This is a genomic window from Brevibacillus sp., from assembly GCF_003521185.1.
Taxonomy (GTDB): domain Bacteria; phylum Bacillota; class Bacilli; order Brevibacillales; family Brevibacillaceae; genus Brevibacillus; species Brevibacillus parabrevis.
Genome location: NZ_DOTK01000042.1, coordinates 1 through 97,097, shown reverse-complemented (window position 1 = coordinate 97,097; position 97,097 = coordinate 1). Strand labels below are relative to the sequence as shown.

Here is a 97,097-nt window from a genome sequence, read left to right as displayed (position 1 = left end):
CGACGACCGTTTCGTCCGCTTTTGCTGGCAAAGGAGATACCGTTTGCGCTTCTTGCGCGATCCAGTCTTTTTCGTAATAGCTCGCCGCCGTCAACTGTGTCCGCACCTGCTTGATCGTGTATCCTTCGATTTCCACAAGCACCTCGCCAGCAGGATTGACGATATCAATGTCAAAGGTCGCCGTCTGGTTGTCTTCCCCTTGCTCCCGCTGGCGCACATAGCTGTAAATGGCGGAAGGGATCGGGGCGTGGACGCGAATCTCCTGATAGTAAAACGGCAAATACAGCTGCTCATCGATGCTGCGAATCGCGATATTTGCCGCGTTGTCCAGCATCGCCGGATGATAGTGGTAGCGAGCGGTTTCTGCGCGATACGGCTCGGCAAGCTGGATGGCAACCAGACATTCTGCACCTGCCAATCGCAATTCCTGCAAGTTGTCCCAGCGAGCGCCTGTCGCGATGTAGGCTCCGCTTGCTTGCAGATCGGCTGCGCGGGCAGCCACCGGGAGCTTCTGCATGAGAGCCGGCAGGTCTACACGTTTTTGCTCTTGCGTCGAGTGGCACAGCTTTCCTTCTGCATGCTTGCGCCACGAGCCGTCCAACTGATCTTTGCTGGCGATGGAAAAATGCTTTTCTTCGCCCGCTTTTTTCACCGCGATGTGCAGTTCGCAGCTCTCCCCGTCCTGAAGCGAAAAAGGTTGCAAAAAGGCGAGGTCCTTGATGACGGCAAGCCCGCCTTGCTGCCTGCCCACTTCCAGCAGCAGCTCGATGTAGGCCGTGCCAGGCAAAACATACTCGCTGCCCACGCGATGCTCGTTCAAAACCCAATCGTCTTTGACCGACAAGCCGACGGTATACGTCACCTCGCCGGAAGCACTTTCCCTTGCAGGCAAGCTCGTGAGCAACGGATGCCGCAGCTCTTGTGGACGTGCGGGCGACTGTTTGTAGGCCGCGAAGTCCTCCTGGTTGAGCCAGCAGCGAACTTTTTGAAAAGGATAGACAGGCAGGCTGATGCGATTGCAAGCGATCCCCGCGTACAGTTGCTCCCAGTCGATTTCGGCGCCTGCGACGTACAGTTCTCCCAAGGACACATAGGCAGGCAGCTCTCTGTTTGGCAAAGCGCTTTTCATGTCTTGCAGTTTTTGCTCAGCCTGCAGCGTCCGTACTTGCTTTTCTTCCTCTGTCACTCTTCGCCAGACGCCAGCCCCAGCCCGCCCCATGGTTGTGTCGGCGCCCGCTTCCCCTTCGTGAACCTGGTAGCGCACGTTTTCTCCCGAGGCAAGACCGTGTTTCTTGAGCTGTTCCAGTTTGTAGAGCAGATCGTCGCAGTCGGTAAAAACGATCGCCAGCCGATGACTGTAGTGACCGCGCCCTGTGCTCGCCGTGTAGCACAAATCGTCCAGATCAACTTGCCGATTGCGGGATACATAAGCGGCATATTCCGCGACAAGTGTCAACAGCACCTGTTCTTCCTTGGCGGACAGCGGAAGCAAATGAAGCGAAGCTGCTTGCTGTCGCTCGGCAAAAGCGGGCGGAGCCTCTTGCAAAACCATATGGCAATTCGTGCCGCTCAACCCGAACGAGCTGATCCCTGCCGTGCGCAGCGCTCCGGCTGTGCTCCATTCGCGCAGCTGGTCGTTCACATAAACTGCGGACGAACTGAAATCAATATTTGGATTCGGCTTTTGAAAATGCAGCGAAGGAAACAGCTTTTTGCTTTTCATGGCGTGGATTACTTTTACCAAGCCAGCAATTCCGGCGGCATGATCGAGATGGCCGATGTTGGTTTTGAGCGAACCGATGGCGCAAAATTGCTTTTTCTTCGTATAGCGCGAAAATGCGCGGGAGATTCCTTCTATTTCAATCGGATCGCCTAGCTTTGTGCCCGTTCCGTGCGCTTCGATATAGCTGATCGTCTCGGGATCGATGCCAGCTATCTCCCATGCCTCGCAAATGACTTCTTCCTGCGCTTTCGAGTTTGGCGCGGTGATGCCGATCGAATTGCCGTCCTGGTTGATCGCGCTGCCTTTAATCACCGCATGGATATGGTCGCGATCCTCCAGCGCCTTTTTCAGCGGCTTCAACAGAACGGCTCCCATGCCCTCGCCTTTTCCGGTGCCATCGGAGCTGGCATCGAACGTTTTCGTTCTTTCGTCTGAGGACTCAATCCCGATTTTGACGTGCTCATGACTTTTCAGCGGGAAAAGGTGCAGCTTGATTCCGCCTGCCAATGCCAGATCGCAAGAACCTTCGATGAGCTGGCGGCAGGCAAAATGAATCGCGACCAAAGTGGAGGAGCAAGCCGTATCGATGGCGACGGCTGGCCCCTTCAAATCGAGCAGGTACGAAATGCGGCTGGCGATAATCGATTGGATGTTGCCGGGGATCGCGATCCCCATCGCTTCCGGTGCCAGCAACTGGATACCTTTTTTGTACACTTCGCCAAAATCCGTGCTGTAGCCAATAAACACCCCTGTCTTGCTGCCTGCCAGCTTCGCGCCCCCATAGCCAGCCTCTTCGATCGCTTCCCAGGCCAATTGCAAAAACAGCCGCTGATTCGGGTCCATCAGACTTGCTTCGCGTGGGGATATTTGGAAAAAGCCCGGATCAAACTGATCGATCTCGGGCAAATATCCAACTCGGTCAAACTGCGCTTTGGCTTGGTCGATGGGAAGCATGGGCAGGAAAAGGGCAGCATTTTCCTGCCTGTTTGCCGGGATATCCTGGATGGAGTCGATGCCCAGGTGCAGAAGCTGCTCCAGCCGGGCATCCGTGTCGGCCTGGCCTAGCCGGGCGGCGATCCCCACAATGGCAATGTCGTTATCCGTCTCCTTTTGCTGATCCTGTCGCAAATAATGAATCAGGTGTGCGGCAATGTTTTTGTCCAATTGCCCGGAGCCGACCTGCTGCAATATATAGGAGTACATCTCTTCTTTTTTTGCCATAAGCGTTACTCTCCTAATTTTTTCAGGATATCTTCTACCGATGCCTCTCCCTCGCTAAAATCGTCCAACAGCTGCAAAATATTGTCGATGTCGCTTGGCTGCCCTGCTTTTTTCACACCCGGTTGTGCTTGAGCTGACGAGCTTCTTTCGATGTGCTGCGCCATGGCACTGATCGTTTTGCATTCGAACAGATCGATCACTTTGATTTTTTGCGGGTATTTCTCTTCGATTCTGGCTTGCATCTGGACGATCAGGTGCGAGTTTCCACCGAGATCGAAAAAGTTTTGCCGAGTCCCGATCTGTTCGAGACGGAGCAGATCGCGCCATAGCTGAAGCAGGAACTTTTCCACATCGCTGCTCGGAGCATGCAGCTCGCCTTGCTCTGTGTCTGGCGCCATCGAGTCAGCAGGAAGAGACATGGCTTGCAGCGTTTTTCGATCCAGTTTTTGGTTGGACGTGACAGGCATCGCTTCCAGACGCACAAATCGGGCTGGAATCATGTAAGCAGGCAGCGCTTTGCGCAACGCATCCTGAAACTCCTGCACGGCAATGTCACGGGTCGACGTATAGTAGCCAATCAATTTGTTCGATTCGCTTTCTTTGACTGCCACGACGCAAACAGCCGTGACACCCGGTACGCTTGCGATCCGCTGCTCGATTTCTCCGGTTTCAATCCGGTATCCTCTGACCTTGACCAGGCCGTCATTGCGGGAAATATATTCAAGCTGTCCATCTGTCCCGTATTTGCCCAAATCTCCGGTATGGTAGACGAGCTGATCGGTAAACGGATGGAAGCGATATACTTGCGCGGTCTTCTCGCTGTCGCGGAAGTACCCGGGAGTGACCCCTGGTCCGCTAATGCAAATCTCGCCGGGCACGCCGGGACCGCACAAGTTTCCGTCCTTGTCCAAAATATAGACCTGGTTTTGTCCGAGCGGTCGGCCAAGCGGAACGACCGATTTGCCTTTCAGCTCCTGGTTTACTTCGCAACACGTAGCCCAGATGGTCGCTTCTGTCGGTCCGTACAGGTTGTACAGTTTCGCGTTTGGGAAATGGCTGCTAATGTCTTTTGCCAATGCCGGGCTCCAGGCTTCGCCGCCAACGAGGACGGTTGCGAACTGGCGCAAGCACGCCAAGAGTTGTTCATCTTGCTGCGACAGGCCGAGAATGAATTGGCTGATTAAAGTCGGCACAGAATGCCATACATCGATCCGCTGCTCCTCCAGATAGGAAAACAGCAAAGCCGGGTCACGCAGCCGCTCAGGCGACAGCACATGCAAGGTGGCTCCGCTTGTCAGGCAGCCAAAAATTTCAAAGACAGAAATGTCAAAGCTGATCGAAGTGACCAGCATCATGTTACGCGCAGGCCCCAGTTGAAATTGCTGCTGACTCCACAAAAGATAATGGATCACATTTTGCTGGGTAACCATGACGCCTTTTGGCGTTCCGGTCGAGCCAGATGTATACATGATGTACATCAATTCAGCTGGCGGCGCTGTCACAGGAGCGGCGGACTGTGCGCGGATATGCTCGCTGCCGTAGTAGCGAATTTGCCCCACCGTTTCTGGCTGGAGAGCATCCTCTGACAAATCCACTACTGTCTCCAGATGCGTCCCTGCGATTGTTTCCAAGTTCGCCATGACGCTTTGTTCCGCCAAAACGGTTTTGATCTCGCTGTGCTGAATCATATAAGCGATGCGCTCATGCGGAAAATCAACATCCAATGGGACATATGGACGTCCAGCCTTGAGAATGCCCAGCAGCGCGACAATCATCTCGATACCGCGCGGCATGTAAACGCCGATTGGCTCCTGTGATTCCTGACCGCTTGTGCTCGTGAGCAAGGCAGCCAATTGGTTGGAGCGCTCATCCAGCTGCTGGTAGGTCAAGCTCCGCCCCTCAAAAACGACTGCTGTCTGCGCAGGATTTTTCTGCGCTTGCGCTGCAAACAGGCGGTGTACTTGTCCGGGAGCATCCAGAGCAACAGGCTGCGGATTTTTTTCGAGCAAGGCTGCCTTGTGTTTGGCATCCAACAGCTCATAGCGGCCGAGCATTGCCGTCGGATTGTCGATCACCTGGTCGATTAAAAACGAAAAATAGTCAACGTATTTGCGGATCGTCTCCTCGGCGAACAGAGTCGTTTTGTACTCCATCCTGACTTCCATTTGCTCCTGCTCCATTTTGCAAATGCAGCTCAGATCGTACAGACTGATCCGGTCGTTGTCTTGCGGGACGTTATCGTACAGCTGAAAAATCGTGGAAAAAACAGGCGTGCGGCTCTGATCTCGCTCCGGGTTCAGCTTTTCTACGAGCGTGTTGAACGGATAGCGGCCGTTGGCATACGCTTTGACGCATTTGTGCTTGATTGTCTCCAAAACCTCGTCAAAGCGGGAAAGTCCGCGAAAATCGACGCGAATGCACACCATGTTCATGAACAGCCCAATGACGTTTTCCCATTCTTGTCGCTCCCTGCCAGACACCGGGAACCCGACGATGATGTCCTCTTCCTGGCTAATTTTGTGCAGGAACAAAAAATAGACGGCGAGAACCGTCATGTAGAGAGTCGTCGAGCGATTTCTCGCAAGCAAACGCAACTGTTCCGTTTTCTCTTTGGAAACCGTGAATTTGATGTAGCTGCCGTCGTAGACGAGAGAGTGCGGCCGTTCAAAATCGGTCGGCAAATTCAGCACTGGCAGCGGTTTCGCCAGCTCGCTCATCCAGTACTGCTCCATGTTCCGGAACTCAGCAGAGGCCAACCACTTTTTCTCCTGCTCGACCCAATCGCCATATTGCAACGATACAGCTGGCAGCTGAACAGGATGGTTCGAGCGAATGCTCTCATACAGTTCCATCAATTCCCGGAAAAACAGCCCAACGCTCCAGCCATCGGAAATAATGTGGTGCATGCTGACGCAAAGACGGTGCTCATCATCAGCCAAACGATGCAGTTCCATCCTGAACAGCGGCTGCTCAAAATCAAACGGAGTCGCATTGTGCTCCTCCAATCGCCGGGCCGACATGGCTGCGCCTGACGATTCCTGCTGATAATCGCTGAACTGAATGACGTTTTGCCACTCCGGCAAAACGAATTGCTTCGGGACGCCATCGACCATTTTGATGACGGTGCGCAGCGAGGCGTGGCGCCGGGTCAGCATGTCCAGGCTTTGTTGCAGCACATCCAGATCAATGTCCAGCTTCAACTGTTTGATGACAGGCAAGTGATAGGCTGTCGTGTGCGGATCGTAGTTTTGCAAAAACCAAATCCGGTATTGCGCCTTGGAAAGATCGTGCCCGGCTTGTTGTTCAGCCGTCGCTTCCTGGCTTGCGGGCGTCTCTTGTGCGGGCAGCAGGTTTTCGTCCAAGTAAGCCGCCAGCTCCGGAATCGTGGGAAATTCAAAAACTTCCGCAATCGTGATCGGCTTGTTCAGGTGCGTGTTCAGCAGATTGGCCATTTGCGTCGCCATAATCGAGTCTCCGCCGACTTCGTAGAAGCTTTTTTGCAGGTCGATCTCTGCCAGCCCAAACGTTTTTGCCCATACTTGCGCTAATTGTTTTTCGGTCTCGGTAAGCTCGTCCTGCTGTTTGCCGACAATCGGCACATCGCTGGAAAAAGCTTCTTCTGGTGCGGTCGTTGCTGCTCGCTCCGCGACTTTTCCGCGCAATTCAGAAGCGAGCTGCAACGGAAAGCGATTGCCCAGCGACGCAGCGATCTGCTCGAAGCGGATATCCGCCACGACTACGCGCGGAACGTCTGGCAGGCTGGCAAATGCCTGGACTGCCTGAGCTGTTTTCAGCGGCTTGAACAAAGCGTTGCCGTTTGTCACGCCGTAGTCCGCCGCCATCCCGGTTTCTGCCCACGCGGTCCAGTTGATCGTCGTGGCGCGAATGCCTTGCTGGCGCAGGCAGGAAGCAAAGCCGTCGAGGTAGCCGTTCGCCGCTGCGTAATCGCTCTGCCCCGGACTGCCCTCCACCGTTGCGATCGAGGAAAACAGCACGAAAAAGTCAGGGCGTTCTTCCAGCAAGCGGTACAGCAAGTAGCTGCCTTCGATCTTCGGCTGGGTCACTTTGGCAAACTCGGCCCATGTTTTCGTAAACAGGAATCCGCTGCCCGCCACGCCTGCCGCGTGAATGACTCCTTTGACCGCTCCGCATGTCTCGCGAAGTTGCTGTAAAGTGTTCGCTACCTGTTGCTCGTCCGTAATATCGCACGGGCAAACCGTGACACTGCTGCCCGACCGCTCGATTGCTTCCACGGCTTCGATGATGCGGCGCGTTTTGCTGTCACCGTCGTCTTGTTTGATTGCCTCCCAGTCTGCACGCGGTGGAAGTCCGCTGCGGCTGAGCAGACCAAGGCGGATTTTTTTGCGGGAAGCGAGATGCTTGGCGATTTCCAGACCGATCCCGCCCGTGCCGCCAGTAATCAGATACAGTCCGTCCTCTTGCAACTCCAACGGCTGGACAGACTCTTCGACCGGACAGCGAGCAAATTCCTCGACATACCGCTGATTGCCGCGATAGGCAACTTGGTACGCAGCGCTTTCGCCATAGATTTCCGCCAAAAGGCTGCCGCACTCCGTCTCGTCGTCGAGGTCAATGCTGCGGCACTTCACATGCGGGTACTCCGCATTCACTACTTTTCCCAGCTGGAACAACGCTGTATGGCACGGCTCCAGCTCTTTTTCGGCACCAGTGACCTCCCAGCCGTTCCGGCCCAGTACGACCAGCTCCAAGTCCTGCTTGTACTTGGCCTGCACCAGCGATTTCACCGTAAAAAACAGGCTTTGGATCGTGCGGGCCTGCGTCGTTTGCAGGCGGGAGAGGCTGGGCGCGTCCTCGTGCTCATCCAGCGCATAAGCGTGGACGATCCGGTTGATGCCCCGCTCCTGCAAGTCCGCAAAAAGCTGCTGGTAATCTGCTTCTGTATCTCCGACCACGTACTTCGTTTCCTGTTCTTTGCGGTAGCCGTCACCGTAAGCGACCTGAATCAGCTCGACGCCGCGCGCTTCCCATTGGTGAATCAGTTCCCGCGTTGTTCCGCTTCCACTTCCACTCTCGCTTCCGCTGTCGCTGTTGCCAAACAACAGCACGCTACCCGCAGCGACCGCTCCTGGCTGTTCCAGCGGAGCTTTCACCCAGCGAATCTGGTAAAACAAATCGCGGGCAGCCATAGCCGCAGAAACGCGTTTCAATGTGTAGTTCTCGACTTCGGCAAACACGTTTCCTTGCTCGTCGATCAGGCTAATGTCGTAGGACACCGTCTCCCGGCTGTCACTGCGTGCTTCTCTTTTCCGCAGGTAGCTGTAAAAGGAGGCAGGCATGTCGTTGTACAGATGGAGCGCTTGGTAATAAAACGGGAAGTAGTACGATTCATGCTCCGCCTCGTTCTGTCTCAACAGATGCCAAAAGCTCAATGCCGTATCGAGCGACGCCGGATGCAGCGAGTACGTGCCCTGTTCCCGCTCATCGGCCAGTCGGATATGCAGCAAGGCAGCGCGGTCGTTTTCATAAAACTGCTCGATGCCTCTCCATCTCGGACCGTATTGAATCAATCCCGAATAGAGCGGCGCAAACTTGCCAGCGTCCTGTTGCTCCATTTCGCGGATGATGGACGCAATCGGCAGCGTCTTGCCTGTGCGCGGCGCAAGCGGATGTACTTCTCCTGTTGCATGGGTGATCCAGCTTGCTTCCGGATCGCTTTCGTCTCGGCTGGCAATCGTAAAGCGGACGTGTCCGCGCTCCGCCTGGACGATCGTATGGACGATTCTCGTTTCATCCGGCGAGCAAGAAAGCATGTGGGACAAAGATACATTTTTGATGACCACGCCTTGTTGCGCGAAAAAGGCTTTGCTGGCTGCCCCGGCCATCTCCAGATAGGCCGCTCCCGGCAAAACCCCGTTGCCGAGGATGCGGTGTTCCTGCAGCATCCACAGCTCGCTCATCGCTGCCTTTGCTGCGTATACGCGCAACCCGGATGTAGACAGGACACACTCTCCCGGCAGTTGCCCTTTTGCTGCCGCGTCTGCCGTTCTCTCATCCGTCGGCGTCGGCCAATGCCTCACTCTGCTGAATGGATAGACAGGCAGCTCCATCGTTTGCACAGCCTGTCCCTCGTACAACTTTGTCCAGTGGATGCGTGCTCCCTGCACATACGATGTCGCCAATTCGCGAAGAGAGTCGACGCTGGCCAGCGAGCCTCCTTGTTCTGCCCAGGCGTAAAGCAGTTGATTGGCCTTTTCATGAAGCGGCCGATTTGCTTTGTCCACTGTATCTGGATGCAGCAGATGGTTTTTCGCTTTCCAGGCGCTGGCGGATTGCCCGTAATACCCAAGCGTCTCAGGCAAATTGTCCAAATCCAGCGGCAAGATCGCCGCGATTTTTTGCAACAGCTCGCTTGTGTTCCGGGCGATAATCGCCAAGCGGTGGGAAAAATGCTCCCTTCCAACCTGCGCCGTATAGACGAGAGCAGAGAAATCCACCTGCTGATTGGCCTGCAAAAAATGGCAGTAGCGTCGCAGCAAGTCCGACAAATTCGCACGGTTTTTGGCCGATAGCGTAAATAGCCGAGGCGTTTCCTGCTCGTTCTTCTCCGTCTGCTGTTGATTCCATTCCTCCAGCAGCACATGGCAGTTCATGCCGCTAAAGCCGAAAGAACTGATGCCAGCCCGGCGCGGCACACCGCCAGTTTCCCAGGCTAGAGGCCGATCAACCAAGTAAAAGGGCGAATCGGAGAAAGGAATATACGGATTTGGCTCCGCAAAATTGATCGTCGGAACGAGTTGTTTATGCTTCAAGGACAACACGACTTTTAACAGCGAAGCCATCCCCGAAGCTCCTACGAGATGACCGATGTTCGATTTGACGGAACCGATCCCGCAAAACTGTTTTTTGCGCGTGTAGGGTTGAAAAGCTTGCTTCATGGCCTTTACTTCGATTGGATCGCCGATGACGGTTCCGGTGCCGTGCGTTTCGATGTAGGAAATCGTTTCCGGGTGAATGCCCGCTTTTGTCCACACGTCCGTCAAGAGCTGCTCCTGGGCTTGCGGATTGGGAGCGGTGATGTAATTGGAAGCTCCGTCGCTGTTTACGCCACTGGCTTTGATCACGGCGTAAATCCGGTCCTTGTCTTGCAAGGCATCTTGCAACGGCTTCAGCAGGATGACCGACAGCCCTTCGCCCCAGGTGGTGCCTTTGGCGTGGCTGTCGAATGGCCTGACGATGCCGTCGCTGTTTTCCACGATTTTAAACGACGAATTAGCCATCGGCACGAGATTCAAGCTGATGCCTCCGGCGATAGCCAATCGGCATTCTCGTTTCCTGAGCGACTCGCAAGCGTGATGCACCGCTACCAACCCGGAGGAGCACGCCGTGTCGATCACCATATTCGGCCCGAAAAGGTTAAAGAAAAAGGCAATCCTGCCCGAGAGGAAGCTGGGCAGATTGCCAGTCATCGCCAATTCGTTCGACGAATCGATAAATTGCTGGTACAGGCCGGAAGAATGGTGATCTCTTCCGATGAAGACGCCCGTATCGGTGCCGTCGATTTTTTCGCCCATGTATCCCGCATCTTCAATCGCTTCTGCCGTGACTTCCAAAAGCAAGCGCTGGTGCGGGTCCATAAACTCGGCTTCCCTGGGCGAGATGCGGAAATATTCGGCGTCGAAGCGGTCTATCTCTTCCAGGTAGCTGCCTTTGGCATAGTGCGGTTCTCCCCAAAGCTTGCGCAGCAAAGGATCGGTATCCATGCGCCGCTTGGGCGGAAAATCGGTGATGCCATTCGTCCCGTTAAGCAGATTCGTCCAATATTGCTCCAGGTTGTCTGCAAAAGGAAGCCGGCAAGAAATGCCGATGATGGCGATATCCGCAACGGCGTCCTTTTCGGGCTTGGGCGAAGCTGCATTGACTTGGTGCAGCAGCTTGCGGGCAAGCTCTTTGTCCAGGCGATTTTCTTTTACACTTTCCAAGATCAGCGCATTGATTTGGTCGATGTTATTCATCTGTTCGATTCCTCCGCTGCGACAAAAGGTCCACCATCTCTTCTACAGATTGCTCCCCGGAAGAAAGGTTGTCCAAAATGGATTGTAGCTGTTGGTCAAACGAATCGAAGGAGTCCTGCTGTTTCGCTTCTTCTTGCCTTTTTGGCTCGCTGCTTTGGCCCTGCCTGATGTAGTCAGCCAGTTCCGCCACAGACGAATACGTAAACAGATCAGGCAAGTCGAGTGCGCCCGGGAACTCGGTTTCCAGCTTTTTCAGCAGTTGGGTCGCGATCAGTGAATCGCCCCCCAGTGCGAGAAAGCTGTCGTAGATGTTGACAGTCGACAAGTGCATCGTTTCCGCCCAGATGCGGGAAATCGTCTGCTCGATGTCGTCATAAGTTTCATCTTTGCGGCCCGTGAGCGTAAAAGCACGCTGCGCGCTGGCAGGAGCAGACGGGGCTTTGGAGCGGCCCTTGCTCGTGTTCTTGTCGATCAGCCCGCTCTCTACTTTCAAAAACAGGTCTTCCCCGCTGGTTTGCAGCCATTCTTGATTGAGAGAGGCAATCACCACTTGCTTGCGATCCATAGCCAGCGCCTGGTCCAAAGCAGCGGTTGCTTCATTCGTTTGCAGCGGTTTGAACAGGGCGTTGCTGGTGGTCACGCCAAAGTCCGCCGCCATCCCGGTTTCTGCCCACGCGGTCCAGTTGATCGTCGTGGCGCGAATGCCTTGCTGGCGCAGGTAGGAAGCAAAGCCGTCGAGGTAGCCGTTCGCCGCTACGTAATCGCTCTGCCCCGGACTGCCCTCTATCGTCGCGGTTGAGGAAAACAGCACGAAAAAGTCGGGGCGTTCTTCCAGCAAGCGGTACAGCAAGTAGCTGCCTTCGATTTTCGGCTGGGTCACCCTCGCAAACTCGGCCCATGTTTTCGTAAACAGGAATCCGCTGCCCGCCACGCCTGCCGCGTGGATGACTCCTTTGACCGCTCCGTATGCCTCGCAAAGCTGCTTCAAAGTGTCTGCTACCTGCTGTTCGTCAGCGATATCGCACGCGCAAACCGTGACGCTGCTGCCCGACCGCTCGATTTCTTCCACGGCTGCAATGATGCGGAGCGTTTTGCTGTCCGCTTCGCTCGACTTCTGTTTGATTGTCTCCCAGTCTGCACGCGGTGGCAGACCGCTGCGGCCGAGCAGACCAAGGCGAATGTTTTTGCGGGAAGCCAAATGCTTGGCGATTTCCAGCCCGATCCCGCCCGTGCCGCCAGTGATCAGATACAGTCCGTCCTCTTGCAGCTCCAACGGCTGCACAGACTCTTCGACCGGGCAGCGAGCAAATTCCTGTACGTACCGCTGATTGCCGCGATAGGCAACTTGATACGTGCCAGTTTTCCCGTACATTTCCGCCAAAAGACTGCCGCAGTCCTTCTCGTCGTCGAGATCCATGCTGCGGCATTTCAGATGGGGATACTCCGCATTGACTACTTTCCCCAACTGGAACAACGCTGTATGGCACGGCTCCAGCTCTGTTTCGGTGCCTGTCACTTCCCAGCCATTCCGGCCCAGTATAACCAATTCTATCTCCTGCCTGTACTTGGCTTGCACGAGCGATTTCACGATAGAAAACAGGCTATGGATTGTGCGAGCTTGCGTCGTTTGCAGGCGGGAGAGGCTGTCCACGCCCTTTTGCTCATCCAGCGCATAAGCGTGGACGATCCGGTTGATGCCCCGCTCCTGCAAGTCGGCAAAAAGCTGCTGGTAATCCGCTTCCGCATCTCCTACCACGTACTTCGTTTCTCGCTCTTTGCGGTAGCCATCCCCGTAAGCGACCTGAATCAGCTCGACGCCGCGCGCTTCCCATTGGCGAATCAGTTCCCGCGTTGTTCCACTTCCACGTCCGCTCCCGCCTTCGCTGTCGCCAAACAACAGCACGCTGCCCGCAGCAACCTCTCCGCGCTGTTCCAGCGGCGCTTTCACCCAGCGAATCTGGTAAAACAAATCGTGCGCCACCATAGCGGCAGAGATGCGTTTCAGTGTGTAGTTCTCGACTTCGGCAAACACGTTTCCTTGCTCGTCGATCAGGCTGATGTCGTAGGACACCGTCTCCCGGCTGTCGCCGCGCGTCTCTCTTTTTTGCAGGTAGCTGTAAAAGGAAGCAGGCATCTGGTTGTAGATGCTCATCCGTTTAAAGGAAAAGGGCAGATAGAGGTCAGACAAAACAAACATGGTCACGGCATTCAGCCCTGTGTCGAGCAAGGCCGGATGAAAGCCGTACAAGGCGAAGTCGTCCGCGTAAGCTTCCGCCAACTGCACGTGGACCAGCACACGCTCTTCGCATTTGCCCAAAGCTCGAATGTTGTTCCAACGCGGCCCGAATCTCGTACGCCCTCGCACCGTGGCAAAATCCGCATCCACCTGCTCCCAGGCGCTGTCCTGCTTGATGCGCTGAATATCCATCCATGCTGGCTCAGCAGTCGCGCCAGGAACGATTTTGCCTTCGACATTCAACTGCCAGTCCTGCCCCGCTCCACCGTCATCCGCTGCCTTGCGATTGACGATCCGCAGTTGCAGCAAGTCTTCCTGACTTTCCATAATCGTATGGACGATCCGTTCTTCCCCCTCAGGGACGACCAACGGACTGATAAAGCGAAAATCCCGCAACTCGAATGAGGCGTCTCCATAATGATTGTCTCCGGCTTTTCTCGCCCATTCGATCAGAGCAGTCGCCGGGACGATCGGAAAGCCCATCATGAGATGCTCCTGCAACATCCACTGCTTCTCCACTCGCAAAGGGATTTCATAGACGCTCTGCCGATACGATTCAAGCACTTTCCGTCCCGGGATGACTTCCTGATGCTGCGGAGTCAGCCCGCCATCCGGTTGCGGCCAGAACGAAGTCTTTTTAAAAGGATAGACAGGCAAGGCCAGACGGCGATGTTCCCCTGTTCCGTAGAAGTGCCGCCAGTCGACTTCGGCTCCCTGAACATACAGCTTGCAAACCTCCGCCATCCCGTGCTCATCATCAGTGGAGGTGCGGGCGAGCTGTTGTTGCGCTTTTTCCAGCAGCAGCTGCAAGGCGGATTCGGTAATCTCTCCGACCGCTTTATCCAGCTTGCTCTCGGGTACGACCTTAAATTCGTTGCAAAAGATTCCGGCATGCTCCTGGCCGGATGGCAGCTGCTCTGTCATCACTTGGTTCAGCTTTTCTTGCAGCTCGGGCAAGCTGCGCACGAGGAGGGCAAGGCGGCACGAATAATGCCCGCGTCCCGTTGTCGCAGTCAAGCAAAGGTCTTCCAAAGACAAACTTTTCTGCTCGCTCAAAAAATGGCGGTAACGCGAGAGCAGTTCGAGCAGCGTCTCTTTGTCCCTGGCCGAAGCCGTGAAAACATGGCAAGGACGAGCGCTGGCTGCGCCCGGTTGTTCTTCTGGCGCTTCCTCCAGTACGAGGTGGCAATTGGTGCCGCTAAAGCCAAACGAACTGACGCCTGCCCGCCGCGGGGTATCGTCCTGATCCCGTGGCCATTCTTCCACCCGGTCCACCATGTAGAGCGGCGAACCCGTAAAGTCGATGAACGGGTTCGGATCGTCAAAATGGAGCGTGCTGACCAGCTTTTTATGCTTGAGCGACAAAATGACCTTGAAGACGGAGGCGGTTCCAGACGCTGCGGCTAAATGGCCGATATTGGACTTGACGGAGCCGATCCCGCAAAACTGTTTTCGCGACGTATATTTTTTAAAGGCATTGCCGAGCGACTGGACTTCAATCGGGTCGCCGAGTACCGTTCCTGTCCCGTGCGCTTCAATAAAACCGATCGTCTCGGGTGGAATTTCGGCGTTCATCCAGGCTCTGGTGAACACCTCTTCCTGGGCGATTGCATTCGGTGCCGTGATCCCGTTCGATTTCCCGTCGTTATTGGCCGCGCTCCCTTTGATGACGGCATGAATGTGATCCCGATCCTGAATCGCTTTATCCAAAGGCTTCAGCAGCAACGCTCCGATCCCTTCGCCCCACAGCGTTCCATCCGCGTGCTTGTCAAAAGGTTTGACCAGATGCAGCTTCGATTCCACCAATCCAAACGCCGGATTTTTCACCGGGAAAAAAATCAGGCACACCCCGCCAGCGATCGCCATGTCGCACTCGTTGTTCCTGATCGCCTGGCAAGCGTTGTGAATCGCGAGCAATCCCGACGAGCAGGCAGAATCCACGACGACGCTAGGTCCTTTCAAGTCGAGAAAATAGGAAACTCTGCTCGCCAAAATGCCCGTATACGAGCCAGTCAATGCCAGCTCGTCTGTTTGATCCAGCAGGTGTGTGTACATGTTCCCGACGGTGTGGTCCCTGCCGATAAAAACGCCCGTTTTGGACGAGACGATCCGGTTTCCGCCATACCCGGCATCCTCCACCGTTTCCATCACAGTGGTCAAAAGCAGGCGCTGCATCGGGTCCATCATGACGGCTTCCTTGTTCGATATTTTGAAATACTCCGCGTCAAAATCATCAATTTGATCCAGGTAGCCGCCTTTTTCATAGGCGACCTCCATAGGAGCTTCCTGTTGCAGCCTGCTCACAAACCCTGCAACGCCTGCCTGTCGGCTCTCCGGAAAATCCGTGATGCAATCGACCTCTGCCAGCAAATTTTTCCAGTATTCATCGAGGTTGCGAGCGCCAGGAAAGCGGCCGGACATCCCGATGATCGCGATGTCCTTATGTTTCTTCGCCCCCGCCTGCTTGATCTCTTTTAAAATGACCTTGGACTTTTCAATGCTTAACTGTTGATCCTTGATCTGCTGATAAATGTACTTTCGCGTTTCTTTCATTCTTCTTCTCCCAGCAATCGATCAATCTCTTCCACATCGAGTTCACCATTGGCCAAGCGCTGCAAGATTTGATCGAGATTTTGGTCTTCCTCCTCCTGACTCACGCTGCCAGAGGAAGACGGTTGCTCTTTTTTCATCCGGGAATGCACATATTCGGCCATCTTGTTAATCGTGGGATACGTAAAAATATCCGAGATGCCCAGTTGGTCCGGAAAATACTTTTCCAGTTCTTGGAGCAAATAAACCGCAAAGATCGAATTGCCGCCAAGAGACGTAAAATTGTCGTCCAGCTGAATCGAATCGGATTCGAGCAGTGTGCTCCATAGCTGGCGGATCAACGCTTTGATTTCTTGCAAGGATGCGTGCTGCGGATCGCCGTGAAACACGCCAGAAGCTGGCTGGACTGGCTGGCTTTCTCCAGGTGCTGCCGCCGCCCCGTCCACATAATCGATCAACAGCCTGTTTCCTGCGTAAAAGAAGTTGCTGCGGAAGTGCTTTCTCGCGACTTCCTTGTTGATTTTGCCGATGACGACCTGTTTTTCGCCAAGGGCAAGCGCAGCATCAAAAGCAGCGACAGCGACCTGTGGCGTCAGCAAGTGAAAGATCAGTTCTTTTTGAAACGTTCCATAATCGTAGGCCATGCCGATCTCAGCCCACGGTGCCCAGTTGAGCGTCATGCCGTTTTGCTGGGCGGGCAGGCTGTAGACGAAGCTGTCCAAAAACGCGTTCGCCGCCACATAATCACCTTGTCCCGGCGTCCCTTCCAATGTGGCGACAGATGAAAAGCAGACGAAAAATTCCAGCGGCTCGGTAATCAGCTGCGCCACATTCAGGCTCCCCGCCGTCTTGGCTTGCAGCACCTCGCGAAAACGTTCCTCTTCCCTGTTGAACAAAAATTGATCCCCGGCGACTCCAGCCGCGTGAATGACGCCATTGATGCTGCCATGTGCTGCCCGCACTTCCTCAAGCGCGCGCGCAAGCTGCTCCTTGCTGGCGACATCTGCCTTGTAGATGGTGTATGTACTGCCTGACGCTGTGATCTGTTGCAGCATCTCGATCCTGCGTATGATCTCTTGCTGCTCGCCTTTTTGCAAAATGTCTGTCCATTCGTCCTCTGCGGGAAAGCCTGACCTGCTGATCAGCACCAGATGAACCGGCTGCTTTTCTGCCAAATGTCTAGCCATGGTCAAGCCCAGGCCGCCTGTTCCGCCAGTAATCACATAGCAACCCGATTCAGTCAAGTTAAGTGTTTGGCCTGTGGGCAGCTGGCGATCAAGTTCCACCATTTTTTGCCCGTATCTTTGTCCGTTCCGGTAGGCTGCGATGTAGCTGTCTGGCTGATGTTCCAGTTCAGCGAGGATGTCCGGGATCGCGGTAGCGGCATCCAGATCGATGCAACGGCAGCGCAGATGCGACCATTCGCTGCTGACCACTTTGCCAAGGTGATACAAAGCGTTGTGCATCGGCTGGAGCTGGACGGCAGGCTCCGTCTGTGTAACCGGAAGCGCCAGTTCGCCTAGCAGGACCAGATCAATCGGCTGTCGCACGTTTTGCGCAACCAAGCTTTTTGCCAGGTGGAACAGACTGAACAAGCCTTCGTCGCTTGCCCTTTCTTCGGCAGCATCAGACAGGGAAAAACCGTGCACGATGCGCTGCACGCCCTTGTTCCCGATGTCCTCCCATAGCGCATCAAAAGCTTGCTGATCGACACTTAGCTCGTATTGATCATGGGCGAGCTTGGCAAACTGCTTGCCTAGCGTGGCGACAATCGCAGGAGTCCCGTTCTTTTTCAGCTCCGCAATCAGTTGCTGCGTGACAGGCTCATGGCCGCCGAAAACAAGCGTAAGCGGCTGCGCCGTGTCCGGCTGTCTGTTTTCTGCCAGCAAAGGCATGGCTTCCCAGACGATTTGATGGAACAGCCCTTTGGGAGAAAAGACGGCGGACGGTGCGGCTTCCATCGGCACCCTTTTTAGCGTGTAGTCGTGAATCTCGGCAAAAACTTCCCCTTTTTCCGTAACGAGCAAGATATCAAAGGAGATCGCTTCCTGCCTGTCTGCCGTCTCTTTGTCTGTCCTTTGCAGCACGCTGTAAAATCGGCCAGGCATAGCTCCGGCAAAAACGATTTTTTTATAGGCAAAAGGCAAAAACAGCCCGTCGCGAATTTGGCTGATCGGAATGTTCACTGCGCAATCCAGCAAAGAAGGATGCAGAACATGCGCGTGCAGTTCAGATGTAAAAGGCGCAGGCAGTTCAAAAAAGGCGACGATTTTGTCCTGCTCCAAATAAATTTCCTTCATGCACTCCCAATGCGGGCCTGTTTGCACAGGGGCATCAGCGTCTGGCTTGTAGCCGCTTACCGATTGCCTGTTTGCTTCACTGAGCAGCTCCGAAAGAGACAGTTGCTTTTGCTTGGGCAGCTCAGGTTGAAGCAGCACTTTTGCGCGGCAGTGAACGATCCAATCGTCCGAATGTCCAGAAGGCGATGTCACCATGACATCAAGCGACGACTTTTGCTTTTGCAAGATTATGTGGACGCTCTTCGGTTCTTGTTCCTTGACCTCAAGCGGCTGCAAAAACATGACGTTTTCCAGCACGAGCGCGGCTTGCTGAGGCATGTTTTTGCGCACAATCTCGCTCATCATTTCCAGATAGGCCGTGCCTGGGAGCACGCAATGCCCCGCGATTTTGTGCTCCGCCAGCACCCAATGCGTCTCGACCGCAAACCTCGTCTCATAAATATCGATGCCGTTGCTGCCAACAAGCCGTTTATCGACGAGCGGGGCGAACTTTTTCTCCAAGTCTTTCGGCTCGATCCAGCAGCGAATGTCCTGAAAAGGGTACGTCGGCAAGCTAATCGCTAAATGGCGTTGATCCGCGTACAGCTCCTTCCAGGCAACTGTCTCGCCAGCCGCATACTGCAACGCCAAACGAATCAGCTCATGCAAGCGTGCGTTATCCTTCCCGCCCTGGCTGGCATGGCTTGCGTCCTTGCGGGGAGTTCCGCTATAAAACACATGCTTCACGGCAAGCTTCTCGACTCCCGCTTTGCGAACAGCCTGGAGCTTTTGCAGCAAATCCGTCCTGTCGTTAAACACGATTGCCAGTCTGTGCGCCAAATGATCGCGTCCGACATTCGCTGTGTAGCACAAGCTCGCCAGATCGAGCTGTCCGCTCTGGTTGACTGCCTGATAGTAGGCGCTGACCAGCTGGTCGAGCACAGCGGGAGTTTTGGCTGACAGCGCAAGCAGGTGCCACTCTCCTTCGCCACGATTTTCGAGCGAAGTCATCTCAGCCTGCTGATATTGCTCCAGGATGAGGTGGCAGTTCGTTCCGCTCAACCCGAAAGAGTTAATGCCGCATCTTTTCGGGTGCTCTGCTTGTTCCCACGGACGGGCTGTGTCGTTCACAAAGACTGGCGCGTCGACAAAATCGATTTCCTTGTTGGGGCTATGAAAATGCAGCGTCGGCGGCATGATTTCGTGCTTCAGCGCGAGAATGCATTTGAGCAGGCCGGATATTCCCGCAGCATGATCCAGATGTCCGATGTTGGTTTTGACCGAGCCGATTGCGCAAAACTGTTTTTTCGTGGTGTATCGGTCAAAAGCTCGCTTGATTCCTTCGATCTCTACCGGATCACCCAGGCGGGTTGCCGTGCCGTGAGCTTCGATCAGCGAGATCGTTTCCGGATGAATGCCTGCATCTTGCCACGCCCGGACGATCAGGTCTTCCTGCGCCCTGGAGTTCGGCGCGGTGATCCCGAGTGATTGCCCGTCCTGATTGATGGCGCTGCCCTTGATCAAGGCGTAAATGTGGTCGCCGTCCCGAATCGCCTTTGCCGCATCTTTCAGCAGGATGATTCCGACGCCTTCGCCCAGACTGGTGCCGTCCGCCTCGCTGTCAAAAGTCCGCGCCCGAAAGGTTGGGGATACGATGCCGATTCCGGTCTGGGTCTTTTCAAACGGTTGAAACTGGATTTTCACCCCTCCGGCAAAAGCCTGCTCGCATTCACCGCGGCGAATCGACTGGCAAGCGAGATGCACGGCAACCAGCGAGGATGAGCAGGCGGTATCGACCAGCATGCTCGGTCCGTGCAAATCGAGCAAATAGGCCAGCCTTGCCGCCATGATCGACTTGATGTTCCCCGTCATCGCCAAGTCCGCCAGCTCAGCGTTTTCCCCGGCGAGAAAATGTTTGTACTCCCCGCCAAAGTCACTGCTGTACCCTAAAAAAACGCCTGTCTGCGTTCCGCGCAACCGCGCTTTTCCGTACCCCGCATCTTCCATCGCAGCCACACAGCTTTGCAAAACAAGCCGCTGATTCGGGTCCATCAGCTTGGCTTCTTTGCGCGAAATAGAAAAGTATTCGCAATCAAACCGATCAACCTGCTCCAAATACCCGCTTTCCGCGTATTCGCTCTGCTCTTTGCGCACCTCTTTCTGCAAAAAAGCAGACAGCAGCTCCTCATAGTCGTGCTTGCGCGACAAAGGAATGCGCCGGATCGAATCTTTGCCGAGCGCGAGATTGCGCCAAAACTCTCCGACATTGTGCGCATCCGCCAGCTTCCCCGCGATTCCGATGATCGCTACGTCTTTCTTCGGAGCCTCTGCCGCCCTCCCCAAGTCCTCCCAGGTACCTGCGCTCTCCTCCTCCAGGTCGATCTGGATATCCTCGAACAGCGGCTTACTTTTCATTGACAGCTTCCTTTTCGGCAAACATGACCGGGGCAAGGTCAGCGAACAGATGTCGTTTCTTCGTCTCGTCAAAAATTTGCGTGAACCGCTCGCGCTGCTCTTCCAGCGACACTTTTTTCGTCACAAACACGGAACGGAGCATCTCGATCGCCTGCTTGATTTCTTCGATCGACTCTTCGCGTCCCTCTTCCTCCAGCTTGTTGCCCAAAGCTTGTATCTTTCTGTACGGCTCAATGACCCCTTTTTGGTACTCCTCTTCATTCCAGTTCTGGTTTCTTGTGCACACGGCGATGGCCAAGGAACGGGAAACGACAGATGGACGCTTTTCCGCTGTCTGCTCGTCAATGACCGCCATGATTTCCTGATAGTTGTCTTCATAAGAATAGGCGCGCACGTGCGAATAGTCGCGTTTGAGCAAGTTGGTCAAAGCAGATTTTGGCCCAAGCTCGATAAAAGTGTTTACGCCTTGGCGCAGCATGTATTCGATCGTTTCTTTCCATCTGACTGCGCTGATCATTTGCACGTTGAGCCGCTCCTGAATTTCTGTCGGCTGGTAGTACGGCTTCGCGTCCACATTGGAGATCACCGGCCATTTGAGCATGGACATTGGTGTCTGCGCGATGGCCCGCTGGAACATTTGATTGCTCAGTTCCAGATACGGGGTGTGGAAAGGCGCCGAGACTTGCAGGGGAATCGTAATCGCGCCGATTTTCGCCAAGTTTTCCATGGCGACCTTCACCAGCGACTTGGCACCGGAAATCACTACCTGGTTGGAGGAATTGTAATTGGCTACGACAATTTTGTCCTCGCCGTTCGATACGCGCTCACATTCCTCTTCGACGAGCAGCGGGTGCAAGCCGTTGATGGCAGCCATGCCGCCAAATCCGTCTGCGGTAGCTTGCTGCATGATTGTCGCCCTCTCCATTACGAGCCGCAGCGCATCCTCATAGCGGAACACTTCGGCGCATGTCAAAGCCGTAAATTCGCCCAGGCTATGTCCAGCCATGAAGGAAGGGAAAAATTTCTTCTCCTTCCAGATCGATTGGAAAATGGCATAGCTGTAGGCAAAAATCGCAGGCTGCGCATGTTCGGTGCGCGTCAGTTGCTCCAGGTTGCCCTCGTTGATGATCGCGAGCAAATCGTAGCCGAGAATCTCGTTGGTGCGCTGAAAAATGTCCCTAACCTCGGGAGAGCTTTCAATAAGAGCTTTTCCCATCATATTGTACTGGCTTCCTTGACCTGGAAATAGCAAGGCGATCTTAATCATAAACTGTATCCTCCCTTTTTTGGTTAGCTTGGGACTGGACGCGCTTTTCGCGGGAGCACGCCCAGTTTATTGAATTGACAAACCAGTCGCCCGGATGCGCGACGACTGGCACTGTTTACGTATGAACGACGCGCGAAACTAGCTGCTTCGCCAAATGGGCAAAGCCCTGCACCAGTTTTTTCAATTCGGCCGCTTTGAACAGCAGGCTGTCGTACTCCAGATGAATCCTGATCCGCTCCTCGCTGTCGACTTCCCAGCCCCAGACGGCATTGAAAGAAGACGATACGGCTTGTGAAACAGCAGGAACCAACGGGTACAGCAAAATCATCGTTTTGTCCTGCTCCCGTCCGATCCGATACGGCGGAACAGATGGGAACGATTGGTGCTGCTCCGCTTGGGCGATCTTTTCCTTGACTGTCATGAACAGCGAGTCAAAGTCAGACATGCCGGAAAAGTCAAGCGTAACCAGCTGGAGCTGCTCGCGTTTGTTCAACAGGTGGATCGAGATGCTCGCTTCGTTCGACACCTGTTTGAGCAAGTAAAACAGCAGCGCAAGCATGACTTCCTCGATGCGCATTTCATGAAGCTGGGCGATTTGGAATAAGCCCTTTGCCGTGGCAGGGGGCAGTTCCAACGCCAAAGGCAAGCTTTCGCCGGAATCGCTTGCCGACAGGAAGTAGTGAGTCGGCAGGGAAACCCCGCGCTTGCCCGCTCCTTGCGAGGCAAAGACCGCCGCTTCGATGGACGCAGCCAGCCGCTCTATGGTCGGATGGGTAAAAATATCCGCTACGTGGATTTGCAGTCCAAATTGTTCTTTGATCTGCTCCTGCATCAGCACCACCGTAAGCGATGTTCCGCCCAGATCGAAGTACGAATCCGCGGCGCTGATTTGCTCCAGATGCAACAGCTTTTTCCAGATGGAAGCCAGCTTTTCTTCCACCTCGGTAGTCGGCTGCCTGAACGGTTTGGAGCTGACCAGCTGTGTTTGCTGCAACGACTTCAGCTTCTTGCGGTCGACTTTTTGGTTATGGTTCAACGGAATTTGCTCGATCACGAAAAATTGCTGCGGGATCATATAAGCGGGCAGCTGCTCCAGCAGGAACCCTTTCAGCTCATCGATCTCGATCGTCGCCTCTGCCGCGAGTACCAGGTAGCTCGTCAAGCCTTTCTCGTCATCTGCAGCGGATTTCCCGGAACGTTCCGCCAGCGACTCCAGCACGACGACATTGTCGCGAATCCCGGGATACGCGGAAATGACCGCCTTGATCTCAGCCAGTTCGATGCGGAAGCCGCGAATTTTTACTTGATCGTCAATCCTGCCCGCGCACTGAATCGTGCCATCCGCCATAAAACGCGCGATGTCGCCTGTCCTGTACATCGTAGGCTGCATCTCGCCGTCGAACGGATTGGCAACAAACCGCTCGGCCGTTAGCGCCGGATTGTTGATATACCCGAATGCCACACCCATGCCGCCGATGTACATTTCTCCGTAGACGCCCACGGGAACGGGCTTTTTGTCCCGGTCCAAAATATAAATTTGCGTATTGGCGATGGGCTTGCCGATTGTCAGTTGCTCTGCATCGGTAATCTCGGCAATCGTGGACCAGATCGTCGTTTCAGTCGGCCCGTACATGTTCCAGAAGGAGCCGACCTTGCCGAGCATTTCTCGCGCCAAGTCTTGCGGCAGGCTTTCTCCACCGCATAGCGCTTTCAGTTGCGGATTGCCTGTCCAGCCGGACATGAGCAACATTTTCCACGTGGCTGGCGTCGCCTGCATCACGGTGATCCCGTGCGTTTCGAGCAAGCGGCTCAACTGCCTGCCATCCGCCATCTCCGTTTTGCTGGCAAGAACGACTGTCGCTCCAGTGATGAGCGGCAAATACAGCTCCAGCCCGAAAATGTCAAAGGAGAAGGTCGTCACGGACAGCAGCTTATCTGCGGCTGTCATGCCCGGTTGGCTCGACATGGACAGCAAAAAGTTGCCCAAAGCGCGATGCGGAACCATGACCCCTTTCGGCTTTCCTGTAGAACCGGATGTAAAGATGATGTAAGCCGTCTGTGACGGTTCGATTGCAGCGGACAGCGGCGAGGAAGACTCTTGCTTAATCTCGCTCCACTCCTGATCCAAAAGCACGAGGCTTTGGCAGCGGAGCTTGCCGTCTGCGAGCAAATCGCTGGTGGAAATCATCACGTTGACACCAGCATCTTCTTGAATCTGCTGCAAGCGCTGCAACGGAATGCTGGCATCGAGCGGAACATAAGCGCCCTCTGCTTTCAGGACAGCCAGCATGGCGATCACCATGTCAAGCGAACGCTCGATGTATATGCCTACGGGCTGTTCCCGCGTCACCCCTCGTTTTTGCAAGTACCGGGCCAGCTTGTTTGCCGCCTGCTCCAACTCCCGGTAGCTCAGGGACGCTGCTCCCAGCGATACGGCTGCTTTGTCCGGATGTTGTTCCACCTGGCGCTCAAACAGGGACAAGACGTTAGCGCCTGGGTCCACCTGCTGCCGCGTTTGGTTAAAGCCGACCAGCACCTGCTGTTGTTCCTGCCCGGACATGATCTCGACTTTTGCCAAGGCAGCTTCCGGCTCGGCTACCGCCTGCTGCATGATCTGCGCGAAGTAGCGCGCCATGCGCTCCATCGTTTCTTTGGCAAACAGCTTCGTGGAGTATTCAATCTCGCACCCGATTTGCGGCCCTTCCTCCCAAGCGGTAAAGCGGATGCTGAACATGGCTGTTTTATGCTTGTAAAACGAAGTAATCTCCTGGACCCCGCCGATTTGGTCGGTCTTGTCGTACACATCGCGGAAACTGAACATCGTTTCAAACAATGGATTTCTGCTCAAATCGCGCTGAATATCCAAATTGTTGATTAACTCTTCGAACGGATAGTCCTGATGGTCGAGCGCAGCAGAAATCGTTTGCTTGACGGTTTGCAGCAACTGGGTGAAGGAGTCGGCAGCATCGACGCTCAGTTTCAAGGCAACCGTATCGACGAAGGCCCCGATGAGATTTTCCAGCTCCGTCTGCTTCCGCCCGGATACGGGGGTTCCGACGATGACCGTCTCTTGCTGGCATATTTTCGACAAGAGGACAGCGTATACAGCCAATAGTCCCATGTTGACTGTAGCCGCTTCCTGTTTCAGCATGCTTTTGAACCGCTCGGTTGTCTCGCGATCAATATGAAAGGAAACGAAATCTCCCTCAAAGCTCTGGACAAGCGGAGGCTTGAAATCGGTCGGCAACTGCAGCTTCGTTTCGTGCTCGCCATTCGCGAATTGCGCCAGCCAGTATTGTTTCTGTTTTTCAAAGGCGGGAGTGCCTCGCATGGCTGCATGCCATTCCGCGTAATCTTTGTACTGCACAGGCAATGCGGGCAATTCCTCGCCCTTGTAAAAGGCCAGAAAATCTTTGATCAGCAGCTGATACGACGTCTCGTCTGATATGAGGTGATGCATGTCAATGAGCAGCAGCTTTTTGCTTGGCTCATAACCAACGCGAATGAGCGGTGCTTTTTCCAGGTCAAACGGCCGGATAAAAGCAGAGATCGCCGCCGCCATTCCTTCTTCCGGCAGCACCAGCTCCTCGATGGCAAATGCAACCGTCTCATGAACAGTCTGCACGACCTCTTGCCCGACAAAGCCAAAGGAGGTGCGGAAAATCTCATGACGCCCGATGAGCTGTTCGAAAATGTGCTGGATTTTGCCCGGCTCGACTTCCCCGTCCAATTGGTACACGCCCGGATTGTTGTAGACCGTTGTCAACGGGTGCATTTTTTGCAGGAAGTACACTCGCTTCTGAACGGACGTCAGCGGATAGTGGTCTTTGCGCGGTGCGACGCGAACCCCTCCCACCTGGCTCGGACTCGTCTGCTGCAAATAGGCAGAAAGTCCGGCGACAGTAGGATGGTGAAGAAAATAAGCCATAGGGATGCGTTCGTTGTACAGCTTCTGGATTTTTCCCACAATCGACAGGGCCATAATCGAGTCTCCGCCCAACTCAAACAAGCTGTCGTCAACACCGATTGGCTGCATGCCAAACTGCGCTTCCCATACCGCTGTAATTTGCTGTTCCCGTTCATCTCGCGGCGCGACATATTCCGTTGTCAAATCGGGCCGCTCGTATTTAACAGCGCTGTCAGGCTGCGGATAATCAAAGGCGATTCCCTCTGACACAAGCGGGAATTGCGTGTCCTGGTACCGGGTAATCAGCTCGTTTAAGTCATAGGCAGAGATGGCAACCTGCGGAAGCGAGATCGCCCCGACCCGGGAAAAGATGTGAACGCCTTCCGCTTCCGTGATCGCATGCGCCAGCTCCTCACCCGTCAACTGCCGATGCTTCTCCTCGATTTCCTTTGCCATTCCCGTCGCTTTCCATCTCTCCCAGTTGATCGACAAAACGGGAAACTGACTATTATTTCCATGGCAATAGTTTGCGAACGAGTCGAGGAACGCGTTTGCAGCGCAATAGCCTGCTTGCCCGATGGAGGGGATGTACGCACTCAAGGAAGAAAACAGGATAAAAAAGTCGAGCGGCCTGTCGCGCACAGCTTCATAAAGCAGCGATGTGCCCTCGACCTTGGCTGCCAGCATCTTTTTGCCGCTTTCTCTGGTGGAGCGCTGGATCATTTCCCCATCGGCGACGCCAGCAGCATGGAGCACTCCATTCAGTTCCCCGCCTAGGCGGTCTGCTTTTTGCAGCAGCTCTTCCACTTGGCGCTTGTCGCTGATGTCCGCATGGATGAGGTGAACGCTCCCGCCTGCCTGCTCGATTGCGCACAGTCGGCGAATCGTCTGCTTGAGCTTGTCGTCTGCGTTGTTGTCTGCAAGCAGCTCCTGCCATTTTTCCTTAGCCGGGAACAACGTCCTGCCCACCAAAATCAGGGTGGCTTGCGCCTTTTGCGCCAAAAAGTCGGCGATGGCCAGCCCAATTCCGCCCAAACCGCCCGTGATCAAATACGTTCCTCCCGGTTTCAGCTCCATGCTGTCACTGGGATCGAAGGAGACGGCCTCGTGCGTCGGCAGCCAAAAATGCTTGTTTTGATAGGCGACGATACCGTTCCAGGTTTGTGACAAAAGCGGGCGGACGAACGAATCGAGCGCCTTGTCCAGAGCGTTCGCTTCCGATGTGAAGTCACTGTCAAACAAATGGCAGCGAATCGTCGGGTATTCCAGCGGGATAACTTTGATCGGCCCTAGCATGATCGACTTTTGCGGGTTCAGCTTGCCAACATCGGCCACCGAGCAGACTCCGTTTGCCAAAACTTTTAGCTCCAGCGAATGTCCGTCAAAATGCTTGCCAAATTCCTTGGCAATCGCGAGCAAGCTGTAGTAGCCGTTGTCCAGCGTCGTCTCCAGGCTCGGCAACGCCCCGGCCTCTTCTAAGCTCCACATGTGGATGACCTCATCCGGTGTGAATGAGCTGTCTTTTAATTGTTGAAACAGCCAGTCGTAATCTTCGTCCTGGCCCGGATTGATCGCAAATTCGTTGCCGCGAATCTGCTGCCGCTGCGCACTTTTGCAAACGACAATACACTGCTCGCTCAACTGCTGTACTTTTTGCGTCAAAAGCTCACTGACTTTCGACTGCTCGGCAAAAATCAGCCGCCGCTTCTGTTTGTACGTACTGTCTTTGGCTGAAAAGACGGGGGTATGCCGCTTCCATGATGGAACGTAGTACCAGTCCTCGATCGGCTTCCTCGCCAACTGCTGCGAACTCGCTGCCTGCGGCTGAAACGAGGCCGCTTCCAGCCAAAACTTTTTGCGCATAAAAGGATAAGTCGGCAACGGAACCCGCGTTCCATCCGGGTTGACTTTGTCCCAGTCCAGGTTCACACCGTACTGCCACAGCTTGCCGAGCCGCTTGTACAGATGAAGCTGCTCCGAGACAGTGCTGTTGGCATACGGGATCAGGTTTAGTATGTTCTGCCCGGAAGAAGATACGGTTCCAGCGTCGAACGTCCGTTTTGCCAGCGCACTCAAATCGTGTCCTGGCCCGATTTCGATAAATACGGCGCGCTGGTTTGCAAACAACTGGAGCGCCTTCGTAAACTGCACGGTGTCTTTTAACTGGCGCAGCCAATAGTCAGGAGCTGCCAAGTCTGCCTGCTCTGCCCATTCTCCTGTCACGCTGGAGAGAAAAGGAATTTGCATATCCTGAAAGGCTACCGGCTGAAAAGCGGCCTGATAATCGTCCAGTATCGATTCGACCCGTGACGTATGAATCACTTTGGGGAATGGCAGCGGCGTGCACATCCGTTTGTCCTGTTTCAGCTTCTCTTCCAGCTCCACAATGAGCGGTGTCGGGCCGCCGACTACGCAGGAAGCTTGATTGTCGATGGCAATTTCCAGCGAGTCAGACAAAAACGGAGTCACTTCCGCCACAGAGAGCGGAATGCTCAGCATTTTGCCATCAGGCAGCCTGCGAAACAGCTCCCCGCGCTTGAGTACGAGCTGCAGTGCCTGTTCGAGCGTGAACAGCCCAGCGATGGTAGCCGCGATATATTCACCCAGACTGTAGCCGATCACGGCATCCGGTTGAACTCCCCACTCCATCACAAGCCGGGCCAGTGCGTACTCGAACACAAACAAAATCACTTGCCCGTGATCGAGGCTGGCGATTGCCTGCTTGGCCTGTTCCTGCTGCTCGTCACGCGGGAACAAAATGGAACGGTAATCGACCGGGGAATATCGTTGAAGCAGAGAGAAACAATGATCGAGACTCTCTCGAAAAATTTGCTCCTGTTCATACAGTTCGCGCCCCATATTGACGTATTGCGAGCCTTGGCCGGAGAACATGAATACGATCTGTCCAGGCTCTCCATCCGCTCGGTAAGCTTGTGCCTGCCGGGAGCCTTTATCCGTCAAGGCGCGGATCAGCTCGGTACGGCTCTTGCAAACGATTTGCTTGCGGTATTCAAATGACTTCCGGCCCTTTTGCAGGGTGTAGGCGACATCTTGCAGCTTGATCTCGGGGTGCTCTTCGAGATGCTTTGCCAGATTGTCTGCCATTTTTTCCAGCGATTCGCTGTTTTGCGCGGACAGCAAAACGAGCTGTGGCTGCTGCTCTGTATCCACCGATTCGCTGACCTCTGGCGCTTCCTCGACGATCAGATGCGCATTTTGCCCCCCGACACCAAACGAGCTGATTCCCGCCCGCAACGGATACGCTCCACGCTGCCATTCGCGCAGTGTGGTGTTGATCGCAAAGCGGCTGTTTTCCATGTCCAAAGCCGGATTGCTCCTGGCAAAATTGATCATCGGCGGGATCTGGCGGTGCTTCAGGGCGAGGACGGTCTTCACGAAACCCGCTACTCCTGACGCTGCATCGAGATGGCCGATGTTGTTTTTGACCGAGCCTAGGACGCACTCGCTTTGCCGCTCGCGAAACACTTGCTTGAGCGCCGTAAACTCGATGGAATCTCCAAGCTGTGTTCCAGTCCCGTGCGTTTCAATGTACGAGATGCTTTCCGCCTCTACATCGGAGAGTTGCAAGGCGCTTTGAATGACCTCTTTTTGCCCCTCGACGCTCGGCGCCATGTATCCCGCTTTGCGGTTGCCGTCGTTGTTGACGGCGCTGCCTTTGATAATCGCCCATATATGGTCTTTGTCCGCCAGCGCATTTTCCAGCGGCTTTAACACGACCACCCCGACGCCGTTCCCGAACAGAATGCCGGATGCCGCTTCGTCAAAAGCGCGAATTTGGCCGTTTTTTGACAGAAAGTGCCCTTCTTCGTACATATATCCGCTCTTGTGCGGAATCAAAATCGAGCAGCCACCTGCAATCGCCATGTCGCATTCGCCGCTGAGCAAGCTGCGGCAAGCGGCGTGAATGGCGGTCAACGAAGTCGAGCATGCGGTGGTGAGCGTCAAGCTCGGCCCTTTTAAATTGAACTTGTAGGAAATGCGCGAGGCGAGGAAGTCTTTGTTGCTCAACTGGATTTCGGAAAAGAGATCCCGGTGCTCCCCTTCATATGAATACACTCTGGCATTCCAGCTGTAATTGCTCGATGCTCCGGCAAAGACACCCACTAATCCGGGATAATGGTCAGGGACGTATCCGGCGTCTTCCATAGCTTCCCAGGCTACCTCGTGAAACAGGCGAACTTGCGGGTCCATGACCAGAGCGTCTTTGGGGCTGTACCCGAAAAAGCGTTCGTCAAAATATTCAAACTGATCGATGATCGCACCAGCCTTGACGTAGTTTTCATGCTCGATCAGCTCTTGTGGTACTCCTTCTGCTCTAAGCTCTTCGTCGCTAAAAAACGTGATCGACTCCAGCCCGTCCTTGAGGTTGTTCCAAAATTGCTGGCGATTGTTCGCTCCCGGAAAGCGGCAGGATAAGCCGATCACGGCGATTTCCAGGCCGTTGAAGTTTCGCGTGTCAGCCATTTCGCACCTCCTTTCCTTTTTGGCGCAGCAGCTTTAATTTATCCATCCCTTTATGGACAATTTCAGAGCGATCGAAGCCATGATCGTTTGCCGCCGTATCGTTGTCTTCCGCTTTCAGGTACCCGGCCAGCTTGCGGATGGTCGGGTATTCGAACCAGGAAGAGATCAGAACAGGCTTCTGAATCGTTTTCTGGAGAATATCGTTGATCCCGACAATATCAAGCGACGTGACGCCTGCATCAAAGAAATTGTCGTCCAGTCCCATGTTCGCATTCCCAATCGCGTCCTGAATCGTCTCCTGCAGCAGTTGCTCCAGGGGAATCTCTTTCTGGCTCTCTTGCTTGCCTGCTTTTATGTAGCGAGGGCGGTTTACCCACTGCTCAAGCCGCGGCTCCAGGTCTGTCGTGGACACGATGACATGCTCTTCCTGGTGCAGAAGGGAAAACAAATGCGCAAACAGCTGTCGGCCTTCTGCGGGCGAAATCAATTGCTCCAGCCGTTCGCTTGTCGCTGTGCGGCTGCCTGGATCGGCAAGCGAAAAGTTCCAGGCGTCCCAACCGACAGACATCCATCGCGTTCGCTGCTGCCCTTGGTTCATCTTTTGCACAAAGCTGTCCATGAATTGGTTAGCCGCTGTATAGGCAACGAGTCCGATTCCGCCGAGTATCGAGGACAGCGAGGAATTGACCAGGCAGTACCCGATCTCTTTTTCCCGGATCAGCTTTTCCAGAACGAGCAGCCCTGTTTGTTTGACCGCAAACTCCGCTTCACACATGTCGCGACGGATATGGGGGATCGCGTGCTGAAAGAAATCGCTCACGACTCTGCCAGCAGAAAAGATGATTCCGTCAATCCGTCCGATCGTCGCCTCTATCTCTTCCAAAAGAGCCTTCATTTGTGCTTCATCGCTTACATCGACCTGATACAGATGAATTTGGGCGCCCCATGCTTGCAACTGCATCAGTTCGCGAATTTTCTGGTGCAGCGGGTCGCTTGGGAGAGTGGTGGATATGTATTCCTCCCACTGCGTTTCCGGCAAAAATGGCGAACGCCCTGTCAAAATGATCGTAGCTGGACCGTGCTGGGCTAACGCCCCCGCTGCAGTCAAGCCAATTCCGCCCAAGCCCCCGAGAATCAGATGCACGCCGCCTGCTTCGGGCTGTGCAGTTGTCGGCGGGTCCAAGCGAAGCGGTTCAAACGTGCGCACCCATTTATGACGATTGCGGATCGCGAGCAAGTTTTCCGGCTCTTGCTTCAGCAACTCCTCCACAAGCAGCGTCATGCCAGGCTGCCCTTGTTTCACGAATTGTTCCGGCTCGATTTCCAGGAAAGCCGAGCGGACATTGCCAAATTCTTGCGTGAGCACCTGAGCCGCCCCGAGCGCCATAGCCTGCTGTGGCAGCAAAGCTTCGTTCCCGGTGATCGATTGAGACGCGGACGCAATCACGAAAAGCTGGATTTGCTGCTGCGGATCGAGCATGCCAAACGATTGGCCCAAGTGCAGCAGACGGTAAAACACAGACGGCTCGGCAGCCGGGGCAGCATCTGCGCACTCGTTTGCAAGGCTCCACAAGTGCACGATTTTCCAGGGCTGGCCCGGTGTAAACACTTCCCGCAACAGCGCGAGATACTGCTCCGTTTCTTCGGGATGAATCTCGTACGCATTCGGGTCCAGCTTGGAAAAGTGCTGCCCTGCCTTTACCGTGCACACGCGTTTTCCTTTTGCTTGCAGCGCTTGCTTGACCGCTTCGCCGATTCCGTCCGTATCGATAAACAGCAGGTAGGTGTCAGACTGCTCGTCGTCTGTACGGGTACGGCCAGATCCGTTGTATTGTTTCCAAACGGGCCGATACAGCCACTTCTCCGGTTCGTTTTTGCGAGAAAGATTAGGCTGTGGCTGAGGGGCGGCGGTACGCGCTTTTTTCTCAAACCAATACTTGTCGCGATCGAACCCGTACGTCGGAAGGGACAGGCGGCTTCTGTTCTCGCCGGAGTACCGTTCCTGCCAATCAATCGCAGCCCCCTGCTGCCAAAGCTCGCCCAAGCTGTTGGCAAAACGCCACTCCGCCGACTCCATCTCTCCATGCGCAGGCAACAGATGGATGGCAGGAAGGCTGCATTCCGCCCAGGATGGCTGCTTCATCCCGATCCCAATGACAAGGTGAACATCGCTCTCCGTGAGCGGAGCCTTTGCTGTCGCTGGCAAAGCGGATGCTTGCGTGGTGTGCAGCCAAAAGTTTGTCTGACCAACCAGCTCGCTCGTGACGGCAGTCCCGCCGGACAAGATAGCGTGATCCGCGCTGCCCGCTGGCATTGCCCGCAACAGCGAAGCCAGTTCTGCTTCGATCCGGCTTTGTTGTTCTTCTGCTGCCCGAAGCCACTTGTGTTTCAGGACGATGATTTTCGCGAGGTCGGACACGGTTGCCAGCTTCGCCTGATAGACAGCCGCAAACAAGCCTGCCCCGTCCGCAATCGCCACCTGCGGCTTGATTCCGAGAGAAACCAAAAAGTCGGCCAAGGCACTTTGGCAAAGAAACTGGCTCAGTTCCCCGTACATCGGGTCAAAAGCGTCGTCATTATGCAACAGGTCGGCACCCGTCAAAAGGCGATCCAGGCTGGGCGCAGCCAACGCAGCTTTGGACAAGTCGTGGACATAACCGTCCAAGATGCGGGAAAAGCACTGTTCAGTCTGGTACAACTCGCGCGCCATCGTGCAAAGCGCTTGGTTTTGCGCTGAAAACCAAAAAGCCGTGCGAAGCTCCTCCTGCCTGCTTTCGCTTGCCGTGCCGATTGCGGCTGCTTCCAGCAAGCGAGCAGCTTCTCCTACGGAAGAGCAAACCACCATTTTCCGATGCGAAAAATGAGCGCGCCCCGTCTGCAACGTATACGACACATCCGCAGGGGAAAGCGCAGGCTGGGCACGGAAAAATTGCGCCATTTTCCGGCACGTATTCGCCAATGCCTTTTCTGTTTTGGCTGAGAACAAAAACAGATGCTGCTGTCTCGCAGAAGCATCGGAAGCATAGACAGGAGCTGCTTCCAGAACGACATGGGCGTTTGTCCCGCCAATGCCAAACGAACTGACGCCTGCCTTCGGCGAATCGCTGACGTCTTTCCACGAACGCGGACGTGTGTTGACGTAAAAGGGACTATGCTCCAATGCCAGCTTCGGGTTCGGCTGCTCGTGGTGAATGCAAGGCGGGATCACTTGATGTTTCAGAGCCAAGGCCGTCTTGATTAGACCGATGATGCCCGCTGCCGTATCCAGGTGGCCGATATTCGGTTTGACAGACCCGATGGCGCAAAATTGGCGCGAGGTCGCCTCGGCCTGGAAAACCTCTTTGAGTGCTTTTATTTCAATCGCGTCGCCCAGCTCGGTTCCGGTTCCGTGTGTTTCGATATAGCTGATTTCCCGCGGCGAAACGTTGGCGACGGTGAGCGCCTCGTGAATGACCTGCGCCTGACCGATTGGACTCGGCGCGGTGTACCCGATTTTTTCTTCTCCGTCATTGTTGACCGCCGTGCCGCAGATGACCGCCTGAATGTTGTCGCGATCGCGAATCGCATCTGCCAACCGCTTCAAGACCACGATGCCGATGCCATTGCCAAAAACCGTTCCCGCAGAGTCGGCATCAAAGACACGGCAATGTCCATCCGGAGAAACCATGCCTTCTTTTTGGTAGACATAGCCTGCTGTCTGTTCGCTGCGGATCGTCACGCCCCCTGCCAGCGCCATGTCACACTCGCCATTCAGCAGACTTTGGCTGGCCAAATGAACCGCGACCAAGGAGGAAGAGCACGCTGTCTGCACATTGACGGAAGGGCCGCGCAAGCCGAGCTTGAACGACACCTTGGAAGCGAGAAAATCTTTTTCGTTGCCGATGCCGATTTGCACGTGCCCAAGCCGTTTTACCAGCTCCTGATCTTCGTACAGACGCAAAAAGTAGCTGCTGATGCACGAGCTGGCGTACACGCCCACGACAAGACGCTCGATATCCTGGACGCAGCCCGCATCCTCAAGCGCTTCCCAGGCGCATTCGAGAAAGACGCGATGCTGCGGATCGGTAATCTCGGCATCCTTGGCCGTATAGCGAAAAAAGCCCGCGTCGAAATACGCTGTATCGTTCAGGACGGCCCCTCTTTTTACATAGTGCGGGTCGTGAAGGAGATCAGCAGGAACACCTGCCTCTCTCAATTCCTCATCCGTAAACGTCTTGATCGATTCCACACCGCGGACGATGTTTTGCCAAAAAGCCAAAGGGGTATCGCCATCGGGAACACGGCAGGACATGCCGACGATCGCGATTTTTGAATGGATCAACTCTTCATCCACCACTCCACTCACTCCCGTTTATTTATAATGACACTCTCGGGTGTTGAAAAAGGGTTTGCAATGCCTGTCTCAGTTCGTCGACACTGTACGCAAAAAAAGTAGGAGCTTCCTGCTGGAGCACCTCTACCGAATTATGGCCCCAGGCGACTGCGATGCTTTTCACTTGCGCCTCCCTGGCACAGATCAGGTCGTTTTTCCCGTCGCCAACAAAGACGGAGTGATCAATACCGGATTGCAATTGCTCAATGGCAACAAGCAGACTTTCCGGGTGCGGCTTTGGATGGGTGACATCATCGGAACAGACCACCCCATCAAAATAATCGATCAAGCGAAATTCTTCCAGGATGTGGATGGTGCGCTTGCGATCTTTTCCCGTACACAATCCGCATTTCCAGCCTTCCTGTTGAATGAATCGCAGCACGTCTTCCATCCCCGCCACAATCTCGATCAGGTGGATGTTGGAGCTGGCGATTTTGCGATAATGCTCGACCATGCTCTGGGGCAGGTTCATTTTGGCGAAAATATTCGGAATCGAATCGCCGCTGTGTCCAAGAAACTCCTCAAAGGAAGGGAGCGGACCGTCGGAAACGAGCTGAAAGCTGTCATAGAACGCCTTGCGCTGCACCTCAAGCGAATCAATAATCACTCCATCGAAGTCAAACACGACACTTTTTTGCATACGCTTCTCCTTTAATCCTGTCATTGTCCAAAGCGGGAGCAGCCATCGGAAGCGCGAGGCACTCCGGACAGCTGTCTCCCCGATGGATTTTTACCGTTTTCCCCGTTGCTGGCGCAGGCTTTTCCGCAGCTCGCCCCGCTGCGTGCTTTGCTGCAAGTAATCGGTTTTGCTGATCTGTTTGTCCTGTAAAAACGAAGCCAATGAGCGGATCGTCGGATATTTGAACAAGTCGGCCATCTCAATCGTCGTTTGCCATTCCTTTTCCAAACGGTTTTGCACTTGCATCAGCAACAGCGAGTGTCCGCCCAGCTCAAAAAATCCGTCGTCTACGCCGACAGGCTCTTTTCCCAATATGTCTTGCCAGATGCTCACGAGCAGCTCTTCCATGCGATTTTGCGGAGGAACGATGTGCGAGCTTCTCGGTCTGTTGGTCTCAACGGCTGGCAAAGCATTGCGGTCGATTTTGTTCGGGCCGACCATCGGAAACGATTGCAGTTCCAGCCAAAAGGACGGAACGAGATAGCTCGGCAGCAGTTGCTTCACTTGGCCGATGATCGCTTTTTCCGCTTCGCTTTGTTTCAGCACATAGTAGGCGACAATCACCGGCTCGCCGTTCTCGTCATCGATCGCTTTGACAACGCTTTTCAACATGCAATCCAGCCCGTCGATCACGCTCTCGATCTCGTTCAGGTCTACGCGGTAGCCGCGGATTTTCAGTTGCGAATCGTTTCGGCCGTTGTATTCCAAGCAGCCGTCCGGCAACAGTCGACCGTAGTCACCGCTTCTGTACAGCCTGCCCGTCCCTGTTCGCGGATCGCCGACAAAAGCGTTGGCCGTCTCTTGCGGCCGATTCCAGTAGCCCGGAGACAAGTAGTCGCTTTGATAAAAAAGCTGGCCCGATTCGAAAATGCTCACTTCCCGGCCGCTTTCGTCGAGAATCCGCAGCTCTATGCCATCCACGACATATCCGGCTGGCGTTTTGGCCTGCGGGACGGCCATGTTTTTGTTCATGATGTAAAAGGAAATGACCATCAATTCGGAGCAGCCCAGGAAATTGACAAACAGGCAGTCGTCCGCGCATTTTTGCTTGTACAAATCAAAATCGGTGCCGGAAACGACCTCGCCCCCCAGCAAAACCATGCGGATGTGGGGAAGCTGTACAGCGTCGTCCAGATTCTTCATGAAAAAGCGGAAGACGGAAGGGACGGAATGGAACAGCGTAATCTGCTCCTGATTCAGCCAGTGCGCGAATCGCGGCATGCTTCCGTCCAGCTTGAAATCGTAAAGATGCAGCGCAGCCCCGTTCAGCAGGCTGCCCAAAATATCGAGAATGCCAATGGCGTGACTGTACGAAGTCAGCAAGGCGATGCGATCTTGCGAATGAAGCCGCAGTTCCTTGCTTAGCTGCGCCAGATAGTAGTAGACGTTTGCATGGCTCTGCATCACTCCCTTTGGCCTTCCCGTGGAGCCTGACGTATAGAGGATAAAGGCGATGTCCTCGCCCTTGATGCTCAGCTCCAGGTTCTCTTCCGAAGCACCGCCAGTTTCTTCCGACAGATTGATCGTGGTGATGTCGAGCATCGCCTTGCCCGCTACTTCTGCTGCCAAAGCGAAGTTTTGCGAATCGGTCAGCAGGATGGCCGATTGCGTATCGCCGAGCATGTAAGCCAACCGCTCTGCTGGAGCGCTTCGATCCAGCGGCACGAAGGGCACCCCTGCTTTCAGCGCGCCGATCAAGGCAACGGCCATATCCAGCGTGTTGCCAAAGAGCAGGGCAACAGGTGCATGTCCGCTTGTTTGAGCCGTACGCTCTGCGATTTTCCGGGCAACGCGATTCGCCCTGGCATTGAGCTGTCTGTAATCCAGAACAGCGGAGCCGTGTTTGACGGCGATCTGGTCGGGGTACTGCGCGACTTGCTGTTCAAACCGCGACACGACCGTTGCAGCAGGCTCGTCGAAGGAAAAGGGCTGGTACTCGCAAGACGGCACAACCGCCTTTTCCCTGCCCCGCACTTCGCTTTGCTGCAAAATCGGCAATTCGCCGATCAGCAAGTCCGGATTTTGCGTGATGCTCGCAAGCAATTTGCGGTACTCGGCAAACAGGTACTCGACCGTCTCCTGCCTGAACAAGTCTGTGCGGTAAAAGCATTCCAGACAAATGCCTGCGCCTGTCTCGTATAAATGGATATTCAGATCGGCTTTCGTTGTTTTTGCCGTGACCGGATACGCAGAGAGCTGCAAGTCTCCGTCATGCGTTCCTGCATCCTCTGCCCGGTTTTTCATGCTCTGGTAGTTGAAGATCGTATCGTACAAAAAGGTGCGGCTCGGGTCGCGCTTCACGTCGAGCTGATCCAAAATCAGTTCAATGTGGAAGTCCTGATTTTCCAAAGCTGCCAGCAGGCTCGCCTTTACTTCGTGGAGGAAGCCGCGGAAGCTTTTTTCCCTCTCCGGTCGATTGCGCAGGACGAGCGAATTGACGAACATGCCGACGATCTCTTTCACGTCCTCGTGGTTTCGGCCTGCTTGCGGAATGCCTACCAGTATGTCCGATTCTCCGCTGAGTCTCGCCAGCCAGGCGTAATAAGCCGCAAGCATCGTCATAAACCAGGTAACCTGTTGTTCCTGGGAAAATTTCTTGATGTTCTCGCTCAATTGTTGATCCAGCTCTACAATAATCCGGTTGCCGTCAAAGCTAAGCGAAGCCGGGCGGGGAAAATCTGTCGGCAGATGCAGGACAGGCAATTTCCCTTCCAGTTGCTGCAACCAGTACGCTTTCTGTGCCCGGTAAGCGGCTGACTGGGCAAACGCGTGCTGCCACTCGGCGTAATCTTTGTACTGGACGGCCAATGGCGGAAGCGACTTGCCGCTGTACAGTTCCGCAAAGTCTTTTATCAACAAATTAATGGACGTTCCGTCGGAAATGATGTGATGGATGTCGAGTGCCAGAACGCTTTTTTGTTCCCCGAGCTTGATCAGCCCTACGCGGAACAGCGGTGCCTGAGTCAGATCGAACGGCTGAATAAACTGTTCCACATCGCGCTCCACGGAATGCTCATCCGATGTCAGCGAGATTACCCGGAAGTCAACATGCGGGTGCACAATCTGGACAATCTCGCCGTCCACTGCTTGAAACGAGGTACGCAAGCTTTCATGTCGCTCGATGATTTTCGCAAATATGCGTTCGATTTTTTCGGGTTCAATCGATCCTTCCAGCAAAACAGCGGTCGACTCGTTGTATCCCACTGTATTCGGCACAAGCCCCTGCAAGAAAAAGACCCGCTGTTGCGCAAGCGAGGTCATGTAATGAGGCTTGGCCGCGACTGGCGCTATGGCCTGCTGTCTCGCCTGCTGGTTGTTTTGAATGAATGCCGCGATGTGCTCAATCGTTTTTTCCTGAAAAAAGTCTGTCAACGTCATATTGGCATGGAATTGCTTGCGGATGCTCGTGCTGACGTGAATCGCCTTGAGCGAATCGCCGCCCAGTTCAAAAAAATCATCCGCTATCCCGATTGGGGCTATGCCTAAATCATTTTCGTAAATGGCGCACAGTGCTTTTTGCAAGTCAGTTTGCGGCGGGACATACTCAACGGATAGCGGCGGCCTTTTTCCCTGAATCCGTACGCTCGTCGATTGCTGCTCGTCGCTCCTGCCCCATCCGTCCTGATTGCTGTCGCGCCTTTTCTGCACACGGCTTTCGAGGTCTGTCGTGGAAATGATGACAGTAGAAGCGCCAGACGCGAGCATTTTGCCGAATATTTCACGTCCCTCTTCCGGCAAGATGCCGACCTGGCCGAGATCATGTCCAGATGTACCTGCCGTCATCCATTTGGCGAGATCGAGCGTGATGCTTTGCCTGTTTCCGTCACTGATCCGTTCGGCGACCGAACCGGATACGGCGATCATCGTGTAGTTGCGAATCTCAACGAGCACACGTCCCGCCTCGTCCATGATCTGGATATCGAAGCTCGCCAGGCCGTCTTGCGGGAACTCTACGTCCAAATACTTGCAGTAGCTGTAAATGCGCCGCGGCATTTTGCCATAAACGGCAAGCGATTCGTAGGACAGCGGAATGAACATTTCTGTTTTGTCGATAAAGCCGAGCAAAAAGCTCGTTGCCGAGTCGAGCATCCCCGGGTGCAAGTGATAGTCGTCCAGATCGGCTGCATATTTTTCGGGCAGCTCAATCACCGCTAGTCCTTCTGCTTTCCCGGCCATGACCTGGCGAATGTTGCGCCATCTTTCCCCGAAGATCAGATAACCTCCGTGCCTCTTGTGATCCGCGTCGGTAAACAGCACATCCTTATCGGCACAACGCTCTTTCAGCGCTTCCAGATGGATTGTCTCAAACGGCTGCTCGACCGTCTCGACTGTCCCGGTAACATGAGGCAGCCATGTATCTGCTTCTGGACGCATACGGCTGTACACTGTAAAGGAATAGCCTTCACGACTATTCGGAGTGAACAGGAGCAACACTTCTTTTTCCTCTTGCTCGCGTACCGTTATCGGCGTGTGGAAATGCACGTTTTGCAGGACGTAAGGCTTTTTCAGCATGCTTTTGCCGGCAGCTTCCCGCACCATTTCGATCAACGCCGTTCCCGACAGCACCCCATGTTCCTCTGTGCGATGATCCTGCAAAACCCAGTGCTGCTGCAAGCTCAGCCTGGCAAAAAACAGCTCTTTGCCCCCCGCCTGAAAGCTGTAGTCAAACAGCGGATGCTCCAGCACTTGCTTCGAAGCTGGCGCGATCCCGGACTTGACGGCCATCCCTACGTTTTTCCATATATCCCATTTCAGATTGGTGATAGCCACTTTGTCTTCCCGGTTGCGATAGTCGGCATACGCGTCCAAAAAGGCATTGGCCGCATTGTAATCGGACTGCCCGATCATCGGGGAAATCGTGCTGATGGATGAGCAGAGCACAAAAAAGTCCAGGTCGTTTTCCCGCAGAATCCGGCTCAAATTCAGGCAACCCGTGGCTTTGGAGTGAATGACCCGGTGCGTCGCCTCCTTGGTTGCCTGCTGGATCAAGCTGCTGCCCGGAAGCCCGGCGGCATGGATCACACCTTGAATCGCTCCTGCTTCCTGCTGGGCGCGCCGCAGTGTCGCAGCAAGCGCGGAGAAGTCGGACACATCCGCCTGATAGACGAAAACTCGCGCTCCTTTTTGCTCCAGCTTTTGCATGCGGGCGATTTTAACCGAGATTGGGTCTTGCTTGCCGTGATCCCGCAGCCAGTTGCCCCACTCTTCTTTTGCAGGGAAGAACGACCGCCCTACAAGAATGATGCTGGACTTGCATTGGCTGGCGATGTAATCGGCCAGCTCCAGTCCGATGCCGCCGATTCCCCCGGTAAGCAAATAAACGCCATCGTCTTTGAGCTTTGCCCCGGAACGGGATACGGGCGATGTCCGATCATAGTGGGGAAGCCATTTCGCCTTTCCGCGCAGAGCGAACAGCTCATCTTGCCTTCCCTCGATCTCTTGCAAAAGCTGATCGACCAGACCAGAAGCGACAAGCTGCTCCTGGCCGGAAATATCGATCAACTGGCAGCTTCGATCGGGAAACTCCAACGGAATGCCGCGAACGAGGCCAAGCAGCGTCGCTTTCCAAGGGTTAATCTCTTCGCTGCCGAGCACATCAAAGAGACGATTCGCCACGACAGCAAGTTGAATCGCCGTCGAGCCATCCCGTTCATCCAGCGCTTGTACGAGATGCAGGAGACTGTCGTAGGTTGCTTCCAGCATGCGCTCTGCTTGCTCCTGATCCTCTTCCACGAAGTCTTCTTCTGAAAGCGAAAAGTACAGGATCGCATCCGGTTCCGCTTGCGTTTTCTGATCAAACGCTTGCAAAGCATCTTGGTAGGCTGCTTTGCTATTATCTGCCAGCCCGTATCCGTTGTCAGCCCCAGCGACAGGAGCGCCGTTCCGAGCTACAAAAAAGGGCTGCTCAAAATGGCGCTTGCACGCTTCCACAACCGCTTCGTCCAGCCTTGTATCGTGGAAAATGATTGCGGACCGCCGCAGCTTTGGCGCAGACTTTGCGGACGATTCTGAAAACGTCGCCCGTTTCCATGTCGGTGCGTAATACCAATCGGCGGCATCCTTTTGCGCCGACGCTTGCTCCTTTATTTGCTGCAAAAACGCGTTCCCCAGCTTTACCGGGTCATCATCCAAAAAGTAGCGATTCCGCTCAAAAGGATACGTAGGCAACGGAATCCGCCCTTTTTCCGCTCGTTTATGCAACGCTTCCCAATGGATAGTTGCTCCCCTGCTCCACAGCTCCCCGATCCATGTCCAAACAGCAGCTTCACACGCAGACAACGAAACCCATTCCTGCACAGGCCAGCCAGCGTAATCGCCTGCCGTTTCTGTGTTATTTCCTAGGAAAGCGACGATCATCTTCGGCGTTTGGCAAAGAGCGGCAAGCCCGGCTGCAAACGAGAGCGGCGCAGTCAGCGCTGCATGCCAAAAGCTGCGATCCTGGCAATGCTCGCGGAACAGCTTTTCGCCGTTTCCGGCAGAAAACAGCGGGATGCGCGGTTGGGAAATCGGGTTCTCCGTAATCGCTGTGATCTCGTTATCCAGGAAAGCAACAAAAGCATGCTCAAGCGCTACCGCCTCTGCCAGCGTGACTGCTACGAAATTTCCGCTTCGGAAGCCAACGATTCCGAAAGGCTGCTCCTGGCAAGCAAAGGTGACTTTTGCAAAGGCATAAACAAACAGGAAGTGGATCGCTCGAAGCTGTGTCGCGTCCTTTACCCCCGGAGCAAACAACTGTTGCAAATCCAGCTTGCTGTGCGAACCGATTTTGCCCAGACATTGCGTCATTTCCTCTCGAAACGGTCGGTAGTTTTGGTACAGTGTGAGCGCAAGTTGCGCGATGTGCGCATCCCCGCTAATCTCCGGCACGAGATACAGGGCAGTCGCTTCCCCCTTTTCCACGGTGCGGAGCGGAAGACTTTTCGCATCCAATTGCGGAAGCAGCTCCTGATAACTTCGCGCAATCAAATAAGCACGATTGGACAAAGCCATTCTCCCTGCTTGCAGCGTATATGCGGCATCGCGCAGGTCGATATTGGGCTGTTGCTTCAGGTGGCTTTTGAAGCGGCTGATTTGCTCCTGCAAAGCCGTTTTCGTTTTGGCGGAAAAGACAAACAAGCGAGCTTCCTCTGTGGCTGCTCGCTTTTCGCGTATGGGCGCTTCTTCCAAAATGACATGCGCATTCGTCCCGCCGATGCCAAAGGAGCTGACGGCTGCCCGGCGCGGAGTAGTTGCCTGATTCCAGTCGCGCAAGGAATGATTGATGTAAAACGGCGTATTCTCGAACTCGATTTTCGGATTCGGATTGAGCACATGAAGCGACGGGGGAATTTGTTTGTTGGCCAACGAAAGAATCGTTTTGATCAAGCCTGCAATCCCAGCCGCTTCATTCAGGTGCCCAATGCTCGACTTTACCGAGCCGATCGCGCAGTACGCCTTTTTATTCGTTTGAAAAGCTCGTTTGAGCGCTTCGACTTCGATGGAATCACCAATTTTCGTCCCGGTCCCGTGGGCTTCTACCATGGTGATGGATTCCGCATCCACTTCCGCCATCTGGAGCGCTGCTTCGATGACTTCTTTTTGCCCTTGAATGCTCGGGGCAGAAAAACCAGCCTTGCGATGGCCGTCGTTATTGATCGCTGATCCTTTGATGACGGCGTAAATATGATCCTGGTCCTTGATCGCGTCCTGCAACGTTTTCAAGACGACCACTCCCGCGCCGTCACTGATGAGCGTCCCTGCGGAAGAGGCGTCAAAGGCGCGGCAATGACCATCTGGCGAGTAAATGAGGTCGTCGGAATAGTAGTAGCCTTTTTTCGACGGAAGGGAGATGTGGACACCGCCCGCAACCGCGATACTGCACTCGCCGTTTAGCAAAGCCTGGCTGGCCAGGTGAACGGCAACCAGCGACGTCGAGCAAGCGCTCAACACGGAGACGCTTGGACCTTTCAACTTTAACTTGTAGGAAATAGATGTGCACAGGTACTCGCGAAAGCTTACATTGAAAGTGGGGGTTTCATTAGCGAGCATTTGTCTCAGCAGCCAGTTTACATTTTCAGTACTTCCTGCGTACAAGCCGATCTGGCCTTTGTACACCTCAGGATTGTAGCCCGCATGCTCCAGGGCGTTTAGGACCACTTCGTGAAAAACTCTGATTTGCGGGTCCAGTACGGTTGCTTCACGGGGGGTATAATCAAAGAAGGCCGAGTCAAACTGGTCGATCCCTTCCAGATACCCTTTTGCTTTTACATAATTCGGGTCGTTGCATAGCGCTGGATCGATTCCGGATTGCAGCATTTCCTCCTCGGAAAAAAACGAGATCCCTTCGACTCCATTTTTGAGATTGTCCCAAAATTGGTTGGCATCATTTGCTTTTGGAAATTTGCAATCCATGCCAATGACAGCGATTTCCAGCCCTGTATACGTCTGATCGTCGTATTTATGCCCCATGGTAAACTCCCATTTCCCTTTTCAAATTTGTTTACAGCCAAAATAAAACGAACCCTTCACCAGTCACTGGCAAGGGTTAGCTGCTCGCATACGCGCGTCTTATGCAGTTAAGGTGCGATTGATAATTTCAATCACTTTCTCTTCTTCCTCGTGGATGAAAAAATGTCCGCCGTGGAGGGTCACGATCGTACAGGATTCGCTTGTGTACGCTCTCCATTGGCTAATATCGTCTGCCGTCACGAGGTCATCGTCATCGCCTGTCAAAACCGTCACATTGATGTCCCACATTTCCGGGGCCGCTTCCAGCAAATAGTTTTCGACGTTTTTGTAGTCGCCCCGCAGAACAGGCGTGAAAATTTGCATCAGCTCCCGGTTTTCCGCCACTTCCTTGGGCGTGCCGCCAAGCTGGATGATTTCCTGGATGAACTCGTCATCCGGCAAGTGATGAATCTTTTTCTTGTCGCGAATATGCGGGGGATACATCCCGGATAAAAACAGATGGCGCGGCTTTTTCCAGCCGTGCTCGCAGATTTGGTTCATCAGCTCACAAATGTACAGCGTTCCCATGCTGTGTCCAAACAACGAATATTCGCCATCGCCGTTCTGCTCCCTGATAAACGGAAAAATGTCTTTGACGCCGTCTGGCAAAGAAGGATAAAAAGGTTCGCGAAAACGCCGCCCTCTTCCCGCCAGCTCTACTGGCACCAGCTCAATTCTGGGGTCCAGCCCCCGTTTCCACTTGCTAAAAGCAGTGGCCGATCCGCCTGCATACGGCAAGCAAAACAACTTCATGCAATCCGTAGAGCCGCTATTATTTTCCACTTTGTTTTCCCCTTTGTTCAAGCCAAGCATGATTGATCAAGCCTATTTTCGGGCATAGCTCCGCCATTTCGTGTATCGAATCTGTATACACTACACCATGTCGTATGGCCCCTGAGTTACTCTAATGTGCCTAAGCTTCAATAAAATACATCAGGTTGTTTTGACGAGGATATAGGAAAAAACTTTCCCTCTCGTTCGCTTTCATCTGGCAGGGCAAGTTTTATCACAAATAAATTTTAGAAAGATAACTTTTGTCTGGCTAAAGTTATCTTTCTAAAATCACCGTATATCATGTATAGTTCAAAATAACAAAAATGCATTTATATGGAAACCATTACGAATATACTACCTCATGCCCGTCCTCCTTGTCAATGCGAGGAAAGGTTGGCTGTTTTTAGGAAACAGGCTGAACCGCGTCCATCACGCCTGCTCGATCAAGCACCTGTCTCACATGATGCAAATCTTCCTGGGAACGTATGCAGCTTAAAATGACATGCTTGATTCCCAGCTCTTTGTATTGGCGGAAATAGCTCGCCACCTCGTCGTAAGAGCCGACCAGCAACGGGCCGCGGAACGCCTTGCCTTGCTCGACAGGAAAATAAATCCGCTCTTCTTCTTCCGTATAAAATCCGGCCATTCTCCCCTGCTTTTTCACAATTTGCATGAAGCGCATCGGAACTTCCTCTTTGGCAATCTCCAGCGCTTCCTGAGAAGTCGGGCGCGCGATAATCCCCAGCCGGCAACACAATTCCACATGGGAGTCGTAAAGAATGTCAAAGCTTTTGACAAGCTGCGAGACCGGGCTTGCCAACTGGATGGCGACATCGACCGACTGATGAGCAGCCTTTTGAAACAAAGTGGAAGCGCCTGGCATAAAAATAATCGGCTTCAAATCTTCCTCGACCTTGGCAAACACTTGCAGGTCATGATAGGTGAAGTATTTGCCTTCGTAGGTCAAAGGCTCATTCGAGTCGAGCAAGGCTCGCAAAATCTCGATATACTCGACCAGCCGATCAAACCGCTCTTCGGCCGGAACCGTATCATGGACTTGTCTAAGCTCCGATGGCGATTGACCGGGGATCATATTTAGCGCCACCTTGCGCCCGAACAAATGCACAAGCGAGTGGATCATTTTCGCTGCTGTGAACGGCGGAATCGTATTTGGCTGCAAGGCGATGATCGGCAAATGCTCCTTCGTAGCCTGTAAGGTGCTGGTCGCCACAATCCACGGATCGAGAGTCGTGTGCTGATAAAACAGCAAGGACCCGGTAAAGCCGTTTGCCTCCAGCAAATTCGCGGCCTCATGGATGATCTGGAGCTGATTTTGGTCATTGTGATGGAGCCACATCGGTAAATCTGCATAAAATTTCATCGGTTTTTCCACCTTTCAAAAGAAATGATATGCTCTGGCAAAAGAGCCGAGCGGTTGTCGTCTTACTGGCTCACTTTGCCCTCGATGTAGGCAATCAACTGCTGGATCGTTTCAAAAAGTTCGACATTTAACATGTCATCGTCAAATTGAAACCCAAACTCGTTTTCAATCGCTACCACCAAGCGAATAAAGCCGAGCGAGTTGATCCCGACATCCTGCAAGCGAATGTGCTGGGAAGAGAAATCGACTCCGCTCTGCTGCACTTGTTCTGGACCTACTTGCAGCTCTTGCATCTGGCTCATGTAGATGTGCACCAATTTTTCTTCAATTTCGTTTTTGGTTATCATCCAAGTATCCTCCGTTCATTGTTTGGAAAATAGAAAAGGCTTTGCTCTGCTTGGGCAAACGGCCGAGGAAACGCGAAAAACTACAATAGTTGCGGCTGATGCCTTTTCAGCACGCTCAAAAACTCCTCGATCGCCAGCGCTTCCGCTTCCGCTAGTTCATCGAGATACCGCATGATTTTATGCAAGGTCGCCTCTTCCTGCTGCATGTAAAATTTCAGCATGAGATTGCGCGTATTCCGCGCTTTGCGCTCAATCTCGCCATACGCCGCACGAAGCTGATTGGGCGAGGTCAGATAGTCGGTGTGTTCCTCCATGTACTTGATCCGGGCTACCATCAAGCTTTTGTGCTCCCACAAGCTGTGGACGTGACGAACGTCGAGGCTGGCTTTGCCCGCAAGCAAGCGCTCGTAATAGTCTTGCAGGCACGGATAGGTGTCCAATCCGTAGGCGCAATGATCCCACGGATTGGCAACCATGCGAAATCGCCTGGACGTGTTGCTCGACTTCAAATATTCTTCCAGCGTTTCCTGCACCAATGCCAGATCAAACTCATACGCTCCCGCATCCTTCACCTTGTACAAGTAGATGCGATTGCAAACGGCCTGGTGATCAATCTGGGCGATGCTGTCATACGCCAGCGCAAAGTCTTGGAAGGACGCGCTCGTCGTGGCCAGCATCTGTTTGTCTGTAAAGCCGAGCAATTGAAAGGTTTCGTTCTGAAGATCGACTCCGTGCACCAGCACATCGTGGGAGAAATGGCTTTTTTGATAGACCGTGCGCTCGGGAATGTAAAACTCATCGACATTCAGGTACACATAGTAGCCTTCCAAGAGGCAATCGCGAACGAAATCGACGATGTTTCTGTTGACGATGCCCATCGTGCCCCGCTGCAATTGCTCGACGTGCAGCCATGGATTCAGCGTGTAGTCGTGAATGTAAAACGTAAACGGAACAGGCGGATCAGGGCGCTTGTCGAAGCACACCTGGATAAAATTGCTGTATAGCCAGGGCAGACTTCGTTTGTCCTGCAAGACGATACATAGAGGAAAGGCAAAAAATTGATAGCCGTAAATGGGCGGCTGGACGACTGGCAGCGTTACGCTCTTCACAAGCATCTCCTCTTTTCCGTTTCGAATCAGGATTTTTCGTGCATGGCTACAAGCAAGCTGTGCCTTTTATTCCAAAAAGGGAGCGATCATCGAGCCAGCGAGCTTCTTGATTTCTGCGGGCGCTCCTTTGGCGATGATTTCGCCGCCCTTGTGGCCCGCGCCTGGTCCCAGCTCGATCAAGTAGTCACAATAGGAGAGCACGTACGGATCGTGCTCGATGAGCAGGACAGAGTGCCCGCTTGCGATCAGCTTGCCGAGAATCACCAGCAATTTTTCGGTGTCATAGTAGCTGAGTCCGACAGTCGGTTCATCCAAAATGTACAAGTAGCTTCCTTTGCTGCTTTTCCCCAGCTCTCTCGCCAATTTCAAGCGCTGGGCTTCCCCGCCGCTCAATGTAGTGAGGCTTTGCCCGATGAGGATATAGCCCATGCCAAGCTCTTCGATTGTGCCGAGCATCTTGCTGATTTTGGCGTGATCCTGGAAAAACTCGTGCGCTTCGGAAATCGACATCTCCAGAATGTCGGAGATCGTGCGCTCTTTGTAGCGAACTTGCATCACTTCCTGCTTGAATCTCTTGCCTCGGCAGGAAGGGCACGGATCGCTGAACGTCAGCTGCCCCAGCCATCTTTTGATATGCCCGTTTCCGTTGCAAACCGGACACGAGCCTGTCGAGTTGAACGAAAAAGAGCTGCGCGTAAACTGAAGGGCGATAGCCTCCTCCTGCATGGAAAAAATATGCCGGATGTGGTCCCACACCCCCAAAAACGTGGCTACGCAAGAATTTTCATGGCGGCGTGCCAGCTTTTGCGTAACGACAATGCAGCCATCAATGTTTTCGGCTCCGGAAAGCTTGGCGTCGGCTTGCGCATGGGCAAAGTCGTCGTCGTGCTCCTCTTCTTCCTCCACCAGCGGTTTTTGCTTGCCCGCTTTTGCCTTGAACGATGACTGGAGCTTGGGAATGAGCGTATCGATCACCAAGGAGCTTTTGCCGCTGCCGGACAGTCCGCTGATTCCGACGATGGCGTGCAGCGGTATATCGACATCGATGTTTTTCAGGTTGTTTGTTCGCGCGTTTCGGATCGACAGCTTGGCAGCGGACGCGTCCACACCGCATGCGTATTCTTTGCGAGGATGCTTTTTCTCGCGCAAATACTGGGCAGTGATCGAATTGCGGGAATGGAGAAAGCCGGGGAAGCTCCCCTGATAGACGATCGTACCGCCAAGCTGGCCAGCCAAAGGGCCAAAGTCGATGATGTAGTCGGCATGCTTGATGACGCTTTCATCATGCTCTACGACAATGACCGTATTTCCCTGTTGCTTTAACCGATGAAAGCTTTCGATGATCTTTTCTTTTTCCTTTTCGTGCAATCCGGCTGTAGGCTCGTCAAAAATGTAGATGATCGAATCAACCTTTGCCGACAAATGCGACATGATGTGCAGCCGCTGGGTCTCCCCTCCGCTCAGCGTCGGGATTTCGCGATACAGGTTCAAATAGGACAAGCCGACCGTCTCCAGACAATCCAGCTTGCGCAAAATCTCTCCAAGCAAATGGGCAATAAAAGGAGTATGCGGCCGCGCCGTCTGGTAATGCCGGAGGAACGCTGCCAGGTCGCCTACGTTCATCTGGCTAAGCTGTCCGATATGCTTGTTTTCGATCGTGATGGAAAGCGCTTTTGGTCCAAGCCGGAACCCTTGGCATCTCGTGCACGGCCGCGTCGTCTGCAGATCGGGAATTTGCTGTACGTTGATCTTTTTCAGCTTTTCCTCAATGACGACACTGACTCCGTAAAAGATCAGGTGGCCTTTGCTCTGCGTCCGCTTGGGGCGATAATACAAAAACGCTTCCTTGGCTTCCCTCGGCAAATCGGCAAAAGGCGTGTCCGCGCTCAGCTGAAAGTGCTTGGTGAAATTGTCCAGCCGCTTGTACACGTACTCCTTTTCCTCTTTTTTCGCGTTGGGGAATTGGTAGGCGAACTGATGCCAGCGTTCAATCGTTTCGCGCTCAGACGGCAAAATCTTCTCCACGTTCACCTCGACCACGCTGCCCCGCCCTCCGCAAGCCGGGCATGAGCCGTGCGGAGAGTTAAACATGAACAGCCCCGGCACAAATTCGTCCAGTTGGTAAGGGCTTGCCTCTTTGCCCGCTCGTTGTCCCTCCTGGGCATAAATGATCGCCAACAAGTTGAGGATGCGGGTGACGGAGCCGACGACCGATCGCGGGTTCAGATTGCTGACCGTTCTCTGCTGTACGGCAATCGTCGGACTCAGTCCCTGGATCATGTCAAACGAGTCGTAGTGCAGCACATCATGCGCAATGCCCAGCGCTTCCAAATAAATGCGCTGTCCCTCGTGATGCAAGGTGTCAAAAATAAAGCTGGATTTCCCCGACCCGCTGACTCCCGTGACCACGATAAATTGCTGCTTGGGAATCGTCGTTGTAATGTTTTTCAGATTATGCAGCTTGGCGTTGTAGACTTCAATGTGCACCCGTTCTCCATTCCTTCCCACTGATCGATGTTCGCTGTTCCTTGACGTGCTGCATGATCCCTCGCAAACCAAGCTCGTACACATTGGCCTTCAAGCCGATCACATGTCCCACAGCGTTTGCGAAAAAGATCGATTCAGCATGCCAGCCGCCCCGTTCAAAAATATTGGACATGTGCACCTCGACATAGGGAATGCCGACTGCAGTCAACGCGTCCAGTATCGAGTATCCGGTCTTGGAGAAACCCGCCGGATTTATAACCACACCGTCCAGGGCATGCAGTTGCTGTTGAATGAAATCGACAATTTCCCCTTCGTGATTAGATTGAAAAAAGAGGATGTCCACTTGCCATTCACCAGCCAGTTTGTTCAGCCTGTCCTCGATTTGCTTCCAGGTGACGGTCCCGTAAATTCCGGTTTCCCGCAATCCGAGCAGATTCATGTTCGGTCCATTGACAATGGCAATTTTCATATCGTTAATCATTCTCCTACGTGGCATGCGCCCTACTTTATCTGATTTTTTGCCTCTGCCCACAAATCGGCGACTCCGTCAGCGCTGGGGATAGCCACCAGCAGACGTTTCACTTCGTCCAACAATTGCGCGACAGTGTCGTGGGCAAATTGGTTGCTGTCGTATTCGGCCCGGATCGTGAAGTGTTCCTCTCCCGGGTTGACAAACAGGCGCAGTGGAAGATGGAGTTGACCGCTGCTCTCGGCTTGAAACGGCCTTTGCTCGCCAGCTTGCCCCTGAAACGGGAAATGCGTATACACGAGGCTTCGCGTGTTGATCACCGTTTGCAAAAAATCGAGCGGGATTTGCGACCACTGGGCAATTTGCTGCAACGTAATGTACTCGTAGCGCCTGATGGTCACGATTTTTTTCTGCAAGGCGACAAACCACGCTTTGACCTGATCGGTGTCGCTGTAGGTCAGCCGGACTGGCAGGCTGTTTGTGAACAATCCGACCATTTTGTCCATTTGCTCGATTTCCGGGACCCGTCCCGATGTAATCATCCCGATCAGCACGTCATGCTGTGCGAACAAGCGCGCTTGCGCCAACCCCCACGCACCTAAGACTACCGTATTTATCGTTAATTGGTTCTTTCTGGAAAATTCTCTTACAGTATAGACCTCGTCTTGCGCAAGGGCAACACTTTTCACAGCACTCACGTAGCTGTTTCGCTGGCTCGGTGTCGTCTGCACAAATTGCTCCTGATAGCGGAACTTGCCTAGCTCCTCTGTCCAAAAACGCTTCGCTTCCTGGTCATCCTGCCGTTTTTGCCACTTCACATAGTCGAGGAAAGGAGTCGCTTGCATGTGCGGCTCGCTGATGAGCGATTCGCCAAGCTGATAGTTTGCCCATACTTCCTGCAAAATGAGATTCATGCTCCAGCCGTCAAACAGGGAATTTTGATAAGTCCAGACAAATTGATAGCTTGCCTTGCTGTATTGGATGAGCTGGAAACGCATCTGCGGAACTTCATCCACCTTGAAGTTTTTTTGTCGTTCCTCTGCGATCCATTCGCCCAAAGCGCGCTGCTGCTCTGCCTCAGACAGCTTTGTCCAATCAAGCACGTCGATAGAAACCTCTACTTGTCTTTTCACGAATTGCACCGGGTTGGATATCCTTCTCCAGATAAACCCGGTTCGCAGCACAGAATGGCGGTCGATCACTCTCTGCCAGGCCATCCGGAAATCGTGGAGCCTCAGTTCCTCCGCAATCGGGAACGAGAGCACGTTGACAGTGCCCTGTCTGGCGTGAAGAATATTGTGGTTCAAGACAAGCAGCTGCATGAAGGTCAGCGGATAGACGCTTTCCACTTCTTGCGCATCCACTGTACCCCGCAAAATTTCCTGATCGGCCTGACCGATGCTGAAAAACAGCGTGCCTGGCGTGACATCTGGCAGAGCGTTCCCGGATGATTCGCTGTTGCTTTCCAGGCTGATCTGCCTCGCCTGCTGCTCCTGTATGGTCAGGTCTTCCCCCGCCACTGCTTCCGTCGACGGCTGGCTGTCGCTTTCCAGTCGAATTTGCTTCGCCAATTCCTCCATCGTCGAGTAATCAAACAGCAGATCGGAGGCAATCTCAATCTGCTGTTCTTTCAACCGCGAAGCGAACTGGATGGCCGTCACCGAATCGCCGCCCAAGTCAAAAAAGTCGTCATGAACGCCGATTGGATTCTTGCCGAGCAGTTCCTCTAAAATGGTGCACAGCCACGCGGCCATGTCCTCCTGTCGCTGCTGGCGCGGCGGCTGCGCGGGAGCCGAAGCGCTGGCGAGCGATTCGAGCTTTTCTGCGGGAGAGTCAGTAGAAAAGCTCGCCAGCAGTTCTTCCAGTTGCCGCATCTGGAGCGCATTTAGCGTGTAGCTGGCCTGTCCGTCCCGGATGAACTGGTCGCCCTGTTTGATCAGAAGCGCAGATGGAGACAGCCGCTTTTCGCTGCCAGATGTGTCCACAGGCGCTGCGAACGATCGCTCAATCCAGTAATACTGCCTGTCAAAAGCGTACGTCGGCAAAGGCAGTCGGCGCGGGTGCTGTGGCGCATGGACGTTTTTCCAGTTGATGCTCGCCTTGTACAGCCACAGTCGCCCTAACGAGCCAAGCAGCGTTTTGCAGGCGGATTCGCTTTCCGTGGAAACAGGCAAGGAAGACAGCAATGGCGCGGAGTGGAACTGTTCGCTTGCTGCCAGCCGTTCAAGCTGCTTGTTCCCTGGACCGACTTCGAGAAACACGGGCTTTTTCACCTGGGCAAGTGCAGGCAAGCTGGCGACATCCATCCCTTGACCGGAAAAGCCGACCAGCTCCCGCCAATAGTCCAAGGAGGTCGCCTGTGCTTCCGTTATCCACGTGCCACTTCGATTCGACAAGAACGGAATCGTCGGTTGGCCAAGCGCGATGTCTGCATGGAAATCCCCGCGGAAAAACAGCAGCTGCAAAGCGTCTTCCCAAGCCAAAACGCCTGCGAGACACGCACTGACGTACTCCCCGAGCCAATCCCCCGCCATTGCTTTCGGCGTCACTCCCCAGTGAAGCCATAGCTGCGCCAGCGAGTATTCCAGGATGAACAGTGCGATTGTGCCGTGGGGCGAATCATTGTCCAGCATCGCGTTGGCATCCAGCCGAAGCATGCGTTCCGCGAACCGGAAGCATTGATTCATCTGCTCCCGCAAGAAAGGAATTTGCTGATACAAGTCGCGGGCCATGTTGCCATGCGTGGCGCTCCCTGCTGGTGAAAAGACAAAAACGACCGCCTTCTCTTCCGCGCTCCCCTCTATCTCGTTGCAAACGAACCGCAGCTTCTCTGGATGGGCAAGCGCCTCTTGCCCATGGCACAGGACAATCCCGCGAAAATCGAACGACTCCCGGCCTGTTTGCAGCGTGTAGGCTACTTGTGCGAGGTTAATTTGCGGATTTTCCCGCAGAAAAGCGAGCACATTTTCATAGTTGCGCTGTCTCGCCGCACTTGTTTTCCCCGAAATCGTCAGCAGTTGCCACTCGTTCGCTTCTTCCCGGAAGTGCATCGCTGGAGGCGCTTCGACAATTACGTGCGCATTGGTCCCGCCGATGCCAAACGAGCTGACGCCAGCCACCCTTTTGCTTGCCTCCGCACGCCAGCTCACCGGGGTGTTATTCAACCGGAACGGGCTGTTCTCCAATTCGAGCTGCGGATTCGGCTTTTGCAGATGCAAGAGCGGCGGGATCGTTTCGTGGTGGATGGCGAGAACGGTTTTGATCAGGCCAGCGATGCCGGAAGCGGTGTTCAGATGTCCCACATTCGCTTTGACCGATCCGATGTAGCATGGATCGGCCGGATCGCGCTCCTTGAAAACTTCCTTGAGGGCCGCCATCTCTACCCGATCCCCCAATTTCGTTCCTGTGCCGTGTGCCTCCACATAGCCAATCTCGTGCGGAGTCACTCCGGCCACTTCCATCGCTTCGGAAATGACTTGAATCTGGCCCTCGAACCCGGGAGCGGTGTATCCCACTTTGCCTGCGCCGTCGTTGTTAATGGCCGAACCGCTAATGACTGCGTAAATATGATCCTTGTCCTGGATGGCCTCATCCAGCCTTTTGAGCACAATCACGCCCACGCCATCGCCGAAGACAGTTCCTTCCGCTTTTTCATCGAAGCAGCGGCAGTGTCCATCCGGCGATTCGATGCCCCCTTGCTTGTACAAATAGCCATGCTTGCCGAGAAACTGGACAGACACGCCTCCCGCCAAGGCCATGTCGCACTCCCCGTTCAGCAAGCTCTGGCATGCCAGGTGCACGCTCACCAACGAGGAGGAGCAAGCCGTCTGTACAGAAAAGCTCGGGCCAGTCAAATTCAATTTGTAGGAAACGCGTGTCGTCAAAAAATCTTTGTCGTTTCCGACCTCGATTTGGCGATGGTCCAAAATGCGCAGCAAGTCGGGACGGCTGACCACATGCGTCAAATATTTGTTCGCCCCGATCCCGGCGAATACGCCTACCGCTCCGTCAAGCTGCGACACGCTTTGTCCGGCATCCTCCAGCGCATTCCAGGCAGCTTCCAGAAACAGGCGCTGCTGGGGATCAATGATTTCCGCTTCTCGCGGCGTATATTGGAAAAAGGCTGCATCAAACCATTCGATCTCTGTCAGTTGACCGCAAGCCGGCACATAGTCCGGCCGATCGAGCAGAGCCGGGTCTACGCCCGACTCCAACAGCTCCTCTTTTGTGAAAAAGCGGATTCCTTCCACGCCTTCGACCAGATTGTGCCAGTACCGCTGAATGTTTTCCGCTTGCGGAAATTTTCCCGCCATGCCGATGATGGCGATTTTCTCGCTGAGCGCATGAGCATTTTCCATCGCGATTTTCCTTTCCCCCAAACGGCTCCTTAGCTTCGCATGGTTCTTCGTCTTTTTCGCAGTTCTGCTCTTTTTTGTCCCGCTTCCACGCTTGAACGGTTCACGGCAGTTGCTTTGATCTGCTCGGCAATCTTTTCGATCGTCGTATATTGGAAAAGCTCCACAATCGACATGTCGTGGGACAGCTCCGTCTGGATCAGCTCCTGCAATTGCACGATCAGCAAGGAGTTTCCACCTATATCAAAAAAGTTTTCGTGAATCCCGATGTTAGGCGCGCCAAGCAGCTTTCTCCAGATTTCCACGAGCTTTTTCTCGACCTCATCCCGGGCTTCTGCAAACAGAGGGCTGGCCTCTGCATACTGGCAATGCTGCTCCATTGCCTTCCAGTCCATTTTGCCGTTCGGGGTCAACCAGAACTGCTCGACGTGGAAAAATTGGGCGGGAACCATGTATTCCGGCAGTTTTTTCCGCGCGTACTCCTTCAATTGACCCATCGGGAGCGGCCTGTCTGCTGTGTAGTAGCAAACGATTTTGCTTGTCTCCCCGTCTTTTACCGTCGTCACGGCGATCTGTTGCAGCGCCGCCGCATCCCGGAGCGCATGTTCGATCTCGCCAAGCTCGATACGGTAACCGCGCACTTTTACCAACTGATCTCTTCTGCCGATAAATTCGATGTTGCCATCCGGCAAGTAACGACCGAGATCGCCTGTTTTGTAGCAAAGCTGGCCGCTGGCTCGCTGGATGAATGCTTGACTCGTCCGTTCCTCGTCCTGGAAGTAGCCGCTGGTCACATTTTGCCCGGCTACGTAAATTTCACCGATCACTCCCGGCGGGCAAACGTTGCCATCCGGCGCCAAGATCATGATTTGATTATTGGCAATCGGTTTGCCAATGAGCACAGCCCCATACGGAGCCTCTGCGTCTGCCTCTGGCTCCACTTGGTAGCTGGACACCCAGATCGTCGTCTCGGTCGGTCCGTACATGTTGCGAATGTCAGCGGACGGCAGCACTTGCCGTACTTGTTTGGCCAAGGCAAAGCTCCACGCTTCTCCGCCCAGCAGCACGTGTCTGATCGATGGCAGCACGAAGGAATGACCATGCCGCTCCTTGTTGGCTTTCAAATAAGTCGTGAGCTGCACCATCAAGCTCGGTACCGAATGCCAGATTGAGACCTGCTGCTGCTCCATGTACGCCAGCAATCGGTCCGTATCCTTGAGCCTGTCTTGCGTCAAGATGCAAAGACGCCCTCCGCTCAACAGCGCCCCGAATAGTTCAAAGACCGAGATATCAAAGCTGATCGAGGTGACCAGCATGAACACATCGTCGGCCCGGAGCCGGAAGTCAGCTATGCTCCACGCCAAAAAATTATGGACGTTGGCATGGGTAACCAGCACGCCTTTTGGCTTGCCTGTTGAACCAGAAGTGTACATGATGTACATCCAGTCAGCTCCGCTGCTCGTTGTCGGCGGATTGGACGTGGACAGTGCTTGCTCCCGGCGAGCGGCATCCATCGCGCTTGCAGCATGGTCCTCTTGGAACAGGCTCAGATTGACGAGCTCGATCTGTTGCTCCTGTCCGATTCGCCCCGCTTTTTCCAGCAAGCGATTTTCGGTCAGCAACAGCTTGGCTCCGCTGTGCGCGAGAATGTAAGCAATGCGCTCCTCGGGATAGCCTGGATCGAGCGGCACGTAGGCGCCACCCGCTTTCAAAATCGCCAAAATGCCCACGACTGTCTGGAAGCTTCGGTCGACCAAAATACCGACGGGCACATTTTTGCCGACGCCCTTGTGTATGAGCAGCCAGGCGAGCTGATTGGCCTGTTCGTTTAGTGTCTGATACGTCATTTGCTCGTCTTCGCATACTAGCGCGATCGCATGCGGCGTTTTTTGCGCCTGGGCTTCAAACTGCTTGTGGATCGGCAGAGGCTCCTGCCAGTCCATCTGCGCCCCTTGAAAACGGTGCAGCAGCTCCTCCGCCTCTGGGCCAGTCAGCAGGGCCGCTTCTTTGAGCGGGATTTCCGGGCGCTCCGTCACTTGTGCGAGTATGTGCAGGAAAAAGCGGGCAAACTGCCGGATCGTGCTGTCCGTATACAAGTCCGAATTGTACTCAAAGGAAATCTCGATTCGCTGATCGCTTTCCTTCGCGAGGCAACTCAGTTCAAACTGACTGATCCCGTCATTTTCCAGATGCAGCTTGTCAAAAAACTGGAACAGCACATTGTAGACGGGATTTCTCGCCAAATCACGCTCCGGATTGACCTTTTCCACCAGCAGATCAAACGGGTATTGCGCTTTGTCGATCGCCGCCCAAACCTTTTGCTGTACGACATGCTGCAGCTGTGAAAACGTAGAGATGTGCTTGAAAGAAACGCGAATGCACAAAGTGTTGATGAATATCCCCACTACTTCTTCCCATTTCTTTTGGTTTCTTCCAGCAGTAGGCACACCGACGATAATGTCTTCGTCCTGCGACAGCTTGTGCAGCAACAGGAAGTAGGCGCTCAGCAAAACATTGCTATACGTAATCTGCTCTTGCTCCGTGTGGGTCTTGAGCTTTTCATACAGCTCGCCGCCGATCTCGAACTTGTAATAGCTGCCGTTGTACGTTTGCACGGAAGGACGCTTTTTGTCAGCAGGCAACGCCAACGTCGGCAACGGCTTCGCCAGTTCGTTCAGCCAGTAGCTTTCGTGCTCCGTGAACTCCCCGCTGTTTTCCCAGTCTTTTTGTGCGGCAATCCAGTCAAAGTAATCGTGCTTCGCCTCGGCCAGCCTTGGCGACTGCTGCTGCAAAAACGACTGGTAAACGCCGAACAGCTCCCGGTAAAAAATATCGATGCTCCAGCCGTCCGTAAGAATATGGTGAAAATTGACGTAGAGGCAAAACCTCTCCTTGGCAAGCTGGTAAAGATAGATGCGATACGGAGGCGACTCCAGATCGAACGGCTTCATTTTTTGCTCGTGGATGCTTTTTTCCAGCAAAAGCGCCTGGTCTGTCTGTTCAGTGAGATTCATCACCTGGATAGTCGGACGGTACTCCGGCAACGCTTCCTGCACGGGACTTCCGTCTTTGAGCGTAAATCGTGTGCGCAGCATGACGTGTCGGGCAGCGAGATAAGCGACAGCCCGTTCCAGAAGCGCGACGTCAATCGCCATCTCATACGTGCGAATAAACGGCAGATTGTAGGCGACCAGCTCAGGAGTCATTTTTTGCAAAAACCAGATGCGTCTCTGCGCGTGCGACAGCGGCATGACCCGCTTGTCTGGAACCGCTTCTCTTGGCTTGGCTGCTTCTCCCCCGCTGCGTTCCTGCTGCTTCTGCCGGACAAACTCGGCCAAATCGGGAATGGTCAAATGCGTAAACACATCCTGTACCGACAAGGTCACCTGGCATTGCTCGTTGATCCGATTGGCAATCTTGATGCCCATGATCGAGGTTCCGCCCAGTTCGTAAAAATGATCGTGAATATCGATGGTCGGCATGCGGAAGACGTTGCCCCAGATTTGTGCAATCTGCTGTTCGAGATCGGTATAGGTGTCATCGGCTCTGCCCGTCAGCTCTACGTTTATCTCGACCTCCGGCAATTTGATCTTCGCCCGAATTTCGGGAGCCAGTGCGATCGGCAGCGCGTTGTTCCAGAACAAGTCATTGTCCGTATTGATTTCCCCGATGACGACGCTTGTCAGGTTCTTGTGCAGGACTTGCTCGAATGCCTTGATCGCCCGGCGAGGCGAAATGGAGCGAAAAGCAGCATCAAGGCTGGCGCCCGAATGTTTTGCCATGCCTGTATTCATCCACGTCGTCCAGTTGATCGTGATGATCCGCGTAGGCGAGCTTGCGACTCCGGAAAAAGCATCGAGGTAGCTATTGGCCGCCGCGTAATCCCCCAGGTAAATGCCCCCGACTACCGCCGCGATGGACGAAAACAAAACGAGAAACTCAGGCGGATTTTCGCGCGTCAACGCATGCAGATGCTCTGTCCCGCTAATTTTCGCAGCCAGCCCGGCCGAAAATGCCGCTTCGTTCTTGTCCACGAGCATGCCGCTTCCCGGCAAGCCTGCGGCGTGAATGATGCCGTCGATTTTTCCGTGGACGCGGTAGATGTCGCGTATGGCCGAGGCTATCTCATCGCGGTTGGCTACATCGGCGCTGTATGTATACACCTGGGAATCGTTGCTCTCCAAGCTTTTCAGTTGATGCAGCAACTTGCCCCATTGCTCGTGCTGGCTGAACTCGTCCCACAAGGAACGCTCGGGCAATTTGGTGCGGCTGATGAGAACCAGCTTTACCTTGTACGTGAGGGCAATATGCTTCGCAAGCTCCAGGCCGATTCCGCCCGTGCCGCCGGTAATGACGTACACGCCTTGCTCCTTGAAGCGCAGGCCGCTGTCGTCAACCGCTGACAAGTCCAACGGCGCCAACTGGGGATAGTATCTTTGACCAACACGATGCGCGATCTGATAATGTCCGGTGCTTCCCAAAGCTTCCGCCGCGATATCGCTGACAGTTGTAGCATCATCGAAGTCGATGCACCTGCAAGGCAGTCCGCTGTTTTCCTCCCGAATGACTTTTCCCAGCCCAAACAAGGCAGCAAATTCCGGCTGGACGCTGACATCGTCAGCCAGGACTCGCTGCGCGTTTTTCCCGACCAGGACGAGCTCGATTGGAGCAGAGCGAGTTTTTCCTAATGCTTTCGTCAAATAAAACAGCGCGTGCAAAAGCTGCCCGGCATCGGCATGTTCATAGTCGGGTCTTTTTCCGACGGCGACAGCGAAGACGACTTTGCTGAGTGCTGCCTGGCTTGTATCGCGAATGAGCTGGTCAAAATCGGCTTGCGAGCATGCCAGTCCATACCGGGAGGCGTTCTCCTGGCGATAGGCTGTCGTCGTCAGCCGGGCATGAACGACATGCTGGCTGCGCGCAGCGATGGCGTCGGCCAGCTCGTAGCCCCAATCGGTAGAGTCGGTAATGACCAGCACATTCTCTGTTCTCTCCGGTTGTGCGGAGAAAGGCTCGGCAGGGACCCACTGGATGCGCTGATAAAGAGCATGCTCGGCTGCGGGTAGTACGGATGGCGCTTCGCTCGCAAGCGCGCTGCTTCCCGCTGCGTTTGGCACGGAGCCGTTCGCTTGTTTGTCCGCTTTTGGCCAGATTTTGATTTTGTCAAATGGATACACAGGCAAGTTCAGCTTTTGCCGCGGTTGACGGTACACCAGCTCCCACGGGATCGACATCCCCGCGACGTATTGCTCCGCCAGCTTTTCCAGTGACGCTCTCGTCTGCCAGCCGTCACGGTCGGTCGTGGCCGACACGTCCAAGACAGCAAAAGAGCTGGCGGGATTGCCGCCGTCACGGCTGGATTCGGCACGCAGATAGAGGTAAATTCCTTTGTCTCTCGCTGCTTCTGCTTGGGACAAATCTGCCTGGCGCAACTGCTGCAGCAATTGTTCTTCGGACTGGAACACGAACGCGATCCGGTTCTCGTATTGCCCTCTGCCTGTGTTTGCTGTATAGCAAAGATCTTCAAGATTGGTTGATGGATGCGTATGCAAATAGGAATGGTAGGATTTCAGCAATTCAACCAGTGCTGGCTTGCTCTTGGCGGAGAGCGTCAAAAGATGAACTGGCGGCAAAAGCTCTGCTTCTGTCTCCGCTTCCAGACGGTCGCTTTCCGGCGCTTCCTCCACGACGACATGGCAATTGGTTCCACTGAAGCCAAACGAGTTGACCCCGGCACGAAGCAGTGCCTCCCCATCCGCTCTTTTCCAGTCTCTCAGCTCGGCGACGATTTCGACCGCAGCGTTTTGCGGATCGAGAAAAGGGTTTGCAGACTGATAGTGCAGCGTAGCAGGAATTTTTTTGTGCCGGAGAGCCAGCACGACTTTGATGAGCGAAGCCAGACCTGATGCGGCAACGGTATGGCCGATATTCGTCTTGACAGAACCGACCCCGCACACATGAGGCCGGGACGCAGCTTGTTGAAACGCGTCGTTGATCGCCTGCAACTCGATCGAATCGCCCAACAGCGTGCCTGTGCCATGCGCTTCGATATAGGAGATGGACAGTGGATCGATTTTGGCTTTTTCCCACGTGCGCAAAAACAGTTGCGTCTCGGCATCCGGATTGGGCGCGGTCAAGCCGTTGGAAGCGCCGTCTGCATTGACGCCGCTTCCTTTGATAACCGCATAGACGGGATCGCGATCTTCCCGCGCCTTCGCTAACGGCTTGAGCATGAGCGCTGTGATTCCTTCGCTCCAGATCGTTCCATCGGCATTTTTGTCAAAAGCCTTCACTCTTCCATCGGACGTCTCCAAATCGTGCAGCTTTCCGGTCACTTGCGGAATGACCATCAGATTCACCCCGCCGACCAGCGCCGTTTCACACTCGTTGTTCGCCAGAGCCGTGCACGCCTGATGCAAGGCGACCAGCCCCGATGAGCACGCTGTGTTCAGCACGAAAGCAGGCCCGCGCAAGTCGAGAAAATACGAGATCCGATTGGACAAAAGTCCTACCAGGGAACCGACAAGCGACGAAATATCTTCGTTTTGCAGCAGGGAGCGGTAATGAGACTGGTAGGCCGTCTCCAATCCGACAAATACGCCCGTGTTGGAATGTTTCAGTCTGGCTCCCCCATACCCGGCATCCTCGATCGCATGGTAGGCCGTCTCAAGAAACAGTCGCTGATACGGCTCCATCGCCATCGCTTCTTTGTGTCCGATATGGAAAAAAGAGTGATCGAAGCAGGAAATTTGATCCAAGTAGCCAGCTTGATGATTGGCGTTTGCCAAAAGCTCTTCCAGCTCTGGAACGAAGCCGGATAAATCGTGCAACCGCTCTTCCGGGAAATACCCGATGCTGTTTACCCCCTGGACCAAATTGTGCCAAAACTGCTGGGGATTGCTTGCTCCGGGGAAGCGGCAGGCCATTCCAATGACGGCAATGTCCTGACGGTGCTTTCGCTCTGGACTGCGATTCAGCTTTTCCAACATGGAAATCGCCATTTCCTGATTGAGATGTCCCGATTTCAGCAACTGCAAAATGCTGTCATTCATCTCTTTTCGGCTACTCATCTTCTTCTCCCCACGCTTTCTTGTCTAGGTAGTCCAATATGTTTTCCATCGAAACATCGCCCTTGATAAAGTCGCTCAGCTTGTCCTGCAAGGGAACACTTTCGCTCTCTCCGACTTTGCGGGACGGTTCGTGTGCATTCGGCTTGTCTTTGTTTTCGAGATACTCCGCCATTTTGGCAATCGAAGGATAGGCGAACAGCGTGGCGATGTTGATCCGCCCCGGGTACAACTGCTCGATTTCCTTGACGAGACTCGTCGCGAGAATGGAGTTTCCTCCCGCCTCCTGAAAAGACTGGTACACATTCGCTTCCGGTATCCCCAATACTTTTTGCCAAACAGCAGCCAGTTGCGTTTCTACAGCGCTGTATCTGTGGTCGTTTCGCCCGCTCAATATCGGCACAAGCGGCTGGACTTCCGTCGTCTGCGCAGCAACCGTCTGTGTGAACAAGCTGCTGATTTCCGGCGAAATCGAAAACGGCAAGTGATAGCTGTGCGTCTGAAAATGCGCCTCGTTCAGCTCGCCGACGATTACGCGCGAGAGTTTTCTCGTTAAAACGGCATCCAAAATCTCGATCGCTTGGTCCGGATGCATGCCGTGAAACGGCGAAGCTTCTTTCTGAATGCGGTATCTCCCCGCCATGCCAGTCTCGTTCCAGGCAGGCCAGTTGATCGTCACGCTCCGTTGGCCTTTGGCGTGCCTGTAATCGCTAAAAGCGTCCAAGTAAGCGTTGGCAGCCGTATAATCAGCCTGTCCAAGCCCGCCAAGCAAGCTGGTCACAGAGGAAAACAGGACAAAAAAGTCGAGGTTGTCTTGCTCGGTGTAACGATCCAAAAGCCAGGTGCCGACGACCTTTGGATCGAGCACGTGAGCTATTTGGGCTTGCCCTTTGTTGATAAGCAGACCTTCACCAGCCACACCCGCGCAATGGAAAATGCCATGGATCGCCCCGTACTGCTGGCGAATCATGGCCAAAGCAGCTGCCAGCCTGCGCTCGTCAGCCACATCAACCGTATACACCTCTACAGAGGCTCCCTTTTCCTCAAGGCTGCGGATTTGTTCGATCTGGCCCGCTAGTGCGGAATCAGGCTGTTCCCGGACGATTTCCGCCCATTGTCCGCGTGGAGGAAAAGCGCTTCTGCCGAGCAAGCACAGGTGTACTGGCCGCTTCCCAGCGAGATAGTGAGCGACTGCAAGCCCGATGTCGCCAAGTCCGCCCGTAATCAGGTAGACGCCGTTTTCCCGGATCGATACGTCCTGACGCTCTGCCTGTTGTAGCGTCTGCACTTCCAATCGTTCGACATACCGGACATTTTCCCGATACGCCACCTGGAAGTCTTCCTGTTCCGACACCAGCTCATGCCAAAGTGTAGACGGCGAAGTAGCGCTATCGAGATCGAAGCAGCGGCATTTCCATTGCGGGTACTCCTGGGCGATCACTTTTGCCATGCCAAACAAAACGGCATGCTGCGGCTTCAAGACCGCTTCCTGCCTGGTTACGGAAAACGCGTGGTCGCCCAACAGATACAGGTTGATCTCCTGGTGATACGACTGTTTCAACAGCTCGCACACAAGCTGGTAGAAGCTGTAGACGCTCCGGTTTTCCCACTCATGAAAGTCGTCCGCACACGCGAGCTTCTCCTCCGTCACGCCCATGCAGTGGACGATATGGCGAATGTCCCGATGCGCCAGCTCTTGCAGCAAACGCGAAAAATCGTCCGCCGAGCCGACCTCGTATCGATGATCGCTGCCTTTTTGAAAAGCAGCACCGAAAGCAACTTCGATGACATCCGCTTCCCGCGCTTGCAGCTCCTGGAGCAACTGATGACTCCTGTTGCCCGTTCCGCTCAAAAACAGCCACGTGCCCTTTTTCGCGCCAGCTTGCCGCAACGGCGCTTTCGCTTTGTCGTCGCGCACCCATTGCAGGCGATAAGTTACATCTGCTCGCGTAGCACCTTCGTGGTTTTGCGCCCCGATCCAGTGCCGAACCGACTCGTACGGGTAGGCTGGCAATTCGATGATTCGATGCTGCGCTTTTTCATACAGGCGCTGCCACTGGATATCTGCCCCGTCTGTGTACATGGCAGCGATGTTTTGCAGGCTGTCCAGCGCAAAAGCTGTCCCGGTTTCCTTGTATTGCTGGATCGTTCTTTCCGCAATCGCCGTCCGCTTTACTTTTTCTTCCTCCAGCAGTCCGTGTTCAGAGGGATCATTTTGGTCAAGGATGACGCGGCTCACCTTGTACAAAATCCCTTGCTCGGCGGCCTGCTGTCTATTTTCCAGCCCTGTCGCATCCGCGTACTGGCATTTTTCCCGCAGCTCGGCCTGGTCGCGGAACAAGATCGCGATCCTGTGCTCGTAATGTCCGCGAGTCGCATTGGCTGTATAGCACAAATTTTGCACATCGACCGCAGTCGTCTCGTTGAGATAGTTGGCGTAGCGGCTGATTAGCGCACGCAAGGAGCCTTTTGTTCTCGCCGACAAAGCCAGCAGGTGCCAGCCTTGCTTGTCCTCGCTCTGCACAGGGGCGGCAGGCGGCTCTTCCAGCAAAACATGGCAATTCGTCCCGCTGAACCCAAACGAGCTGATGCCGCATCGACGCGGCGACTCCGTTGCGGTCCAATCCTGCAGCTTGTCGTTGACGTAAACGGGGGAATCCGCAAATTCGATAAATGGATTCGGCTGCTGGAAGTTTGCGACCGGAGGCAATTGTCCATGCTTGAAGGCCATAATCATTTTGATGACCGAAGCCATCCCCGACGCTCCTACCAGGTGGCCGATATTGGCTTTTACCGTACCTACCCCGCAAAATTGCTTTTTGTCCGTGAATCTGCGGAAAGCGTTGGCGATGCCCTTCATCTCGATCGGATCGCCCAATCTCGTTCCGGTGGCGTGCGCTTCGATATACGAAATCGTTTCCGGATCGATGTCGGCTGCTCTCCACGCCTCGATCAATGCTTTTTCCTGCGCTTCCGCATTCGGTGCGGTAATTCCGTTCGACGCTCCGTTGTTGTTCATGGCCGAGCCTTTGACGACAGCGTGGATCAGATGGTTGTCGTGCACGGCCTGATCCATGCGCTTCAACACGACGGTGCCTACTCCCTCTCCCCACATCGTGCCGTTCGCCTGCGCATCAAACGGGCGTATCGTTTCATCTGCGGAATCAATCAGCGAATTGTGCTGGGTAGGCAAGTACGCCAAAGAAACGCCTGCTACAATCGCCACATCGATTTCTCCTGCCTTCAAAGCCTGTGCAGCCAAGCACATGGCTGCGAGACTGGAAGAGCACGCCGTGTCCACGACCAGGCAAGGTCCTTTCAAGTTGAGGAAATACGCGATCCGGCTTGCCAGTATCCCTGTCGAGCCAGAGGTAACCTTCAAAGGATGCTGAATATCAATCATATTGTTGTACTCATTGCGTCCAGTCGTATCTTTGCCGATGTACACGCCTGTTTTCGTCCCGAACAGGCTTTTCCCGCCAAGCCCGCTGTTTTCCACAGCTTCATACACGTTTTGCAAAAGCAGGCGCTGTTCAGGGTCCATCAGCTCGGCCTCTTTGGGCGAAATATGGAAGAAACTAGAATCAAACCGATCGATAGTTTCCAGGTAGCCGCCCTGACAGTAGGATTGGGCTGCGCTCAAATAACGGTCCGTGTCCTTTCTTCTGGAGGCGGGAAACGGCCGGATGGCATTGATGCCCGCGGTCAGATTGGTCCAAAACTGCTCGGCATTTTCCGCCAGCGGGAATTGGCAGGCATAGCCGATGATGGCGTACTCGTCCTTTTGCTCAGACGGCACAGTCTGGCCTGCTGAGAATGCGGTCCACTGTTCCAGCAGTCTTTTCGTCTCTTCCTGCGAATATTTGCTCTGTTTGTACCCTTCCAGGATCGACTCGACTGTAAGCGTGGCAGGTTCCGGCGCCTTCTGGCTGTCCAAGTAATTCGCCAGTTCAAAAATGGTCGGGTACAAGTAAAGGTCTGCCACGTGCAGCGTGCCCGGGTACTTCTCGTTCCATTGCTTGTACAATTGCGCAGCGTGGATCGAATCGCCGCCCAATTGATGGAACGTGTCGAACAGACTGATGGACGACAGTCCGAGCACCTCTGCCCACAATTGCGCCAGCTCTTTTTGCGTCGCTGTAAATCCGTCCTGCTCCTTGAGCGCCACAGGTACAGGTGCGGCAGCAGCTGTGCGCCCCGGTTTTGCCGTATGCTTGAACACGTCTTTTTTCACGTCATCCGCCAGACGGAACGGCCAGATGTGCGAAAGCTCCAAAAGCTCGTTGGCATGATTGAACTGGCCGACGATCGTTTTGAACAGTTGGCGGCGGAGAATGTAGTCGAGCGCTTGCAGCGCCTGATGAGTCGGCAGGAAGCGGAAAACGTGCCTGTCCTCTTGCATGGAGAGCCTTGCCGCCGTCTCTTCCCACGTAGCCCAGTTGATCGAAAGCACTTTTTTGCCTTGCCGCTTGATCACTTCTGCCCAGCCGTCCAAAAAGGCATTGCCAGTGGCATAGCCAATTGCCCCGCGTCCCGCGGTGACAGAAACCGCCGAGGAAAAGAACAGGTAAAATCCTGTGTCGATCCCCTGCGTGAGGGTGTACAATAGCCAGCTTCCGTATGTTTTCACGGCATGTCTGCGCTCAAATTCCACTTCGCTCATCGCCAAATCTTCGAGATCGCCAACGCCGACGCCCGCGCAATGAATGATTCCGTCAAGGCGCTGGTGCGTCTGGCGGATCGTCTGAATCGTTCGTTTCATGTCTGCTTCGTCGCATATGTCTACACAGTGATAGTCCAGCGTGGAGCCGAGCGCTTCCACAGCCAGCACCGCATTGAGTTTATCCGCCAAACTTTTGTCTGTCTGCTCCCGGACTACCGCTGGCCATGTCTCTTTGTCCGGCAGCATCGTCTTGCCGAGCACGATCAGCTTCACTTTGTTTTTCTGGCTCAGGTATTTGCACACTTCCGTTCCCAATTGGCCCAAGCCGCCCGTAATCAGGAACACATCGCCCGCTTTGACAGTAAATGCGTCTTCCTGTGCACCCGCCTCCGCCGCTCTTTCGATAATCTCGATGTAGCGGCGGTGCTGGCGCAGCGCTACGGAGTAATCCGTACCCTTCCGCTGTAGCTCCGCGAACAGCGGCTCAGGCTCGAAGCCGTCCGGGCTGATGTCGATATGGCGCATGGACAAGCCGTAGTTTTCCTGGCGAATCGATTTCCCGAGTCCGCCCAGCATATGCTGAAAAGGATCGCAGATCGCATCGCTCGGCTGCACGGCCTGGGCATTTTGCGTCATCAGGACGACATCCAGTTCTTTTGTCAGCTTCCCCGTCATCGCCAGCGCTTTGGCGAAAAGCAAAAGCGACCCTGCTGTCTGATTCATGGACGCTTGAAACGCCGTACGTGATTCCGGCAGTTCAGCGAGAGCCGGGGGCATAAATAAAATTTGCTCCAGTGACGAAAAATCAAGCTGCGTGCAAAGAGCGACGATGTCTTCAAGCGTGCGCGAAACTTGGAAATAGTCCGGCGACACTTGTGCAGAGCATGCTCCCAGCTCGACCGTAATCAATCGCTTGGCCTGGTATTTTTCCGAAAAAAGCGGCCGCCAACTGGCTGTATCTGCCGCATCGACGATCAGCAGAACGGTATCGCGAGCAGCGGGCTGCTGGTTGTCCATGTCGGCAAGAGCTTCTTCTTTCCAGACAGTACGATAAAAAAGCTCTGCTTCTGCTTTCTTGGGCTGCACGCCAACAGGCCAAAACTTTTGCCGTTCCAGTATATTTCCCGGCAATGACAACTTGCGGCCGCCTTGGTACAGCAGCTTCCAGTCCATACTCGCTCCCTTTATGTAAAACGACGCAACCTGCTCCCGGATCATTTTCCCGTCAGTAGTCTTCCCGAGCCATTCCTTGATCGCTTCGTTTGCTTGCCTATCTAACGATTTTTTCTCTCGTTCCCTGATTTCCCACGCTTCGACCGCTTGTTTGTTATCCGGCACGACCTCGTGCCTTTGGTAGCTGATCGCCGGGTTTTCCGTCCACGCGGATACGCTGTTCGCCGTTTTCAGCCCGTTCAGCTTCTCCAGCAAATCCTCGTAGCTGTCGAAACTAATCGTGGCCCGGTGGGAGTAATGGTTGCGGGACGAGCTGACGGTAAAGCACAAATCCCCCAGGTCGACGTCCCGGTTTGTTAGCAAAAACTGCTGGTATTCTTTTGCCAGCTCCTGAAGCTTGTGCTCGCTTCTCGCCGATAAAACCAGCAAGTAGCTGCCTTGTCCGTGACTGGCTTGCCGGACAGCCTTTGGCGGCTCCTCCAGCAAAACATGGCAATTGGTCCCACTGAATCCAAACGAATTAATTCCGATGCGGACAGGATGATCCTGCTGCTGCCATTTGGTCTGCACGTCATTGACAAAGACGGCTGAGTTGGCCAAGTCCATGTACGGGCTGGGCGACTGGAAATGCAACGAAGGCGGTATTTCCCCGTGCTGGAGCATCATGACCGCTTTGATTAAAGAGACAATCCCGGAAGCGCCCACCAGGTGCCCAATGTTCGTTTTGACGGAGCCAACCCCGCAAAACTGCTTTTTGGACGTAAATGCTTGAAAGGCGTTGATAATCGACTGCAGCTCGATGGAATCGCCCAATACCGTGCCTGTCCCGTGGGCTTCGATGTAACGAATCGTTTCCGGATTGATTTGGGCCTGCTTCCAGACGCTTTTCAGAAGCTCTTCCTGCGCCTCTCCATTCGGAGCTGTAATGCCTTTGGACAGACCGTTGTTGTTGATCCCGCTGCCTTTTATGACCGCGTACACGACGTCGTTGTCCGCAAGCGCCTTTGACAACGGCTTCAGGAGCAGCCCTCCGCCACCTTCGCCCCATACGGTGCCTGTCGCCTCCTTGTCAAACGCCCGAATCTTCTCTTCGGCGGATTCGACCTGATCCAGCGACCCGTCTTCCTTGACTGGCGGAAAATAGAAAAGGCCGCTTATGCCGCCTACAAATGCCATGTCACATTCATTTCTGCGCAACGATTCGCAAGCAAAATGAAGCCCTACCAAACCGGAGGAGCACGATGTATCGAAGACGATGCTCGGCCCTTTCAGATTGTAGACATAGGAGATTCTGCTCGCCAAAATCCCCGGCCAGGAGCCGGTCAGGCTAAAAATATCCGGGCTGACGTAATGGCGGTACTCGATCCCTGTCACATGGTCTTTCCCGATAAAAACGCCTGTCTTCGAGCCGATGATATCCCGGGTCTCGTAACCGGCATTGAGCAAAGTCTCATAGGCAAGCTCCAGCATGATTCGCTGATAAGGCTCCATGGACAGCGCTTCTTTCGGCGAGATGCGAAACATGTCTGGATCAAAGAAGCTGATTTCGTCCAAATATCCGGCCTTTTTAAAGCGTTTATGGGCAAATCGCTGGTCGGAAAACAACGCCTGTCCATCTTCGCGGCGATGGACAGGAAAGTCGTCGAGGCATTCTCTTCCCAAGCGAATGTTTTCCCAAAACTGCTGTACCGTATTCGCCTTGGGAAAGCGTCCCGAGATGCCGATAATCGCGATCTCGTCAGTCTTGGCTTCGCTTGCTTTTTGCAGGCTCGTGATGTATTCCGTCGCTTCCTTGGCCGATAGCTTCTTGGCTGCGACCAGCTCGTAAATGTACTTCTTCAATTTATCCATCTTCGTATCACCGCTTAGAGTTTAATCGAACAACTGCCCTATCTTTTGAAGTGCAGGAACTTATGCTCGGAAAACAACGCTTGCAGTTGTGCGTAATTTTCATCGGGGTCTTGCAAATAAAGAGCGATCTCATCAAGCAGTTGCAGCTCTTCCCAGTCCAGCTCGTCCATCTCTTTTTGGCAAAGCGGAGGATAGTCCCAGTAGCACAGCTCGTTTCCAAGAACGGCATTCAGGTCATAGCACAAGTTGTTGCGGATGTAGTGCATCCCCCACGATTTTTTGACCCCGAAAAGCTGGGGATTGATTTCTTTGTCGCGTGCCATCAGCCACGCGTCACCCGCCATCAGGAACTCATCGCCCTGAATATCGATGAGTTCCCAATCGGGATCGACCCTGATCCACCGTTTTTCGGCTTCTTCCCACACTTCGCAAATCCAGTGATCGATATATTTCCTGCCGTTCTCGGACAAATAGCTGGCAAAGCCGACCCGGCTGCGCACCGGGAGTCCCCGGGAGCGCAGCATGGAAATCAGCAGCAGCGAATGAAAGCGGCAAGAAATGAGCAGCCGCTCGCTTGGCAAACGTTCAAACGTGAGGCCATCTGCGTTGCGTTCGACCAGAGCCTCCAGCATTTCCGTGATCTTGTAAAATTTCTCGTCTTCATTGCGCGTATAATCGGTCAGCAAATGCCTCACTTTTTTGATCATCGTGGGATGGATCAATTGGCACTTGATTAATCGGCACAGCTCTGGCAAGCCTTGGGGCAACTCATGAAAGAGATAGCCGTATTCACCGGGATCGGTGTTGGGAGTAAATGTCGTATAAAAATGCAGCAGTTCGGCTTTATTCACTTTCAGAGTTCCTCCTTCTTTTCGCATTTCTTTGCTTGATCCGCTCTCTTCCCTGGTTGCGGACGTTGATCGTCTCTTCCTGTCCTTCGTCTGGCTGGTCGTCGTTTTCCGCTGTCAAATAGGCAGCCAGCGCATGGATATTGGCGTGCTCGAACATGGCGAGGATCGGGATTTCCCTGGCAAATACGTCTTTCAACTTGCTGTTAATCATTCCGATCTGCAACGAATGAATGCCCATCTCAAAAAAGTTGTCGAGCACACCTACACGATCAGTCTCCAGAACTTCCTGAAACACAGCGACGATGCTCGCTTCCACTTCATTGCGGGGAGCGACGTATGCCGTTCCGGTGCTCGTGCCAGTCGGTTTCAGCTTCAAGAGAGCCTGTACATCCACTTTTCCGTTGGCCGTCAGCGGCAGTTGCTCCACGACGATAAAATGATACGGTATCATGTAATCGGGCAAAGCTTTGGCAAGCCTGCTCCTGATCTCATTTATAAAAGCATCCCGGTCGTGCGGTTCGGTTTCCGGCACGAGATACGCATACAATCGCTTGTCTGCTTCTCCCGCCACCAGCACGACCGCATTTCTCACCGTGTCGATTTGCAGCAGACGTGATTCTACCTCTCCTAATTCTATTCTATATCCACCAATTTTTACCTGCTGGTCCTTTCTGCCCAAAAACTCAATCAGCCCGTTGCGGTGCAGTACGCCGTAATCCCCTGTCCTGTATATATAGCCGAATTGCGGATGATGAACAAAGGAGCGATTGGTCTTTTCCGCGTCATGCAGGTAACCGTCCGCAACCCCTCTTCCTCCGATATACAGTTCGCCCGGTACAGAAAGCGGGCAAAGCTCCATCCGCGAGTTGAGCACGTAAAACTGCTGGTTGGCTAATGGCTTTCCGTAAAAAATGCTCTTCCACTCGGGGCCAACCTCGTCGATCGGGTAGTAGATCGACCAGATGGATGCCTCGGTAGCCCCGCCCAAACTGATGACTTCCGCCCCAGGGAAGCTTTCGCGAATCGCTTGCGGCAGCGTGAGCGGAATCCAGTCGCCGCTCAGCATGACCAGACGAAGCTGCTCATCTCGCTGCTCGCCGCCGCGCTCCTTTTTCTCCGCTGCCACGCGATCCATGATTGCAGGGACGGAGTTCCAGATCGTAATGTTTTTCGCCGTAATCGTGTCGGCAAGCTGGGCCATGTCCTTTTGGTCTTTGACAAGCACGAGTGTCGCTCCGGCGGCAAACGCGCCAAAAATGTCATAGACGGACAAGTCGAAGCAGAGCGAAGATACGCCCAAAATCCGATCATGAGCGGCAACATGGAATTTTTGATTGATATCCTGGATCGTATTGCAGGCGGCTACGTGCCGAATCATGACTCCTTTTGGATTGCCCGTGCTTCCCGAGGTGTAGATCACGTAGGCCAACTGTTCCGGCTGAACAGCCGCAGCCTCGTATTTTTTTGCAGCATGCTCCAGCTCGTTCCGCTCGTAAAAGTCAGACTCAAGCACGAGCTTGCATTGGCTGTGTCTGCGGATGTAGTCCACACGATCCGCCGGGTAGTCAGGATCAATCGGCACATAGGCAGCGCCGCTTTTTAAAATGCCGAGCAAATAGGCAAAGGTGGCGATTTCCCGTTTGGCAATGACGCCAATCAGATCGCCGGGAGCGACGCCGATGTGCCGCAAGCAGCTCGCGACTTTGTTTGCGCGCTCGTTCAGCGCTTCGTACGTGATCTGCGTCTCGCCGTCCTCGATTGCGACGGCAAAAGGAGTTTGTGCCACAGTTTCCTCGAACAGCCCGTGCAACGTTTTGCTCGCAATGTCCACGGTGGTATCGTTGTACGCATCAATCGCAGCTCTGTCACTGGCGGATACCGAAGGCAACTCCTTTTCAGCCTCGTCGTTCAAGATCGTATCGATCCGGGTCAGGTACTGGGCGAACATCGTGTCAATCACTACAGGGTCAAACAACTCGCTGATGTAGTCCCAGTTGATGACGATGTTTCCGTCAAGGAGCGCCACCTGATTGTCGAGATAGACTTGGGAAGTTTGCGTGATGCCGCTTGTATCGCTTTCCCATTCGGATGTGTACTCCGCATCGTCAGTCGCTTGCTGGACAATGTCTTCATTTTCAAACAAGGCACTCGTAAACACGATGGGCAAGACAGCCTTGTTCCCCAACTCTCGCTGCTTGCTGATCTCCCGCATCACATCGATCCCGTCAAAATGGCGATGAGCCAACGCATCCATCAGCGATTGCTGAACTTTTCTTGCCTTCTCCCAGAACGTATCCGCTGGATGCAGCCGTACCTCGACCAGCGCAACGGACGTAAAGTCTCCGACCAGCTTATCCACATCCGGGTGCAACGGCAGACGATTGAACAAGGTCAAATTCAGGCTAAAGTCCAGTTGATTGCTCCAATTCGCCAGCACTTCGGCATATGCCGTGCACAAAACCGCCGAAGGAGTCAAATTGTGCTTCTGGGCCGCCTTTTTCAAAACTTGCCAGCTTTCTTTGGCGTATCGCTTCGACTTTCTTTGGAAGTACGGGTTTTTGACGTGGGACGGTTGCACCTGCACCGGGATTTCCGGTGCCAGCGGAAAATCGTCCAGCTTTGCCATCCAGTATTCCTTGTCCTGCAAATACAAGCTGCTGGTCTTCAGTCGCTCGTAGCCGATCATGTAATCCCGGAAGGAAATCGATAATTCATCCAGCTCGTCCGCAGCGCCTTCATACAGCTTTTGCAGCTCTTTCCCTAAAATCTCCAGGCTGTACGCATCCATGATGAGCAAGTCAAAGCTGATGCACAGCAAACTTTCTTGCCCGTTCAAGCGAAACGCTTTGATTTCAAAAAGCGGCCATTGTCCCGGACGGAAAATCGCATGGGACATGCGCTCTCTTTCTTTTGCCAGAATCGCCGCTTTTTCTTCCTTGTCGCATCCTTGCAAATCGCGGATGTCGATAGCGTATTCGGGTATGTCTGCCAAAATTTGCTGGCGGGCATCGGGCAAAAAGATCGTGCGCAGCGCGGGATGCCTGCGGATCAACAAATTCAGGCAATGATTGAGACGCAAGATATCGAGCCTGGTGACAATCTCCTGATACGAATGCGTCGAGACTCCGCCCAGCTCGAAGCTGCTGCTTCTGCCCAAATAATAGGCCATTTGCACATTCGTTAACGGAAACGGTTCATGCAATTGGCTTGGTTCCGGTATCAGGGTTGGCAAGTCGGCTACGCGCTCTTCGTGGATCGCTTCGCGAATAAAACCGGCAATCGCCTCGATTGTTTGCAGTTCGATAAAGTCTTTGAACTGCATAGAGCATGCAAAGCTGTTGTTGATTTCATACACGAGCTGCATGATTTGAATCGAGTTTCCGCCCAGCTCAAAAAATCGGTCGCGGACGCTCATGCTTTCGCTGCGCAGCACGTTTCGCCAAATGTCGTACAGCTTCGCTTCCACTTCGTCCCTCGGCTCGACCAGTTCTTTTTGCTCTGCTGCGACCCCGGTTACCTCCGGAAGCGACTTCCGGTCGATTTTGCCGTTGATGGTCAGCGGAATCTGCGCAAGCGGCATGAACAAGGACGGAATCATATATTCCGGCAGCTGTTGGCGCAAATAGTCCCGCAGCTCCTGGCTCGTTACCGGATAGGCAGCCGTATAGTACGCGACCAGCAGCTGTTCGTGCTGAGCGTCCTGCTGGACATGCACCACGGCTTTTTCAACAGCAGGATGGGCATCGAGCAAATTTTCGATTTCGCTTTGCTCAATCCGGTAACCGCGTATTTTCACCTGAAAATCGGTTCGTCCCAAATAGTCGAGCAAGCCTTCCCGCGTCCACCTTGCCATGTCTCCGGTCGCGTACATTTTTTCGCCAGGTCGAAACGGGTTGTCGATAAACTTCTCTCGGGTCAGCTCTGGATTGTTCTGATACCCTCGGGCCAAACCGTGCCCGCCGATATACAAAAGGCCAGGGACGCCGACAGGTTGCGGCATCAGCTCTGGACTTAGAACATAGACTTGGGTATTTTTGAGCGGTCTGCCGATGGTCACAGGCTGCGTCGCCGCCACTTCCTGAATCGTGGACCAAATGGTCGTTTCGGTAGGACCGTACAGGTTGTAGACTCGACCCTCCGGCAACAGTCGCAGGGCTGCATCTGCCAACGGCTGCGGCAAAGCTTCTCCCCCGATCAGCAAATAGCGCAGGCGACTGAGCTGCCCGGCCAATTCCGGCTCCGCCAGCAACAACTTCAAGCGCGATGGCGTCGTCTGCATCACGGTAATTTTTTCACGTCTGACCAGGCTTGCCAGCTTGAGCACATCTCGCTGGCAGTCTTCATCGGCAATCACCACCTGATGGCCTGTCAACAGCGGCAGGATGCTCTCCAGCCAGAAAATATCGAAAGAAACGGTCGTCAAGGATAAAAACTTCTCGTTTTCGCCGAAAGAAAGCACATCGGTCATGCCGTGAAGGAAATTGATCAAGGCGCGGTGCTCAATCAAAATTCCTTTGGGAAATCCGGTCGTGCCTGAGGTATACATGCAATACGCCACATCGGTGCTGCTGTTTTCCAGCGGCAGCCGTTCTTGAGGCTGCGCGGCAACGTAAGGATCGCGCATGTCAATGACCTGCCGCTCGCCTGCTGCCTCCACGGTCGTATTGGTCAAAATGACCCGGACACGGCTGTCCGCAAGCATATAGGCGACTCGATTGGCTGGCAGACTCGGATCGACAGGCAAATACGCGCCGCCCGCCTTGCCGATCGCTAGTAGTCCCGCAATCATGTCGCACGATCGGGTAGCGATGAGGGCGACGACCTGGCCCGCGCCGACGCCATGCGATTTGAGCGCATGGGCGAGCTGGTTGGCCCGCGCATCCAGTTCACGGTACGTCATCGTCTGGTTGTGGAACGTTAGCGCAGGCTGATCAGCGCATTTTTCGGCCATGGCTTCAAAAAGCTCATGCACCAGCAGTTGCTCGGGATATTCCCCTGCTGTCTGATTGAACCCGCTGACTAGCCGCTCCCGCTCGTCGGCATCCAGCAAGGAAAGCTGGCTCATTTTTTGCTGCGGCTGCGCGATCACATCTTGCAAAAGCTTTTGGAAATAGCGGATAAAACGGGTAATCGTTTCTTTTGTAAACAGATCGCTTGCGTACTCTACGGTAAAAAACAGCTCGCCTTCCCGTTCTTCGCCATCCAAGGTCAAGTCAAAGCGGGCTGTGTTTGTTTTGAACGAATACGGCTCGATTTGCAGCCCGGCAGACGAATGGTTCTCACCGCTCCCTTGACGGCTGACATTTTGAAACGCGAACATCACATCAAACAACGGGTTGCGCCCGAAGTCCCGGGAAAGCTCGATCTGGCTGACCAGCTCTTCAAACGGATAGTCTTGGTGCTCCAGGGCGTGGGACATGTTTCCTTTGATCGCGTTCAGCAGCTCGGCAAAGGTCATGTCGCTGCGTACGGTGCTTTTGAGCGGAAGCGTTTGAACGAACATGCCGATCACATTTTGAATATCGCTGTGATTCCGTCCCGAAGTCGGAATCCCTACGATAATCTCGTCCTGATTGCCGAGCTTCGCCAAAAGAACGTTCCATGCCGCCAGCAAAACCATGTACAGCGTCGCTTCATGGCTCGTGGCCATCCGCTTGATTTCGTCGGCTTGGCGTTGCGGGATGGAAAACATCTCCATGCCTCCGCGATACGTTTTGTAAGGCGGGCGGGAAAAGTCCGTCGGCAGGTCAAGCAGCGGAATTTCGCCGGAAAACATCCCGGTCCAATACTCCTGGTCCGCCTGGTGTCCGGCGAGCGTTGTCTTTTCCTGCTGCCACTCTGCGTAATCCTTGTATTGAACAGACAAAGCGGGAAGTCCAGAAGACTGTCCATCCTGCTGCTGGTACAAAGCCGTAAACTCGTCAATCAAGATCGAGTTGGATGTGCCGTCTGTGATGATATGGTGAATGTTGAAGACGAGCACGTGGCTTTGCTCGCTTTCCTTGAAAATGCCCACCTTCCATACAGGAGCAACGCCGAGATCAAACGGCTGTATCCACGCTTCGATGTGCGCATCGCTGATTGGCTCGTTGAGTTCTCTGTAGTCGGCAGGAAACGGGAACGGCTCGTGAATGACCTGCAGCAGCTCCCCATCAATGCGCTGGAACGAGGTGCGCAAGCTTTCATGTCTGCGAATCAGCTCGTTCAGGCATCGCTCCAATTTTTCGTAGGAAAGCGAACCTTTCACGCGCAACGCAATGATGTTGTTATATTGCTTGTTCGCTTCCTCCATTTGGCTGAGGAAATACAGTCGTTTTTGTCCGGAAGTCAAAGGATAGCCCGCTTTTTCTTGCGCCTTGGGAATCTGCGAGAAATCTGTCCGGTCCGCCCCGCGGATAAAGCAGGCGATCTCGCCAATCGTCGGCTTGTTGAAAAAGGTCGGCAGAGGCAGTTTGACATCCAGCTTTTTATAGAGAAGCGCAATCATCGTGATCGCCTTCAGCGAGTCTCCGCCTAGAGCGAAGAAGTCCTCGTCGCTCCTGATCGCTGCGATTCCCAATACACTGCGCCATACGTCCGCGATGATCTCTGTCAGCTCGGCTTCGGACAGCGTTGCGCGGTTGATTTTGGCGGGCACCAGCTCAGTCTGCACGGCGACTGCCGCTTCTTTTTCCAGGATGAACTCTTCGCTGAGCTGATTGCTTTCTTCCATTAAAGCAGGAAGCTCAAGGACAGAGACGATGGCCCGGTGAAACTGGTTTTCCAAAAGGTAGCGCAGCACTTCTACCCCTTGCTGCGGCGAGATCGCCTCTTCGGCAAATTGCCGCTCGTTGACTTGCCGATTCATGCTGCGGTTTTTTTCCATCGCGGTGACGGACATCCCTACCTCTGCCCAGTCGTTCCAGTTGATCGAAGCTGTGTAGCCAGCCCGTTTCTGCAAGCGATACGCGGCGAACGCATCCAAAAACTCATTCGCTGCGTTGTAGCCGACTTGACCGAATTTGCGCCCGTAAATGTAGTTGCCGATGGAGGAAAACAAGATAAAGAAATCGAGTGCGCGTTCTGCAAAAAGCGTATCCAGCACGATCGTTCCCTGTACTTTGGGCAGCAAGATCGGGTCGGTCATTTCCTTCGTCCTGCGCTGGATTACCCCTGCGTAGTCAGGAACCCCGGCCGTGTGCAAAACGCCAGTAATCGGCCCAAACCGCATCTCCGCCTCACGAACTACCTTTTGCATGGCGGAATAATCGGAAATATCCACGCTGTAAACGTCGATCATCGCCCCGGCTTGTTCCAGCGACAGGATCGTGCGAATTTTGCCGGACAAGTGATGATCGGGCTTGTCCTCGATCCATTGCGTCCATTGCTCGCGCGGCGGAAAAGCAGAGCGTCCGATCAAGACGAGCCGCGCCTGATAGCTCTTCGCCAAATACTCCGCCAAGGCGAAGCCCATTCCGCCCAGTCCCCCGGTAATCAGGCAGACGAGCTTTTCTTTGAGCAGCGGCAGCTTTTCCGGCTGTTTCACGAGCACAGGCTCGCGCACCGCTTCAATCCACCTGCTTTTGCCGCGGAGCGCCACTTGCTTGTGCGGAAAATCAAACTGAAATTCCCGAAGCAGATTCGCCGCCAGCGCCATATGGTTACCTGTCTGCTTGCCGCCCGCTGGAAGCTCGATGTCGACCGTGCAAACTTTGCTGTTGGGGTATTCGTAAGGAATGATCTTGCTTGCCCCGAGCACGACCCCTTTCAGCGGGCAGATTGGTTCGTCCTGGGTAACGGAATACAGCCCGTTCGTCACGATCTGCAAGCGCATCTTTTTGCTGCCAGCCTTGCTCCCGATGTACCGGGCAAGCTGCAACAGGCTGTAAAAAAACTGCTGCTGGCTCGGCTCAACGGCCGCCAGCTCCGGTTCGATTGGCGGTGTCACTGTCCATAGATAGCTGATACAATCCGGTACCGTCTGCAAATCGTCCAGCAAGCTGTCCAACTCTTCCGGCTTTTGCGGATTCAGTCGATAGTGGGCAGACGTCACTCGCTGGTAGCGCTCGGCCTGCTCGACGATAATATACGTGGCGCCGCGCTCTTTCAGCTCGCTCGCCAGCGCTTCTCCCAAGCCAGCCTGATCCTGGAAAATGAGCCAGGTCGCCTCGCTAGAAATCGCTTTTTCTGCATAGGCTGGCAAAGCAGAGCTTTCCCATGCAGGCACGTAAAACCATGAACGGATGTCTTCCCTTCTGTGCGCCGCGCTGCTCTCGCTGGGCTGAAGACGGCTGGCGAACTGCCCGAAGTTGAACAGACTTTTATCCACAGGAAATTCCTGCGAGTCAAAGGCGTAGGTTGGCAAAGACACACGATTTCGCTCTTCGTGTTGATAATAGGCAGTCCAATTGATCTCCTGACCGTACAACCACATCGTTCCCAGCGCTTCCAAAATGGCGTAGGAATGGATGCGCTCCAGCCTGAGCTGGTGACCATAAGCCGCGACTTGTTCCATGCCAGGTTCCCCAGCCTGTGCCGAGCCAAAGATCAGGCACAGCCCATCCGGTTTGGAAACAGGGCGATTGCTTTCTGTTTGCGCAAAGTGGTCAAGCCGATCGCGACCCACGAGCGCGTGAATCGCATCACCAAAAGCAAGACGCCCCTCCAGGCACTCGACTAGCAGATTGCCTTTGCCGTATCCCCACATGCTTTGCGGTTCAACGCCCCAGTCTTTGAACAGTTTGGCGATCGCATAGTAGAACGCAAAGCGCAAAGCTTGCCCGTGCTTCGGCGCGCGCAACTGCTCCGCGATGGACACAGCCGCCTGCCCAAACACTTGCTGATTCAACAAGCGCAGCGCTTGTGCCATTACTTGCTGGACGGCAGGCTCTTCCTGGCACAGATGGACGATTTCTGCAAGCTCGCCCTCCTCCCAGTTGTCTGCGGCAAAGTCAGGGAATACAAAAGCGACGGAAAGCTTTTCCTTGGCGAAAGCAGCTTTGGAATCTTGCCCGATAAAGCGGAGCGGCTGTGCCAGCGTCTGGTTGCAAAGCGCGATTTCTCGAACGGGAAAATGCTTTCGTCCCACCTGCAGCGAATAGGCAACATCTTCAAGACGTGCATCTGGATTAGCATGCAAGTATTCCTCAACATTTTGCTTATATCGCTCCAGGGCTTGCTCTGTTTTGGCCGAGAGCAACATCAGTTGCCAGCTTCGGCCAGCGCTTGCTTCCCGCACGGCAGGCGCTTCTTCGATAATCACATGGGCATTGGTTCCCCCGATTCCGAATGCGCTGATCCCGGCCCGCAGCGGCTCATGCGTTTTTTCCCACTCCGTCAGCTTGTCATTGATGTAAAAGCCTTTCTCAATTACGTCCAAATGCGGATTCGGGCTTTGAAAATGCAGCGAAGGCGGAAGCTGGCGATGCTTGATAGCCAGCACCGCCTTAATGAAGGAAGCGATCCCGGCTGCGCTGTCCAGATGACCGATGTTGGTCTTGACCGAGCCGAGCGCGCACGAGTGTTTTTGCGAAGGCTGATAGGCCAGCTCCAGCGCTTCCAGTTCAATCGGATCGCCAAGCGGTGTCCCTGTTCCGTGACACTCGATGTAAGCGACGCTCTCTGGCGCTACTTCCGCTACCTTGAGCGCGGTGCGAATCACTTCCGCCTGTCCGATTGTGCTCGGGGCCGTAAACCCGGTTTTTTGCATACCGTCATTGTTGACAGCGGAGCCTTTGATGACGGCGTGAATCTGATCGCGATCATCGATGGCATCCTGCAACCGCTTCAATACGACGACGCCCGCCCCGTCTCCGCCGACAATGCCCTGTCCATTCGCATCAAACGCCTTGCATTTGCCGTCTGGCGACAAAATCATTCCTTCCTGATAGACATAGCCGCTTTTTCCTGGCAGCGTCACGGTAACCCCGCCAGCCAATGCCAGATCGCACTCGCCGTTCAACAGCGACTGGGCCGCCATGTGCACAGCGACAAGCGAAGTCGAGCAAGCGGTATAAATCGTCAAGGCAGGGCCTTTCAGGTTTAATTTATGCGCGATCCGCAGGCTCAAATAGTCCTTGTCCACAAGCTGGGTGGCAGCCCAGTGGCCGATCGCCTCGCTTTTTCCCGACAGGCTCATCAGCGCTTCCCACATATGGTTCGGGGAAGCTCCTGCAAACAAGCCGATCAGCTTCTGCTCGACCTGCGCGGCATAGCCGGCATCCTCCAGCGCTTCCCAAATGCACTCGTGAAACACCTTCATTTGCGGGTCCATAAGCTCCGCTTCCAGTGGCGTATAATCAAAAAAACGGGCATCGAAGCGATTCCCGCTCTCCAGATACCCTTTTGCCTTGACGTACTCTGCGCTTTTGACGGCTTGCGGGTCTACCCCCGCCTCGATCAGCTCGGCTTCGGAAAACGTCTGGATGGAGTGCACGCCGTTTTTCAAGTTTTCCCAGTACGCCGTGACATTGCTTGCTCCCGGAAACCTTCCTGCCAGGCCGATTACGGCTATTTCCAGGCCATTGTATTCGTGTCCCATATCATCCCTACTTTTTTAACAGACGTAATTTTTGCAATCGGGCTTTTTTCCCGTCCTCGATCGAGTCGAGCCGGGCGTCGGCTTGCAGCTTCCGGGTAGTGACTTCTGCTTCCAGTACGTTTGCCAGCATGCTGATCGTCGGATAAGTAAACAAAGTCACGACAGTCACCTCTCGCCCCAGTTGATCCGTCAGCTCTTTGCTGATCTTGAGCACGTCAAAAGAAGTCCCGCCCAAATCAAAAATCGTGGAATGAATGCCGATGGAATCGGTTTTGAGAACCTTGCCCCAAGCCTCTGCGAGCTGTTTTTCCAGCTCGGTGCCTGGTTGAACAACATCGCGCTTGCCGCTCTGTCTGAACTCCATCTGGAGCAATTGGTTGTCGTCCACTTTTCCATTGATCGTTAACGGTATTTTGTCGAGCAAAAGGATAAAGGACGGGATCATATAGTCGGCGACGCGCGTTTGCATATACTGCCTGATTTCCACCGGATCGAAGCGCTCTGCCTGTTCTTCTTTCATCACGACATAGGCGCAAAGAATTTTGCCGTCTTCCTCGATTTCCCGAGCCATCACCACAGCCTCTTGAATGCCTTCCATCGTCAACAGATGGGAGCGCACCTCATCCAGTTCGATGCGATACCCCCTGATTTTCACTTGCTTGTCCCTGCGCCCGATGTATTCCACTTCTCCGTCAGACGAATACCGCCCTAAATCGCCGGAGCGATAAAGCCGCTGCATCTGGCCGCCAAGCTGGCATAGCTGAAACCGTTCCGCTGTCAATTCCGGTTTGTTCAAATAGCCACGCGCGACTCCTTCGCCGCCAATGCAGATTTCACCGACGACACCTGTGGGCACGACGTCTCCTTGCCTGTTCAAAATGTGCAAGTGGACGGTGGAAAACGGCACGCCAATCCGCTTTTCATTCGAGCGAATCTGCTCTGCGGCAATTTCCTTGTAAGTCGTATGGACAGTCGTCTCTGTAATTCCATACATATTGATAAGCTTTGTTTCGGGATATTTGTCATGCCACGCGGCGAGCTTCGCAGGCAGCAGAGCTTCCCCGCCAAAAATGACGTAGCGCAAGCAAAGCTTTTTGTCCAGCTGTTTCAGCTCTTCCTCGATAAACTGGTAAAAAGAGGAAGGCGTTTGATTCCAGACGGTCACCTGTTCTTCTCGCAACCGCTGTACGAGTTGCCGATAATCCCGCTTCAGCACGTTCGATAGCAGCAAAAGTTTGCCTCCGTGCAGCAAAGCTCCGAATATTTCCCAAACGGAAAAATCGAAGCCGAACGAGTGAAACAGCACCCACGTATCGTCGCAGGAAAAAGCGAAGCGATTGTTGTCATGAAAAAACAAGCGGACTACGTTTCTGTGCTCGATCATGACTCCTTTGGGATTGCCCGTTGTTCCCGACGTGTAAATAATGTAGGCAAGCTGGTTCGGTTGATGGATCGGCTCTAGATTGGCAACAGAATAATGATTGAGTCGCTCGTCGTCGGCAAAGATCACGTCAGCAAAACCGCTGCCCAACGATTGCGCTTGCAGTGTCACGACATAGGCGGCCTGGCTGTCTTGTCTCATGTACTCAACTCTGTGCGCGGGAAGATCCGGGTCAATCGGCAAATACGCGCCGCCCGCCTTCAATACCGCCAAAATGGCGACGATCATGTCCACGGACGGCGGCATCAGCACGGCCACTATCGATTCGGCGGTTACGCCCCGCTCCCGTAAACAATGGGCCAGTTGATTCGCCTTTTGATTGAGCTGGTCATACGACAGCCGCTTTTGTTCAAACACAACAGCTGTATGCTGCGGATACGCCTGGACAGCTTCCTCAAAAAGCGACGAGATCGTCGCCTTTTCGGGAAAACGCACCGCCGTCTCATTGATCCGAGCGAAAAGCTCCTGCTCTCTCGCGGTGAGGATCGACAGCTCTTTCAGTGGCACTCGCGGATTGTTGAGTGAATGTTCCAACAAAATCGAGAGCTGTTCCACCAGCCTCTCGACCTGCTCTTTTTGGTAAAGCAAGGCATTGTAATGGATGCGGACACGCAGCTCGTCGTGCTGTCTGTCAAAAGCCAGAATGAGGTTGGACGAGGCCCTGTCCAAGTATGACAGCTCCTGAATGTTCGCCAAAATAACAGAGACGTCCAGAAAATCCGCAGGCTGCTTCGCATTTTTCAAGATCAGCTCAATCGGGTAGTTTTGATGCTCGATAGCCTCGGAAACGGTTTGCCTGACGTCCGTAATCACGTCAAGCAGCGGCATTTCGTTGGTGAGCGGAATGCGGATCGGCAGCACCGTATTGATAAACTCTTCATTCGCTTGCTGACGGTAGATGCTGGTTCCGAGCACGATATCCGTCTGCCCCGTGTGCTTCATCAGCAACACGGCTGTATAAGCCAGCAGCAGCACGTGCAATCTGGCATCGGAGTGGTTGCTGATTTGCACCAGTCGATTGGCGCAATGGCTCGGGAGGACAAAGTCTGCCGTCTCCATGCGCAGTTCCTCTGCTTTTGTGTCATGCGCTCCGGCAAAAAAGCAGCTTTTCTCTGCTGCGCCTGCCAGCTTGTTTTGCCAATACTCATATTCTTTTTTATACATGTCATTCAAATACGACACGTTCGTATCGAAATGACCTCCCATACGCTACCACTCCTATGCTCTCGATTGCTCAAAAGGCAAAATCGTTTCCATCTTCCAGCAACGCTTCTGCTGCTGCTTTGGCAAGTCTCGTATCCAGCACAATCTCTTTTACAAGCACGTCGGGGTTGTCGACGACTTGCTTGGCAATGGCGAGAAAATGTCCCGTCATCGTCTCGATCGTCTTGCGGGTAAACAAATCTGTCGAGTATTCCATGCGCATTTCGATTTTGCTGTCGTAATCGTACACCCAGAGAGTCAAATCGAATTTCGCGGAAGGGTTGCGGAAAGGATAGGACTTCAACACAAGCCCCTGCATCGCGATCTCGGCAGGCTTGAAATCGGGCAGCACAAGCATGACCGTAAACAGCGGATGGGCGCTTAACTGGTGAGTCAACCCCAGCTTCTCCACCAAAATCTCAAACTGCACGTCCTGATTCTCGAACAGTTCCAAGCTCTTCTCTTTTACTTCGCTTACGTAATCTTCAAACGTGGCGGTTTGCTCCAGTCGCGAATAAAACGGCAGCACATTCGCAAACATTCCGACCATTTTCGTCAAATCGGCGTGGTTTCTTCCGGCGAGACTCGCTCCGATGATCATTTCCTCTTGGCCAGTATATTTGTGCAGCAAGATATGAAAAATGGCGAGCATGTTCATGAACAAAGTGGTCGTGTTGCGTTTCATGCCTGCTTTCAGCCTGGCCGTCGTCTCCTCTTCCAGATGGAACGTATAAATGTCGCCGCGATAGCTCAACACAGACGGACGGGGAAAATCGGTCGGAAGCAATGCCTCCGGGAGCTTCCCTGATAGTTGCCGGAGCCAATACTCGGTTTGTTTGTCATAATCTCCGCGCTCAATTCGTTCATTTTGCCACGCGACAAAATCGGCATACTCCAACGAAACGGGGTCAAGCGCTTCCGGTTGATTGTTGTAGAAATGGATCAGCTCGTTTTGCAAAAGCGAAACCGAGATATTGTCGGCTACGATATGGTGGATATCGAAGAGCCACACGTATTTTTGCGCAGCGTAGCGGACGACTTTTACCCGCATCAGGGGCGGATGCCGCAAGTCAAACGGTTGCATAAACTGCTCGACCGTCTGCTGCACGTCCGATTCGGCCAGCTCTTGGTACTCCACTTGAAATGCGACCTCGTGTGCAATGATCTGCACCATCTCGCCATCGATGACGTCAAAGCCTGTACGCAAAATGGCGTGGCGTTGAATGACCTGCTCGAAGGCGTGTTGCAGTTTGTCCAGGTCGAAATCGCCCTCCATGTAGGTGATTTCCGGAATGTTGTAAGCGACGTTATCCGGCTGGACTTGCTGCTGAAAATACAGCCGCTTTTGCGCCGACGACAACGGATAGTACGCTTGCGGCGCTGCTTTTGGAATCGCCGTGTACGCTTGTCCGTCATCATGCGTATCCGCAATGTAGCGGGCCAGCTTCTCGACGGTAGTTGACTGGAAGAAGACCGTGATCGGAATTTTGATGCTGCTGGCCTGGTAAATCCGCTCAGCAACAGTCAATACTTTCAGCGAGTCTCCGCCAAGCTCAAAAAAGTCGTCGTCGCGGGAAATGTGTTCATGGCCCAAGATCGCCTGCCAAATGCTCGCGATGAGCTTTTCCGCCTCCGCAAGCGACAGGCGCGGCTTGCTGGCCATCAGCGGCTCAGCAGCAGACTCTTTGCTGCTTTCAGCCAATGCGCTCACCCGCTGGCGCTTGTACGCCAAAAACCGCGCAGGCAAATCCACGGTCGAGACGAGCAGCTGACTGTAACTGGCGGCGAGCGCCGTATCGAGCAGCTGCAGTCCTTCTTCCACCGTCAAAGACGGGGCCGAAGTGGCGAGCGCCGCCTCATCTTCTGCCTGTAAAGAAGCCGATTTCGTCTGCAACGGCAACTGCGGTTGCGGTTGTGACTTTGGCTGTGCCTGTGGCATCCCATGGCTATCCTTGTCCGGCTGTTGAGCCGAGACGGCCGCCACCTGGTAGCCTTCGATTTCGACGATCCCCCGCCCCTGTTCATCCATAATCGTCAGGTCGAACTCGACGATTTTGCTGTCCGGCCGTGAAGCTGTCCGGCAGCGAATATGGCTGTACACTTTGGAGGGCACTTTGCCGTGGATCGTAATGCTTTTGTAGGAGAACGGCACGTATGGACCGCCAGCCGTTTCAGCGCGATTCATATAGACCAATGCCACGTCGATGATCGCCGGATGGAAACGATAAATAGCGGTATCCTCCGCAAACTCCGCTGGCAGTTCGATCAGCGACAGTCCTTGCGCTTGTGCAAACGTTCCCCAGCAATAGCTGTTCCAGCGCGGCCCGTATGTGAACTGGCTGTCGCGCAGATTGTTGTAGTCGCTTGGGCCGTACTGGCTTTGAGCGCAGGCATCGCGAACAGCAGCGAGCTGATAATCGCGCAGCTGGCTCTGCCCCGCACCGACATAGCCGCGAGCATGGGTAATCCAGCTTGCCTTTTGCACGTCCGAGCAGCTTTCGATCGAAAAACGATAGCCCTGGTTTTCCCGCAGCAGCACGGTGCGCACATGAACAGCAGCCCCGTCCTCAAGGAGAAGCGGCGTCAAAAAGAACACGTCCTGGAGGCGCATCGCTGCTTCCATGCCGGGATGCAGCGATGCGTAGGCGGCGCAGGCCATTTCCACATAGCTCGTTCCCGGCAATACCGCTTTGTCTCCTACCCGATGCTCAGCCAAAATCCAGTCTTTGCTCGTCTGAAAATGGGACAAAAACGTCGTGCGTCCTGTATTTTCTTTCACGGCGTACTGGAAAAACGGATGCGCCAGCTTGTGGTACGAAATGCCGGGTAGCGCGGAGCTGTCCGGACGGAATGTCGCCGAGATGCTGGCCATTCCGGTATTTTCCCACGTATCCCAGTTGATCGCCTGGGTGAAAACGCCGTTTTTCGTATTCGTCAAGGCAAATGCATCCAAAAAGGCATTCGCGGCGCTGTACGCTACTTGCGCGGGTGGAGCGATGACCGAGCTTAAGGAGGAAAAGAGCAACAAGAAGTCGACGGGTAGCGCCAACTGCTCAATCGCTTTTTGCAAGACCGCCGTACCGTAAACTTTTGTCGCAAACACGGCTTCGCACAGCTCGCTTGTTCTGCGCTGGATGACAGCTCCATCGGGAACGCCAGCAATATGGAAGATCCCGTCAATTAACTGATTGTCCTCCATGATCCGGCTGAAAATTCGCAATATCTGCTCCTCGTCGGCAATATCCGCCTGATACAAGAAAAGCTGCTTCGCGGAAGCCTGCAGTTCCCGCAGCAGCGCGATTTTTTGGCTGACTGGATCGTCCTCTCCGTGGAGCGCACGCCACCTGTCCCATTCCGCTTCCGGCAAAAAGTGCGAGCGATTGATAAGGACGAGCTTCGCGTGGTACTTTTCCGCCAAAAATTTCGCTACTTGCAATCCGATGGCTCCCAGACCTCCGGTAATGACGTACACTCCCCCGTGCTTGAGACGCTGGGAAGCCGGAGCGGCAGAAGCAGGCAGCTGAATTTGCTTGAAGGCAGGCTCCCAAATGTACGCATGGCGAATGGCCAGCACGTCAGCGAAGCTCTCCCCCATCCACTGTTGCAGCAAGCGAGCTACGCGCTGGTTTTCGCGGCGGTCGGCATCGATCAGCCTGCAACTGATGTTTTCGTACTCTTTGGGAATGACGCGAACCGGGCCTAGCAGAGTAGCTTTGGCTGGCACGACCGCCTCGTCTCCAATGACTTCAAAAACGTCGCTGGCGACGATATCGACGGCAATTTTCTGCTGGAGCCGGAGCTGTCCGATCGCTTTTGCCAGGTTCAATAAAGTGTGATAGCCAAGCCGATTCCATTGCTGCGCCGCCCGCTTGGCGTCGTCAGCGTCCACCTGCTGGTCGTAGCACCAAAAATGAACGAATTTCAAGGGCTGGTCAGCGGGTAGCGCCAGCGTTTCGAGCAGTTTGACCAGATCGGCGGGATTGTCCGGGTTTACCGTATAGGTCGCTTCCGCTTGCTTGGAGAAGCCTTCGCCTGTTTCGACGCGGACAACGGTGTGACCTGATGTCTCGATCTGCTCGATCCACCGGATCACGCTAGAGTTTTTGGTAGCGAAAACGACAAAGAGACAAGGCGCAAGCTCCCCTGCTGCCTCGTCGTAATCTGAGCGGGTCCATGATGGAATGTACAGCCAGTCTTCCCTGCTCTGCTTTACTTCCTCCGCCTTGCCCGCTGTTTGCGCTGGCGCTTGACCTTGCAGCAAATCGTTCAGTTGTTTCAGCTGCTCGGGGTCCATCCCGTAATTTTTCCGCGTAAACGGATAAGTGGGAAGCGAGACACGCGATTGCCCGAGATGCTTGTTCAGCTCGGCCCATTTGATCGGGCAGCCTTTTGACCACAAATGACCGATCGCTTCAAGAAGGCGCTGCTCGATACCGGAAGGGCCTGCTACAAGAGACAAAAAGTTGCACTGACTTCCGTCTTCCTCCGTTGCAAGCACTTCTCCTCCGCCTTCCCGCTCTGGGCCAAACAACAGATACTGAACTTCCTCGGCAGCTTCCTGCCAGGCAACAAACGCCCCTTGTCCTTCACTGCCTCCCCCGAAGCGGTTCACCCAGTAGTCAGGAAGCGTCACTTCGCGAGAAATCGTTTTCCCCGCATCGTAGGACACCACAGGGATTGATGGCAAAGCGAGTGGGACGGTGTGAACAACTTCAAACAGCTCGCTCTGGAGAGCTTCCAGCAAGAACAGATCGCCTTCGCTGCCGCTCCATTCTTCCAATAGCTCGTCCCTTTTTCCCACAAGCAGCAACGCATCCTCAAAGGAAAACACGTCGGCGAGACACCCTGCCACGTACTCTCCGCTTCCGACTCCCGTGGCAGCAGCAGGCTGTACTCCCATGCGGAGCAACCATTTGGCCGTGGCGAGCTGGAAAAGAAAAGGCAGCATCTGCCCATACCGCGTAGGAGCATCGAGAAGAAGCGAGCCTGCGGTTCCTTGCAGTTCGCTTGCCTGTAGCAGCAACGCTTCAAATTCGTCCCGGCAATACGCACTTTGCAAACCAGCTTGGTAGAGCAAAGCCGCTTCCTCCGCGTCCATCTCGGAAAACACAAAAGCAATCGGCGGGACTGCCTTTTTCGCCACCAGCCCAAAAGCTTGCGGCTCGTTTTGCTCAAGCGCAGCGCAAGCATCTGACATGGCAGCGCAGACTACATAGCGACGATGGGAAAAATGCGCCCGCCCCATTTGCAAGGTGTAGGCGATGTCGGAAAGCTCGGCACGTGGGTTCCTTTTGACAAATGTCACAAAGTCGTCCGTCGCACGCTCCAGCTCTTCCCGGGTCTTGGCGGAGAAGACAAGCAGCTTGCTCTCATGCGTTTTTGACTTGGCTGCTTGTCTGACAGGCGACTCTTCCAGCACCACATGCGCATTCGTTCCGCCAACGCCAAACGAGCTGACCCCTGCTCGCAAGGGGCCTGCCGAATGATCCCACTCTGCCGGCTGGTCCACCAGGAAAAAGGGGGTATTTTCCAGTTCGAGGTTTTGGTTCGGCTTGGAAAAGTGCAGCGTAGGCAGCAAGCATTTGTTGTCGATTGCCAGTACCGTCTTGATCAATCCGGCGATCCCCGCCGCACTGTCCAGATGTCCGATATTCGTTTTGACCGAGCCTAGCCCGCAGTAATTTTTTCTTCCCGTCTGAAAAGCCCGGGTCAGCGCTTTGACTTCGATCGGATCACCCAAAGCTGTCCCGGTTCCGTGAGCCTCGATGTAGCTGATCGTCGCCGGATCTACTCTGGCCACGCGATGAGCGGCACGAATGACCTCGACTTGTCCGTCTACGCTTGGAGCGGTGTACCCGACTTTGCGGTTGCCATCGTTGTTAATCGCCGTTCCTTTGATGACCGCGTATATATGGTCGTTGTCGCGCAAGGCATCTTCCAGCCGCTTTAAAATGACCAGTCCGATCCCATTGCCCACCACCGTTCCGCTAGAGTCGGCAGCAAAAGCACGGCAATGACCGTCGGCTGACAAAATCATCCCGTCCTGATAGACGTATCCGTTTTTCAAGGGGCTGGTGATGGATACGCCGCCAGCCACTGCAAGCTCGCATTCCCCGCTGAGCACGCCTTGGCAGGCTACATGCACCGCGACCAATGACGTGGAGCAGGCGGTAAACAGCGTATAGCTCGGCCCTGTCAGATGCAGCTTGTAGGATACTCTCGTGCTCATCAAATCTTTATCGTTCAGGTGGGCGATCTCAAACTCCTCGGCCCCGTTATGCGAGCCTACCGATAAGGACAACGCCTCCCAGCGAAAGTGCGGGCGCCCTCCCACATATACGCCGACAGCGTCATTGGTCGTACCCGGCGGATAACCGGCATCCTCCAGCGCTTTCCACGTATGCTCGTGCAGCAAGCGGGTCTGCGGGTCCATATATTGGGCTTCGTTCGGGGTATAGCCAAAAAAGTTGTTGTCAAAATAGTCGCTCTCTTCTAGGTGACCTTTTGCGTTCACGAAGTTTTCCGCCTTGTACACCGCTGCCGGTACGCCCGCTTCTTCCAATTCTTCGTCCGAGAAAAAGGAGATGCTTTCCACGCCATTTTTCATATTATGAAAAAACTGCTCCAGATTTTTCGCACCTGGAAAAGCGCCCGACATCCCGATGATGGCGACTTCCAAGCCTGTTCTTGCGTTCTCGTTCATGGTTCCCCTCCTTTTCTCCCGGTTTCTTTTCCAGGCGGCTGGCCAAATCAAGCCAAAATTGCTTGTCCACCAAGGGTGGCGGTTTGACAAGCTATGCTTATCCCTTTGCCATCAAGGTCATGGCAAAAATATGTATATTGGGGCAATCAGGCAATTTGATCCGCAGCATTTTTCGGCTCGGATTCAAATAGTATTGCTGCACCAGCAGTCTGACCGGAAAATCGAGGATTTCCACCTGGCCCTCTCTTCGCGCCGCGCCCTTGCCTACCCATGCGGTTGTTTCCCCGAACATCGGCTCCATATACCAGTCGGTAAATTGAATCGGAATGTATCTGACGACGTTGTCCTCGTACAAAATCTCGATTCTCTCCGTGTAGCTCCCGCACTCTGAGCAGCCCAAGATCAGCAGGCTGGAATAGTAGCCTTCCGGGACGTTGATCTCTTGTCCCGCGCAGGAGATGTTATCGTTTCTGTTTTCCGCAAGCGCAGGCAGAGAAAACTCCATCCCGTTTACATTCCAGATCGGTTGCTCCGGCACATCCTCTAGCAAGAAAACCTCGCCCATCAGCGTCAAATCGGCGGTACAAGCAGACGCAGCCACATGACTGAACCCTTTGTTATTGCAGGAATCAGCCAGGTCGATGAACGTCATCCTGCTGTAGCCCGCACCCGCTTTCGATCGCTCGCGCTTGTCGTCCGCCAGATGATGGGGCCTCTCTCCGCAGATGTTTTGCAGTTGATCGGCAACCTTTTCCTCCAGTTCGGCAACCATCTGGACTTTGCTGGCCGCCCGCTGAATCAGCTTGCTGTCGCCCGATTGATAATACGCTTTCGTCAGCATGGACAGCACCGTGCTCCACTGAGCCGCCGAGTAAGTCAAGTCCTGGATCAGTGGAGCAAGGCTGTCTATTTGAAAGCGGTCATGCACATATTGCAAGGCAGAGGCAAAATGCTTTCTGCCGTTGCTGATTGCGTGCAAGATGGACAAGAGCGGCGACATCCATACTTGCTGCGAATCGTTAAACTCGCCAGCGACTGTTGGCAACTGCTGCAACACATCGGCAAACTCTCGCATCTTCTCAAAAGCAGTCGCCTCTCGCTCCCGATACAGCGTTTGTTTCAGCGCATACAGGATCGTCTGTTTCCAGTCGAAGGCTTGCTCATGTTCTGGCAGCTTGCGGAAAAGCGCGATCCCTCGGCACTCTTGCCGAAAACAATCCGCGATCGAAATCGTGACGTTTTGCCTTTCGTAAAAGCAATCTACCAGCGTATAAGTCTGGCTGGCCTTGTCTGCTCCTACGATCAAACACGTATGAATCGAGTGGTACTTCTGATAGCCGTGGCTCCACGGGCAGTAATAAGAATCCAAATCGATGGCAACCGGCCTTGATTCTTGCAGCTCGCTTTCCACCAAAGCGACTGTGTCCTGCAAGGATACACTCCCCTTAACAAAGATTTCGATGCCGTGAAGGTGCCTGAGTAAGTTCAACATGTCTCCGATGCCTGGCGTAATGCTCTGGTACAGCTTCCCTGATTGTTTCCATTGCGTTTGATCAAATGCAAATCCCCACGATTCCAAAAACATCAAGGCGTAGTCACGCTTCCACCAAGTGGCGACGGTAACGATGGTGTCCTCTTTGCAGTTTCGTGAATCGTGGTGAAGGGGAATGATATCTAAGATTGCGCTCACAGTTAATCACCTTTTTGGTTAAATGGGGAAAACGTCTTGACCGTTTACATGCCCATGGATTAGCTCGTTCTCGTTCTCACTCTCTCTTTCTCAGCTCTGCTTGTCTGGCCAAAAGCTCCCTTCCGGCGACTTCCCGCTCTTTCAGCCTTGTTGCCTCGCCTTCATCGCCTGTTCCGGTTTCACCTGCCTGGATGCTTTTCGCCAAGCTGGCAATGGTCGGATTGGCAAACAGGTCGACAATCGGGATCGGCTTGTGGAACTCTTCTTCCAGAAGCGATTTGATGCGAATCAATGTCAAAGAGGTGGCACCCAACTCAAAAAAGTTATCGTTGGTGCTGATCTCCTCAATCCCCAAAAACGTCTCCCAAATTTCTGCGATTCTTTGTTCGACGTGATTGGACGGCTTTTCATAGTCGACCATCGCGGAAGTGCTTTTCCGTTTTTGGCGAGCGCTTTTCGGCATGGCGACAGCATTGGCTTTTCCTGCGGGCTGCTCCAAGAACCGTATCCACTGATCCAGCCGCGCTTCCAAATCACCGGGGGAATGCACAAGATGGTGCAAGCGATCTATTGATAATACTCTGCGGAGAGCTTCGATCCCTTCTTCCGGCGTCATGGCCAGATCGCCGATCGAAGACTGATACCTCGCTTCCGCTTTCTCACGGCTCCGCCATGCTTCCCAGTCAATCGTTTTCCATTTCACGCTGCGCTGTCTGTTTCGCTTGATCGTATAGGCATCCATGAACACATTCGCCGCCGCATACGCAGCAAAGCCATACCCGCCCAGCACAGCCGCTGTCGAGGACATAAGCAGACAAAAATCAAGTGATTTTTGCTCCAATATTTGATCGAGAACGAGCACCCCGTCCATTTTCGGCTGAAAAATCGCCTGGCAAAGCCCCTCGTCCAGCTGGTCAATCGCATGGAAAAAGTGATCTCCCATGTTCGCTGCGCAATGGAAGACGCCATGGATCGTCCCGTGAGCGGCTTCGATCTCGGCTATCGCATTGGACATCTGCAAATAGTCGTCGACTTGCGCCCGGTAAACCTCGATAGTGGCTCCCGCTTGCTCTGCGTCGAGCATTTCGCGGATGCGCATGCTTCGCTCGTCCTTTTCTCCGTGCTCGGCAAGCCATGCTGCCCATTCCTGCTTCACCGGGAATGATCGTTGAATGATGGCAATCGTCGCCTGATAATGCTTGGCCAAATAGCTGCCGATCATCCAGCCGATCATGCCTGCGCCCCCGGTAATTACATAAACGCCGTTTTGGCGAAAAGGCTCTGTCTTCGGCTCTGTGACCTTGACAGGCTGATAACTTGGAACCCAGCGCTGGAAATGACGGTACGCGACCAACCGATCTGCCGACTCGTGCGCAAGCTCTTCCAGCAGCATCTGGGCCATCTGCTTGGCAGCTTCCCCGGCTTCGAGCTCGGCGGACGAAATATCAACGGTCAGCTGGCGGATGTTGTGCATCTCTTGGGGAATGACGTGCCCTAACCCAATCAGCGGCGAGTGCTCGGGAAACAGCGTCTCCTGTCCGGTCACAGCCACGGCTTCATTCGTCACGACTGCCATGCGGACGACTCTGTGCCTGTCCAGGCGCTGCAAGCCTCGCGCTGTATGCATGACGCTGTAAAAGCCTGTTTGCTGCGTCTTGTGCAAGGCAAACACATCCAGAGGGGCGCTCGGCTTTTGTCCGGCGCTCCACAAATGCAGCACATGGTCGATTCGCAGCTTTTGCTCTTGCATGCTGGCAAAAAGATTTTCGTAATCCGCGGAAGAAGCCGGATTTACCACATATCCTTGACTGCTCGCGGCAAATTCCGCACCGCTGTAAACGACGATGGGAACTTGTCCGGCAGACGACAGCTGGCGAATCAACTCGTCGCAAAACGAGTCCCGATTGGCGAAGACGAGATACGTTTGGTGAGCTGGCGGCTGAGCGGCAAGCGGCAACACTTTTTGCTGCCAAAGAGGGGCATAAAACCAATCCTCGATCTGCGGCTTCTTTTGCAAGTTCTTTTTCGCGGATGCTTGCTTGTCGTGCAGCATGTGAAACGGATTGCCGTCTAGCCAATGATAGTCACGCTCAAACGGATAAGTCGGCAAGGAAAGTCTGTTTCGCTTCTCGGACTGGTACAGCTTTGTCCAGTCGACAGTATGGCCTGCTCCCCACAGTTGGCCCAGACGGGTGTACAAGTAATACAGGTCGTCTACTTTTTCCTGCGGATTTCGGATGATATTGAGAATCGTATGGGCCGAGTCGCGTTGAACAAAATAGCGCAGCAGAGCACTCAGATTCCGGTCTGGTCCCACTTCGACAAAAGTTAGCGCGTCTTCTTGCAAAATGTGTTGCAGACCGCGAGCAAAGCGGATCGGGTCCGTCAGCTGTCTCGCCCAGTAGCCAGGGTCTGTTGCCTGTTCAGCCGTGATCCACTCCCCGGTCATATTGGAAATAAACGAGATATGAGGCGGATGTAACTGAATCTGCCGCATTTCCTCCTCGAACGCCTGTCTGATCGGCTCCATTAAAGCCGAGTGCAGCGCATGGGCAGTGTCCAGGCGAATGCCTAGCTGTTTTCGGGACTTCAGCTGTTCCTCAAACTGCTCCACCGCTGCTCTCGTTCCTCCGACGACACAAGACGGCCCGTTGACGATGCACAAGGAGAGCGTTTCCGGAAGCAATGGCAAAAGCTCTGCTTCTGCCAGCGGGACGCTCAGCATCGCTCCCTCTTCGGTCTGCTTGATGAGCTGGCCTCTTCGGATAATCACGCGAATGGCGTCCTCTAGCGCAAACACCCCTGCCAGGCAGGCGGCCGCAAATTCCCCGAAGCTGTAGCCGATCATATAATCAGGCTTGACGTCTAGCTCCATCAGATACTTGCCGAGAGCGTACTCGAATATGAAGACTACAAGCTGGCTGGTGTCGATCTGCCTGATTTTTTGCATGGCTTGTTCGCGATCCGTTTGTGGAAAGAACCACTCCTTGCTTGGCACATCCAAGTAACGGTCGAGTATCGCAAAGCACTGATCCAGCTCTTTGCGGAACAACGGCTCAGATCGGTACAGCCCAAGACCCATCTCCACGTATTGATTGCCCAGCCCCGGAAACATGAAGACGATTTTCTTGTCGGCCTGCTCGACAACGCTTGTAAACAGCTTCCGCGAGCGCTTTCCTGTTTCGTTTCCAACGGACTGCAAAACCTCAGTCAATTCATCCGTATGGCTGGCAACGACAAAGCGCCTGTGCTCGAAAGCCTTTCTTCCAACCTGGAGAGTAAACGCCAAATCTGCCAAGGAAACATCCGGGTTTTTACGGATATAGTCGAGCAGATTCAGGCTGGACTGGTCCAGGGCGGTTTCACTTTTCGCCGAAAGCAGGATAAGCTGCGAGTCTCTGCCCTTCGCGGACTTAGGCAGCGGCGGCGCTTCCTCCAGGATGACATGGGCGTTTGTGCCACCGATTCCGAAAGAGCTTACTCCGGCCCGCAATGTGTCTTGGATGGCAGTCAAATCGAACAGCCTGGCATTGATCTCAAAGGGCGAATCAGACAAGTCAATTTTCGGATTCAGCTTTTGAAAGTGCAAAGTCGGCGGCAGTAACTTATGCTGCAAACTGAGCGTTGCCTTGATGAGCCCTGCAACTCCTGCCGCTGCGTCGAGGTGGCCGATATTGGACTTGACCGAGCCGATCAGGCACGTGCCTTCCTCGCTGGCAAAAGCCGTGCGCAATGCTTCCAGCTCAATCGGATCGCCGAGTACGGTTCCTGTGCCGTGCGTCTCGACAAAGTGAATGTCGGCAAAATCTACCTCGGCCAATTGCTGGGCCGTCTGAATCACCTCGACTTGCCCTTCCACGCTTGGAGCCGTGTAGGCGCTTTTCCGATCTCCGTCGTTGTTGATCGCGGAACCTTTGATGACCGCATAAATGTGATCTCCGTCCGCGATTGCTTCTTCATAGCGCTTCAAGACGACAACCCCTGCCCCATTGCCTGGCACGGAGCCTTGACTATCTGCGTCAAACGGCTTGCAGTGCCCGTCCGGCGACAGGATCATGCCCTCCTGATACTGGTAGCCGGACTTCAACGGCAAGGAGATGCTGACACCCCCAGCCAGAGCAAGGTCGCACTCGCCGTTCAGCAATGCCTGCGCAGCGAGATGGACCGCGACAAGCGATGTCGAGCATGCCGTGTTGACGGTCATGCTCGGCCCTTTCAAATTCAGCCGATGGGCAATCTGCATCGACATAAAATCTTTGTTTGCGAGCTGGTTGGCCGAAAACGGACCGAGCAGTTGGGCGCTCTCTGACAAAAAAGCGAGGGACTGCCAGTAAAGACTGCTGGCAGCTCCCGCGTACAGACCGATCAAACCAGAGTACGTGTCAGTGCAATAACCCGCATCTTCAAGCGCTTCCCAAACGCATTCGTGAAAAATGCGCACCTGCGGGTCCATGACCTCTGCTTCAAGCGGTGAATAGTTGAAAAAGGAGGCGTCGAAATATTCGCTGTTCTCCAGGTAGCCTTTTGCCGGAACATAGTCTGGATGGGCGAGCAGCTCCGGGTCGATGCCGCTCTTTTCCAGTTCTTCCCGGGAGAAAAACGCGATCGTTTCTGTGCCATTGACCAGATTGCGCCAAAAGCCTGCGATGTCCAGCGCTCCCGGAAATCTTCCCGACATGCCGATAATGGCAATCTCAAGTCCGTTTACTTGTTTACTCATCGCTATTTGTCCCTTTTCTTTTTGATAGTCGCTGTGATCGTTTGGCATTGCCTTGCAGCAATCGCTCTTTGCGTTCCGGCACTGTCACCGTTTGCGACTTGCCTGCGTGCGCCTTCTGACTCGTGTAAGCCAAGAAAGATTCGATGGTGCGATATCGGTACAGATTGGCGATCGAAATAGTGGGATCGAGCTGCTCCGTCAAGCGCTTGTGCAAGTGGATGACGCTGAGCGAGTTTCCCCCGAGCTGGAAAAAGTCGTCACGGATGCTGACCTTCTCGATTTGCAGCACTTCTTTCCAGATCAGCGACAGTTGTTTTTCCTGCTCGGTTTTGGGCAGAACGGCTCTTTCCTTTTCCACGTTCAATGGCATGCGGGAAAGCGCCTTTCTGTCGATTTTTCCACTGGACGTATGCGGAAGCGAAGCGAGCTGCTGATAGTGCAGCGGAACCATGTAAACGGGCAAGTGCCGCTGCAAATACGCCTGTAGCTGGCCTGAATCGATCTGTTCTGTCGCGCCGTAATACGCGCAAAGCATTTTGCTCTCCGCTTGTGTTCCCTGGCTGACCACGGCAACCGTCTCGATCTTGTCTGTATAGGACTGGATCGCCGATTCGATCTCCCCCAGTTCAATCCGGAAACCGCGCAGCTTGATTTGGGTGTCTTTTCTGCCCAAGTAGGC

The 97,097-nt window shown here is 54.2% G+C and carries 25 protein-coding genes; all 25 read right to left on the bottom strand.

The annotated features are described in order from the left end of the window. Nucleotides 1-2,944: type I polyketide synthase (locus tag DEP07_RS12485; RefSeq protein WP_287102557.1), on the bottom strand; the 2,944-nt coding region annotated here is incomplete at its 3' end. Between the two features lie 5 nt (nt 2,945-2,949). Beyond that, nucleotides 2,950-10,938: a non-ribosomal peptide synthetase gene (locus DEP07_RS12480; RefSeq protein WP_287102556.1), complete on the bottom strand. Its 7,989-nt coding sequence runs from the start codon at nt 10,936-10,938 to the stop codon at nt 2,950-2,952. Further along, nucleotides 10,931-15,727: an SDR family NAD(P)-dependent oxidoreductase gene (locus tag DEP07_RS12475; RefSeq protein ID WP_287102555.1), complete on the bottom strand. Its 4,797-nt coding sequence runs from the start codon at nt 15,725-15,727 to the stop codon at nt 10,931-10,933. Before DEP07_RS12475 ends, DEP07_RS12480 begins: the two co-directional genes overlap by 8 nt. Continuing rightward, nucleotides 15,724-20,418, bottom strand: coding sequence for a type I polyketide synthase (locus DEP07_RS12470; RefSeq protein ID WP_287102554.1), 4,695 nt, complete (start codon nt 20,416-20,418; stop codon nt 15,724-15,726). Before DEP07_RS12470 ends, DEP07_RS12475 begins: the two co-directional genes overlap by 4 nt. Then, nucleotides 20,408-21,685, bottom strand: a complete 1,278-nt coding sequence (fabD, locus tag DEP07_RS12465) for an ACP S-malonyltransferase (protein WP_122966478.1) — start codon at nt 21,683-21,685, stop codon at nt 20,408-20,410. Before fabD ends, DEP07_RS12470 begins: the two co-directional genes overlap by 11 nt. A 115-nt stretch (nt 21,686-21,800) precedes the next feature. After that, nucleotides 21,801-30,077 (bottom strand): non-ribosomal peptide synthetase/type I polyketide synthase, encoded by an 8,277-nt coding sequence (locus tag DEP07_RS12460; RefSeq protein ID WP_287102553.1) that lies wholly within the window; start codon nt 30,075-30,077, stop codon nt 21,801-21,803. After that, nucleotides 30,070-34,410: an SDR family NAD(P)-dependent oxidoreductase gene (locus tag DEP07_RS12455; RefSeq protein ID WP_287102552.1), complete on the bottom strand. Its 4,341-nt coding sequence runs from the start codon at nt 34,408-34,410 to the stop codon at nt 30,070-30,072. Before DEP07_RS12455 ends, DEP07_RS12460 begins: the two co-directional genes overlap by 8 nt. A gap of 22 nt (nt 34,411-34,432) precedes the next feature. After that, nucleotides 34,433-35,089, bottom strand: coding sequence for an HAD family hydrolase (locus DEP07_RS12450; protein ID WP_173599528.1), 657 nt, complete (start codon nt 35,087-35,089; stop codon nt 34,433-34,435). A 90-nt stretch (nt 35,090-35,179) separates the two neighbouring features. Beyond that, complete coding sequence (locus tag DEP07_RS12445; RefSeq protein WP_287102551.1) at nt 35,180-43,576, bottom strand: SDR family NAD(P)-dependent oxidoreductase; 8,397 nt, start codon at nt 43,574-43,576, stop codon at nt 35,180-35,182. Between the two features lie 99 nt (nt 43,577-43,675). After that, on the bottom strand, nt 43,676-44,398 hold the full coding sequence (locus DEP07_RS12440; protein ID WP_173597316.1) for a thioesterase II family protein: 723 nt from the start codon (nt 44,396-44,398) through the stop codon (nt 43,676-43,678). A 394-nt stretch (nt 44,399-44,792) separates the two neighbouring features. Next, entirely contained in the window at nt 44,793-45,770 is a 978-nt protein-coding gene (locus DEP07_RS12435) for an LLM class flavin-dependent oxidoreductase (protein ID WP_122966473.1), read from the bottom strand. Between the two features lie 62 nt (nt 45,771-45,832). Next, the gene (locus DEP07_RS12430) at nt 45,833-46,117 is read right to left on the bottom strand and encodes an acyl carrier protein (RefSeq protein ID WP_173597314.1); all 285 of its coding nucleotides are present in this window, start codon (nt 46,115-46,117) and stop codon (nt 45,833-45,835) included. A gap of 80 nt (nt 46,118-46,197) precedes the next feature. Beyond that, nucleotides 46,198-47,232, bottom strand: a complete 1,035-nt coding sequence (locus DEP07_RS12425; RefSeq protein WP_287102550.1) for a hypothetical protein — start codon at nt 47,230-47,232, stop codon at nt 46,198-46,200. Between the two features lie 60 nt (nt 47,233-47,292). Continuing rightward, on the bottom strand, nt 47,293-49,713 hold the full coding sequence (locus tag DEP07_RS12420; protein ID WP_242771330.1) for an ATP-binding cassette domain-containing protein: 2,421 nt from the start codon (nt 49,711-49,713) through the stop codon (nt 47,293-47,295). Next, entirely contained in the window at nt 49,703-50,182 is a 480-nt protein-coding gene (locus DEP07_RS12415; protein WP_173597311.1) for a type II 3-dehydroquinate dehydratase, read from the bottom strand. The genes DEP07_RS12420 and DEP07_RS12415 overlap by 11 nt, the downstream gene beginning before the upstream one ends. Before the next feature lie 32 nt (nt 50,183-50,214). Next, a complete protein-coding gene (locus tag DEP07_RS12410; protein WP_287102549.1) occupies nt 50,215-54,540 on the bottom strand; it encodes a beta-ketoacyl synthase N-terminal-like domain-containing protein in 4,326 nt (1,441 codons plus the stop codon). A 29-nt stretch (nt 54,541-54,569) separates the two neighbouring features. Beyond that, the gene (locus DEP07_RS12405; RefSeq protein WP_287102548.1) at nt 54,570-61,607 is read right to left on the bottom strand and encodes a non-ribosomal peptide synthetase; all 7,038 of its coding nucleotides are present in this window, start codon (nt 61,605-61,607) and stop codon (nt 54,570-54,572) included. Beyond that, nucleotides 61,600-69,291, bottom strand: a complete 7,692-nt coding sequence (locus tag DEP07_RS12400; RefSeq protein WP_287102547.1) for an SDR family oxidoreductase — start codon at nt 69,289-69,291, stop codon at nt 61,600-61,602. The genes DEP07_RS12405 and DEP07_RS12400 overlap by 8 nt, the downstream gene beginning before the upstream one ends. A 38-nt stretch (nt 69,292-69,329) precedes the next feature. Continuing rightward, on the bottom strand, nt 69,330-70,142 hold the full coding sequence (locus tag DEP07_RS12395; protein ID WP_122966465.1) for a transglutaminase domain-containing protein: 813 nt from the start codon (nt 70,140-70,142) through the stop codon (nt 69,330-69,332). Further along, entirely contained in the window at nt 70,135-80,661 is a 10,527-nt protein-coding gene (locus DEP07_RS12390; RefSeq protein WP_287102546.1) for a hybrid non-ribosomal peptide synthetase/type I polyketide synthase, read from the bottom strand. Before DEP07_RS12390 ends, DEP07_RS12395 begins: the two co-directional genes overlap by 8 nt. Before the next feature lie 7 nt (nt 80,662-80,668). Then, entirely contained in the window at nt 80,669-83,308 is a 2,640-nt protein-coding gene (locus tag DEP07_RS12385) for a non-ribosomal peptide synthetase (RefSeq protein ID WP_287102545.1), read from the bottom strand. A gap of 28 nt (nt 83,309-83,336) precedes the next feature. Further along, a complete protein-coding gene (locus DEP07_RS12380; protein ID WP_287102544.1) occupies nt 83,337-90,008 on the bottom strand; it encodes an SDR family NAD(P)-dependent oxidoreductase in 6,672 nt (2,223 codons plus the stop codon). A gap of 97 nt (nt 90,009-90,105) precedes the next feature. Beyond that, the gene (locus tag DEP07_RS12375) at nt 90,106-91,698 is read right to left on the bottom strand and encodes a BtrH N-terminal domain-containing protein (protein ID WP_287102543.1); all 1,593 of its coding nucleotides are present in this window, start codon (nt 91,696-91,698) and stop codon (nt 90,106-90,108) included. A 76-nt stretch (nt 91,699-91,774) separates the two neighbouring features. After that, nucleotides 91,775-96,418: a type I polyketide synthase gene (locus DEP07_RS12370; RefSeq protein ID WP_287102542.1), complete on the bottom strand. Its 4,644-nt coding sequence runs from the start codon at nt 96,416-96,418 to the stop codon at nt 91,775-91,777. Continuing rightward, on the bottom strand, nt 96,411-97,097 hold a 687-nt coding region (locus DEP07_RS12365; protein ID WP_287102541.1), incomplete at its 5' end, for a phosphopantetheine-binding protein. The genes DEP07_RS12365 and DEP07_RS12370, both read right to left, overlap by 8 nt.

Bases quoted from the DNA above. Each gene is read 5' to 3' on its own strand.
- DEP07_RS12480 (WP_287102556.1), bottom strand. From the start codon at position 10,938: ATGAATAACATCGACCAAATCAATGCGCTGATCTTGGAAAGTGTAAAA.
- DEP07_RS12450 (WP_173599528.1), bottom strand. From the start codon at position 35,089: ATGCAAAAAAGTGTCGTGTTTGACTTCGATGGAGTGATTATTGATTCG.
- DEP07_RS12435 (WP_122966473.1), bottom strand. From the start codon at position 45,770: ATGAAATTTTATGCAGATTTACCGATGTGGCTCCATCACAATGACCAA.
- DEP07_RS12405 (WP_287102548.1), bottom strand. From the start codon at position 61,607: ATGAGTAGCCGAAAAGAGATGAATGACAGCATTTTGCAGTTGCTGAAA.
- DEP07_RS12475 (WP_287102555.1), bottom strand. From the start codon at position 15,727: ATGAAAGAAACGCGAAAGTACATTTATCAGCAGATCAAGGATCAACAG.
- DEP07_RS12445 (WP_287102551.1), bottom strand. From the start codon at position 43,576: ATGGGGCATAAATACGACGATCAGACGTATACAGGGCTGGAAATCGCT.
- DEP07_RS12430 (WP_173597314.1), bottom strand. From the start codon at position 46,117: ATGATAACCAAAAACGAAATTGAAGAAAAATTGGTGCACATCTACATG.
- DEP07_RS12400 (WP_287102547.1), bottom strand. From the start codon at position 69,291: ATGGATAAATTGAAGAAGTACATTTACGAGCTGGTCGCAGCCAAGAAG.
- DEP07_RS12385 (WP_287102545.1), bottom strand. From the start codon at position 83,308: ATGGGAGGTCATTTCGATACGAACGTGTCGTATTTGAATGACATGTAT.
- DEP07_RS12425 (WP_287102550.1), bottom strand. From the start codon at position 47,232: ATGCTTGTGAAGAGCGTAACGCTGCCAGTCGTCCAGCCGCCCATTTAC.
- fabD (WP_122966478.1), bottom strand. From the start codon at position 21,685: ATGATTAAGATCGCCTTGCTATTTCCAGGTCAAGGAAGCCAGTACAAT.
- DEP07_RS12415 (WP_173597311.1), bottom strand. From the start codon at position 50,182: ATGAAAATTGCCATTGTCAATGGACCGAACATGAATCTGCTCGGATTG.
- DEP07_RS12390 (WP_287102546.1), bottom strand. From the start codon at position 80,661: ATGGGACACGAATACAATGGCCTGGAAATAGCCGTAATCGGCCTGGCA.
- DEP07_RS12410 (WP_287102549.1), bottom strand. From the start codon at position 54,540: ATGGAAAATGCTCATGCGCTCAGCGAGAAAATCGCCATCATCGGCATG.
- DEP07_RS12370 (WP_287102542.1), bottom strand. From the start codon at position 96,418: ATGAGTAAACAAGTAAACGGACTTGAGATTGCCATTATCGGCATGTCG.
- DEP07_RS12470 (WP_287102554.1), bottom strand. From the start codon at position 20,418: ATGAAAAGTAAGCCGCTGTTCGAGGATATCCAGATCGACCTGGAGGAG.
- DEP07_RS12460 (WP_287102553.1), bottom strand. From the start codon at position 30,077: ATGGCTGACACGCGAAACTTCAACGGCCTGGAAATCGCCGTGATCGGC.
- DEP07_RS12380 (WP_287102544.1), bottom strand. From the start codon at position 90,008: ATGAACGAGAACGCAAGAACAGGCTTGGAAGTCGCCATCATCGGGATG.